Here is a 115,343-nt window from a genome sequence, read left to right as displayed (position 1 = left end):
ACCTGCTCAAGACCTTCATCAACGCCGCCAACTACGACGAGAAGGTGCTGATGTGGCAGACGATCATCCACGTGGCCTTCCTGGGGAGCGCGATCGCCATCGCCTACACGGACAGGCTGCTGAACGTGTCGCACGAGAAGCACTGAGCCCGCCTTCGAGCCTCCCGGGCCCCGGCAACCCCGAGAAATCGGGTGTTCCGGGGCCCATGTCGTTGTGGAATGGACTTTTCTTGTTATCAAAAAGATAGCAAGCGTCATGGCCCGGCGCGGCCGGGTCCGCGCCCTTGCCGCGCCCGCGAGTAACACATCCCGAAATCCCGGTGTTTTGACTCAATAACACCAAATGCCTACACTTTCGCGGTGTTTTACAACCTGCAGCGCAGGTAATCCGCGCTTCCCGCAAGCCTGGATCCCCCCGTCGGCCGCCGTTGCCCCGCATCCGGCCGCCGACACCATGGCCGGTCCCCGGCCCTGATGCCCCTTCGCGGGGCGCCGGCGGAGTCCTCGCAGCCCCGACCTCTCCGGCGCGCGCCCCCTGCCCTTGCGCACCGCCTTCGCGTGCCATGCGGGCCAAACCCGGGCCGTTCTCCGTGCCCACCGTTTTCCGGCGACGCCGGCGCCTTCGCCCGCGCCGCGCGCCGCCGCCGCATCAGGTTTTCCGCCGCGTGACCGGCCCCGGGCCCGGGCAGGCGCTCCGCCCATGGAGCGCCTGCCCGGGCGTGTTCGTTCAACCCGTTTCCAACCGAGGGAGGACCCACGACGTGGCCAAGCAAATCACCATCGACCATGTTTTCAAGGTATTCGGCGACGCGCCGGAGACCGCGCTCGAACTCGTGCGCCAGGGCTGCAGCAAGCAGGAGATCCTGGCGCGCACCGGGCAGTCGATCGGCGTCTTCGACGCCTCTTTCACCATCGAGGCCGGCGAAATCTTCGTCGTGATGGGGCTGTCGGGCTCCGGCAAATCGACGCTGGTGCGCATGCTCAACCGGCTCATCGAGCCCACCGCCGGGCGCATCCTCGTCGAGGGTGCCGACATCAACGCCCTCGCGGACCGCGAGCTGCGCGCGCTGCGCCGCAAGGACATCAGCATGGTGTTCCAGTCGTTCGCGCTGATGCCGCACATGACGGTGCTGGACAACACCGCCTTCGGCCTGGAGCTGGCCGGCGTGGACCGCGCCGGGCGCCAGCGCCAGGCCGCCGCCGCGCTGGAGCAGGTGGGCCTGGCCTGCTGGGCGCAGAGCTATCCCGACGAGCTTTCGGGCGGGATGCAGCAGCGCGTGGGGCTGGCCCGCGCGCTGGCGTCGGACCCCTCGATCCTGCTGATGGACGAGGCGTTCTCGGCGCTCGATCCGATCATCCGCACCGAGATGCAGAGCGAGCTGCTGCGGCTGCAGCAGATCCGGCGCCGCACGATCGTCTTCATCTCTCACGACCTCGACGAGGCCATGCGCATCGGCGACCGCATTGCGATCATGAAGGACGGCCACGTGGTGCAGGTGGGCACGCCCGACGAGATCCTGCGCAACCCGGCGGGCGACTATGTGCGCGACTTCGTGCGCGGGGTGGACGCGGCGGCCGTGTTCAAGGCCGGCGACATCGCGCGGCGCCCGCTCACCGTGGTCTCCGAGCACCGCGACCGGGGCGCGCGCGCGGCGCTGCAGCTGCTGCAGGACCAGGACCGCGACTACGCCTACGTGGTGAGCCCCGCGCGCCAGTACCTGGGCACCGTCTCCGCCGACTCGCTGCGCGGCGCGCTCGACGGGCACGTGGGCCCGCTGGGCCTGCACCACGCCTACCTGCCCGGCGTGGACGCGATCGCCGCCGACGCGCCCGTGGCGGACCTGTTCGGCCAGGTGGCGCAGGCGCCCTGCGCGCTGCCCGTGGTGGAGGGCGGCGGCCGGCTGCGCGGCGTGATCAGCAAGACCACGCTGCTGCGCTTCCTCGACCGCGACACGCCGCCCCTGCCGCCCACGGCCCCGCCCGCCACGACCACCGCCGCCGCAGAAGCGGCAAGGAGCCCCGCATGAACGCCACGCCGATGACCACCTCCGCCGAGACCGGCGCCACGTCCGCCCTGCCCGCGACGGCGCCGGACACCAACCCCTGGGCCTCGGCGGGCGACGGCCCGGCCGCCGCCACGCCCCTCGATGCGCCGCAGGCACCGCCCGCCACGGAGCCGGCCGCGCCCGATCCCTGGGCGGCCTCCACCAGTGCAGGGGGCACGGACGGCAGCGGCGGCGCGGACTGGCTGAACGCCGCGCCCGACCCCGGCGCGGGCGCCGCAGCGGCCCCGGACGCGCTCGCGGGCGCCGATCCGTCCCAGGCGGCCGGCGGCCTGCACCTGTCGCAGTTCTGGGACGGCTCGCTGCCCGTGGAGCACTGGATCAACCAGGGCCTCACCTGGGCGGTGGAGCATTTCCGCCCCATGTTCCAGGGCGTGCGCGCGCCGGTGGATGCCACGCTGGCGGGCGTGCAGTCGGTGCTCATGGGCCTGCCCGCGCTGGGCATGATCGCGGTGATCGGCCTGATCGCGTGGCAGTTCGCGGGCCGCGCGCTGGCCCTGGGCACCGTGGTGTCGCTGCTGCTGGTGGCGATGCTGGGCATCTGGCCGGAGGCGATGGTGACGCTCTCGCTGGTGCTCACCTCGCTCGCGTTCTGCCTGGTGCTGGGGCTGCCGCTGGGCATCCTGCTGGCCAGCAGCGACCGCGCGCAGCGCCTGCTGCGGCCGGCGCTGGACGCGATGCAGACCACGCCCGCCTTCGTGTACCTGGTGCCGGTGGTGATGCTGTTCGGCATCGGCAACGTGCCCGGCGTGGTGGTGACCATCGTCTTCGCGCTGCCGCCGCTGGTGCGCCTCACCAACCTGGGCCTGCGCCAGGTGCGGCCCGATCTGGTGGAGGCCGCGCGCGCCTACGGCGCCTCGCCGCTGCAACTGCTCTGGAAGGTGCAGCTGCCGCTGGCCCTGCCCTCGATCATGGCCGGCATCAACCAGGCGCTGATGCTCTCGCTCTCGATGGTGGTGATCGCCTCGATGATCGCCGTGGGCGGCCTGGGGCAGATGGTGCTGCGCGGCATCGGCCGGCTCGACATGGGGCTGGCCGCCGTGGGCGGCCTGGGCATCGTGCTGCTCGCGATCACGCTGGACCGGCTCACGCAGGCGCTGGGCCAGCCCCGGCGCGGCGCGCGCCAGTGGTGGCGCACGGGCCCCGCGGGCCTGCTGGCGGCCCTCCTCGCGCCGCGCCGCCCTGCGGCGCCGGCCGCCAGCCCTGCAGCCAGCCCCGCGCGGGAGGCCGCAAGCCCCGCGCAGGCCGGCGATGCCCCCCATGCCGGCCAGCGCCCCGCCCTCGCGGGCTCGGGCCGCTGAATGCGCCACCGCCCTTCCCTCCCATCCGCATGACCAGGAATCCATCCCCCATGACCATTGCCATGACCCGCCATCCCCACCCCGCACCCGCCTCGCTCCGCCGGGCGGCCGGCGCCGCGCTCTGCGCGCTCGCCGGCCTGCTGGCCCTGGCCGGGCCGGCGGCCCGCGCCCAGGACCTGCCCGGCAAGGGCGTGAAAGTGCAGCCGCTGCAAAGCTCGAACGCCGAGGAGGCCTTCCAGACGCTGCTCGTCTCGCGTGGGCTGCAAAAGCTCGGCTACGACGTGCAGCCCATCAAGGAGATCGAGTACGCCACGGCCCACGTGGCCATCGCCAACGGCGACGCGACCTTCATGGCCGCCCACTGGGACCCGCTGCACGCCGACTTCTACAAGAACGCGGGCGGCGACGCGAAGCTTTGGCGCAAGGGCGCCTATTCGACCAACGCGACCCAGGGCTACCTGATCGACCGGAAGACCGCCGAGCAGTACAAGATCACGCACATCGACCAGCTCAAGGACCCGAAGCTCGCGAAGCTCTTCGACACCAACGGCGACGGCCGCGCGGACCTCACGGGCTGCAACCCCGGCTGGGGCTGCGAGGCCGTCATCGAGCACCAGATGAAGGCCTTCGGCCTCTCCGGCACGGTCACGCACGTGCAGGGCAGCTATGCGGCGCTGATGGCCGACACCATCACGCGCTTCAAGCAGGGCCAGCCCATCCTCTACTACACGTGGACGCCCTACTGGGTGAGCGGCGTGCTGCGCCCGGGCCAGGAGGTGGTGTGGCTGCAGGTGCCGCGCTCGTCCCTGCCGGGCGAGCAGGCCGGCATCGACACGAAGCTGCCGGACGGCAAGAACTACGGCTTCGTGCTCAACACCCAGCGCATCGTGGCCAACAAGGCCTTCGCGGAGAAGAACCCGGCCGCCGCGAAGCTCTTCGAGGCGATGCAATTGCCCGTGGGCGACATCAACGCGCAGAACCTGGCGATGAAGAACGGCCAGAACAAGCAGGCCGACATCGAGCGCCACGCGGACGGCTGGATCCGCGCGCACCAGCAGACCTTCGACGGCTGGGTCCGGCAGGCCATGGCGGCCGCGGCGCACTGACGCCCGGCGCGGCCACGCGCCGTCAGGCCGCGGCCCCCTCCTTCTGGAAGGCCTGCGAGAAGTCGCAGCACGACTGCGCGAGCATGACGATGGAAGACACGAGGGCGCTGCGGTGCTCGCCCTTGTGCATGGCCACGTAGGGCACGGGCGGCAGGGCAGGTTCGACCTCGATGACCTCCAGCATGCCCGCCGCGACCAGCGGCACGAGGCATTCCCGGGGCAGGTAGGCCACGCCCAGGCCCGAGACGGTGAGGCCCGTGAGCGCCACGAGGTTGCTCACCACGATGGAATCGGCGGGCTCCACGCCGCGCTCGGCCATCCACGCGTCGTAGATGCGGCCGGTGCCGGAACTGCTGCCCTGCACCAGCATGCGGTGGCGCGCCAGTTCGTGCAGGCGCACGGGGCCGTGCGCGGCACCGGCCACGAGGCCGGGCTTGCCCATCCACGCGCTGTCCACGCGGCCGACCTCGGTGGAGGCCAGGCGCGTGTCGGAGAAGGCATCGGGCACGATGACCAGGTCCAGCTCGTCGGCCAGGAGCTTGTCGCGCAGCGGCAGGCTGCCGTCCACGTCGGGCTCCAGGATCACCTTCGGGTAGTGCGCGCGCACCAGCGCCACCAGCCGGGGCAGCCAGGTCATGGCGGTGAGCTCGGTCACGCCCAGGCGCAGCCGCCGCTCGATCACGCCGGGCTTGCCGAACTGCTCCACGGCGTCATCGCGCTGCCGCAGCAGCTTGCGGGCGATGACGAACATCTCCTCGCCCTTTTCGGTCAGGCGCGCGGTGCGCAGGCTGCGGTCGAAGAGCGGCGTATCGAAGAGCTGCTCCAGCTCCTGCACGCGCTTGGAGACGGCGGACTGGGTGGTGTGCAGCCTGTGCGCCGCGGGCGCGAAGCCGCCGAGCTGCACGATCCAGTACAGCGCTTCCAGTTGCTTGAAGGTCATCATGGCCCAGGCCCCATCGATTGAATGAATCACTTTTCCTCATGTGATTCGAGCACAAAAAATCGCTTTTTTTCTACGCAAGCGGGCTTCCAGAATGCCTTCCACCCCCTTCGCATTCACTCCGGAGCCCGCCATGCCCCCTCGCAGCCCCTCCCGCCCCGCCTTGCCGGCGCTGGCCGCCGTCCTGGCCGCCGCCCTGCTGTCCCAGCCCGCCTCCGCGCAGGACATCGACACGCTGCGCAAGATCCAGGAAACCGGCACCATCGTGATCGGCAGCCGCGACAGCTCGATCCCGTTCTCGTACAAGCCCACGGGCAGCGGCGATCCGGTGGGCTTTTCCAACGACATCTGCCTGCGGATCGTCGATGCGGTGAAGGCCCGCCTGGGGCTGCCCGCGCTGCGCGTGCAGTACACGCTGCTCACCTCGCTCAACCGCATCCCGCTGCTGCAGAACGGCACGGTGGACCTGGACTGCGCCACCACCACGAACTCGGTGGCGCGCCAGCAGCACGCGAGCTTCGCGCCCAGCCATTTCGTGACCAACATCACCATCGCGGTGAAGAAGAACTCCGGCATCCAGTCGCTCGCGGACCTGGGCGGCAAGACGGTGGCCACCGTGGCCGGCAGCACCTCGATCCAGTTGCTGCGCAACCTGCGGCGCACCGAGAAGGTGGACGTGCAGGAGCTCTCGGGCAAGGACACGGCCGACGCCTTCCTGCTGCTGGCCAGCGGCCGCGCCGATGCCTATGTGCTGGACGACGTGCAGCTCGCGGGCCTGATCGCCACCTCGCCCTCCCCGGGCGACTACCGCATCCTCAAGGACGTGACGCTGCGCCAGGAGCCCTACGGGATCATGCTGCGCAAGAACGACCCGGCCTTCCAGGCGCTGGTGGACCAGACGGTGATCCAGCTCATGAAGTCGGGCGAGATGGAGCGGCTCTACGCGCGCTGGTTCACGCAGCCCATTCCGCCGAACAACGCGAACCTGAACTTCCCCATGACCGACGCCGTGCGGGAGGCCTACCGCAACCCCGGCAACAAGGGCGTGCAATGACGACGGCCGGCCCTTCCCCCAGCGGCGCGGCGCACCCCCACGGCCTGCCCTTTCCGCCGGCGCTGATGGCCGAGGTGCGCGCGCGCTTCCTGCACGTGGAGCGCGACCACCAGGGCCGCGAGCGGCTCTACTTCGACAACGCGGGCGGCTCGCTGCGGCTGCGCGCCGCCGTGGAGCGCCTCGCGCAGGTGGACGCGGTGCCCGACAACACCGAGCGCATTCACGACACCGCGCGCGAACTGCAGGGCATCCAGGCCGGCGGCGCGGACGACCTGCGCATGCTGCTCAACGCGCGGGGCGGCAGCGTGTACGCGGCGCTCACCGCCTCGGGCGCCATGTTCGACATGGTGCGCGCCGTGGCCGAGAACGTGCCGGGCACCAACATGGTCACCACCGTGCTGGAGCACCCCTCGGCCTACGACGCGATGGAGCGCTACGCGCGCCAGACCGGGCGCGAGCTGCGCGTGGCGCCCAGCAACCCGGCCACGGGCGGCGTGGACGTGGAGGCGATCGCGCGGCTCATCGACGCGGACACCTGCGTGCTGAACGTGATCCATGCCTCCAACATTTCGGGCGCCAAGCTCGACCTGCCGGCCATCGTGCGCGCCGCACGCGCCGTGAAGCCCGGCCTGCACATCCTCGTGGACGCCGTGCAGCACGCGCCGCACGGCCTCATCGACCTGCAGGCCGCGCCGGTGGACGGCATCAACATCGCGCCTTACAAGTTCTTCGGCTGCCGGGGCTCGGGCCTGGCATGGCTGTCGGACCGGGCCGCCGTGCTGCCGCACCACAAGCTCTCGGGCAAGGCGCCGGGCTTCTGGGACCTGGGCAGCGCCTCGCCCTGGCAGTTCGCGGTGCTGACCGAGATCGTGGATTACGTCTGCTGGATCGGCACGCACCCGCAGGGCGGCGGCGCAGCGCCCGATGCCACGCGGCGCGAGCGCTTCGCGGCGGGCATCGAGCGCATCGAACTGCACGAGCGCGCGCTGCTGCGGCGCCTGCTCGCGGGCGGGGGCGACGCGCCGGGCCTGCGCGCGCAGGAGGGCGTGCGCGTGTTCCTCGACCACGACGACCTCGCGCGGCGCGACCTCATCATCGCCATCGGCTTCGACCACCTCGACTGCACGGACGCGGTGCGCGAATACGCGCGGCGCGGCATCACGGTGTATGAGCGCAGCACGGCCAGCATCTACTCGCGCCGCATGCTCGAATCCTTCGGCATCGACGGCGCGGTGCGCGTCTCGCCCCTGCACTGCCACGGCGCGGCCGACGTGGACCGCTTCCTGCGCGCCACGCAGGACATCGCGCAGGCCCGCGCGGTGGCCCCATAGCCCCCGCAGCCCGCGGGCCGCGGGCTGCATGAATTTCCGTAATCGCAGAACCAACGCCGCGTTGGGCTGCGGGGCGGCCCGGGGCACGCGCCCGCCCATTTTTCTCCTCGATTGGCCCGCAAAGTGGGAACCCGTCACCCACAACGAAGGAGGAAAAGATGGCACAGACCTTGACCCGCACCCCCGCGGAAGCCGACCGCACGGACACCACCCGCCGCCGCCTGGCCCTGGGCACCCTCGGCTCCATCAGCTCGCTCGGCGTGGCCGGAATTCTGGGCTGCGGCGGAGGCTCGGACACCACGGCCACCGCGACCGACACCACCACCGGAACGGGGACGGGCACCGGCACTGGCACGGGCACCACGACGGACACCGGCACGGGAACAGGCACCGGTACGGGAACGGGCACAGGCACCACCACGCAGACCTGCTCCGTCGTGCCCGAGGAAACCGCCGGCCCCTACCCCGCCGACGGCTCCACCGCCAGCAACGCCACCTACAACGTGCTGGCCCTGAGCGGCATCGTGCGCACCGACATCCGCAAGAACATCGGCGCCACCAGCAACGTGGGCGGCGTGCCGCTGACCATCACCATCACGCTCACCAACACGCGCTCGAACTGCGCGGCGCTGGAAGGCTATGCCATCTACCTCTGGCACTGCTCGCAGGAAGGCAACTACTCGGTCTACAACGAGAACAGCATCGCCGCGAACTACCTGCGCGGCGTGCAGGCCACCGATTCGAGCGGCAAGGTGACCTTCACCACCATCGTGCCCGGCTGCTACTCGGGCCGCATGCCGCACATGCACCTGGAGATCTACCCCAGTCTCTCCGTGGCCACGACGGCCAGCAACAAGGTCAAGACCACGCAGCTCGCGTTCCCCACCGAGACGCTGAGCGCCATCTACAACGCCAACTCCGGCTACAGCGCCAGCGTGCGCAACCTGGCCGGCATCACCTTCGCCACCGACAACATCTTCAGCGACGGCGTGGAGCTGCAGATGACCACCATGGCCAGCGACGGCAGCGGCGGCTACACGGCCACGGCCACGATCTCCATCGCGGCCTGAGCGAACCGATCCCCTTGGGGGGGCATCGTCCCCCTCTTTTTTTCTCACCCCTTCCGGCTGCCCCGCGGCCGGCTTTCTTTTTTCCACCGACGCCATGACACACCAACGCACCCCCTCCACGCTGCCGCTGGCGGCGTTCCTGCTGGCAGCCGCCCTGGCCGCCCCCCTGGCCAGCGCGCAGCAGCCGCCCCACGACGGCCACCAGCCGCCCCCGCCGCCGCCCGAGGCCTACACCGCCTGCCAGGGCCAGACAGAGGGCGCCACGGTCACGCTCACCATGCCGGACGGCAAGACGCTGCAGGGCACATGCCGCACAATGAACGGCTCCCTCGTGGCCATGCCCGCCGGCGGGCCTCCGGGAGCAGGCGGCCCGCCGCCCGCACGCTGAGAAGGTGTGAAAGAACCCGCCATGGCCGCTCAACCCGCCAGAATGCGCCCGCTCTGCGTTGCAAATGCTCGCCGTAGCCCGAGCTACGGCTGTGCTTTGCGCCTGGATCGGGCGCATTCTGGCGGCCGATCGGCCCACGCCGGATTCATTCACACCTTCTGGCCCGACCGCGCCGCCGTGCGCCCACTGCCCCTCCGATGCCCCGCCTCACCCTCCAAAGCAAAGCCTTCCTCGCGCTGAGCATTCTTCTGGCCGTACTGCTCGTGATCTTCGTGGGGTTCTCCCGACTGGGCCTGCAGCGCGGGCTGGGGCCGTACGTGGCCGAAATCGAACTCGGCCGGCTCGACTGGCTGGCGGCGCGGCTGGAGCGCATGTACGTGCTGCACGGCGGCTGGCAAACCCTGCGCACCCAGCCCGGACTGTGGCGCCAGATGCACCGGCCCGGCGACATGCCCCCGCCCCCCCGCATGCCCGACGGCAGCCGCATCCCGCGCAGCGCCGATGACGCGGAGGGCCGCCCCGCCCCGCGCGGCTGGCCGGGCAGCACGGACGGCACGGGCCCCTCGGCGGACCTGCCGGACCGCAACGCCCCGCCGCCCGCCTACCGCCCGCCCCCGCCCGAGCCCACGGGCCATGCCCTCTCGCAGCGCCTGGGCCTCGTCGATGCGGACCAGAACCTCGTGGCGGGCACGCGGCCGCTCGACGGCGCCGCGCGCCGCCTGCTGCGCGGCCCCAAGGGCGAGGCCATCGGCCAGCTCGTGCTCTCGCCGCCCGTCGGCGTGGATTCCGAGGCCGACCGCGCCTTCCTGCGCCAGCAGCTCGTGTTCGTCGCCTGGACCGGCGCCGCCGGCCTGGCGCTCGCGCTGTGGCTCTCCTGGTGGCTGGCGCGGCGCTGGCTGGCGCCCATCGGCGCGCTGGTGGACGGCGCGCGCGGCGTGGCCGCAGGACGGCTCGACACGCGCGTGGCGGTGCAGGGCGACGACGAACTGGCCCGGCTCGCGCGCACCTTCAACGACATGGCCGAGCAGCTCGGCGGCATGGAGGCCTCGCGCCGCCAGTGGATCGGCGACGTGGCGCACGAGCTGCGCACCCCGCTGGCCGCCATGCGCGCCGAGATCGAGGCCGTGCAGGACGGCGTGCGCCCCTTCGACGACAAGACCGCGCTGCGCCTGCACCGGCAGGTGATGCGCCTGATCCAGCTCGTGGGCGACCTGCGCGCGAGCCTGGACTCCGCCGGCGGCGGCATGCCCTCGGCGCTGGTGCCCGTGCTGCCGCTCGGCCTGCTGGCCGAGGCGATCGCCTCCATGCAGCCCCGCTTCGACAAGGCCGAGATCGCGGTGGACGCCCCGGCGCTGGAGCCGGCCGCGGGCGGCCACCCGCCGCCGGTGGTGCGCGGCGATGCGCCGCAGCTGCACCGCGTGTTCCTCAACCTGCTGGAAAACAGCCTGCGCTACACCGATGCCGGCGGCCGGCTGAGCATCGCCGCGCGCACCGTGCGCGCGGACGGCGGCGCGCAGCTCGTGCTGCAGTGGGACGACACCGCCCCCGGCGTGGCGCCCCACGAACTGGCGCGCGTCTTCGACCGGCTCTACCGCGCCGAAGCCTCCCGCACCCGCGCCGAGGGCGACATGGGCGGCTCCGGCCTGGGCCTGGCGATCTGCCGCGCCATCGTGCAGGCGCACGGCGGCCGCATCGCGGCCGAGGCCTCGCCGCTGGGCGGCCTGCGCATCCTCCTCACCCTGCCCCTGCTGGAGAACCCATCCCCATGACCGACGTCCAACGCATCCTCGTGGTCGAGGACGAACCCGACATCGCGGCCATCGTGCTCGACTATCTGCGCCACTCGGGCTTCGAGGCCGAGCACGCGGCCGACGGGCCCACCGCCCTCGCCCGCCTCACCGGCCCCACGCCGCCCGACCTCACGGTGCTCGACATCATGCTGCCGGGCATGGACGGGCTCGAGGTGCTGCGCCAGGCGCGCCGCCACAACGACCGGCCCGTCATCATGCTCACCGCGCGCGTGGAGGAGGTGGACCGCCTCATCGGCCTGGAGCTGGGCGCGGACGACTACATCTGCAAGCCCTTCTCGCCGCGCGAGGTGGTGGCGCGCGTGCGCACCGTGCTGCGCCGCGGCGCGGCCAGCGCCGCCGAGCGCGTGGCCGCCGCCGTGCCCGGCACGCCGCTGGTGATGGACGAGGCGCTCTGGCAGGTCATGCTGCGCGGCACGCCCGTGGCGCTCACCCCGCGCGAATTCCGGCTGCTGCAGGCCATGGCGCGCCAGAGCGGGCGCATCTTCTCGCGCGCCCAGTTGCTGGACATGGCCTACGACGACACCCTGGACGTGAACGAGCGCGCCATCGACAGCCACATCAAGAACCTGCGCCGCAAGCTGCGCGCCGCCGACGGCAGCGACCACGAGTGGATCCGCTCGGTGTACGGCGTGGGCTTCTCGTTCGACCCCCCCGAGAACTGAACCAGCGCGGGAGAGTCCCGCACGCCCGTCCGTGCCACCACTTCGTTTGCTACCATTTAAATAGCAAACAACCCAATGGATACGGCGACATGGAGCCCCTTTGACCCTGAATCGGTCTCAGGAAGGCCCTGAAGCCCCTGCAGGGGGCGCCGGCCGCTCCCGCGCGCCGGCGACGATCGCGTCCGCCAGGGCCTGCATGCCGCGGGCCATCGGCTTGTCCTGGCGCACGACGAGGCCCAGCGAGCGGGCCAGCGCGGGGCGCAGCGGGCGCACCTGCAGGCGCAGCCGGTCCGCGTCGCGCAGGGACATCGCCGGCACGATGCTGTAGCCCAGCCCCGACGCCACCATCTCCTTGATCGCCTCGACGCTGCCCAGCTCCATGACGGGCCGGGGCTTGGGGCCGCCCGCGACGAACCAGGCATCGATCAGCGCGCGTGTGTGGGCGGCGGGCTCGAAGAGCACGAGCGGCGCCTCCTGCCAGTCGCGGGGCCGCACGTGGGTGCGCGGCAGGGCGGCGCCCGGCGGCGCGATGGCGGCGAAGGGGTCCTGCAGCACCGGCCGCACGTACAGCGCGCGGCGGGCCGCCGGCAGGGTGACCAGCGCCATGTCGAGCAGGTTGTGTTCGACCTGCTGCAGGCAGTCGGCCGTGTTGCCCGTGCTCACCACGACCTGCAGCGTGGGATGGAGCTGGCGCAGGCCGCGCAGCACCGCCGGCAGGAAATGCAGGCAGGCCGTGGCCCCCGTGCCCAGGCGCACCGTGCCGGTCACGCCCGCGGCATGGGCCCGCACGGCCTCCGAGGCCGCGCGGACCGCGGCCTGCACGCCCTGGCCGTGGTGCCGCAGCTCCGCCCCCGCGGGCGTCGGGGCGACCCGCTTGCCCACGCGCTCGATCAGGCGCACGCCCAGGCGCCGCTCCAGCTGGCGCACCTGCAGGCTCACCGCCGGCTGGCTCACGCCGAGCCGGTCCGCCGCCGCGGAGAAGCTGCCCGCTTCCAGCACCTGCAGGAAGACTTCCAGTTGGTCCAGGGTCCAGTTCGATGACAAAGGATTCCTTATGCTGATGACAAGACGCACAAGGTTCCCTTATCAGCGGCACGCCGTCAACATCGGCCGCATGACACACGACACACCCCCACTCCTTCCCGTCCGCCCCCGGCTGCGCCCCGTCCCGGCCGGAGACCACCACCTGCCCGCGATCCGCGGCCTCTACGCGCCCTACGTGCTGCACGCGCGCTGCTCCTTCGAGGAAGAGGTGCCCTCGCTCCACGAGATGGGCCAGCGGCTGCAGGCCGTGCGCGCGGCGGGCCTGCCCTGGCTGGTGGTGGAAGAGGACGGCGAGCTGCTGGGCTACGCCTATGCGGTGCGCTACCGGGCGCGCGCGGCCTACCGGGGCACGGTGGAGAACTCCGTCTACGTGGGCGCCGCGCACCAGGGGCGGGGCATCGGCCGGTTGCTGCTCGATGCGGTCATCGACGAGTGCACCCGCGCGGGGTACGAGCAGATGGTGGCCGTCGTGGGCGACAGCGCCAACGCGGGCTCCCTGCGGCTGCACCAGCGCGCCGGCTTCCACGAAGTGGGCGTGCTGCGCGGCGTGGGCCGCAAGTTCGGCGTGGCGCTGGACACCGTGCTGATGCAGCGGGCGCTGTGCCCCGGCCCGGCATGACGGCGCAGCGGCCCGCCCCCGGCTGGCTGGCCCTGCTGTGCGCCACCCGCACGCTGCAGGCCACGGTGGCCACGGCCTGGGCCGGCGTGCTGCCGCAGGTCATGGCGGACTGGCAGCTGTCCGCCGCGCGCGCCGGCATGGTGCAGGGGGCCTGGCACGCGGGCTACCTGGTGTCGCTCTTCGCGGTGGGCTTCATCGCGGACCGCGTGGGGCCCCGGCGCGTGTTTCTCGCGGGCAGCCTGCTCATGGCCCTGGCGGCTTTCGCCTTCGCGCTGGGCCTGCGCGGGCCGCTGTCGGCGGCCCTGCTCTTCGGACTGGCGGGCCTGTGCGCAAGCGCCTGCTACAGCCCCGGCCTGCAGTTGCTGGCGGCGAACGCGCCGCCGCAGGCGCGGGGCCGGGCCATGGGCGCGTTCATCGGCGCCGCGTCGCTGGGCTACGGGCTGTCGCTGGCGCTGGTCGCCGCCACCAGCCACGCGCTGCCCTGGCGCACGGTGCTGCTGGCGATCGCCGGCGTGTGCGCCCTGGGCGCGGTGCTCACCGTGCCCGCGCTGCGCCGCATGCGGCCCGATCCGGCGGCCTGCGGCGCACGGCGCCCGTCGGTGCGCTCCGCGCTCGGCGCCACCCTGCGCGACCGCAAGGCGATGGCCGGCAGCTGGGCCTATGCGGCGCACTGCTGGGAGCTGATGGCGCTGTGGGCCTGGCTGCCGACCTATCTGGCGGTGTCCGCCGCGCAGGGGGGCCTCTCGCCCGCGCAGGGCATCGCGCTGGCGGCCCTGGCGCACCTGGTCAGCGTGGCGGGCAGCCTGGCGGGCGGCAGCCTGTCCGACCGCCTCGGGCGCACCACCGTCATGATGGCGGCCTCCTGCGCGAGCCTGGCCTGCGCCCTCGGCTTCGGCTGGATCGGCGGTGCACCGCTGTGGGCCGTGGCGCTGGCCGGCGCGCTCTACAACCTGCTGGCGATCGCGGATTCGTCGGTGTATTCCACCGCGCTGGCGGACATGGTGCCGCCCGAGCGGCTGGGCGCCGCCTACTCGGTGCGATCGGTGATGGGCTTCGGCGCCGGCGCCGTGAGCCCGATGGCGTTCGGGCTCGCGCTGGACTGGGGACGGGGCCACGCGCCGGCGATGGCCTGGGGACTGGCCTGGAGCACGGTGGCCGCCGGCGCGCTGCTCGGGCCCGGGATGATCCTGCGGCTGCGCCGCCTCACCCGGGGCGCCTGAAGCCGGCGCCGCGCCCCCGTCCATGGCTGCGGATCAGGCCACCGGCATCGCGCCGCCGCCAGGGAAAGCGGCGCAGCCAGGGGGGTGCCTCGCGTCAGCGCCCCACCATGTTGCCGGGCACGACCCACTGGTCGAACTGCTCGCCCGTCACGTGGCCGGAGGCGATCGCGGCCTCGCGCAGCGACGTGCCCTCCTTGTGCGCCTTCTTGGCGATGAAGGCGGCCTTGTCGTAGCCGATGTGGGTGTTGAGCGCCGTCACCAGCATCAGCGAACGCTCCACCAGCTCGCCGATGCGCTCGCGGTTGGGCTCGATGCCCACGGCGCAGTGGTCGTTGAAGCTCACGATGCCGTCGGCCAGCAGGCGCACGCTCTGCAGGAAGTTGTGCGCCACCATGGGGCGGAACACGTTCAGCTCGAAGTTGCCCGAGGCGCCGCCGAAGTTGATCGCCACGTCGTTGCCGAACACCTGCGCGGACAGCATCGTGACGGCCTCGCTCTGCGTGGGGTTCACCTTGCCCGGCATGATCGAAGAGCCCGGCTCGTTCTCGGGAATGGTGAGCTCGCCGATGCCGCTGCGCGGGCCGCTGGCGAGCCAGCGCACGTCGTTGGCGATCTTCATCATGCTGGCCGCCAGGGTCTTGAGCGCGCCGTGCGCGTGCACCAGCGCATCGCAGGAGGCAAGCGACTCGAACTTGTTGGGCGAGGTGACGAAGGGCAGCCCGGTCAGCTCGGCCAGCGCCTTCGCCACGCCCTCGGCATAGCCCTTGGGCGCGTTCAGCCCCGTGCCCACGGCCGTGCCGCCCAGGGCCAGCTCATAGAGGTGCGGCAACGCATCGCGCACGTGCTTCTCGCCGTGCCGCAGCTGCGCCACCCAGCCGGAGATCTCCTGGCCCAGCGTGAGCGGCGTGGCGTCCTGCAGGTGGGTGCGGCCGATCTTCACGATGCCGTCGAATGCCTTCGCCTTGGCCTCCAGCGTGGCGCGCAACTTGCCGATGGCCGGCAGCAGGCGGTGCGTGAGCGCCTCCACCGCCGCCACGTGCATGGCGGTGGGGAACACGTCGTTGCTCGACTGGCTGCGGTTCACGTCGTCGTTGGGGTGCACGAGGCGGCCCTCGCCGCGCTCGCCGCCGAGGATCTCGCTCGCCCGGTTGGCCAGCACCTCGTTCACGTTCATGTTGGTCTGCGTGCCGGAGCCCGTCTGCCACACGACCAGCGGGAACTCGGTGGGGTGCCGGCCGGCGATCACCTCGTCGGCCGCGGCCAGGATGGCTTCGGTCTTCTTCGCGTCCTGCAGGCCCAGCGCGTGGTTCACCGTGGCCGACGCGCGCTTGACCTGGGCCAGCGCCTTGATGATCTCGCGCGGCTGCTGCTCGCCGGAGATGTCGAAGTTCTGCAGCGAGCGCTGCGTCTGGGCGCCCCAGAGCTGGTGGGCCGGCACCTCGATGGGGCCGAAGGTATCGCGTTCGGTACGGGTGGTCATTTCGTCAATTCTGATGGATGGAAAGCAAGCACCGGCAAGGGGGTGCACCCCGGCACCGCCTGGCGCGTCCGGCCATGGCGAACGCTGGCGGCCCGGCGGCCACAGCATACGCCAAACGGAACCATTCTCATTTGTGCACTCCAGGGTTTCCCCGGGGCACGCAGGATCTGTAACCCCTGGATACACTGCCACCACCCGGCCCCGTACCGTACCGCCCGCCACCTCCATGCCAGCCGATCCCGCCCTTGCCGCGTCCGCGTTCATGCCCTCGCGCCATGATCCGCTGGTGGTCGCGGCCTCCTTCGCCATCGCGGTGCTGGCCAGCTACGTCACGCTCGATCTGGCGCGGCGCGTGCACGCGTCGCGCCGCCAGGTGGGCGCCATCTGGTGGGCGGCGGGGTCGCTGGTGATGGGCACGGGCATCTGGACCATGCACTTCCTGGGCATGCAGGCCTTCGAGCTGCCCATCGCGCTGGGTTTCACCGGGGGCCTCACGCTGCTGTCCTGGACGGCGGCCGTGGCCGCCTCCGGCGTGGCGCTGGGCCTCGCGAGCCTGCCCCGGGTGCGGCCCTGGCACCTGCTGCTCGGCGCGGCGGCCATGGGCGCAGGCATCAGCGGCATGCACTACATCGGCATGCACGCCCTGGTGATGTCGCTCGACATCGTGTGGAACCGCCCGCTGGTGGTGCTGTCCGTGGCCGTGGCCTTCCTGGCGTCGGCCGCGGCCCTGTCCCTGTTCCAGTGGCTGCTGCGCGTGGGCGCGCGGCGCCGGCTGCCGCGCCAGGTGGCCGCCGCGCTGGCGATGGGCCTGGCCATCTGCGGCATGCACTACACCGGCATGGCGGCGGCCTCCTTTCCCGAGGGCTCGGTGTGCCTGAGCGCCGACGGCCTGGGCGGCACCGGCCTCACCGCGATGGTGCTGATGTCCACCGGCATGCTGCTGCTGGGCACGCTCTTCACCGCCCTGCTCGATGCCCGGCTGCAGAACACCGCGCGCCGGCTCAATGCGTCGCTGCAGGAAAGCAATGCCCAGCTCCAGTCGGCCAATGCCGCGCTCCAGAAGCAGGCCTTCGCCGATCCGCTCACGGGCCTGCCCAACCGCCTGCTCTTCGAGGACCGGCTCGCGCACGCCCTGCTGCGGCTCGACCGCACGCTGCTGCGCCGCGCGGGCACGCGGCTCGCCGTGATGTTCGTGGACCTCGACGGGTTCAAGCCCATCAACGACTCCTTCGGCCATGCCGCGGGCGATGCCATCCTGCGCAGCGCCGCGGCGCGGCTGAGGGCCGCGGCCCGCCAGAGCGACACGGTCGCGCGCGTGGGCGGCGACGAATTCCTGCTGCTGCTCGAAGAGGTCAACGACCCGGCCGACTGCATCGCCGCGGCCCACCGGCTGCTGGCCTCCCTCGGCGAGCCGTTCGAAGTGGCGGGCAAGAGCGTGCAGATCACCGGCTCCATCGGCATCGTCGTGCACCCCGACCACGGCGAGCGCGACAAGCTCGTGGCCAATGCCGACGCCGCCATGTATGCCGCCAAGCGCGCGGGAGGCAACGGATTCGCGCTGTTCGAGTCGCACATGGATTCGGACGCCACCGAGCAGCTCGAACTGCAGAACGACCTGCGCCACGCCATCGCCCGGGGCGAACTCGCGCTGCACTACCAGCCCAAGATCGACGGCCTGCGCGGCCGCATCAACGGCGTGGAGGCGCTGCTGCGCTGGCAGCACGCGCAGCGCGGCATGGTCAGCCCGGCGGTCTTCATCCCGCTGGCCGAGCGCTTCGGCCTCATCGCCCAGCTCGGCAACTGGGTGATCGAGGAGGCGTGCCGCCAGATGGCCTCCTGGACGCATGCCGGCCTGCACATGCGCGTGGCCATCAACCTGTCGGTCTATCAACTGCGGGAAAGCGGCCTGGCCGAGCGCATCCGCCAGGCGCTCGCGCACCATGGCGTGCCGGCCTCGCACCTGCTGTGCGAGATCACCGAATCCGTCGCCATGGAGGACACGCGCGCCACCCAGCGCACCTTCGAGGAACTCGGCCGCATCGGCGTGTTCCTCTCGATCGACGACTTCGGCACCGGCTACTCCAGCCTCAACTACCTGCGGCAGCTCCCGGCGCAGCAGCTCAAGATCGACCGCAGCTTCGTGCGCGACCTGGAGGACGAAGAGGACGCGCGCGCCGTGGTCGATGCGGTCGTGCGGCTGGCCCATGCGCTGGGGCTGCGCGTGGTGGCCGAGGGCGTCGAGACCTCCGGGCAGCGCGACATCCTGCTGGCGATGCGCTGCGACGAGCTGCAGGGCTTCTTCTTCGCCCGCCCCATGCCGGCGGACACGCTGCTGGCCTGGGCCCTGGGCGACAAGCCGGAAGGATCGGCCGACTTCACCCCCTCGGTGGTGGGCTCGCTGGAAGACATGATGCCGCCCCCGGCGGCATCCGCCTGACGGGCGGCACCCACGCACGGGCCACCGCGCCGCCGCGCCACTCCCGCCGGGGCTCGGCGCGATAATTGCCGCCGTCAGCTCCATAACTACGATACCCCCACCATGACCACGACCATCCGGTACCACGACCTCGTGGAATCCATTGCCGCGTCCCTGCAGTACATCAGCTACTACCACCCCACCGACTACATCGCCCACCTGGCCCGCGCCTACGAGCGCGAGCAGAGCCCGGCGGCCCGGGACGCGATGGCCCAGATCCTCACCAACAGCAAGATGAGCGCCACCGGCCAGCGCCCCATCTGCCAGGACACCGGCATCGTCAACGTCTTCCTCAAGATCGGCATGGACGTGCGCTGGGAGGGCTTTCCGGCCGGCCTGGGCCTGGAGGACGCGGTCAACGAGGGCGTGCGCCGCGGCTACAACCACCCCGACAACACCCTGCGCGCGAGCGTGGTGGCCGATCCGCTGTTCGCCCGCAAGAACACCCGGGACAACACGCCGGCCGTGATCTTCACGCAGATCGTGCCGGGCGGCACGGTGGACATCACCGTCGCGGCCAAGGGCGGCGGCAGCGAGAACAAGTCCAAGATGGTCATGATGAACCCCAGCGACAACCTCGTGGACTGGGTGCTCAAGACCGTGCCCACCATGGGCGCCGGCTGGTGCCCGCCGGGCATGCTGGGCATCGGCATCGGCGGCACCGCCGAGAAGGCCGTGCTGCTGGCCAAGGAGAGCCTCATGGACGACCTGGACATGTACGAGCTGCAGGACAAGAGCCGGCGCGGCGAGAAGCTCGACCCGGTCGAGGAGCTGCGCCTGGAGCTCTACGAGAAGGTCAACGCCCTGGGCATCGGCGCGCAGGGCCTGGGCGGCCTCACCACCGTGCTGGACGTCAAGATCAAGATGTACCCCACGCACGCCGCCTCCAAGCCCGTGGCCATGATCCCCAACTGCGCGGCCACGCGCCATGCGCACTTCGTGATGGACGGCTCCGGCCCCGTGTACCTGGAAGCCCCCTCGCTCGACCTCTGGCCGAAGATCGACTGGGCGCCCGACTACAACAAGAGCCGGCGCGTCAACCTCGACACCCTAACGCGCGAGGAAGTCGCGGGCTGGAAGCCCGGCGACACGCTGCTGCTCAACGGCAAGATGCTCACCGGCCGCGATGCCGCGCACAAGCGCATCCAGGACATGCTGGCCCGGGGCGAGCCGCTGCCGGTCGATTTCACCCACCGCGTCATCTACTACGTCGGCCCGGTCGATCCGGTCAAGGACGAGGCCGTGGGCCCCGCCGGCCCCACCACCGCCACGCGCATGGACAAATTCACCGACATGATGCTGGCCCAAACCGGCCTGATCGCCATGATCGGCAAGTCCGAGCGCGGCCCGGTCGCCATCGAGGCGATCAAGAAGCACCAGTCGGCCTACCTGATGGCCGTGGGCGGCGCCGCCTACCTCGTCAGCAAGGCCATCAAGAAGGCCCGGGTGGTGGGCTTCAAGGACCTGGGCATGGAGGCCATCTACGAATTCGACGTCGTGGACATGCCCGTCACCGTGGCCGTGGACGCGGGCGGCACCAGCGCCCACATCACCGGCCCGGCCGAATGGCAGAAACGCATCGCCACGGGCGAGTTCAAGGCCATCGACCTCGTGGCCGCCTGAGTCGGCCTCCCGCACGACCACCACCGCGCGCGCCATGCCCATGCCCTCATTGACCGATCCTGCCTCGCCCATCGGCGTCTTCGACAGCGGCATCGGGGGCCTGAGCGTGCTGCGCGCGCTGCGCGCCGCCCTGCCCCGGGAGCGCTTCGTGTACCTCGCCGACAGCGCCCATGCGCCGTATGGCGAGCGCGGCGACGCCTACGTGGCCAGCCGCACCCATGCCATCGCCCGCCACCTGCGGCAGGCCCATGGCATCAAGGCCCTGGTCGTGGCCTGCAATACCGCGACCGCGGCGGCCATCCACGACGTGCGCGGCCAGTACCCGGAGCTGCCCCTGGTGGGCGTGGAGCCGGCCCTCAAGCCGGCCGTGGCGCTCACGCGCACCGGGCGCGTGGGCGTGATCGGCACCCGTGGCACGCTCACCAGCGCCAAGTTCCGCCGGCTGCATGAATCCCTCCAGGGGCAGGCGGAATTCGTGGTCCAGCCCTGCGACGGCCTGGCCTACGCCATCGAATGCAGCACCGCCGACACCCTCGGCGATGCGCCATCCGCTACAAAAATAAGAGCACTCTGCGCAGATTACACGGCGACCATGGGCCGATTCGGCCAGGAACCGGGCGACATCGACACCCTGGTGCTCGGCTGCACGCACTACGTCTTCGCCGAAGCCGAATTGCGGTCGCTGATCGGCCCGGGCGTGCAACTGGTGGAGACGGGGGAGCCGGTGGCCCGGCAGACCCGGCGCCTGCTCGATGCCGCGGGCCTGCAGGCCCCGGACGGGCCCGGCGCGGGCACGGTGCGGCTGTTCACCACCGGCGATCTGGCGCCGCTGCAGGCGGCCGCCGGGCGCTGGCTGGACCTGCCGCCGCAGGCCTGCGGCACGGTGTCGGTCCCGATGGAAGAAGCGGCCTGCCCCCCGGCTCTGCCCACGCTCCCGGCCCTGGCCCCCTGATCGAGCGAGCGCCCGCCCTGCGCGCTTCAGGCGCTCTCCGACCCCCCAACCGCCACAGGGGGCGGTTTCATCACCTCAACCCCGCCAGAGCGGCTCGCCCCCCAGCTCCAGGTGGGTGAGGTACACACGGGTATCGAACTCGTACTGGTGATAGCGCGGCTCCATGGTTTCACAGAGCTGGTAGAACGCCTTGCCGTGGTCCTTCTCGCGCAGATGGGCCAGCTCGTGCACCACGATCATGCGCAGGAACTCCTCGGGCACCTGCTTGAACATCGAGGCCACACGGATCTCGTGGCGCGCCGCAAGACGCCCGCCCTGCACGCGCGAGGACGCCGTGTGCAGCCCCAGGGCATGCCGCATCACGTGGATCTTGCTGTCGAACGCCACCTTGTTCACCGGCGCCGCATTGCGCAGGTGGCGCGCCCTCAGTTCGGCGGCATAGCGGTAGAGGGCCTTGTCATCGCGCACCGCGTGCGCCTGGGGATAACGGCGCAGCAGGGTCGTGCCCAGCTGCGCAGCGGACGCCAGCGCCCCCACCTGCGCGCACAGCGCCTCGGGGTAGCCCCGCAGATAGGGCAGATCGGTGGTGGATGCCGGCATCGGAGCCGCCTGCGGCCGCACGCGGGCCGGGGTGGGGCCGCCCGTCAATTCAATGCAGGTGCCGGGGCCGCCGGCCGCCGCCATGGCCGCCGGAACCGGAGCCGCCCGCGCCGCGCGGGGGCTTGCCGATCTCCAGCGAGTTCACCAGGGCGTCGAAGCGCTGGGAGAAGAGCTTGTCGATCTCGGCCACCACGCCGCTGAGCTCCGCGCCGTCGAAGTGGCGCTCCATCATGTGGACCACGTCCTGCACCAGCAGATCGCGCTGCACCTGCATGATGGCCGCAGGCGTGGGCCCGACGAACAGCATCACGAAATCGTCGCGCGCCTCGGTGCCGTCGTCTTCTTCCTCTTCGTCGAACTCGGTGTCGTAGAACGTCACCTCGATGGCGGCGCCCTGCTCGGACAGCTCGTTCAGGCTCATGCACATCTCGTCGAGCGACTGGCGGAAATCCTCGTCGCCATGCACGGTCCAGCAGATGTTCAGCACGTGCTCCTTCGCATCGAACTGGATGCCCGGCTCTTCCTCGTAGGTACTGGCGGCGCCATCCGCGAGGGAGCGGGCACCCGCGTACTTCCAGAGGGGTTTCAGGGCGTCCTGCAGCTGCTCGAAGGTGGTGTCGGCACGCAATTGCACCTGGCCGTGGACGTGGATTTCAAAAGGAGCGTTGTAACTTGACATGATCGAATCGTTAGTGGTGCCCCGAGCCGGGATCGAACCGGCACGCCCCTTCGCAGGAAGCGGCGGATTTTAAGTCCGCAGTGTCTACCAATTTCACCATCGGGGCGCCGGCCGTGGGGCCCGGGTGTCTGCATCGCAGCGTAACCCCGGACATTGGCCCGCGCAATGCCCGCCCTGCCTCGCAGCGGACACGCAGGCCTCGCCTGCACAGCAATAAAAAAGGGAAGCCGCAGCTTCCCTTTCATCGAACGGAGTGGGAATGACCAGTGGTTCCCGGCGTGGTTCTGATTGCGAAAGGCTCCTCAGCCCTTCACACAGAAAACATCGATTATGTACCAATTTCCCGTGACCGGCATCCGTGGAAATACGGCCATCCCGAGGGCCGGCCGGCCCTCCGGGGCCCTCAGGCCTCCTCGTAGGCGATCGTGAAATCGCTGTCTGCCGCACCGAGCCGGATCTGGCGGATGGACTTCGATTCGACGGAACTCTGCAGGAAGCGCATCGCCAAGCGTGGCAGCAGATTCTGCGTGATGATGCCGTCCACCATCCGCGCGCCGGACTCCACCTCGGTGCAGCGCTGCCGGATGAGCTGGATGGCGGCATCGTCGAACTCGAACGCCGCGCCGTGGCGCTCGGCGATCCGGGTCTGGATGCGCTGCAGCTGCAGGCGGATGATCTGCTCCAGCATGGCGTCCGAGATGGGGTAGTACGGCACCACCACCAGCCGGCCCAGCAGCGCGGCCGGAAACTTCTCCAGCAGCGGCGGGCGCACCGCCTTCGCCAGCGCCTCGGGCCCCGGCACGAGTTCGGGATCGCGGCACATGCCCGCGATCAGGTCCGAACCCACGTTGGACGTGAGGATGATCACGGTGTTCTTGAAGTCGATGTAGCGCCCCTCCCCGTCCTCCATCCAGCCCTTGTCGAACACCTGGAAGAAAAGCTCGTGGACGTCGGGGTGGGCCTTCTCGATCTCGTCGAGCAGCACCACGCTGTAGGGACGGCGGCGCACGGCCTCCGTCAACACGCCGCCCTCGCCATAGCCCACATAGCCCGGAGGCGCGCCCTTGAGCGTGGAGACCGTGTGCGCCTCCTGGTATTCGCTCATGTTGATGGTGATGAGGTTCTGCTCGCCGCCGTACAGCGCCTCGGCCAGCGACAGCGCCGTCTCGGTCTTGCCCACGCCCGAGGGGCCTGCCAGCATGAATACGCCGATCGGCTTGCCCGGGTTGTCCAGCTGCGCGCGCGCCGTCTGGATGCGGCGCGTGATGGCGTCCAGGCCATGGCGCTGGCCGATCACCCGCTTCTCCAGCGTGTCCGCCAGCGACAGCACCGACTGCACCTCGTCGCGCACCATGCGGCCGACGGGAATGCCCGTCCACTCCGCCACCACGGCGGCCACCACGCTCGCATCGACCACGGGCTGCAGCAGCGGGTCCTCGCCCTGCAGGCCCGCCAGTTCATCGCGCAAGGCGCCCAGGGCCTGCGAGGAGACGGCCGGTGCACCGGCGGCACCCGCTACGGGCGCCTCGGCGGCGGGCGGCGTGGCCGGCGCCTGCGGGGCGTCGTCCGCGGCGGCCCCGCGCTGCTTCAGCAGCCCGGCCTCCGCGTCCACGATCTGCTGCACCAGCGCCTTTTCGCGATCGAAGCGCTCCCGCAGCGTGGCCTGCTCGGCTTCGAGCCGCGCGATCGATTCCACGATGGTGTCGAAGCGGCCGGCATCGCCCACGCCCAGGTCCAGCTCGCGCTGCACGATACCCTTCTCCACCTGGAGGGCTTCGAGCTGGCGCACCACGGACTCCAGGCGCGCGGGGGTCGCGTGCAGGCCCAGGGCCACCCGCGAGCAGGCCGTGTCGAGCAGGCTCACGGCCTTGTCGGGCAGCTGCCGCGACGGGATGTAGCGGTGCGACAGGGTCACCGCGGCCGCGACCGCGTCCTCGCCGATGCGCACCTTGTGGTGGGACTCCAGCTTGGCGGCCACGCCACGCAGCATGTGCACGGCCTTGGGCTCGTCCGGCTCGTGGATCTGCACGAGCTGGAAGCGCCGCGTGAGCGCGGGGTCTTTCTCGATGTACTTCTTGTACTCGGCCCAGGTGGTCGCGCCGATGGTGCGGAGCACGCCGCGCGCGAGCGCCGGCTTGAGCAGGTTGGCCGCATCGCCCGTTCCGGCCTGCCCGCCCGCGCCGACCAGCGTGTGCACCTCGTCGATGAACAGCACGATCGGCACCGTACTGGCCTGCACTTCGTCGAGCAGCGCCCGCAGGCGGTTCTCGAACTCGCCCTTCATGCTGGCCCCCGCCTGCAGCAGGCCGATGTCCACCACCCGCAGCTGCACGTCCTTGAGCGGCGGCGGCACGTCGCCCGCGGCGATGCGCAGCGCGAGCCCCTCCACCACGGCTGTCTTGCCCACGCCGGCCTCGCCGACCAGGATGGGATTGTTCTGCCGGCGCCGCATGAGGATGTCCACCATCTGGCGCACCTCTTCGTCGCGCCCGGTGACGGGGTCCAGCTCCTGCAGGCGCGCCCGCTCGGTGAGATCGACCGTGTAGCGCTGCAGCGCCTCGCCGCGCCCCGCGGTGGGCGCCGTGGCGCCGCTCGCCTCGCCGGGGACGCCCCCCACGCCGGAGCCGTCCGCGGCCCGCAGGCGGGATTCGGGGGAATCCGGCAGCAGGCGCCCGAAGGTATCGCTCAGTGCGGGCTCGCCCAGCTTGCCCAATTCCGGCGAGATCGCCCGCAGCTCGTTGGCCAGGGCCCGCGTGCGCAGCATGCCCGACAGCCAGTACGCGCTGCGGATCTGCGATTCGCCATACATCAGCGTGGCATAGACCCAGCCGCGCTCGATCGAGGTCTCGATCTGCGCCGAGAAGTCGCTGATGGAGGTGGCTCCGCGCGGCAGGCGGTCCAGGCTCTGCAGCACGTCGGCGGACAACCGGTCGGCATCGATGCCGAAATGGCGCAGCAGCCGGATCAGGTCGGAATCGGTCTCCTGCAGCAACTGGTGCAGCCAGTGCACCAGTTCCACATACGGATTTCCGCGCAGCTTGCAGAACACCGTCGCGCTCTCGAGCGACTTGAAGAGCAGAGGATTGAGCTTGCCGAAAAGGGCTTGCCGGCTGATTTCAGACATGGGACCTCGTTGATGGATGCGGGGTTCTGGACAATGGAAACGAAAGGAACGGCGGCACTCAGGCCGCAGCGGCGGCGGCCGGGCGGGCCCTCTGCCGGCGCAGTGCCAGCCACTGCTCGGCATCGAGCCGGAAGTCATCGGGATCGCGCTGCGCCGGGCCATTGAAGGACCAGGTGGTCCAGCCCAGCCGCACGGCCCCGCCGAGCTGGCAGGGCGGAACGTCCTCGCGGCGCAGGACCAGCTCGAAATCCCAGGCGAACTCGATGCCGACGTAGTTGCGGACCCAGTCTACGAGTGCCTGGAAATCGGGGCCTCCGGGCAGGAAGCGTTCGTACTGCGCGAGCGGCAAGGGGCCGATGCGCAGCCGGAACTTGCCCTGCGCATCCGGCACGCGGCTGCCCACCACGGTATCGAGGCCCAGGCGGGCATTGCGCGGCACCCGAGACAGCGCGGTCTGCTGGTCGGGGTCCAGCACGAGGTAGTGCAGCGTGAACTCGATGAGCTCCACCGGCACCTGGAAATACAGGCGGATCGCGGACGTCAGGCCTTCCGGGTTGCGCGTCCACCGCGTGAGATGCCCGGCCACGTACTGCTTGGCATGCTCCGGCACATCGTCGCGGCCCCGCTGGGTGCGCTCGCCGTAGCCAATCAGGCTGCGCATGTGGCGGCCGAAGGAGTCGTCCTCCGGCCGGTCGAGCGATGTGGTCGGCTGCGGGTCGGACCATGCCCGGAAGAACAGCATGAGCAGCCGGTGGTGGAAGACGTCCGAAAAGCGCGCCAGCGTCGGATCGTCGTACTGGCGCAGGCGCTCGCGCACGTATTCGGTCAGGTGCGTGGGCATGGGCCCGTTCGGCCCGTAGAGGCCGAAATTCCAGACCATCATCCGCTCGGGCTGGCCAGCCACTGCCGGCAGGATCTCCGCGATGGTGGCCGGCGCGAAAGCCAGCGAGGGGTCCTGCCCCAGCCGCAGCGGCTCGTCCCGAGGCCGCAGGGCCTTGCCGAAGCGCGGATGCGCCCGGTCGCGCGCCTGGAGCATGCGCAAGGCAAAGAACAGGTCGAACTGGTGCGGGTCCCGGCGCAGGCGCTGCCAGAACAGGGCAGCGTCCACGCCTGCCCGCGGCGCGGCCTGCTCAGGCGCACCGGCATCGTCCGCACGGGAGACAGCGCTGGGCGGCAGGCGGTCGCTCATGTGCTGGGCCTCTGGCCGGGCCGCACGCGCCAGCGCGCGATCGCCCCGCGTTGGCGCGAGCGCAGCGACAGCTCGGTGAAGCTGTTCACGCCCACGTGGCGCGCCAGGAAACGCTCCAGCACCGCCACCAGCGGCCAGGGGCTCACGCCGGCCAGGGGCCCTTCGTCCACGCCCACCGTCACGCCGACGCCGCGCCCGTACACCAGCTGGCCATGCTGCGGCAGACGGCGCGTGATGGGGGCGATGTCCATCGACCGGATGGCCGCGATCTGGCCGGAGAGATCCCGGTCTCCAAGGTCCAGGTAGAGCCTGAGCAGGTCGCGCAGCGTGGCCGCCCCTTCCTCCTCGGAGAGATCGGTCATCGCCAGGTAATTGATGGACAGGTGCGATATCAGGCGCCAGGTGATCTCGTTCTCGGCGATGCTGGACGTCGGCCGCGTCGGGCCCGCGACCGTGCGCACCGCATCCACGGGCGCGGACTCCACGAGCGTGAAATCGCCCTGTTCGTCCCGCCCGCCCATGAGCAGCGGCAGATCGCGGTTGGTGCACAGCGTGCGCACGCTGAGCTGCTTCAGGTCGTCGGAGAACGGGGCCTCGCGCTGGTCGACCAAGGAGATGAAAACCTCGCTGCCGAGATACTGCGTGCGAGGCCCGAAGCGCGCCGCATGCTCGGAGAACAGCCGGGGCTCCCGCCGCATGGCGAAATACGCCTGATCCCCGGCACGGATGCCGTGAATGGACGCGAAGAGAGGCAGGAACTCCTGGTCCTTGAGCCGCCCCTCGCGATGCCCCGTCACCCCCAGCACGCTGTAGACCTCGAAATCGCGGGGCCGGGTCCGATCGGGCACCACGTGGTATTCGTGCACACCCGTGGACACATGAATGCGGTCGGCGGCGCGCTCGAACAGATTGATGGCGGGCACGCAATGCAGCAGAAACTTGTTGCGGTCCACCTGTGCTTCGAGCTGGGGCTGGGCACGCCGCAGCAGCAGGGTGATCGCCACCTGCGCCCCCTGCACGCGGGCCAGGGCCTCCTGCAGCCCCCGGATGGAAAAGAACCGGAACCGCGCGGGAAAGGCGAAATACTCGTGCAGCAGGCGATGCCCCTGAAAGCTGCGATGGGTATAGGGCAGGAGCGCCTGCGACTGCTCATAGCCCTCGGCATGCACCGCGTCGGCGGGCAGGTGGGCCCAGACACGCGAGGCATCCTGCGCATCGTGGATGACCACCCCGATCACCGACTCGTGGATCAGCTCCTGCAAGTGCGAGGCCACCGTGTCGGACGCGGAGATGTGCAGATCGAGCCGGTCCATGCGCAAATGGCACCACTGCGCCGCGCCGCGCGTCGCCAGCGTGAAGCGCAGATGGCCGGCGGCCTCTTCCGCGAGGCCCAGGCGCGACAGCGGCAGGTCGAGCGGCGGCCCGCCCAGGCGGGCCTGCGCGAGATCGATGGGCCACAGCGTGATGGGGTGCCCCGTCCGGAAATCGCAGGGCGTCTGGTTGTCGGCCGTCTTGCGGGCACGGATCACGCTCCCGGCTTCCAGCGTGTAGCCGTCCTGCAGGCTGCCCTCGCTGTCGCTGGGCTCCATCTGCACGACCACCATCGAGGGCGTGGGTGCCAGATAGTGGGGGCACACCATCTCCAGGATGCGCTGGGACAGGCGCGGGAACTCCGCGTCCATCTTCATCTGGATGCGTGCCGTCAGAAAGCTGAAGCCCTCCAGCAGCCGCTCCACATAGGGATCGGCCACCTCCAACTCCCGCAGCGAAAGCCGTCCCGCGATCTTGGGAAACGCCGCCGCGAACTCGGCCCCCAGCTCGCGCAGGTAACTCAGCTCCCGGTTGTAATACTCGACCAGCCGCGGGTTCATGTCTCAAGGGCTCCCGGCCGCGTACCCGCGGCGATCACACGGGGCCGGCAAAGGCACCCAACGGAGAAAATCATCATCGCTGGTCCGACACCACGACCTGGCCCGTCTCCAGGTCCATGCTGGTCTTGAGCAGCAGTTCGAGCGGATAAGGAGACGACCAGAACTGGCACCGGATCTCGAACTGCAGGGTGTTGTGGTGGCTGAACAGCTTGCTGGACGGCGCCAGCGCCACGGACAGGGTCCGCGGCAGGATGCGGGGCTCATGCAGCAGGATCGCCTTCAGGATCGCGGCCTCCACGTCTTTCCAGTCAAGCTCGGACAGCAATTGCCCCGCGAGCGGCTTCATGCCGAAATTGAGCACCGAGCGCTCCGCTTGGGGCAAGCCATCGAAATCGATGTGCGACGATGCGTCGGACGCATTCAAGAGCCAGTTGAGATCCCGCAGCAGCGCCTGGCGCAGCCGGGGCTCGGTCACGTACACCGCATCCGCCCGCTCGGTGCGCCGGGATGGTTCATGATCGGTCAGACGGTCCAGCAACGCAGGCTGCAGACGGTCCTTGCCGTGCCCGTAGTTCTCCTTGCTCTGCGTTGCCATACGTCGGCTGCCCCGATCACACCGAGAACTTCACGCGCCGCGCATCCAGCAGCGCGACATCGGCACGGTCGGTGATCCAGACCCGCTGGCCCAGGCCATACGCCTGCTCATCGCCCAGGTCCCGCCATTCCGTGCCGCGCGCCAGACGGATCTCGTCCCGCTCGACACACTCGGAGCCAGGGTAGCGGGTCGGGATGAAGCCATGCATCACCCCGCCATTGAGCAGGGTGACCTCGCAGGCCGACCACACCAGATCCCGCAGATCCTGCGGTTTCTCGAAACTGATCTGCGACACGCTCGCGAACGGCACCCAGTAGTAACTGCCGTTGGCGTACAGCTCGCAGACGGGCCCCAGCCGGGCATCCGAGTCGGCGAGCCACTCGAACGCATCCCCGTCGAGCTCGCCCGCCGATGCGGGGGCCTGCTCGAACGCAGCGGCCCGCAGGTCGGCCGCCTGTTGCGCCTGGCCGTTGGCCAGGCACTGCAAGGCCTCCACCAGCCACCCAAGCCACTCGGGGGGCTGCCCGAGGATGTTGGGCGTGCGCTTGCCTGCGAACACGTCGCGCCGCGCGACTTCGCAGAGGATCACCTCGCGGTAGGCCCGGGCCATCGTCTCGGCCTTGCGGTCCAGCCGTGCGCAGATCTGCAGCTGATCCAGCGCCTTCTGCCACTCCCCATGCACCGCCAGCATCTGGAAATAGAACACCCGCAGCGTGGAGTCCTCCGGCTTTCCCCGGATGGCATCTTTGAGGTCGGCCAACTGGCGATCCAGCGGGCGCTTGAAATCGAAATTCATGGAATGGATGCGGTGGTCCGCAGAATCGTTATGGTGCGCACGCAGCGGCGATGCGCCGCTGCGTGCTCGGAGAGCGAGCCACGGGGCAGGCGCCCTGCCACGCCGCCCGCCTCTCCATCGGCGCGGCGGATGACTCCGCCCGCGCCAGGCCGATCAGTTTCCGGCCTGCTTCACGGACGGCAGCTTCGACACCAGTCGCAGCGACACGGTCAGGCCTTCGAGCTGGTAGTGCGGCCGCAGGAAGAACTTGGAGGTGTAGTAGCCCGGGTTGCCCTCCACCTCTTCCACCTGCACCTCGGCCGCCGCCAGGGGCTTGCGAGCCTTGGTTTCCTGCGAGGAGTTGGCGGGATCGCCATCCACGTAGTTCATGATCCAGTCGTTCAGCCAGAGCTGCATGTCGGAACGCTCCTTGAACGATCCGATCTTGTCGCGCACGATGCACTTGAGGTAGTGCGCGAAGCGGCAGCACGCGAACATGTAGGGCAGGCGCGCCGACAGGTTGGCATTGGCGGTGGCATCGGAGTCGTAGTACTCCGCAGGCTTGTGCAGCGACTGCGCGCCGATGAACGCGGCAACGTCGGAGTTCTTGCGGTGGACCAGCGGCATGAACCCGTTCTTGGCCAGTTCGGCCTCGCGCCGGTCGCTGATGGCGATCTCGGTCGGGCACTTCATGTCCACGCCGCCGTCATCCGTGGGGAACGTGTGGGCGGGAAGATTGTCCACCGCGCCACCCGACTCCACCCCGCGGATGGACGTGCACCAGCCGTAATACTTGAAGGAACGGTTGATGTTCACGGCCATCGCATAGGCCGAATTGGCCCAGCAGTACTTGCTGTGGTCGCCGCTCTCGGTTTCCTCTTCGAAATCGAATTCATCCACCGGATTGGTCTTGGCGCCATAGGGCAGGCGGGCCAGGAACCTGGGCATCGCCAGGCCGATGTACTTGGAGTCGTCGGAATCGCGCAGGCTGCGCCAGGCCGCGTACTCGGTATTGGTGAAGATCTTGGTCAGATCGCGTGGGTTGGCCAGCTCCTGCCAGGAGTCCATCTGCATCATCGCGGGAGAGGCGCCGGCGATGAACGGGCAGTGCGCGGCCGCGGAAACCTTGGCCATCTCGCCCAGCAGCTCCACGTCTGGCGGGCTGTGATCGAAGTGGTAATCGCCCACCAGGCAGCCGAACGGCTCGCCGCCGAACTGGCCGTATTCCTCTTCGTAGACTTTCTTGAAGATGGGGCTCTGGTCCCAGCCCACGCCCTTGTAGCGGCGCATGTTCCGGTGCAGCTCCTTCTTGGAGATGTTCATCACGCGGATCTTGAGCATCTCATCCACCTCGGTGTTGTGCACGAGGTGATGCAGGCCACGCCACGCGCCTTCCAGTTGCTGGAACTCGCTGTGGTGGATGATCAGGTTGATCTGCTCGGACAGCTTGCGGTCGATCTCCGCGATGATGGCCTGGACCGTTTGGTAGGCATCGTCCGACAGCGTGGCCGAGGCCGCCAGGGCCTGCTGGGCCAGCGTCTGCACGGCGGCTTCCACCGCCTCGCGGGCCTGATCCGTCTTGGGCTTGAATTCCTTTTGCAGCAACGCGGTGAATTCGTTGCCTTCCAGCACCTGCGTGCCTTGTGCCGCGTCCAGGGATGTGGTCGTGTTCATGGCGCGGTCCTTTTCACTGAGCGTCGTTGGTTTTCTCTGCGGTGCTGTCGGCGAGCCTGTTGGGCATGGACGCCAGCGACTTCAGCAGCGAGGGATCCTTCAGCACCTTGCTGATCAGTTCCTCCGCACCCTGCTTGCCATCCATGTACGACAGCAGGTTGTGCAACTGGGTACGGGCTTCCAGCATGGAGTTGAGGGCCCCCACCTTCCGCGCGATCGCGGCAGGGGAAAAATCGTCCATGCTTTCGAAGGTCAGGTCGATGTGCAGCCGGCCGTCGCCCGTGAGGGTGTTGGGCACGTTGAACGAAACACGCGGCTTGATCGACTTCATCCGCGCATCGAAGTTGTCGATGTCGATGTCGAGGAACTTGCGATCGGCGATCTCGGGCAAGGGATCGACGGGCTTGCCGGAAAGATCCGCCATCACCCCCATGACGAACGGTATCTGGACCTTCTTTTCGGACCCATAGATTTCCACGTCGTATTCGATCTGCACGCGGGGTGCACGATTGCGGGCAATGAACTTCTGACCGCTTTTGCCGGTCTTGCTTAAGGTCACCATATTGAACTCTTCTCTCTCATAAAGCTAAAAACAGAGATCGGTCGACATCTGCCGCATCGCATCCCGCGCATACGAGACTCCCACCGCCTCCCCAGTCTGCGGAACAAGTATCCGCCAGCATCAAAACACCGCTGTTACATTTCGTTTTCCAAATCACGAAGACTGCTGCGCGCCCGTGATGGTCTCGACCTGATGGACACTGTCCGGCGACAGTTCGCGCAGGATGTCGAGAAAATTCAGCCCCATCAGCCTGGCTGCGCGCCGGATCAGCAGAGGCGCGGGATTGGTGGGCTCCGTGCGTTCCAGGAAGGCCGCCACTTCGAGAAGCTGGGCCATCGCATCGTCCCGCGTCCGCAGTCCGGCAGCCCGGACCACCACCACGCCTGCGCCACCATCCGGCATCTGCGGCACGCCGGCCTCTGCCACTCCATGGCCCTCCTCCACCGGGACGGCCACGTGCCCCACGGCCATGGCGCTGTGCGGAACCAGGTCGTTCAAGGCCACGAGCAATGACTGGAACTGATCCATGTCGGGCAACTGGCTGGGTCCGAGCTTCTCCCGAAGAATCGCCTGCAGGCTGCGCACGGCCTCGCAGGCCGCGGTCCAGGCCCGGAGCGATTCATCGCCCTGCTGCCAGGCCTGGGCCAGAGCGATGCGCAGTTGATCCAGCGAAACCTTGGTGCCCCCCTCGCTGGTCATGCCGCGTGCCACCGCCTCTGCGTCGCGCACGGTGATGGTGCCGGCCGGCAGGCGGACAAAATCCTGCTGCCGCAGGTCCCTCAACTGGCCAGTGATCTCGTTGAGGGACGCCACCGCATTCATGCGCATGAAGTGGTCGCCATCCTCCGGTAGCGGGTGCAGTTCGTCCCAATGGCGGGCGAACATGCCGGCCATCAGCTGTACCCCCTTGGACATGCCGCGCACCCCCTGGATGTTGGTCAGGGCTCGGCAGAGCAGCGCCACGACGCGAACGTCCTTGGTACGCACCAGCAATGCGGCGGCGCGCCGCTCCACGTCCCGCCAATCCGGCGGCTCCGCCGGTATGACCGTCTCGCCGAACTGCTGCTCCGGCTTGCCGCTGGCGGCATTCTCGAGCGCGAGGAACTCGGCGTCATAGGTCAGATCCTGGCCGCAGGGTGGAGTATCCGCAGTGGGTTCAAGAAGCGCTTCGATATCCATCATGATCTTTGTCGGTCCATGCCGCCATGCGGGCAGGGCACGATGCATGGCTCACGCATGCGATGCCCCGCCAAAAAGCCGCACGAAGAGGCTCTCGTTCGGGGCCCCCCAGTGCTCGCAACTTCGCCCCTCTCCCCCCTGGGTGGGCCACCACACACTCGCGGGCTGCCCCGCCCGCAGGATCTCTCGGCCCCGGGCAAACGATGCGGCCCCATCGCCATGGGCCGCTCCCATGCCCAGATCCGCCAGGATGTTGGCCATCGTGCCGCCCTGCCCCTTGGCGGGGGCTGGCGCGAAAGGCCACGGCAGACGGGAGAGGCGATCGTCCAAGGCATCCGCCGGCAATGCAAGCCGCCGGGCATCGATCACCGCATTGCCGGCCTCCGAGAAGAATCGGCTCAGCACACCATCGGCCTCCAGCACCTGCTGCGGTCCTTCCGCGACCGCCAGCACGGTCAAGGGATAGCAGCGCCCGACACGATCGATGCTCGGTGCCAGGATGCCGCAGGAGGAAGCCGTCGCCTTGCCCTCGCACGCCACGAAAGACCAGAGAGGCGCCTGGGTGAATGTCCGCTCCCAATCGCCTTGCGCCGTGGACTTGAGATGCCCGAGTCCGTGGCTCAGCCACTCGTCCCATTGGTCGCTCATGGCCCGCGGCATGCGCCGCCCGACGAAATCCCCCTGCCCCGGAAGCTTGCCAAACCACGCGATCCGGGGTCGCTCCCGAAACGATGGCATCAAAGATTGCCAGGACACTCGAACTCCTCCATGGCTTTCAGACGGAACGGATTGAATACGCTACCGGAGGTAACCTCGAAGCGCATCTTGCGCCCGCCGATGTCAAACGCCGCGACGAAGCGCTCGGGGGCATTGCCGGGCAGCACCTGTGCCCGGTCGAAAAACCGATGCAAGGCCCAAGGCCCTTCCGTGACGAGCCCCGTGTTCTCCGCGCCGGCCACGGTGATCTGCAGGCGCACCTGCCCCGTGCCCCGCGTACCGGGCCAGGTCATCGACTTGGGAATCTGCGGTCCATGCTGATAGCGCAGCACCTCGCCATCGATATCGAGCACCATCTGTGAAATGGAAGCATCCATTTCCAGGGGCTTGATGTCGAGGCGCATCGAAGGCACCTTGCCCCCCGCCCGGAAATACACGTCACGGATGGTCGCCGCGCGCTGGAACGAAGCCAATGCCGCGGACCCCCCGACGGGCGTGCCATCCACCCCCTGCCTGAACCTCCAGGGCGTGGTCGAGATATCGACCATGGATTGCAGATTGGTCCGGAAGAATTCATCCATCATTCCGCCGGAAGCAAACAGGCTGGCGAAATCATCGGTCGTCACATCGCTGGCGGAACCCTTGGTGAAGGGATAGCGGCCCACGACCGCTCGGCGACAGAAAGCGCCGATCGTGGCATTGAGATTGCCGCCCACCGTCGCGCGCACATCGCGCCCGACCAGCGCAGATGTGGATGAGGCCAACTCCTCATACATGGAGTTGAGCGGCGGAGGCACCCGCTTGGCCTCCATGCGCACCCGCTCGAGCGCAGGCGCCAGCGATGGCGGCACAGCGCCACCCGCGCTGACCTGCTGCCTCGCAGAAGAAATGACGGCAGCGGCCTCGTTCAACACCTGCAGGCTGGCGGTGACGGGTGCCGGCCCCGACCCGTTGGAAGTGGCCAGACGACGGTACTCCCGAAAGCGGAAATCGACGAGGTCCGCCTCCAGCGTGGTGCTGGCCGCCAGCCCCGCGACGTTCACCCGCTTTCCGGTCAGGCGGCTGAGCTGCTCCTGCTCTTCCTTGATCCGGTTGATCTTTTCTCCCAGCCAACTGCTCGTGCCGCCCCCCGATCCCGGTTTCTGCGCCAGGGTGGTTTCCTTCGCCACGGCGCGGATGAACTGCTCGAGACTCGAATTGGCCGAGGAATACAGGCGGGCCTGTTCGCCGGCCTGGTCCAGCGAACCGATGCGCACGGGACGCACATCCGCCAGGAAGTCTTCCCAGACCTTGGCGTATTCCATGAGGTACAGGCGCCTCACCTCCTGCGCGAGCTGCCCGGTCATCACCTCGTTGGCGACGCTGCGCTGGCCTTCCGTCTTGCCCAACACCCACGTCTCCTCCTGGGCGAGCAGCGACGTGACCTTCGGCAATTCATGCGAGAAAACGCCGTAATACCCGTCATAGGTGAAAAGCCCCGAAATCCCCTGGGTGAGGGGCCGGCCGCTGCGCCGCGAAAACACCTGCGGCGCTTCGGGACCACTGGCACGCACCACGGTGAAATCCGGTGGCAGCGAGGTTCCCGTGGTCAACAACTGCTTGAGCCGGCTGTAAGCCCTCTGCGCAGGAGATAGTTGGGCAAGGCGCTGGCGGACCTCAGAGACCAGTTGCTGATCCATCGGGATCGGCGAAACCAGGGCCCGGTCCTCCATGAGCCGGTCAAGATGGTGCGCCAGCTGGTCCACCACGCCCGACTGGACCAGGGCGGGCGGCAAGGTGGATTCCCACTCATTCAACATCCAGGCCTTCACGACGCGGGGATTGAAACGCTCGGGCTCATAGAGCATCAGGTACACCTTGAGCGCTTCGTAGCTCGCCTCCGGATTCGCGCTCGAGGCCTGCTGCAGCGAGGTTCGCAAATGCCGGGCCAGGCGAGGCAGCCAGGCATCTTCCAGCAGTCGCATGTACGTGGCGTCGGTCGCCGCCTGGACCTTGGGTACCTGCAGAAGGCCGTAGCGCCAGCTCAGCGGCGGAGAGTCGTCGGTATAGCGTTGGCTCACGGCCAGCGCCTCCGCATGGTTGAGCAATGGCAGCAGCGCCACCATGTTCTCCGGGTCTGCGTCGCGCGATTCCTCCACGGCCTGCTTGAGCGCCGGCACCTTCGACTGCACTTCAGCGAGGTACTTCAGGTTGTTGTCATGGCTGACCATCCAGGCGATCGTGGCCCCCGCCAACCCCAATGCCAGCCCCAGGAAGCCTGCGATCTGCAGCAACCGCAGTTGCCGCTCTTTCTTGGCATTGCGGCCCGTGAGCCCTGCCTCGTTGAAGATGACGCCCTTGAGCAGCGTCTCGATGAAATAGCTCTTGCCGGATCGGGGCTCGGACGCGGACGCAGCAGGCGACGACACCGAGAATCGGCGAGACAGCGCGGACAGAACGCGATCGAAGGGCATGCCCTCCTGCGTGCCGCTGGTGAAATACACGCCCCGGAAGAGCGGCTTCTCCTTGAAACGCGACGACGCAAAGATCGTCGAAAGCGTCTGCTGGACCACGTCGCGCAGCCCCACGAACTGCTGAGGCAGCCCATAGATCAGGCCACGCCGGGCCAGATCCGGCTCCACCAGCAGTCGCTGCGGCAACAACCGATTGAATTGCTCCGTGAGCGCGTCGAACTCTTTCCGGAACAGCAATCCCGGATCGTCCTGGACCGCCCCCTCCACGTAGGAATCGGTGAAGCCCCAGACCTGGGCGCGCTCCTCGCGCGTCATGTTGCCGAAGAATTCATTGAAGCCCGCGAGCAAGTCCGTCTTCGTGACGAGCACATACACCGGAAACTTGATGGCCAACCCCTCGCACAGCTCCGCAAGGCGCAATCCGATCAGTCGGGCCAGCCGCTCGCGCTCCGCATCGCTGCCACTCAGCAACTCCTGCACGCTGAGCGTGACGAGGACACCGTTGATCGGCTGGCGCCCTCTGAACCGCCGCAGCAAATCCAGGAATCCCGACCATGCAGCGCCATCCTGCGCCGCATCGCTCTCCTGCGTGGTGTAGCGCCCTGCCGTGTCCAACAGCACGGCCTGGTCGGTGAACCACCAGTCGCAATTGCGCGTGCCGCCAACGCCGCGTATCGACGCCTTGCCGAACTGGGCGGCCAGCGGAAATTCCAGCCCCGAGTTCACCAATGCCGTGGTTTTTCCGGACCCTGGCGAGCCGATGATGAGATACCAGGGCAACTGGTACACATACCGCCGCGTGAGCCGGCCCAGCCAGCCCTGCTCGGTTTGCCCGAATCGCGTCTTACCGAGGACGTCGATGGCCTCCTTGAAGCGCTTTTCCAGCTCGGCCACTTCTTCCTTGCCGGGACCGGCATCCGGCGCGGCAGCATCCGAAGCACCGAAACGGGCGAGCTGCCCCAGCAGGCGGGCATTCATCTGCTTGGCACGCCACCACTGGATGAACAGCTTGATGAACCAGATCGCGAAAAGCGCGACGATGATCCAGGCCCGGACAGCCTCGCTTTCGAGCGGCTGATAGGGCTTGATATAGACCAGCGGACCGACGAACCAGATCAGCAGGCTGAGCAATACCAGGCCGCACAGAACCAGCGTGAACCGGTTGAAGAAGAAAGAGAAAATCTTGCGCAGCATGTTCTAGTTCTTGGTGTTGCTGTTCACCGCTGCCCCGCCAGGCGCCGGGCCGGGAGTGAGCTGCAATTCGGCGTCGCGCGCCTGGGGAGGAACCAGCAGGATGATTTCCACCCGCCGGTTCAGGGCCCGCCCTTCCGGCGTGGTGTTGGGTGCGATCGGATCGCTCTCCGCACGCCCCTCGGCACGCAGGCGCTGTCCGTCCGTGATCGTGCGCTGGAGCATGGAGGCCACGGCCAGCGCGCGCTCCTGCGAAAGGTGCCAGTTGGAAGGAAAGCGTGCCGTCCGGATGGGCGTGTTGTCGCTGTAGCCGTTGACGACGACCTTGCCGGACACCTCGTTGAGGGCCGTGGCGATCCGCTGGATCACGGCGACATAGCGCGGCTTCACCTCGGTGGAGGCGGGGTCGAACAAACCATCTCCCCGCAATGTGACGACGCTGCGGTCGGCCTGGTCGTTCACCTCCACCAGCCCTTCGCGAATCTCCGGCTCCAGGAATTGCCTCAAGCGCGGCTTGGGCGCGGCGACCACCGCGGTCGGCATCTTCGGCAGCCGGATGCCATTGATCGCGGCAAACAACTCATCGGAACGCGAGGCCAGGCGATAGTTGAACCACAGGAAAATGAGGAACGCGATCAGCAGCGTGACGACCGCTGCCACCCAGAAAGGAACCAGGCTCCACGGGGGCACCGCGGCCCGCTGGACGCCCTTCCAGCGGATGGACATGGCGCCACTGCGATCCCCCCGGGTGCTTTCGATCACTTGCAGCAGGCGGGACTTCAGGCTTTCGAGCTGGCTGCGGCCGTTGTCGATGACGTGGTAGCGCCCCTCGAACCCGAGCATCAGACAGAAATACATCAACTCGATCAGGTCGATGTGCTGCTGAGGCGTCTGCACCAGCTTGGATAGCAGTTGGAAGAACTTCTCGCCGCCCCAGGTCTCGTTGTGCAATGCCACGAGCAGGCTGTATTGGGGCCATACGCCCGAGCCGCCCCAGGGGGTCTGCGCGGCGGCCTCATCGATCGCCGTGCAGATGCAATAGCGCGCACCGATGATCGTCTCCATCGGGACCCCCGAGGCCCCTGCCCGGCTTTCGAACTGGCGGATGCACTCCAGGAGGTAGTGCTGAAACGCGGACGGATCGGGGTTGGTGGCCATCCTCCGAATCTGGGGGATCAGATTCAGCAAGGTGTTGGCGGCCGCAACGAGCGGATTCCCGCCACTCACGACATCCGGAAGCCCGGACACCTTGGAGAGACCATCCGGCACGGAGCCCGCAGCGCCGGGCATGCCGGCCGCATTCGATGGCGCATTCTGCGCAGCCCGCTGCCCTTGATTTTCTGCAGCAAAGACGTTGACGGAGTTTTGCATCGGATTCTCCGTTCTCAGCGCCGAATGGCCCACATCTCGAGCTGCAGCTCAGGGAATCCGCCAGAGACATGCAGCGCCAGGCCACCGGAGTTCTGCAACTGGCGCCACAGGTCATGCCCTGTGTCCAGTTCGAAGTATGAATATCCTGCGTGGTAGGGGATCTCGCGCGGCGCCACCGGCAAGGAACGCAAGGGCACACCGGGCAAGTGCAGGTTCACGAGATCGCGGATGCGCTCCACGGGGCCCAGCTTGATCTGCGTCGGGAAATGCGCGCGCAGGAACTCCACGGCGGTCTGGGCATGCACGGCCAGAACGAAGACACAACTCGTCAGCAACTCCGTGCTGGGGATCAGCGCCACATGCACGCCGTACTGGCGCTCCTGGAGCTCGATCTGGATGGCGTTCTGCTCGAGCACGGAAGACAAACCGCGGCGCAACTCCAGCATCAGCGGCAGGAAGCAGCTGCGCAGGTCGTCATGGTCATAGCTGGGCATCGCCGCCGGGCGGCGCTGCTCGCGCGTGAACGTTGCCAACTCTCCCGACATTTTCAGCAGATCGTCGAACAGTCGCTCGGGATGAATGGCACGCACCCGCACCCAGTGCTCGACCGCTGGCTCCCACCGGTTCAGGAACTGCAGCATCAGGAAGTCGCCGACCTCGCCCACGCCGCCACGCCCTGGCTGGCTGAGACGCTCTTCCAGCGCAGCCCCCCGTTGGCGCAGCAGGCCGAACAGTTCACGGCAAAAGACGGCCAGCCCCGAGATTTCGGAGTTGTTGACGACCGTGGGAATGAACGACGGGTCCAGCAGCAGCGAACCATCCGCGCGGCGCTCCACCACCTGCACCAGGGGCAAGCTGACCCAGCCATCCGTCACATCAGGGGCGGGCCGCAGCGCCAGCTGGATCTGCCCCACCTGCACTTCGGCGGGCTGTGCACCCACGTCGTTCACGTCGGCCACCTCCGCCACCTGCGCCGCGTAACGCACAGGGCCTGCACCCGCCGTGCCCAGCGTCACCTCAGCCCCGGCCCTGCGCCGCATCGGCAAAGCGAGATGGATGACCGTGTCTTTCACGTCCTTGCCGATGGCCAACGCGGCAGGAAGCTCATCGTGGTGAGGAAAGCTGAAGGGAGTGCCATCGGGCAATACGCCTTCCGCGGACAGCAGACCGACCTTGCCGAGCGCCAGCAACTCGGTATCCAGGACCAGCTTGGAAAATCCCCAGAAGAAAAACTGCGCGGGCAACGCGCGGGACTGCACCAGGAAATCGGTAAAACGATCCTGTTGCTGAAAATGCTGCGGGCGGAGAAACATGCCCTCCGCCCAAACGACCTTGCGCTGCCAAACCATGGTGAGACTTCTGGATTTCGTTCTTATAGGGACTGAATCTTGACGGTGTCCTTGCCCACCGTGATGCGGTACTGGACAGGCTTCAGGCGCTCCGTCTCGCCAAGCCCCCACCATCGCCTGCGCATCTCCACAGAATTGGGGGCACCGATGGTGGCACGCCATGTACTGCGCTCAAGATCCCGATAGCCGGCAAAGACGGCAAACGTCCTGACATCGGCACTCCCCTTGCGCTCGATCGTGCGGCGCTCCCCGGGTTGCAGCAGGATCTCCTCCCGGCGAACGAAGTCGGCACCCAATTGGGTTTCGTCCTTGTCCTGCAGATCGAGGTAGCTGGCACGATCGAATGCAGCCGCGGCACGCAACTCATAGACCCGGATCATGATCGGCTTCGGCGCGCCATGGATATCCGGGTTGATGTCACGGTCCGCCACGATCTCGAACAGGGCCGAGGGCACCGCAGTCGGCGTCTCCTGGGGGCGATTCAGGTTGCTGATCACCCCGCAGCCACTGAGCGCGGTAGCCACGACGGCCGCCGCAGCCACACCCCGACCTCCCCATCCCCGCCGCGTCATGACAATACGGTGCATGTTTCGACTCCCTTGATCCGATAAATAGGCGATGCTGCAGGCCTCGCTCAGGCCGCATCCTCATTGGCGGCGACCCACACAGCCAGTGCGCTGAAGTTGTCCTGGTACGACTTTCCCTGGGCCCGAACCGCAGCCTCCATGTGCTCCAGCCACTCCTGAGGCGTCTGGCTGTGGCGCAAGGCACTCTCCATCTGTTCTTCGTGAAGTCCCTCCCACAGGCCGTCCGAACACAGGAGAAAGGCATCCCCGGCCGCCAGATCCACCGCCTTCGACAGCACCGTGGGCGGAATCTGGGACTCTGCGCCAATGGCTCCGGCCAGAACGCTTCTGTTGGGAAGGCGCCGGGGATCTTCGTTCCGGTAGACACCGGCATGCAGAAGCTGCTGCACGACGCTGTGGTCTTCCGTGATCTGGTGGACCGCCTGTCCCCTGAACCAGTAAAGCCGGGAATCACCCCAATGCGCCCACAGGGCACGCCCCGTCTTCCGGTCGATGCACAGCAGCACGACCGTTGCACTCATGTGCTTGCGGGAAACCGACAGCGGCTGCGCTCCCGCCACCGCATGCTCCGCCAGCGAGATGAGCGATGCCAGGCCCGCCGGCGCGAAAAGGGGGTTGTGGCTGAAACCATCCAGGACCGCGTTCACGGTCATGCGCGCGGCAAGCCCGCCGTGCCCATGCCCTCCCGCGCCATCGGCCAGCACGCAGCACAGCCCGCGGGCCCCAACATCCACCACGCCGAGAAAGTCCTCATTGACTTCCCGCCCCCCCTTTTCCGACATGGAGGCGGCCATGAGCCGGAAGTTGTATTCCTCACCTGCGATGTGAAAAATCACGTTCTGGCCTTTGCTGCCGCTTCGGCGTTCTCATAGGCTTCCAGAAACGCTTGTCCGGAAAAAGCCGCCAGATCGTCCTCGGCCCCACGGCGAATCTCTGCGAAATTCTTTTTGTACTCGTCCCAGAGCGCGGCCTTGCGGCTGGTGGCCGACAATTTGCCGAACACCCCTCCCGTCACATCCGTCCGCCCCTCCAGCTCCGCGGGGTCGAACCGTGCCAATGCTTCCGCATAGGCGGCACGCAGCCCAGCCATCAAGGCAACCTGGTGCACCCGCAGGTCCTCATAGGCCTCCTGCATGGCAGGAATCGGCTTCATGAAGCCGGGAAAGCTCTGCCCGATCATCTGCATGATGACGCCCTCGGGGGTCGGCAAGAACTTCAACGGGTTGTTGGCGCCCGAGGCGATGATGGTCACGCCCGCGCGGAACTCCCGCTTGATTTCCGACCGCGCAGCCAGCAGATCGATCGTTCCCTGCACCGCGACCTGAAACGCTTCACCGAATGAGCGCATGAACTCGGGGCTAAGCTTCTGGGGCTCGACCTTCTTCGGAAGAACCCCCGCCCCTTCCAGGAAGGCCGTGATCAGCGACTGCAATTCGGCAGGAGACGCGGACTCCAGGTCTGGAAGCACAGGAGCGAGAGGAGAGGCGGAGCTTTGCTCCGCAAGAATCGACTTCTGATCAACCGCTTGCCGAGGCATCGGTGCCTGCGGAATATCCTCCGGCTTCGATGCCGAATACCCCTCAGGCAACGTGGATTGCGGCTCGGCCCCCAGGATGCCGACATCCCCCCGGATCACCGGGTGAGCCAGGGCAGGTACCTCGACCTGCCCCGAGGAAGAAGCGCTTGCTTCCGGCCGGGACCAGTCCAGATCACCGCCGGACAGGGATGATGCGCCGAACGAGCCAAGATCCAGACCGTCCACCCGCTGCAGCCCCGTCAAAGGCACGTTCGGCGCCGCCACGGGCGGAGCAACCGGGGATGGCGTCACAGACGCCGCAGCGCCCCCCACGGTCAACGTCTGCATGTTGCGCGGTGCGGCCTCATCGCCGGGAGCGGGCGTGGCGCCCACAGGCAGCGCCGGACCTGTCCGGGTCTCCGTGCCGGGACGCTGCCCCGCCCCCTCGCTCAAGCCCTTGGGCAAACTGAACGATTGCGATAGATCCGACCCCAAGGCGATGGACGCATGCTCAGAACCGGATGGCAACAACGAAGGCGCCGAAGACCCGTCGAAAAGCCGCAACGGATCCAGTTCAGGCCTTGGGTCGAGCCCCTTGGGCAGACCCGTATGCGCCGGGTTGTCCATATCCTCGGTGAACTTCGTGCTCCCTGTGGGCAACGATTGCAGCAGATCGTCGTGGCGCAGATTCGCCACTTCCGAAAGACTCTTGGACTGCAGCCCCCCCGCCCAGACGTCCTTCTTTTCCTCAACGCGGCGCGTGTCGACCGCAAAGAGATCGAAGTCGTCCGGAATCACCAAGGGCCTGGAGGTCACGGGCTTTTCCGGAACAGGCGGTGGTGGCGAAGGCATATTCCCCCTGGCCACGGCAGCACCCTCACCCGGCATGGGCGACGGAAACGCCCCGGCATGTGCGGGTCCCGTCTCGGATGGCACCTCGGGGACAGGCCCGGAAAGACCCGTCTCGCGGGGCAGCTGCGTTGCTGGCGTCCCCGCATCGGCTGCAGGCACTCGACCCAGCATCGCGAAAGGATTTTCCGGTTCATCCGCCATGGCAAGGACCGCCACGTGGCTTGGCGCCGGAACGGAAGGAGGCGGCACAAAGGCCTCTTCCGCAACCACGGCCTCCGGCGCCGGGGGCTGAGCGGGTTCAGCAGGAGCCGGTGCACTCACTTCCGCCACATAGGGAGATCCAGGGATCACGGAGCGCAGGGTGTACGGGCCGACCTGCACCTCATCACCTACCGAAAGACGAACCTCCTCGCCAGAGCGCACTTCACCACCGGCCACGAAGATCGACCGGCGCTCGCACAGATTGGCGATATAGGCGGCCTCGGACTCGATGCGCACCATGGCATGCACGCGTGCGACACCCGCGTCGCCGTCAGGCAAGACGAGCTTGTTCTGGCCACCACGGCCAATGGTTCCGCCCGCAACACCGAACACCGCCGTCCAGAGACGATCAACGTGACCACCCGCCTGGCGGGTCACCCGGAGTTCGACTTTATCCATGTCGGGTGCAGCCCCATCCGTTCATGGAGTCTTCCTCACGGCACGCTTGCCACGTGCCGCAACCGCCGCACGCGCGGCATTGAACTCCTTGCCCCATACGGGATGCCCCCTCTCGACATCGCTCAACTGGAAGTTCGGATCCTGCTGCAAGGCAGACTCGAAATTCTGGCGGCACTGGCGCAGCCGGCCGACAGCGCAGTGGCTGAACGCGATGAATTTGTAGGCTTTGACCTGTGAGGCCAAAGGCAGCTCAGGTGCCGTGCTCAGCGGAGTCAATGCGGCGATGGCCTCGTCGTAACGTCCATCGGCATACACATCCAGCGCCTGCGACAGCGCTTCTTCCTTCAGGGTCGTCGGATCCTTCGGCTTCGATGCCTCTTTCGTTTCGGAACCTGCGGCCGGCTCGGCCGATGCCTGCCCGCCAGCAGCACCCGTCGGCGGAGTCTGGCATGCGCTCAGCAGCCCGCTCAACAGGCACATCCCCACAATGAGCTTCATTCTTGATGCCATGCTCTCCTCGTCAAAAATCGTGACCATCCGTTCACCGTGCAGCCATGAAGCTGCGAACCGCCTCCGCACATCCCCTATCGCCGCGACCTCGGATGCCCCATGGGCCGGCCGCACGACGGGTAGGTCACTCGAACCTGTGCGTCAATACGATGGATTCGCCCCTTTTCACCTGCACCATCCGCGTGATCGTCTCAGATGCCGGGTTGGATATCTCGATCCGGTGGAACCCCTCCGACAGCGTGAGCTGGGTCAGCGGAGGAGTCGTGCCTGCCGGAACGCGGTCCACCGTCACATTGCCCCACGGCATGATGCGCAATATCACCTTGCCCGTGTTCTCTGCCTCTGCGGCCCGCGATGCGGCACGCTGCGCCCTCGCGGGATCTTCTCCCGGGGGCAACGCCGCCGCTGGCACGGATGCCGCCGCTACAGGCTGCAATGGCAGGGCCGGCGCGGAAGCCGCCGCCGGATGACTTGCCCGCGCCGGTGATTCAACGGCGGCCGCCACTGCAGCGGAGGTCGCCGCCATGGGGACCGATGCGGGCGCACTCAGCGGATCCGCAGCCGTTGCCGCGGATTGCAGCGAACGCGCTGCCAGCCGTGTGAGCGCCTCCTCTGCCTGGAGCCGGTGTGCGCCGTTTGGAAACGCGCCCAGGTAAGCCTGGACGGACTCCACCGTATTGAGGCGCGAGGCAAGCTCCCATTGGCTCGCCTCCTGCACCGCCATCTTCTCCCGGGCAGCAGACTCGCTGGCGGCCTGGACCGTCCACCACACCCCGCCGATCAGGACGAGCACCGCCAAGGCGAGCACCGGGAGCAGCCATGCAGGCCTCTGGGCCGTTTTTTCGCCAGAGGCTCCGCTCGCCTTCGTCGCGGGGGCCTCCTTGCTGCGAGATGACTGCGATCGCCCCTCAACTTTCACAGGGGCCTGGGCCGGAGTGCCCGCGGCAGCTGACGTCCCCACGGAAGAAGGTTCAGGCACCGAAAAAGACGGCCGGGGCGCAACGAGATCGCTCAATGCCCCCGATGCAGTCTCCCGCGCACCACCGCCGACCTCTTCGCCGCGGCCTCCCACCTCTGCCGGCGACGGCAAGTGCGGGGCAACGACATCCGGAGAACGCCGGGCCGCATCGGAAGCCAAGGGGGAAAGCTCCAAGGCGGCCTCGGAAGCCCGAGCCGCCGCATCCGCGCCACCAGCGATGCCAGCCGCTGCATGGGGCCAGGAAATGGTCACCGTCTTGAGCCCCAGCAGATGCCTCAGCTCGGCAATGCTCTGTGGCCGATCCTGTGGCTTGACCGCCAGGGCGCGCTGCACCCCATGCAGGAACTGGGCGCTGAACCCTGGGCAGGTCTCTGGGGTCAGGCTGGTCAACGGATCGTTGATCATGCGCGCCACCGACGTGGCGGGAGGACGGCCGGTGATCGACTGATACAACACCGCACCCAGCTGGTAGATGTCGGTCCATGCACCCTGGGGCATGGCACCGTCGTCCACATACTGCTCGATGGGGGCGAACCCGGGCTTGAGCACCATGGTGAGTGCCTGGGTCATGTCTCCGATGATGCGGCGCGCCGCACCGAAGTCGAGCAGCACGGGCATGCCCGAATCCTGCAGGAAAATATTGTCGGGAGCGATGTCGCGGTGATAGCAATCGGCCGCGTGCAGCATTTCAAGGACATCCAGGATCGGGGCGATGATCGCTGAAAGCCACTGCTCATCCATGGCGTGCTGCTGCCCGAGGAAGGAGCGGAAAGTCTGCCCCTCGTAGTACTGCATGACCATGTAGGCCGTACCGTTGGCCTCGAAGAACCGATAGACGTGGACGAGCGCCGGATGGGAGAACTTGGCCAGCAGCCGGGCTTCGTTGATGAAGCTCCGCAAACCGGCGTCGAATGCTCCCCGATGCTGGGAGCGCACGTGAACCTCGTTGCCCTCCTTGCGGCCGGCGAGCGTCGCGGGCATGTATTCCTTGATCGCCACGACGCGATCCAGGCTCAGGTCCCGCGCCTTGTAGACGATGCCGAATCCGCCCTCTCCGACGACATCGCTCAACCGGTATTCACCGACGTTCGCGCCCGGGCCTAGGCAGTTCGCAGAACCACTGAATTCCTTGTGCATGAGTTCACGCTTCTAAGCACCGCGGGAAACGGCGCGAACGTCGTTGGACTCGACCGACCTCGCTGCCGGGACTTGCCATTCGTCTCGCACATCAAGCGCCAAAGTCAAGGTTCCACTCCCGGGCGGCTATTTTTTAACTGTGTATGAGATGCGCAGTAATAACTGCCATCCGCCGTTGTTTGACATCCACCTGCATCGAGCCGCCCTGAACTCAGCATGTGAGCGCGCAAGTGTAACGGGAACATGTGACACGCCCCACATAACCCTCAAATCGCAAAGAAAAAAGACAATTTGTTTCTTTTGTTTCCCGAGTTAAAACAATGTTGAAACTTGGAGTATTTCCAAACGAGTTGCGCGGCCTCTATGATCGCCGGCGCAATCAGGCTTTCGGAGGAGCCAAATCAGTCATCGTACTTGCGTGACTCTCGGGAGGGGAGTTATGCGGATGCGAAATCCAGGCAGCCACGGCTCCTCATGAAACACCCCGTTTGTCCGATCCACGCCAGTAGCGCCCCGAGTGCGCGGTGGCTCATTTTCATTTCCATGCGCGCATGCGCAGTCAATTAAAAGGAAGCATCCATGTCGGTCGATATGTTCATGAAGGTTGAAGGAGCCAGTGGCGAGTCGCAAGATTCCAACCACAAGGGCTGGACTGACATCCACTCCTTCACCTGGGGCGCCACCCAGCCCAACTCGATGGCCACCGGCAGCGGCGCTGGTGCCGGCAAGGTGACGTTCCATGATCTGAACGTTGTCGCCAAGGTCGACAAATGCTATCCCGCCGTCTTGAAGCACTGCGCCACCGGCAAGCATCTGGGCCAGGTGGAAATCTCGATGTGCAAGGCCGGTGGAACGCAGATCGAATTCGGGAAAATCACCCTGACCGATGTTCTGGTGACCAGCGTGACGGTTCGCGGCACGGACGGCAGCGATGCCGTGCTGGTGGATTACGCATTCCAGGCCGCCAAAATCAAGACCCAATACTGGGAACAGACCAATCAAGGCGGCAAGGGTGCCGAAAGCCAGATGGGCTTCAACATCAAGGAAAACAAGGAAGCGTAAGCTCCCTTACTCCTCGAAAAGCCAGGACGCCGAAACGGCTCCTGGCTTTTTTTATGGCAAGTCTTGATACGTACCGTTACGCGCAAGGCACGAGAAAATCGCCAAATATCGCAGGAATATCATTTTTAGGATTTACATCCACCACAGGTTGCAGATATTCATCCGAATATGATCTTCCGGAGGGCCCGGGCAATACGACCTACATCGCCACCGTACGCATGCACATCCGAAGCCAGTCGAAAGCCCCGAGCGTCGGCCTGTGCAGCAGGCTCTCGCCCTGCATCGCATCCACCTTGTCGAGGATGCGAAGCCCCCCCTGAACGACGAGGCGCAGTTCCCAGCCGACCCGCCCGCTCAGCCGGTGCACCAGCGGCGCCCCCTCCTCCATCATCGACCGGGCCCATGCGGCGCAGTCGGCCACCAGGGCCCGGGCCTCGGGCAGGAGCGGCGAGGACTGGACTGCGGAGCGCTCCACGCGATGCGCGGCCAGATCGGCCTCCGTGAGATAGTGCCGCCCCCGCGGGATATCGACGCTCAGGTCCTGCCAGAAGTTGATGAGCTGCAGGGCGCTGCAGATGGCATCGCTCTGGGCCAGGGCGCGGTCGTCGGCCACCCCGTACAGGTGCAGCAGCAACCGGCCGACCGGATTGGCCGAGCGGCGGCAGTAGTCCAGCAGTTCCGCCCGATCCGCATAGAAGGCCCCCTCGGACGTGCGAACCACGTCCTGGGAGAACGCGCTGAGCAGGTCGGCAAGCAGTGGCACAGGCAGCCGATGGCTGCGCATCGCGCCCTGCAACGGACCGAACACCTGCGCCCATCGGGCCGAGGGCACAGCGCCCGCCGCGACGGCATGCAGCTCGCGCGCATAGGCCTGGAGCGCGGCCAGTCGCTCCACAGCCGTGGCATCCCCTTCGTCCGCGATGTCGTCCGCCGTGCGCGCGAAGGCATAGATGGCGGCGATGGGCTCTCGCAATGCCGGAGGACAGAGCAGCGACGCGACCGGGAAATTCTCGTAGTGCGTGACGGCCTGGGCACGCCGCGGAGGCGGCCCCTCCGGGGCAACTGCTGCGGATTCCGGATGCCCTTTCGCATCGAGGGAGCCCCCATCACCTGCCGCCGGCACACCGCCCGAGGGCGGCGGCAGCGCGGCATGCATTGCGGATGGCGCCGGGGAGCGCGATGCGGAAGGGGGCGGTGCAGGCGATTTCACGGCGCGATTGTCGCTTGACAGTCGCCAAGTGTTTCCCCTAGATTACTAACCAGTCAGTCATTAAAATTCTTCTTTTCCCCGGACACCGACATGCTTCCCCTTGCCCCGCTGCCACAGTCCGCACCGCCACTCCAGCATCAGCCCCTTTGCGGGGCTTTTTCATGGGTGCGCCCCCTCCGGTCGGCCGCCCGTTGGGCCGCAGTGGCCACGGCGATCGCCGCGGTGGCGGCCTGTTCCAAGCAGGAACCGCCGCCCGAGCCCGTGCGCGCGGTCAAGCTGCTCACCGTGGGCACGGGGCCGCTGCACACCCAGCTCGAATACGCGGGCGAGGTCCGCGCTCGCATCGAATCGCGGCTGGGCTTCCGGGTGGCCGGCAAGATCGTCCAGCGGCAGGCGGAAGCGGGGCAGCGCGTGCAGGCCGGCCAGGTGCTCGCGCAGCTCGACCCGCGCGACTACCAACTGTCGGCCGACGCGGCACGCGCGCAGGTGGCGTCCGCCCTCACGCAGCGGGATCTTGCCGCGGCCGATTACCAGCGCTTTTCCGCGCTGAAGGCGCAGAACTTCATCAGCGGCGCGGAGCTGGATCGCCGCTCCGCGACGCTCAAGGCCGCAGAAGCCTCGCTCGACCAGGCCCGCGCGCAGCTCGCGTCGCAGGGCAACCAGGCGGCCTACACGCGACTCGTGGCCGATGCGGCCGGCGTGATCACGGGGATCGATGCGGAGCCGGGCCAGGTGGTGGCCGCCGGCGCGCCGGTGGTCCGGATCGCGCAGGATGGCCCGCGCGACGTGGTGTTCGCGGTGCCCGAGGACAAGATCGCACGCATGCGGACAGGCCAGTCCGTGTCCGTGCGGACCTGGTCGGCCGGCGAGACGCTGCCGGGGCGGGTGCGCGAAGTGGCCGCCAGCGCCGATCCTGCGACGCGCACGTTCCAGATCAAGGTCGCCATCGAGTCGGACACGCCGCCGCCCCTCGGCGCCACGGCTTATGTCATCCCCGCGGCACTGAGCCATGAGGGTGCGCAGGCCATCAAGCTGCCCACGAGCGCCCTGCGCCAGGAGGGTCAGCAGACGGCGGTCTGGGTGTACGAACCTGCCAGCGGCAGCGTGCGCTCGCAGGTGGTGCAGATCGCCACCGCCGACGGCAACGAGGCGGTCGTGGCCTCGGGGCTCACGCCGGGCATGCAGGTGGTGGCGGCCGGCGTGCACGTGCTCTCCCCCGGGCAAAAAGTGCTGGTTTATCAGCCAAAAGACTTCCATGTCGTTGATAAATCTACGCAGAGCGCTACCAATAACATAGCAAACCCCACGGCATCCGCACCGACGGCCGCGGCGTCTGCCCGCTGAAGGCCGGTCCATGGAGCACCAACCGCAACAGCCCCAAGCGGGGTTCAATCTTTCCAAGTGGGCGCTGGACCATCCGGCGCTGACCCGCTACCTCATGGTGGTGCTGATGCTGCTGGGCATCAGCGCCTATTTCCAGCTCGGCCAGGACGAGGACCCGCCCTTCACCTTCCGGGCGATGGTGGTGCGCACCTATTGGCCCGGCGCCACGGCGCAGCAGGTGGCCGAGCAGATCACCGACAAGCTCGAACGCACGCTGCAGGAAGTGCCCTACGCCGACCGCATGCGCAGCTATTCCAAGCCGGGCGAGTCGCAGATCATTTTCGAGATCAAGGACTCCTCGCCTCCCGGCGACGTGGCCGGCGTCTGGTACACGGTGCGCAAGAAGATCGGCGACATGCGCGGCACCCTGCCCCAGGGCATCCAGGGGCCGTTCTTCAACGACGAATTCGGCGACGTGTACGGCGTGATCTACGCGCTGGAAGCGGACGGCTTCAGCTACGCCGAGCTCAAGACCTTCGCCGACGACGTGCGCCAGCAGCTCCTGCGGGTGAAGGACGTGGCCAAAGTGGAGCAGTTCGGCGTCCAGGACGAAAAGCTCTACATCGAGATCTCCCAGAAGCGCCTGGCGCAACTGGGCCTGGACATGAACCAGGTGCTGAACCAGCTGAGCCAGCAGAACGCGGTGGAGAGCGCGGGCACCATCCAGACCCCGCAGGACCAGGTCCAGGTGCGCGTCGCCGGCCAGTTCGGCGCCGTGGAGGAGCTTCGCGCCATGCCGATCCGGGGCGCCTCGGGCGCCCAGCTGCGGCTCGGCGACATCGCCGAGGTGCGGCGCGGCTACGTGGAGCCGCCCGCGATCAAGGTGCGCCACCAGGGGCGCGAGGTGGTCGCGCTGGGCGTCTCGATGGCCAAGGGCGGCGACATCATCCGCCTGGGCAAGGCCCTGCACGAGGCCACGCAGCAGATCGAGAAAACCCTGCCGGTGGGCGTGCGGCTCGTGAACGTGCAGGACCAGCCCAGCGCCGTGTCGTCTTCGGTGAATGAATTCGTCAAGGTGCTCGTCGAGGCCGTGGTGATCGTGCTGGCCGTGAGCTTCCTCAGCCTGGGCATGCACAAGCGGCCCGGCCAGAACCCGCTGTGGCGCCGCTGGACGCTGGACATCCGACCCGGCCTGGTCGTGGGCATCACGATTCCGCTCGTGCTGGCCGTCACCTTCCTGGCCATGTGGTACTGGAACATCGGCCTGCACAAGATCTCGCTCGGCTCGCTCATCATCGCGCTCGGCCTGCTCGTGGACGACGCGATCATCGCGGTCGAGATGATGGTGCGCAAGATGGAGGAAGGCTACGACAAGGTGCGGGCCGCCACCTTCGCCTACGAGATCACCGCCATGCCCATGCTCACGGGCACGCTGATCACCGCGGCGGGCTTCCTGCCCATCGGCATCGCGAAATCGGTCACCGGCGAATACACGTTCGCGATCTTCGCCGTCACCGTGATCGCGCTGGTGCTCTCGTGGATCGTCTCGGTCTATTTCGTGCCCTACCTGGGCACGCTGCTGCTCAAGGCACCGGCACATCCCAAGGCGGAAACCCACCCCGGGCCGGGCAACGAACAGGGCCCCCACGAAGTCTTCGACAGCCCGTTCTACAACGCCTTCCGGCGCACCGTGGATGCCTGCGTGGAGCACCGCTGGATCACCATCGGCCTCACCGTGCTGCTGTTCGTGCTCGGCATCGTGGGCATGGGGCGCGTGCAGCAGCAGTTCTTTCCCGATTCGAGCCGCCCGGAAATCCTCATCGACGCCTGGTTCCCCGAAGGCACGTCCTTCTCCGCCAACGAAGAAGTGCTCAAGCGCATGGAACAGCGCCTGCTGGCCGAGCCCGGCGTCACCTCCGTGAGCACCTGGGTCGGCTCGGGCGTGCCGCGGTTCTACCTGCCGCTCGATCAGGTGTTCCCGCAGACCAACGTGTCGCAGATCATCCTGCTGCCGAAGGGCCTGGCCGAGCGTGAATCGCTGCGCCACAGCCTGCCCGCCGTGCTGGCGCAGGAGTTTCCCGAGGCACGCGCCCGCGTGAAGCTGCTGCCCAACGGCCCGCCCGTGGCGTATCCGGTGCAGTTCCGCGTGATCGGCACCGACCCCGCCACGCTGCGCGTCCGCGCCGACCAGGTGCGCACCATCCTGCGCGAGCATCCCCAGATGCGGGGCGTGAACGACAACTGGAACGAGTCCGTCAAGGTCATGCGGCTGGAGATCGACCAGGACAAGGCCCGCGCGCTGGGCGTGACGAGCCAGTCCATCGCCCAGGCCGCCCGCACGGTGTTCACCGGCACCACCGTGGGTCAGTACCGCGAGGGAGACAAGCTCATCGACATCGTCTTCCGGCAGCCGCCCGACGAGCGGCAGGCCATCACGGACATCGCCAACGCCTACCTGCCCACCGCCTCGGGCCGCTCGATCCCGCTCACGCAGATCGCCAAGCCCGTGTTCACCTGGGAGCCGGGGGTCATGTGGCGCCACAACCGCGAATACGCCATCACCGTGCAAGGCGACGTCATCGAAGGCCTGCAGGGCGCGACCGTGACGCAGGCCCTGCTGCCGGACCTGCGCGCACTGGAGGCGAAATGGCACGCGGCCGGCGAGAACAGCTACCGCATCGAGGTGGCCGGCGCGGTCGAGGAAAGCTCCAAGGGCTCGGCCTCCATCGCCGCGGGCGTGCCGATCATGCTGTTCATCACGTTCACGCTGCTCATGCTCCAGCTGCACAGCTTCAGCCGCGCGGTGCTGGTCTTCCTGACCGGCCCGCTGGGCATCGCGGGCGTGGCCGGCGCCCTGCTGCTGCTCGGCCGCCCGTTCGGGTTCGTCGCGCTGCTGGGCGTCATCGCGCTCATGGGAATGATCCAGCGCAACTCCGTGATCCTCATCGACCAGATCGAGAGCGACCGCTCGCGCGGGGTGCCCGCGTGGGAGGCCATCGTGGAGTCGGCCGTGCGCCGGCTGCGCCCGATCGTGCTCACCGCGGCGGCGGCGGTGCTCGCCATGATCCCCTTGTCGCGCAGCGTTTTCTGGGGGCCGATGGCCGTTGCCATCATGGGCGGACTCATCGTGGCGACGGTGCTCACACTGCTCGCGCTGCCCGCGATGTATGCCGCGTGGTTCAGGGTGCGGCGCCCCTCGCCCCACCATCCGTCCACGGCCTGAGCGGGATGGGTCCGCCGACAAGGTAAAATCGAAGGTTGACCAATTTCACTCGGCGGCGGACCCTGGCGTTCGCCGCTTTTTGTCGGTAGCAACGTTGGAATCGCGCGGGTGGCGAAATTGGTAGACGCACCAGGTTTAGGTCCTGACGCCAGCAATGGTGTGGGGGTTCGAGTCCCCCCCCGCGCACCACACACAACACGGTGAAGCGGTCCCAGCGAATGCACGGGACGGCTGTCACGGTCCCATTTCATAGAGGAAGAGCCATGGCCGTTACTGTTGAAACCCTTGAAAAGCTCGAGCGCAAGATCACGCTGAGCCTGCCCCTGACCGCCATCCAGTCGGAAGTGGACTCGCGCCTCAAGCGCCTGGCCCGCACGGTGAAGATGGACGGCTTCCGCCCTGGCAAGGTGCCGATGAACGTCGTGGCCCAGCGCTATGGCTATTCGGTGCAATATGAAGTGCTGAACGACAAGGTCGGCGAAGCCTTCGCCCAGACCGCCAACGAAGCCAACCTGCGCGTGGCCGGCCAGCCCCGCATCACCGAGAAGGAAGGCGCGCCCGAAGGCCAGTTGACCTTCGACGCCATCTTCGAGGTGTTCCCCGAAGTGAAGATCGGCGACCTCTCCTCCGCGGAAGTCGAGAAGCTCTCCGCCGAAGTGACCGACGCCGCGATCGACAAGACGATCGAGATCCTGCGCAAGCAGCGCCGCACCTTCGCCCAGCGCACACAAGGCACGGCCGCTGAAGACGGCGACCGCGTCACCGTGGACTTCGAGGGCAAGATCGACGGCGAAACCTTCTCCGGCGGCAAGGCAGAAGACTTCCAGTTCCTGGTCGGCGAAGGCCAGATGCTCAAGGAATTCGAAGACGCCGTCCGCGGCATGAAGGCCGGCGAGAGCAAGACCTTCCCCCTGGCCTTCCCCGAGGACTACCACGGCAAGGACGTCGCCGGCAAGACGGCCGACTTCCTCGTCACGGTGAAGAAGATCGAAGCCGCCCACCTGCCCGAGGTGAACGAGCAGCTGGCCAAGTCCCTCGGCATCGCCGATGGCACGGTGGACGGCCTGCGCGCAGACATCAAGAAGAACCTCGAGCGCGAAGTCAAGTTCCGCCTGCTGGCCCGCAACAAGCAGGCCGTGATGGAAGCCCTGGTCGGCAAGGCCGAACTGGATCTGCCCAATGCCAGCGTACAGGCCGAGATCGCCCGCCTCCTGGACGGCGCGCGCGCCGACCTGAAGCAGCGTGGCATCAAGGATGCCGACAAGGCAGAGATCCCGGAAGACGTGTTCCGCCCCCAGGCCGAGCGCCGCGTGCGCCTGGGTCTGGTCGTGGCCGAACTGGTGCGAGCCAACGACCTCCACGCCAAGCCCGAGCAGCTCAAGACCCACATCGATGAGCTGGCCGCCAGCTACGAAAAGCCCGAGGACGTGGTTCGCTGGTATTTCGGCGACCGCCAGCGCCTCGCGGAAGTCGAAGCCGTCGTCATCGAAAACAATGTGACCGATTTCGTCCTGAGCAAGGCCAAAATCGCCGACAAGTCCATTTCGTTCGACGAACTGATGGGCCAAGGCTGAGAAGAGCCCGGGACCGGGAACGCTTCCTGAGCGTTTACCGGCCCGCCTCGACCGCCATGGGGCTTGTGCTGGCGAGCACAGGCCCCAATTCATTTGTCGGTACAGTATCCGCATCACTGGAGATCACATGAGCGCACTGGAAACACAGGCCCTGGGCATGATTCCCATGGTCATCGAGCAGTCGGGACGCGGCGAGCGGTCCTACGACATCTATTCACGCCTGCTGAAAGAGCGCGTGATCTTCCTGGTGGGCGAGGTCAATGACCAGACCGCCAACCTGGTCGTGGCGCAGCTGCTCTTCCTGGAGAGCGAAAACCCCGACAAGGACATCTCGTTCTACATCAACTCCCCGGGCGGCAGCGTCACGGCCGGCATGGCCATCTACGACACGATGCAGTTCATCAAGCCCGACGTGTCCACGCTGTGCTGCGGCTTCGCCGCCAGCATGGGCGCCTTCCTGCTGGCCGCGGGTGCCAAGGGCAAGCGCTTCTCGCTGCCCAACTCCAAGATCATGATCCACCAGGTGCTCGGCGGCGCGCGTGGCCAGGCCACGGACATCGAGATCCATGCCCGCGATATCCTGCGCACCAAGGACCAGATGAACCGCATCCTGGCCGAGCGCACGGGCCAGCCGCTGGAAAAGGTCAAGGCGGACACCGAACGCGACTACTTCCTGACCGCCGACGAAGCCAAGGACTACGGCCTCGTCGACCAGGTGATCGCCAAGCGGCCCTGATCCCCGGCGGGGAATCGTGCGGCGTTTTCCCACAGGGGAAGACGCCGCTTTCCATTTCGTTATCATCCCGCCAACCTTTCCGCAACACGAGGCAATGCCCCCATGGCCGAGAAAAAAGGCTCTTCCAGCGAAAAAACCCTTTACTGCTCTTTCTGCGGCAAAAGCCAGCATGAAGTGAAGAAGCTGATCGCCGGTCCGTCGGTCTTTATCTGCGACGAGTGCATCGACCTGTGCAACGAGATCATCCGCGACGAGCTGCCCGCCTCCGAGGGCGCCCGCGACTCGCGGGGCGATCTGCCCACGCCTTCGGAAATCAAGACCAACCTGGACAACTACGTCATCGGCCAGGAGGTCGCCAAGCGGACGCTGGCCGTGGCGGTCTACAACCACTACAAGCGGCTGCGCCACAAGGACAAGGCCGGCAAGGATGAAGTGGAGTTGGCGAAAAGCAACATTCTGCTCATCGGCCCGACCGGCTCGGGCAAGACGCTGCTGGCCCAGACCCTGGCGCGCATGCTGGACGTGCCCTTCGTGATGGCGGACGCCACGACCTTGACGGAAGCCGGCTACGTGGGCGAGGACGTGGAGAACATCGTCCAGAAGCTGCTGCAGAGCTGCAACTACGAGGTGGAGCGCGCCCAGCGCGGCATCGTCTACATCGACGAGATCGACAAGATCTCGCGCAAGTCCGACAACCCCTCCATCACGCGCGACGTGTCCGGCGAAGGGGTGCAGCAAGCCCTTCTCAAGCTCATCGAAGGCACGATGGCCAGCGTCCCGCCGCAGGGCGGCCGCAAGCATCCGAACCAGGATTTTCTGCAGATCGACACGACCAACATCCTGTTCATCTGCGGCGGCGCCTTCGCAGGCCTCGAGAAGGTCATCGAGAACCGCACGGAGGCATCGGGCATCGGCTTCGGTGCGGCCGTGAAGAGCAAGAAGCAGCGCTCCCTGACCGAGGTGTTCACCGAGATCGAGCCGGAAGACCTCATCAAGTTCGGCCTGATCCCCGAACTCGTGGGGCGCATGCCCGTGGTCACCGCACTGGCCGAGCTTAGCGAAGACGCGCTGGTCCAGATCCTCACGGAGCCCAAGAACGCGCTCGTCAAGCAGTACAACAAGCTGCTGTCGATGGAAGGCGTGGAACTGGAAATCCGGCCGGCAGCGCTCAAGGCGATCGCGCGGAAGGCGCTGGCCCGCAAGACCGGGGCCCGCGGATTGCGTTCGATCCTGGAGCAGGCATTGATCGGGACGATGTTCGACCTGCCCAATGCCACCAATGTGGAAAAAGTCGTGGTGGATGAATCCACCATCGAAGAGAACAAGGCGCCGCTGCTCGTCTATCGAGAGGCCGCCAAGAAAGCGTGAACCCGGCCGGCGGTCGATCCCCGCCGGGTTCTCCGCTTTCCCAATGGATGCGCCCTCGGCCGCCGCAGGAGTTTGGTGCGCCGTGGGTTGAAAATATCGGCTGGTGGACCATATTCCACACAGCTTCATGAGGATTTCCATGTCCGGACACACCCCCTTGCCCGCCACCCCGATCGACTTGCCCCTGCTGCCGTTGCGCGATGTGGTGGTGTTCCCCCACATGGTGATCCCGCTGTTCGTGGGGCGCCCCAAGAGCATCAAGGCCCTGGAACTGGCGATGGATGCGGATCGCCGCATCATGCTGGTGGCGCAGAAAACGGCCGCGAAGGACGAGCCCCTGGTGTCGGACATGTTCGACGTGGGCTGCGTGTCCACGATCCTGCAGATGCTCAAGCTCCCCGATGGCACGGTGAAGGTGCTGGTGGAGGGACAGCAGCGTGCGAACGTGTCGTCGATTGAAGACCACGACAGCCATTTCACCTCGACCGTGACCCCCGTGGAAGCCTCGGATGGCAGCCACAAGCCCAGCGAAATCGAGGCCTTGCGGCGCGCCGTGATGCAGCAGTTCGACCAGTACGTCAAGCTGAACAAGAAGATTCCGCCGGAGATTCTCACGTCGATCGCCAGCATCGACGACCCCGGCCGCCTGGCCGACACCATCGCCGCGCACCTGCCCCTCAAGCTGGAGAACAAGCAGGCCGTCCTGGACCTGGCCGACGTGAAGGCGCGGCTGGAGAACCTGTTCGAACAACTGGACCGCGAGGTGGACATCCTCAACGTGGACAAGAAGATCCGCGGACGCGTCAAACGCCAGATGGAGAAGAACCAGCGCGACTTCTACCTGAACGAGCAGGTCAAGGCCATCCAGAAAGAGCTCGGCGAAGGCGAGGAAGGGGCGGACATCGAGGAGATCGAGAAGAAGATCAAGGCCGCCAAGATGCCCACCGAGGCCCGCAAGAAGGCCGAGGGCGAGCTCAAGAAGCTCAAGCTGATGTCGCCGATGTCGGCCGAGGCCACGGTCGTGCGCAACTACATCGAGGTACTCACGGGCCTGCCGTGGAGCAAGAAGACCAAGATCAAGCACGACCTCGCCAACGCGGAGGAAGTGCTCAACGAGGACCACTACGGCCTGGACAAGGTCAAGGACCGCATCCTCGAATACCTCGCGGTTCAGCAGCGGGTGGACAAGGTCAAGGCGCCCATCCTGTGCCTGGTCGGCCCTCCCGGTGTCGGCAAGACCTCCCTGGGCCAGTCGATCGCCAAGGCGACGGGCCGCAAGTACGTACGCATGGCCCTGGGCGGCATGCGCGACGAAGCAGAGATCCGGGGCCACCGCCGCACCTACATCGGCGCCATGCCGGGCAAGGTGCTGCAGAGCCTCAACAAGGTGGGCACGCGCAATCCCCTGTTCCTGCTCGACGAGATCGACAAGCTGGGCACCGACTTCCGGGGCGATCCGTCCAGCGCGCTGTTGGAGGTGCTCGATCCCGAGCAGAACCACAAGTTCGGCGACCACTACGTCGAGGTGGACTTCGACCTGAGCGACGTGATGTTCGTCGCCACGTCGAACTCCATGAACATCCCGCCGGCCCTGCTCGACCGCATGGAGGTCATCCGCCTGTCCGGCTACACGGAAGACGAGAAGACGAACATCGCAGTGAAGTACCTGCTGCCCAAGCAGATGGGCAACAACGGCGTGAAGGACGAGGAACTCCAGGTGACGGAAGCCGCGGTGCGCGACGTGGTCCGCTACTACACCCGCGAAGCCGGCGTGCGCTCCCTGGAGCGCGAGCTCTCCAAGATCTGCCGCAAGGTGGTCAAGGGGCTGCAGCTCAAGAAGCTGGAGCCTCAGGTGGTGGTGACGGCCGACAACCTCGCGGACTACCTGGGCGTGCGCAAGTACACCTACGGCCGGGCCGAACAGCAGAACCAGGTCGGCCAGGTCGTGGGGCTGGCGTGGACCGAGGTCGGTGGCGACCTGCTCACGATCGAGGCCGCGACGATGCCCGGCAAGGGCACGATCACCCGCACGGGCTCGCTCGGCGACGTGATGAAGGAATCGGTCGAGGCGGCGCGCACGGTGGTCCGCAGCCGGGCGCATCGCCTGGGCATCAAGGACGAAGCGTTCGAGAAGCGCGACATGCACATCCACGTCCCCGATGGCGCGACCCCCAAGGACGGCCCCAGCGCCGGTGCCGCGATGACGACCGCGTTCGTCTCCGCCCTGACGGGCATCCCGGTGCGCAGCGACGTCGCGATGACGGGGGAAATCACCCTGCGCGGCGAAGTGACCGCCATCGGCGGCCTGAAGGAGAAATTGCTGGCGGCCCTGCGGGGCGGCATCAAGACGGTGCTGATCCCGGAAGAGAACGTGAAGGATCTGCAGGAGATCCCGGACAACGTGAAGAGCGGGCTGGAAATCATCCCGGTCAAGTGGATCGACAAGGTGCTCGACATCGCGCTGGAGCGCAAGCCGATCGCCCTGACCGAGGAGGAGATCGCCGCGGCCATCACCGCGCGCGAGAGCCGGGAAGCCGCCGCCACGGCGGATTCCGTCAAGCATTGAGCGATTGAGCGCAAGGTTGGTCGAAACCGCCCAAAAATGCGCTACAATTCGCTCCATCGACGCCAAACGTTGTAGAATGCAAGGCTTCGGTAAACGCGGGAATAGCTCAGTTGGTAGAGCGCAACCTTGCCAAGGTTGAGGTCGAGAGTTCGAGACTCTTTTCCCGCTCCAGACCCCAAAAAAGGGGAAGCCGAAGCTTCCCCTTTTTGCCAAGGAAAGCATCTTCGGCGCGGTAGCAAAGCGGTTATGCACCGGATTGCAAATCCGTGTAGGTCGGTTCGACTCCGGCCCGCGCCTCCAGATCCGGGCTGTTTTGAACAGCACAGCGTTCTGATGCAAGTTTGGCAAAAGCACCAAAAATAGGTGCTACAATTCAAGGCTTGGTGATTCAGTGAAAACTGAAAACATCAAAATGCGGGAATAGCTCAGTTGGTAGAGCGCAACCTTGCCAAGGTTGAGGTCGAGAGTTCGAGACTCTTTTCCCGCTCCAAATTCATTGGATCGTTTCAAACGGTTCAAGACAAAAGGCCCCAAGTGGGCCTTTTTTTTCGCGCGCGGGGTTTGCCCATCCTGGCCGCCAGGGCCGCGATGAGAACGGACGGCCATTCCCGTCCTGCGAACCCGCCACCATCCACGCAGTTTTACGGCCCTCCTCCACCCCTCCAGTGCGGCGGTACCGCATGGGACAATCGCCTTCCATGACCCCGGAACAGTACGTCCAGCAAAAAGCCGCGGCCTCCGGCAGCAGCTTCTATTACGCCTTTCTGTTCCTGCCGCCGCCCCGGCGTGCCGCCATCACGGCGTTCTATGCGTTCTGCCGCGAGGTGGACGATGTGGTGGACGAGATCTCGGATGCGGGCGTCGCCGGCACCAAGCTGGCCTGGTGGCAGGCCGAGGTGGCCCAATCGTTCGCGGGCAAGGCCTCGCACCCGGTGATGCAGGCGCTGATGCCGCACACGGCCCTCTACGGCATCGCGGAGCAGCACTTGCAGTCGGTGATCGACGGGTGCCGGATGGACCTGGAACAAACCCGGTACCTGGATTTCGCGGGGCTCTCGCGCTATTGCCATCTGGTGGCCGGCATCGTGGGCGAAGTGGCCGCACGCATTTTCGGCACCACCGACGAACGCACGGTGGAGTACGCCCATACGCTGGGCCTGGCCTTCCAGCTGACGAACATCATCCGCGACGTGGGCGAGGACGCCATGATGGGCCGCATCTACCTGCCCGTGGCGGAGCTGCAGCAGTTCGATGTGAAGGCCCACGAGATCCTCAAGCGCCAGTATTCCGACCGCTTCACCGCGCTCATGCGCTTCCAGGCGGAGCGCGCCCACGGGCTCTACGACAAGGCGCTGGCCTTGCTGCCCGCCGAGCAGCGCCGGGCCCAGAAGCCCGGGCTGATGATGGCCAGCATCTACCGCACGCTGCTGCGGGAGATCGAGCGCGACGGTTTCCACGTGCTGCACCAGCGGATCGCGCTAACGCCCCTGCGCAAGCTCTGGCTGGCCTGGAAGATGCAGGCCCTGGGCCGGATGTGAGCGCGCGCGGCCTCGGCTCCACCGGGCCTGCGTTGCCCGCCACCACGCTGCGCCGGCGCGCGGCGCGCGGCGCGGCGCGGCGCTGAGCATGCGCGTCGCCATCATCGGCGGGGGCTGGGCCGGCATGGCGGCCGCGATCGCGGCGGCGCAGGCCGGGCACGGGGTGTCGGTGTTCGAGGCGGCCCGCACGCTGGGCGGCCGCGCGCGCGCGGTGCCACCCGCCACGGAAGCGCACGGCGATCCGCAGGCGCTCGACAACGGCCAGCACATCCTGATCGGCGCCTATGGCGAATGCCTGCGGCTCATGCGGCTCGTGGGCGTGGACCCGGACGAGGCGCTGCTGCGCCTGCCCCTGGCGCTGGTGTTCCCCGACGGGACGGGCCTGCGCCTGCCCGATGCGGCGCCCCCCTGGGATGCCCTGCGGGGCATCGCCGGCGCGCGCGGCTGGAGCCTGTCCGAGCGCATGGTGCTGCTGGCGCGCGCGGCGCGCTGGCGGCTCTCGGGGTTCCGCTGCGCGCCGCACGCCACGGTGGCCCAGCTGTGCGAGGGCCTGCCGCCGCGGCTGCTGCAGGAGTTCATCGATCCCCTCTGCGTCTCGGCGCTGAACACGCCCTGCGATGCCGCGAGCGGCGCGGTGTTCCTGCGCGTGCTGCGCGACAGCCTGTTCAGCGGCCGGGGCGGCTCCCACCTGCTGCTGCCGCGCCGGGATCTGAGCGCGCTCTGGCCCGATGCGGCCGCGGCCTGGCTGCGGGCGCGCGGGCACGCGGTGCACACGGGTCGCCGCGTGCAGCACCTCCAGGCCGCAGCCGGGCAAAGCCCCGCGTGGCGGGTGGATGGCGAGGCCTTCGATGCCGTGGTGCTGGCCACGCCCGCCACCGAGGCGGCCCGGCTCGTGGAGGCCGCCGCGCAGCCGCTGGCCTCCGGGCAGGCAGCTGCGCTGCGCGACTGGGCCGCCACGGCGCACGCGCTGCAGTTCACCGCGATCGCCACGGTATATGCCCAGGCGCCCCAGGGCGCGGCCGCCTGCGCCGCCTGGCCCGCCCCGATGCTGGCCCTGCGCAGCGGCCCGCAGGCCCCCGCGCAGTTCGTGTTCGACCGGGGCCGGCTCGGCAACCGCCCGGGCCTGCTGGCCTTCGTGGTCAGCGCGTTCGAGGGCGAGCGTTCCGCGCTGGAGCAGGACGTGGTGCGGCAGGCGCGGCAGCAGCTCGGCCTGCCGGATTTGCAGGTGGTGCAGACCGTGGTGGAGAAGCGGGCGACCTTCGCCTGCGTGCCGGCGCTGCGGCGCCCCGCCCGCCCGATCGCGCCGGGGCTGCAGGCCTGCGGCGACTACGTGGAGGGCCCCTACCCCGCCACGCTGGAAGGCGCCGTGCTCTGCGGGACCGCCGCGGGCCGCCTGGAGGGAGAAACCCCCTCCATGTCGCCGTGAAATCTCAATAATCAGCTATCAAAAAGAGAGCAATCAGCCGATTTTCGCCGGATCGGTGCCCCCGGCTCTTCCGGGCCAGGGCAGCACATCGGCCAGCTTGAGCACCGCCATGCCGGTGTTGCCCCAGAAGCGCTCCAGGCTCTCGCCGCGCTCGATGAGCAGGCGCCGCACCAGCGGCTCCAGCGCGGTGGCGGTGGGATCGGCGACGAGCAGGTAGCGGAATTCCTCGGCCTCCGAGGCGGCACCGTGGGCCGTTTCGTTCACCTGCACGACCCAGTCCAGCCCGGTGAGGACTTCCAGCACGGGTTCGAGCTGCAGCGCATCGACGCGCAGCGCCTGGGCCAGCTCGCCCACGCGCAGGCCGCGCGCGGGCGTGGCGCGGGCCTGCTGGAGCTGCTGCAGCGCCTCCACGGCGAGCTGGAAGCTCCAGCCCTGCGCGCCCGGGCTGCGCGCCACGCCGGTCAGCAGGCTGGGCAGGTAGGCGGCCACCACGGCCCCCAGCAGCACGATGACCCAGGCCACGTAGATCCAGACCAGCAGGATGGGCAGCGTGGCGAAGGCGCCGTAGAGCACCGAGTAGGTGGGCACGGACGCGAGGTACAGCCCCAGCACCTTCTTGGCCACCTCGATGCCCACGGAGACGAACACCCCGCCCGACCACGCATGCCGCCAGTGGACCTGGGTGTTGGGCACGTAGCGGTAGAGCGCGGCCGTGCCGCCCGCGAGCAGCAGGAACTCGATGGAGTCGAACAGCAGGCGCGCGCTGTCGGGCAGCGCGGCGTTGAGCCCGCGCGAGGCGGTGGAGGCCACCGAGGTGGTCAGCGCCAGGCTGGCGGCCAGCACCAGCGGCCCGAGCGTGATCACGGCCCAGTAGATCAGCACGCGCTGGCCCAGGGGCCGCAGCCGGGGCACGCGCCAGATGTTGTTGAGCGTGCGGTCGATGGTGAGGATGAGCGCCAGCGCGGTAGCCAGCAGGAACGAGAAGCCCGCCACCCCGAGCCCGCTCGCCTGCGCGGCGAACTGGGTGAGGTAGCCCAGGACCTGGCGCGAGATACTGTCGGGCACGAGGCTGTCCACCAGCCAGCGCTGCAGCACCGTCTGCAGGGTGCCGAAGATGGGAAACGCCGAGAAGATCGCCAGCGCCACGGTGAAGAACGGCACCAGCGCGAGCAGCGTGGTGAAGGTGAGGCTGCTGGCCGTGAGCCCCAGGCGGTCTTCCCGGAAGCGCTCGCGCAGCGTCTGCGCGGTGGTGCGCCAGGGAAAGTGCGACAGGTCGGCCAGGACGGCCTCGAAGCGCTGCGCGAGAAGGGCAATGGACATGGCCGATATGATGCCACCCCGATGACCCCGCCCCTGCCTGCGCACCCGCCCTCGCCCGCTCCCGTGATCGACGCCACCCGCTGGCTCGCGGTGGGCAGCCTGATGGGCCTGATCGTGCTGTCCCTGGCCTGGGAACTGTGGCTGGCGCCGCTGCGCCCGGGCGGCTCGTGGCTGGCGCTCAAGGCGCTGCCGCTGGCCGTGCCGCTCGCGGGGCTGCTCAAGCACCGCATGTACACCTACCGCTGGGTCAGCCTGGTGGTGTGGCTCTATTTCACCGAGGGCGTGGTGCGCGCCTGGAGCGATGCGCCGCCGGGCCGCTGGCTGGCGCTGGCCGAGATCGCGCTCTGCCTGGGCCTGTTCACGGCCTGCGCGCTGCACGTGCGGCTGCGCCAGCGGCAGGCGCGCGCGCAGCGGGCCGCCGCGGACCTCGCCCCTTCACGACAAACCACCCCAAGCCCCTGACGGCCCGCCCCACGCACTCTTTCACCGTCACCGTTGCTGCGAGACCGACTCCCATGTCTTCTTCCCTGATCGATACCCTGCGCCAGATCGTTGGCGATGCCCACGTGCTCACCGAGGGCGACCTCGCCGCCTGGGAGCAGGACTGGCGCCGCCGCGCGCGCGGCAAGGCCCTGGCCGTGGTGCGGCCGGCCTCCACCGCGCAGGTCGCCGCCGTGGTGCGGGCCTGCGCCGAGGCGGGCGCGCCCATCGTGCCCCAGGGCGGCAACACGGGCCTGGCCGTGGGCTCGATCCCCGACGAATCCGGCACCCAGGTCGTGCTGGCCCTCACGCGCATGGCCGCCGTGCGCGCGGTGGACGCCGACAACCTCACCATGACGGTCGAGGCCGGCTGCGTGCTGCAGAACCTGCAGGACGTGGCCGAGAAGGCCGGCCTGCTGTTCCCGCTGAGCCTCGCGGCCGAGGGCAGCTGCACCATCGGCGGCAACCTCGCCACCAACGCCGGCGGCACGCAGGTGGTGCGCTACGGCAACACGCGCGACCTGTGCCTGGGCCTGGAGGTGGTCACGCCCCAGGGCGAGGTGTGGGAGGGCCTGAAGGGCCTGCGCAAGGACAACACGGGCTACGACCTGCGCGACCTGTTCATCGGCAGCGAGGGCACGCTGGGCATCATCACCGCCGCGACGATGAAGCTCTATCCGCGCCCCGCCGCGAGCCTCACCGCCTGGGCGGCCGTGCCCTCGATGGAAGCCGCGGTGCGCCTGCTGGGGCTGGCCCACCAGCACCTGGGCGCCGGCCTCACGGGTTTCGAGGTGATGGGCCGCTTCGCGCTCGGCCTCGTGGCCCGGCACATGCCGCAGTTGCGCGTGCCCTTCGTCGATCAGGAGGACGTGCCCTACGGCGTGCTGCTGGAGAACGCCGACAGCGAATCGGAGGAGCACGCCCGCGCGCGCTTCGAGGCGCTGCTGGAGACCGCGTTCGAGGACGGCTGCGTGAGCGACGCGGTGGTGGCCGAGAACCTCTCGCAGGCGCACCAGCTCTGGCACATCCGCGAGAACATCCCGCTCGCGCAGGCCGAGGAAGGGTTGAACATCAAGCACGACATCTCGGTGCCGATCTCGCGCATCCCCGCCTTCGTCGAATACGCCGACGCGCTGCTGGCGCGCGAGGTGCCGGGCGTGCGGCTGGTCAACTTCGGCCACCTGGGCGACGGCAACCTGCACTACAACGTGCAGGCCCCCGCCGAGGGCGATGCCAAGGCCTTCCTGCGCGATGAGGAAAAGCGCGTGAACCACCTCGTGTACGAGGCCGTCGCGCGCTTCGGCGGCTCGTTCTCGGCCGAGCACGGCATCGGCGAGCTGAAGGTGGAGACGCTGCAGACCTACCAGTCGCCCGTGGCGCTGTCGATGATGCGCGCCATCAAGCAGGCGCTGGACCCGCGCGGGCTGCTCAATCCGGGGCGGGTGCTGGCACGCCAGCCCTGACCGCCCACCGAATTGCTACATAAAACATAGCAAACTATTCAGCAAATACGGCGACATGGACCGGATTTCATCCGTTTCCATGCCGTGAAGGCCCTGCGGAGGCCTTTCGGGCAGCGCCGGCCTAAAATCCCGGGCCAGCCCGGGCCTTCGCCGCCCGCCCCAATCGCCTGCCGGCCCCCGCGCCGGAACGCCATGACCGACCGCCCCATCCGCCACCAGTACGAAGATTTCATGCGCCACGTCGCCACCCACGGCGTGGCCAAGGGCGACCGCACCGGCACGGGCACGAAGAGCGTGTTCGGCCACCAGATGCGGTTCGACCTGAACGAGGGCTTCCCGCTGGTGACGACCAAGAAGGTGCACCTGAAGTCCATCATCCTGGAGCTGCTGTGGTTCCTGCGCGGCGACCGCAACGTGCGCTGGCTGCAGGAGCGCGGCTGCACGATCTGGGACGAGTGGGCGCGCGAGGACGGCGACCTGGGCCCGGTCTACGGCGTGCAGTGGCGCAGTTGGCCCGCCGCGGACGGCGGGCACATCGACCAGATCGCCCAGGTGATCGACACCCTGCGCCGCAACCCCGATTCGCGCCGCATCCTCGTGAGCGCCTGGAACGTGGCGGAACTCGACCAGATGGCGCTCATGCCGTGCCACGCGCTGTTCCAGTTCTACGTGGCCCCTGCGCAGGAGCCCGGAGGGCGGGGCCGGCTCTCGTGCCAGCTCTACCAGCGCAGCGCCGACATCTTCCTGGGCGTGCCCTTCAACATCGCGAGCTATGCGCTGCTGACCCACATGGTGGCCCAGCAGTGCGACCTGGACGTGGGCGACTTCGTCTGGACCGGCGGCGACTGCCACATCTACGACAACCACGCCGAGCAGGTGGCGCTGCAGCTCTCGCGCGCCCCCCACCCCTACCCCGTGCTGCGCATCCTGCGCCGGCCCGAAAACCTCTTCGACTACCAGTACGAGGATTTCGAGGTCGCCGGCTACGAACACCACCCGGCCATCAAGGCCCCGGTGGCCGTCTGAGAAGTTCCGACGCGGCCACCCCACCCTTTTCCCACTTCCGCTCCGCAAACCCCATGTCCTCCCACGGCTTCCACGTCCATGGGCCGCACGACCACGCCGTCGAGCACGCCGCCCAGCACGCCCATTCCGATGCCGCCCAAGGCGCCCTGACCAACCAGATCGCGATGGCCACGGCCATCATCGCCACGGTGGGCGCGATCTTCTCGTACATGGGCGGCGCCACGCAGGCCAATGCCGGCCTCATCAAGAACGACGCCGCCATCAAGAAGACCGAGGCGGCCAACCAGTGGGCCTACTACCAGTCCAAGAGCACCAAGCAGTCGCTGACCGAGCTGGCGCGCGACCTGGCCGTCGACGACCGCAAGCCCGCACTGCAGGCCCGCCTGGACCGCTACGAGCAGGAAAAGAACGACATCAAGAAGGCCGCCGAGGCCCTGGAGGCGCAGTCGCTGGCGCTGGACCACCAGAGCGAGGCGCAGATGCACCAGCACCACCGCTGGGCCCAGGCCACCACGGTGCTGCAGGTCGCCATCGCGCTGGCCGCCATCGCCCTGCTCACGCGCCGCAAGTGGCTGGGATGGGGCATGTACGGCGTGGCCGGCATCGGCCTGGCCGTGGGCGCGCTGGCCTTCCTCCACATCTGAGACGGTGTGAAAGGAACCCGCCGATGCCCCTGCACCTCATCTACGCGCGCGCGGCCAACGGCGTGATCGGCCGCGGCAACGCCATGCCGTGGCACCTGCCCGAGGACCTGGCCCATTTCAAGCAGCTCACGCTGGGCGGGTCCGTGGTGATGGGCCGCAAGACCTGGGATTCGCTGCCCGCGCGCTTCCGCCCGCTGCCGGGGCGCACCAACATCGTGGTCACGCGGCAGGCGGACTGGCAGGCCGATGGCGTGCTGCGCGCGGGCAGCCTGGAGGACGCCATCGCCTTGGGCCGCGCGCAGGGCGACGCGGTCTGGATCATGGGCGGCGCCCAGATCTATGCCCAGGCCCTGCCGCTGGCCGATGGCGTGGAAGTGACGGAGATCCAGCAGGACTTCGAGGGCGACGCCTTCGCCCCCACCCTGGGCCCCGAATGGCGGGAGACGGCGCGCAACGCGCACCGCTCGGCGGGCGGCCTGCCCTATGCCTTCGTGAGCTACCGCCGCGTCAGCGGATCTCCCGCTGCTCCCACTTGACGGCGCTGGCCCAGCCCAGCCGCTCGAAGGCCCGGATCAGCCACGCCCCCGGGTCCACCTGCCACCAGGTCTTGCGCGTGGTCGCGCAGCCCGGGTCGGCGTGGTGGTTGTTGTGCCAGCCCTGGCCCAGCGTCGGCAGCGCCAGCCACCAGCAATTGCGGCTGTCGCCGACCATCCGGGTGTGGAAGGGCTTGGCGCCCACCCGGTGCCCGAACGAGTTGATCATCCAGAACAGGTGCTGCGTCAGGCAGACGGGCACCAGCCCGCCCCACAGCAGGCCGAGCAAAGCACCCTCGGCCGAGCGATGGAACAGCGCCCCCGCCACGGTGGGCAGCGCCAACCCCAGCAGCGAGACCAGCGCGAAGCGCGAGTGCACCTTGAAGAGGATGCTGCGCTTGTACAGGTCCAGCCCGTAGCTCTGCCAGCCTTCCTGCAGCTTCACGTCGGTGTCCAGGGTCCAGCCCACGTATCCGTAGAGGAAGGACCGGAAGTTGCGCCACGGGCTGCCCAGGTCCTTGTTGGGCGTGTGCGGATCGTCGTCCGTGTCCACGAAGCGGTGGTGCCGGCGGTGGGTGGTGACCCACCAGATCAGGGGCCCGTGCCCCCCCATGGAGCCGGCCACCGCCAGCACCCATTCCAGGCCCGGGCTGGCCCGGAAGGCGCGGTGCGCGAAGCAGCGATGGAAGCCGATCTCGATGCCCATCATGGTGAAGAGGTACATCGCCAGGCACATCGCCAGCTCGAAGGCGCCCACCTGCCAGCCCGCCAGCCACAGCAGCACGGCCGCCACCAGCCCGCCCACGGGCAGGACCACGAACAGGCGGCCCAGGACGTAGTCGTAGCGGCGCAGCTTCAGGTGGTGCCGCTCCAGCACGGTCTGCGCGCCGCTCATGACGTGTCCCCGGTCCACCCGGAATCCCGTGGCAGCGGCCGGGCTGCCGCGCGACGGACGGGCCGCGCGCCGCTCACGCCATGCTCCCGGCCGCCAGCGCGCCCTGCCCCTTCAGCTCGCAGATGTGCTGCGACAGGGCCGAGATCGACGGGTATTCGTAGAGGGCCGTCGGGTTCAGGTCGCACGCGGCCCAGGACGAGAGATCGCCGGACATGACGATGGCGATCATCGAATCGACCCCGTACTCGGCGAAGGTGGCCTCGGTGTCGATCTTCTTCGGATCGATGCTCAGCTTGCGGGCCAGGTAGTCCACCAGCCAGTCGGAGACGGTGTCGGCCTGCAGGGAAGCGGTCTGGGAAGGGGATGCATTCATGGTGCGCTCGTTTCAATGGTGAGTGAAGGGGTGGACGGGTGCGGGGGGACGGCCTCCAGGTGCGCGGCGAGCCACGCCTCGACGACGCCTGTCTGGTCCTCGGTCATCAGGTGCGGAAAGTGCCCGGCGCCCGCCACCTCGACGACGTCGAGCCCCGGGTGCGTGGACTGCATGCGGCGGACCATCCCGGGCGTCAGCACCTCCGAGTTCTGGCCGCGCAGGAGCAGGACCGGGCAGGACACCTGCTCCCACACGTGCCAGATGTCGGTCGGCTTCGCGCCCGCGTCGGTGTACAGCCGGGGCAGCGCCGGGTCGTAGCGCAGCGCGTAACGCTCGCCCTCCAGGGGGCGGATCGCGTGGCGCACCACGGCGTCGGCCACGGCCTCGGGAAGCGGCCCGCCCTGGCGCAGCGCGGCACGCGCCCACTGCTCCGCGGCCGTCCTCGACTGGAAGGTCGGGTAGTAGCTGATGAGCCTGGCGATGCGCTGGTACAGCTCGGGGTCGATGCCGGGACCGGCGTCGTTGATGACCAGGCAGGCCACCTGCGACGCGGGCTCGGCGGCCAGGAGGATGCCCAGCAGGCCGCCGTAGGAGCTGCCGACATAGCCCACGCGGCCCTGGCCGGCCCGCGCCGAGATGAGATGCCGCAACTGCGCCAGGAACAGATCGGAGCGGTATGTCAGCTGCTCGCCCACCCAGTCGCTGTCGCCATGGCCGACGAGGTCGGGCGCGCTCACGGCGAAGCGCCGGGCCAGCCGGGGCTGCAGCACGTGGAAGTCATGCCGGTTGCGGGTGATGCCGTGGACGCAGAGGACCTGCGCGGCGCGGCCCTCGGCCGTGTCGCATTGACCGACGGCATAGCGGACCGGTGTGTCCTGCCAGGAAAACTGCAGGGTGGACTGGGTGCGGTGAAGGCTGTGCATGCGAATGCGCTTTCGAAAGCCGGTCAGTGCCGGGTGGCCGTGGCCGATGCCACGCCCGACATCAGCACGGCCAGCTCGACGCGGAACAGGTAGATCATGGTGAGAAAGCCCGTCCAGATGCGGGCCCACACCAGGTCGGCCACGTCGCTGCCGTAGCGCTCCTGCACCGACGCCATGTGCTCGGCGATGGCGTTGACGCTCTGGCGCGCGTGGCCGGAGGAGAAGTTGTCGATGGACACGTGCACGCGCCAGAAGTCGGCCCGCAGGCCGCGCTTTTCGAGGTTGCGGATCATGGCCTCGTAGAAGCCGTCGAGGCCCGACATCTCGATCGCCAGGTTGATGCCCAGGGTCTCGGGGTAGTACTGCTGCGAGCACACGCCCACGGCCAGCAGGAACGACGGCACCTTGTAGGCCTGCTCCGGGATGCGCGGGTCCTGGGCGAAGGCCTCCTGCCAGGCCTCGGCGAACTCGAAGCCCATGTCGGCGAGCAGGCGGCGGTAGATGTTGGCGTGGTTGGCCTCGTGGTGCCCGTTGCCCACCTCGTCCGCGAAGATGGTGAACAGCCGCGCCCGGGCGCCGCGGGACAGCTCGGCCGCGCCGGCATGCCGGAGCCAGCAGCCATCGACCAGCGCGAAGGGCGCGAAGGCCACGTGCAGCCGCTGCAGGCCGAGGTCGCACAGGTCGAGCTGGAGCTTGCGCGTCTGCTCGGCCTGGAAGTAGTAGAAGTCCTCGATGCGGCGCTCGAAATCGGCGCGCGCATAGGCGAAGGGGCGCACCAGCGGCAGCGCCTCCATGCCGGGGCGCAGCGCCGCGAACTCCGCGCCGATGCGCTCCAGCACCTGCCGCGCCACCTCGATCGCCGCCGGGCGGGACTCCGCGTTGATGATGGCGCCATAGGCCGAGCGGAAGCCGCCGTCGCCGCCATCGCCGGCCGGCGCGGCAGCCAGGACGGCCTGCCGGTCGCGGCCCAGGAACGCGCCGAAGCGGGCGATACAACCGGCCTCCGCCACCGGCGGCTCGCCGGCGGCCAGCAGCCGGAAGTGGGCCTTGAGCGACTCGATCTCGGGCCGCGAGAAAACGCCGTGCATCTTTCCGCCCTCGCCCAGCAGGTTGCGGAAGAAGGGGCTGTCGTCGATGCCGTCGCGGCGGATCCAGTGGGAGTTCCAGAGCGCCTGCAACAGGGCCGCACCCGGGTGCTCGCTGTCGTTGAACCATTCGACCAGCCGCCGGCCGGCCAGCATCACGTGCGGGTGGTGGATCAGCGCGAAGCGGGCCTTGTGCTCCATGATGTCGGCCGCCCGCCGGCCCGCGCGGGCGGCGCTCTCGCGGGTGGCGTCGTCCAGCAGGCCGATGCAGGCGCCGAACAGCACGGCGCCGTGCCGCGCCCGCCCGGCCTCCGCGTCCGGCAGGCCGGCCAGCGCCTGCCACAGCGCCCGGCTGCGGGCGCGGTAGAACCGGCCCTGGTCGCTGCCGTGGGTCAGCAGCGCCATGGCATGCCAGAGGGCATGGGCGAAGCCGGCGATCTCCGGCAGGCGCTCGCAGGCCAGGGTGCCCAGGGCCGCCGGAATGCAGGCCGCCAGGAAGGTCTCCTCGTCGAAGGGCTCCTCGGCGAGATAGCCCTGCAGGTCGTGCTGCGGACCAAGCCAGGCGCCCTTGCGGCGGGCATGGTCGTCGAGCGTGGCCCGTATCGCCGGCTGGTCGCCGTCGTCCAGCAGCCGGAAGAGCACGTGCATCAGCGGCCGCGAGAAATTGCGGACGTCGGCCACGTGCAGCAGCAGGCGATCGCTGGCGCAGACCAGGAAGCGCAGTTGCGGCAGGACCCCGACGCTCCCCTCGGCGCGCTGCAGCAGTGCGGCGATGTTCCTCGCGCCCGCCAGCACCTCGGCCCGCGGCGCGCCGCGCCCGGTCCGCGGCGGATGGGCGTCGAAGAAGCGCAGGCAGGCCTTGGCCAGGTAGAGCCGGTACTCCGAGGCCGCGTCGTCGCACAGCCGCCGGCACAGCTCGCGCGGAGACGGCGCAGCCGCCTCCGAGATGGACGCGAGCCCCCGGGCCGAATAGGTGTCGCCCGCGCCGGCGGCGGAGGCTGGAAGGATTGCACTCATGGTTTGCTTGCCGCCCCGTGCGCTACGGCTTGGAGAAAACGTGGTCGTTGACCACCAGCAGGTCGAGCCCCGTGGACAGGAACACGGTGACCGCGTCCGCCGCGCTGTGGACGATGGGCTTGCCCATCACGTTCAGGCTGGTGTTGAGCAGCACCGGGGTGCCCGTGAGCGCGTGGAAGGAGCTCAGCAACTCGTGGAAGCGCGGGTTCCAGTCCTCGCGCACGGTCTGCAGGCGGCCGGTGTGGTCCGCGTGGCACACGGCGGGAATCTCCTCGCGGTGGGCCTCGCGGATGCGCAGGGTCTTCTCCATGTAGGGCGTGGCCGAATAGTCCTCGAAGTAGCGATCGCCGAACTCGTCCAGGATGGAGGGCGCGAACGGCCGGAAGCCTTCGCGGAACTTCACGATGGCGTTGATGCGCTCCTTCATCGAGGCCTGCCGCGCATCGGCCAGGATGGAGCGGTTGCCGAGCGAGCGCGGGCCGAACTCGGCGCGCCCCTGCACCCAGCCGACCACCTTGCCGGCGGCCAGCTCCCGGGCCACGTAGTCGCACAGCTCGCCCGGGGGCACCGGCACCTGCCCGAGCATCGGGCCGTTCTTCAGGAAGGGCTCCAGCTCCTTGTCGTCGATCGCCGAGCCGAGGTAGGGCGAATGGAAGGCCCGGCGCGGCACTGTGCCGCCGTCCTCGGCATAGGCCAGCAGCGCGGCGCCGACGGCGTTGCCGTCGTCGGAGGGCGCCGGCGGGACGTAGAACTGCCCGAAGCCGCTACGGGGCGCCACGCAGCCGTTGAAGGTGGAGTTGAGGGCGCAGCCGCCGGAGAGCACCAGCCGGTCGGAGAGCCCCAGCTTCCGCAGCCCGGCCAGCACCTCCAGCATCATCTCGCTGAAGTAGTGCTGCGCGGTGTAGGCGATGTCGGCCACCGACTCGTAGCTCTGGCCGGGGCGGCGCGCGAACGCCTGCAGCTCGCGGTAGGTGCCGGCCGCGTTCTCGTCCATCACCAGATCGAGGCCATCGACGTAGATGTGGCGGCGCAGGACGTCCAGGAACGCGGGGTTCAGCTCGCCATAGGGCGCCAGCCCCATCACCTTCCATTCCTCGCCGTTGACGATGTCCATGCCCAGCAGCGCGCAGATCGTGTAGCCGTAGTACAGCCCCAGGCTGGACAGCGAACCGTACCGGCCCCGGGCGGACTTCGTGCGCGGGATCGGCTCCAGCCTGCCGTCGCGGTAGTGGAAATAGCTGCTGTGCACGCCCTCGCCGTAGCCGTCGAAGACCGCGCACACGGCATCGTCGAACGGCGAGGTGTAGCAGGCATAGGCCGCATGCGTGAGATGGTGCTCGTAGCTGCGCACCGAGTGCTCCAGCCCCTGCAGGCCGCAGTAGCGCTCGATGCCGGTGCCGGCCAGCTTGTAGTTGGGCTCGATCAGCTTGTCGCACAGCCCGGCATGGAAGGCGACCCGTGCGATCCAGTCGCGGTCGGCCTGGGCATCGGCGCCCGCCAGCGCCTTGAGGATCTGCGCGGCATCGGCGCGCATCTTCTGCGGCGCCTCCCTGCTCCAGGTCTTGGCGACGACGATGGAACTGCAGGGCTCGCAGTACTGCTTGAGCAGCCGCGGGATGCGCAGCGGATCGTCCGGCGGCGTGTTCACCGCCCGCTTGTTCTGCAGGAACCGCTCGGTCGCCTCGGCGAACACGATCTCGCCATCCGCGTTGACGATGGCCAGCGCGTTCTCGTGGCCGGTGCAGGCCAGTCCTATGTAGTATTTCATCGAAGAATTCCAGGCGGCATCCACTGGGTTCAGAAGGGCCGGAGGGTGGTTTTTGGAAAGTGGCGTGGCGCTAGGCCACCGCTTCGGGCTCCCGGGCGCGCTCGAGATACAGCTGCTTCATCTTCATGCGCATGGGCTTGCCGCTGGAGGTGCGCAGCACCCCGCCGAACGGCAGCAGCACCACGTCGATCGGGCGCAGGTCGAACTCGCCCACCAGCGCCGCGGTGATGCGGGCCCGGATGGCCTCGGGCGGCGTGTCCCTGGCGGCGCGGCGCAGCTCGGCCATGACGACGATCGACTCCTCCTGCGCCTCGCCGGCATGGGAGAACACCACCACGCCTTCCGGGTTGAGCGCCTCGTGCGCGCCACGGATGGCGTTTTCCAGATCGGTGGGGAAGAAGTTGGCGCCGCGGACGATGATGACCTCCTTCATGCGCCCGAGGATGTAGAGCTCGCCGCCACGCAGCACGCCCAGGTCGCCCGTCCGGAGGAAGTGCTCCGCCCGGCCCTCCACCTGGCCGCGGAAGGCCTCGCCGGGGTTGCCCCAGTAGCCGGCGGCCACGCTGGGGCCGCGCACCCACACCTCGCCCATCCCGCCCTCTTCCACCGGCCGGCGCGACTCCGGATCGACGATCAGCAGCTCGTGCCCGTCCAGGGCGCTGCCGCACGACACCGCATCGCGGAACTCCGCCCGGTGCCCGCCGCCCGGGATGGCGGGCAGGACCCGGTAGCCCGCGCCGCGGGAGCCGCCGGAGATCATCAGCGTCGATTCCGCCATGCCGTATGTCGGGTAATGCGCGGTGCCGCGGAAGCCATGGGGCGCGAACCGGCGCGTGAAGCGCTCCAGCGTCTGCGCGTCCACGCGCTCTGCGCCGTTGAAGGCCAGCTCCCACGACCCCAGGTCCAGCCCCGCGCATTCGGCCTCTTCCACGCGCTCCACGCACGCCTGGTAGCCGAAGTTGGGGCCGCCGCTGGCGGTGATGCCGTAGCGCGAGATGAGCTGCAGCCAGCGCCCCGGCTTCTGGATGAACAGCAGCGGCGACAGCAGGGTGATCGGGTAGCCGGTGTGGACCGGGCTCAGGACACCGCCGATGAGGCCCATGTCGTGGTACGGCGGCAGCCACACCATGCCGCGCGAATCCGGGCCGAGGCCGAACTTCGTCTCGATGCCCGCGAGGTTCGCCATGATGCTGGCATGCGTGACCACCACGCCCTTGGGATCGCTGGTGGAGCCCGAGGTGTACTGCAGCAGCGCGGTATCGCCGGGCGCGACGTCCGGGCACTGCCACGCATGGCCTTCGGCCGCGAGGCGGGCCGGATCGGCCAGCTCGATGCCCTGCAGCCCGGCAGGCTGCAGCAGCTCCGCCAGCGGCCGCATCGAGGCCTCGTCGCACACCACCAGCCGGGGCGCGCAGCTCTTCACGATCTCGACGATCTTCGAGCGGTGGCGCGTGCCCCGCAGCGGCGTGCAGGGCACGGCGATGGCCCCGGCCAGCAGACAGGCGAAGAAAACGCAGCTGTAGTCCTCGCCCACCGCGCAGAGGATCAGCACCCGCTCCCCGCGCAGCCCCCGCTGCTGCAGCGCCGCGGCCAGGCGCTTCGCCTGCGCGACCAGCGTGGCGTACGACCACTCCAGGGGCTGGAGATCGCCGCGGGTGATGAAGCGATAGGCCACGCTGCCGTCGCAGGCCGCTTCGCGGTCCAGCAGACAGTGCATCAGCGTGGGCGTTACTGCTCGGCGTGCCGTCATCGTTGCTTTCGAGTTCAGGGGGGTGGACATGGTGGGCGGGGCGGGTGGCGAAGGCCGCCCCTTGCGGTGGCGGCCCGTGCGCTCAGGTCTTGACGAACACCGAAGCGAACCAGTTGCTCTTGCCGGTGGCCAGGCACAGCACCCGGTGTCCGGCGGCGGGCCGCCGTTGCTCCAGCAGGCGTTCGAGGTTGAGCGGGATGTCGCAGGAATAGGCATGGGCGACCTCCGCGACATCGGGGCAGAAATGGATCTCCCGCTTCACGCCGGCGACGTAGCTGAACATCGCCAGCGCCGGCAGCGCGAAGTTGCCGGTCAGGAAGGTATCGATCGACGCCCGGTCGGTCGCCTGGCGGGCCAGCAGCGTCTCGACGCATTCCTTCATCGCATCGGTGGAGAGCTTGAGGAACTTCGGCGAGTACGCGCTGGAGGTTTCCACCCGCAGCCGCTGGTTGGAGCGCTGCAGGCTGTCCAGCAGCCGGAAGTCGTTGCGCGGGTCGGTGTCCACCACGAAGCAGGCCGCGCCATCGCTCACGACCACATTGCCGTCGATGACGCGCTGGCGCTCGTCCAGGCACGTGTCGGTGGCGATGACAAGCACCTGCCGCGCCTTGCCCGCCTCGATCAGGCCCTGGGCCAATTGCAGAGCGCCCACCGCATTGCCGCACTCGGACGAGAAGAGGCCCACGACGTTGACCTTCTCCAGCCCCAGGCGGACCAGCGTGTCGCCCAGTTGCTCGTTGTAGAGCTGCGGGTCCCGCAACGTCAGCGTCGCGTAGATGACCAGATCGATGCCCTCCTGCAGCGCGGGCCGGGCATCCAGCAGCTTGCGCACGCAGCGGTAGGCCAGCTCGGCCGGGCCGTGCGGCGATTTCCGGTAGTGGCGGAATCCGCCGCTCAGGATGTGGGCCCGCAGCTCGGGCTGTTCGATCAGCTGGGGCAGCTCCTCCACCGGGCGCTGCTCGCCCAGCTCGTGCTGAAAGCCTCCAAAGTAGACGTCATTCGTTCGCATGCTGCTTCAGTCGGTCGGAAAAAAAAGGGGGCGCCACGGTCGATTCACCCCCGCGCCATGGGGCTGGCGTGGGCGGCGCCTCGCGGCGCTCAGACACGGACGGCCGCGGTGCTGCGGTCCAGCAGTTCGGCGGCCAGCGTCCCGGCATGGCGGGCCAGCCAGGGGCTGCCGGCGCCATCCGGCTTGCCGTGGTACTTCGGAAGGATGAGGGGCCGCTCCGTGTTCAGGCGGCACCACATGCCCTGCGCCGTGCCCTGCGCATCCAGCGGCGGGTACAGCGCGCAGAAGGTGTAGCCGCTGTCCTCCAGCGTGCGCTGGGCGCCCACGTAGGCCTCGGTCATCGGCAGGATGACGGTCAGCGTGCTGCAGGCCACCTGCTCCAGCCGGTGCAGCGAGCGATGGAAGTCGCCGCCCCCCGGGCTTGCCACCAGCTTCGCCGGGTTCTTCTCCTGCTGGTAGTCCTCCTCCAGCAGGAGCCAGCCCGCGGGGACCGGGGCGCAGCCGCCCGCGGGCCGCACCAGCCGGGGCGCGGCGCCCCAGTTGTCGATGAAGACCTGCCGGATGAAGGCTTCCGTGCTCTCGCCGAAGACGTGGATGTCCCGCAGCCCCCCGACGCCGGGCGCGTCGTGCAAGGGGCCCGGCAGCCGCACGAAGAAGTCCAGCAGCTCATACGACCCGGCCCCGGAGTCCGGCATCAGATACCAGGGGGCATAGCCCCACTGCGTCATCTTCATCACGTGGGACACCAGATAGCGCACCGCGCCGCCGCCCCGCACCCGCCCCTCGCGGGCCGCGCGGCTGCTGCAGTTGCGCGAGGTGCAGAAGAAGCTGCGGTAGCGGGAGCCGGCCGTCTCCAGCCACTGGCGCAGGAACAGCGCGAAGCCGTACTTGGCGCTGCCGTCGCTGGCCGAGCCGCTCTTGCCCAGCTCGCCGATGCCCGAGCCGAACGGGAAGTCGGCGTCGTAGAGGGACAGCGTGCCGAACTGTTCGGCCCGCAGGCTCGCCTCGTTCATCGACCACACGCAACTCGTCTGCGACCCGCTTTCGAGGGCGGTGACGAGGTAGGCGCTGTCCTGGGTGGGCGCCGGATAGTCGGGCCCGTAGCACTGGGCCACGATGCCGGCGATGACCGAGGAATACCCGTGCGCGGCGCCCCGCACCGCGTCCGGCGCAACGAAGTGGAAATCCGCGGGGATGTGCGCATCGGCCTGCAGCAGCCCCTCCGTGAAGGAATCGATCGCCTTGCTCATGCGCTTTCCCGTTTCACCGCGGGCGTGCCGCGCAGGTCCCGATAGGCCTTGAGATGGAAGCCGATATAGGAAGGCTCGCAGTACTTCATCTGCTTCTCGAGGATCTTGTGCGCCTTGGGCAGGTTGTAGAACGGCACGTACGGAAACGCGTGGTGGGCCGTGTGGTAGTTGATGTTCCAGAAGACCAGGCGCCCCAGCCAGTTCGAGCGGATCGTGCGCGTGTTCTCCAGCGCGTTGCTGCCGCAATCGACCTTGTAGTGCTCGGGCAGGCTGATCAGGTAGAGGATGAGCGGGAAGAAGACGCAGACCGGCACCAGGAACGTCTTGACCGCGATTTCCGGTGCCTGCCAGGTGAAGCCGGCCACGGCCGCGCACCACAGCAGCATCACGGCGAAATCCGCCCTCACGGCGGGCAGGTCGGACTCTTTGGTGTTGAAGAACGCGGTGCGCCGCCCGAAGAACGCCAGCACGCTGTACTTCCACTCGTTGTAGAAAAAGGAGTTGAAGATGGTGGACCAGGACAGCAGGCCCTTGAGGTACTCGGCGCGGCTGCGGTAGCCGTAGAGGCCGATCTCGTTCTGGGTGTCGCCTTCCTGCGTGGTGTGCGCGTGGTGCTTCAGGTGGTAGCCGCGGTGCAGCGTGAAATTGAGGAAGTTGGTCGCCATGAAGAAGGCGCCCGCCAGATGGTTCAGCCTGCGCGATCCCGAGAAGGACGAGTGCACGCATTCGTGGCCGATCAGGTTGAGCCCGCCCAGCATGGCGCCCATCGCGATCCAGATCGGAAGCCACAGCGCGAAGTGGTCCACCCGCAGGCCGGCATAGGCCAGCGCGGCATAGAGCGCCGCGAGCACGGCGAACTGGACGACGAAGCGCATCGGCTTCTTGGTGGCGAGCTCCCGCTTCTGCTCCTGCGTCAGCCGGACGGGAGCGTAGCTCTTGAGTGCTTCGCTGCCTTCGTTATGCATGGTGGCCTCTCAGGAGCTGGCAGATGGAATCGACGGACCGGAAGTCGTCGGGGCTCAGGTTCTCGCCCACCAGCTTGATGCCGAAGCGGCCCTCCAGCTTGTCGATGAGGAAGAGCAGCCTCAGGGAATCCAGTCCCTGGTCCCTCAGGCTCCGGCCGGCATCCACGGCGCCGGCGTCGATTTCGAGGACCTCCGCGGCCATGGCCCCGACATCGGCGGCCAGGTAGGGGTGATGGGTGATGGGCGTGTTCATGGGTGCGTGCACGGCGGCTGGCATGCCGCCAGTCCGGGGTGGAAGGGAGACAGCAGGCGGCAGAACGCCTGCCGCACGGCGAGCGAGGAGAAGGCGAGCACGGGCCGCTCGGCCAGCGCCATGACGGCCCGGTAGGCCGCGCCGATCTGGAAGGTGCGCATGAAGCGATCGACCTGCGCCTGCGCTTGGGCGACCTCGTCCTGCGTGATGACTTCGCAAAGAGCTTCTGCGGGAGCCTCGGCGGGCTGCGCCAGCCTGCGGCCCAGCTCGGCCATGCGGGGCTGGAGCCGTTCGAGCTGCTGCACGTCGAAGCGGATGTAGGGCTTGTTGGCATCCCTGTGGGCCGCGTCATAGACGGCGGCGCGCAAGGCATCGACACCGTAGCGCTCGATGACGGCGCGGATGTCGATCACGTTGCCCTTGGACTTGGTCATCTTCTCGCCCTGCTGGTCCACCAGCAGGCCGTGCACCATCAGCGAGCCGAAGCCGGCTTCGTAGCCGAGCGCGCAGGCCAGGATGTTCTTGAGCGAGCCCCAGTAGTGGTAGATGTCGTGCCCGCACACGGTGAAATCGACCGCGTTCTCCATCGCGTCCGACGGGTTGGCCGAAGGCCCCATCAGGCAGCAGCTGAAGAAGATGGAGATGACGTCGGGCGAGGGCTCGAAACCGTCGCCGGCGCACTGGGCACACTGCGCCGGGCGCTCCTGCGCCACCACCGCGTGGCCGCAGGCCTGGCAGTGCCAGACCGGCAGCGGCTGCCCCCACAGCGACTGGCTCGATACCTGGAAGTCGCGGTTGGTGGCGTAACCGCCGTAGTAGCTGGTGTTGAGCGTCTCGTGGTACTGGTTCACGATGGGCCGGCGCAGCTTGTCCAGCCAGAGCTCGAACCCTTTTTGCCACAGCGCGGAATGGAACTGCGGCGGCTTCCCGGCCCGCTCCAGCCCCTTGCGGACGTCGAAGTACCACTGCCCCGACACCCGCGGATGGAGCTCCGTGGAGCACACGCCGCAGCGGGCCACCTGGTGGTCGGTGTCTTCGCGTGCCACCGTCCATCCATCCCGCGCCAGGGCCTGCTCGATCTCCCGGCGGCTGGCCGCCAGGGAATCCCGGCGGAACGCGGGGTAGTGCGCGCTGACGTTGCCATCGCGGTCGTAGGTGTTGACCGGGGCGGCCTCGCCCGGCGGCTGGAAGTCGGCCGGGTTGACCTGCGGGTTGCAGATCGTGAGGCAATCAGGGGCCAGGTCCGGATGGCTTTTGCCCTCCTGGATGCGCAGGCGGCTGCCGAGCAAATGGACCTCCTGGCCGACCAGTGGGGCGAAACGGGGATGCTCCGGCGCGATCCGCAGCGCGGTGGCGCCCAGGAGCCGCTCCAGGCCATGCGTGGCGATGGTGATGCCACCTCCTCCGGCATCGGCGTGGGACACGAGCAGCCGGGGAATGCGCTCGGCGGCGTACTTCACGTCGATCTCGGAGATCGAGGTCCGGCAGCATGGGCACCAGTTCACCATCTCCACCGACGGGTAGATGTAGCCGTCGCCCTGCAGCTGGACGAACGCGCGCTGCATGAACTGCACGCGCGTGCCGTCCATCGAGTTGTACTCGGCGTCCCAGTCGGCATCCAGGCCGATGTACGCGATCTGCTGGAGGATCGACCGCCGCGTCTCCTGCTGCCAGCGAAGGAAATCCGCCATGTCCCAGCGGCCGCCGTGCTGGCGCTTGTAGGCGATCTCCGCGCGCGACCCCGCATGCTCCGTGCCCGGCCGGAAATGGACCACCTCCCCCTGGCTGCGCAGGTACCGCACGCAGGTGTCGAGCAGGGTGAAGCTGAAGCCGTGCCCCAGGTGCAGGTCGCCCGTCACATTGGGCGGCGGCAGCAGCACGAACCGGCCCGGCTGCGCGGCGCGCGCAGGCGCCTGCGCGCGGTCGCCGCCGATGCGCGGGGACTCAAGCAAGCTCATGGGCCGGCTCGCTCTGCAGATAGCTGCCCGCCAGCAGGGTCAGCTCGATCGCCTTGCACAGCGCCTGGGTCGATTCGACGCCCAGCGCCCCCACGAACAGGCGGATATAGGGCTTGTCGAAGCCGGCCATCGCCGACGACGCCGACACCCGCGGAACGGTGTGGCCGAAGGACACGCCCTTGATCAGGCGGATGCCCCGGGCGGTGCAGACCTCGATCAGCTCGCTGATGAAGCGGTTGAGCTTGGGGTAGTCGTTGCCGGACCGGAACTTGAAGGACACGCAGCCCCCCAGGGTCTTGTAGCGCTTGCCGACCTCGTGGTCCGGGTGCGACGCGTGGCCGGGATAGTGCACCTCCACCAGGGACTGCACGGCATCCAGGCCCGAGAAATGGTCCATGACCGCCATCGCGTTCCGCGCGATGATGTCCATGCGCTTCCACAGCGTATCGGCCGAGTACCGGGGGAACGTGTTGGCGCAGTCCCGCGAGAGGATGGCGCCCGTGTTGCGGCGGATGATGCCCAGCTTCTCCCGGTGGGCGATGGGCGCGAGCACGTAGCCGGCCATCATGCTGTCGAAGCCGAGCTGCAGGTACTTGGAGCAGCTCTCGTAGTAGATGACCTCGACCTTGCCGCCGGCATCGCTCCATTCGGGCCGGTAGCAGCCCGGCGACATCGTGCCGTCCACCACGACGGTGACGGCCCCGGTCATCCGGGACCCGATCTCGCGGAAGAAACGGTCGAGGTCGATCAGGCGCTGCTCGGGCGTGTTGGACAACGGGTCCAGGAAGATGGCCCGGGGCTGGCGCGCCTCGGCCAGCGCGAGGATCTGCTCCACGTCGTAGCTCTCGGCGAAAACCACGTCGAGCGATTTCAGCGTGGTGAGCTGCCCCGAGGCCTCGAAGTAGATGTAGGGCGAAACCAGCACCGTATCGCCCGGGCTCAGGATTTCCCGCACGGTGAAGGCTTCCACGATGGCATAGGCCGACATGCCGGAAGAGGTCAGCACCACGGCCTTTTGCGTGGTGTCGTAGCCCAGCACCTCGGCCAGCTGCCGCTCGATGGCTTCCACCTCCTTCGATTCGTAGCGCTCGTAGTTGACCCGCGCATTCCGCTGCGCGCACAGATCGAAGAACTGGTTGGAGTGGGACTGTTCGTAGGCCGGGGCGCACCATTCCAGGCACTGGATGACGTAGCTCTTGGTCTGCAGCATCATCCGCGCGAGCTGCTCGCACTCGATGGTCTGCCGGTCGAGTTCGCTCTCGGCCTGCAATCCGCCCTCGTGCCGGATCCTGGCCTCGGCCACTTCGAGGGCGGAGGACATCGCGGACTCCAGCTGGCCCACGAGGGGGCGCTGGATCGGCACGTTGTTCGCCTTGCAGTACATGGTGTACTGCTTCAGCCGGCCCTGAAGCTCGGCCACGTCGGCCGTCGCCGACATCAACTGGGCCAGGCCAATGGTGACCACTTCGGCTTTCACCGACTTGGCGCTGGCCGGGGCCACGTCCGTTTTCACTTCATCGCTGTACATGGTTCTCCCTGGAGGGGCAAAGGCAAATCGCAAAGTCGCAATGCGGCGGACAGCCCCCACCGAAACCGGTTCGGAGCGGGGCAAGGGGTAGCGGGGGCGGATCAAGATCAGGAGCGGTGCGAACCACCCCGCCCTGCCCGCCTTCAGGAGGGTTCAGCCGCGCCAGCGGCGGCGGCGCGCGATCACGAGGGCCCCGGCATCGGCGCCGCCTGCGGCGTGGTTCGCTCCATGACCGTCACCTGCTGCGCACCACGCCAAGCTGCCAGGGCGTCGGCACGCGGGCCCCTTCGGTGCCGGTGCGGGCCAGCACCCAGTCGAGCAAGGTATTGGCGACCAGGCTGCTGCCCGGCTCGCCCGGCGGCGGGGCATCCGCGGCGTCCCCGAGCGTGTCGTCGGCCGCCACGTAGTCCGTGTGCCGGTAATACCGGGAGCTGATGGTGGACGGAAGCGGCGACTTGCCCGCCGCGACCTGCGACTGCAGCGTGCCGGTCGGGCCGATGTAGGTGTAGTCGCGCACCCCGGGAAAGACCGATGGCATCGCCGGCGACGGTGCCGCGCGGTGGGCGTAGTAGAGGGGAATGTCGATGGCCGTCTTGTCGATGTCGATCCGCACGCCGTCGTGCACGAAGGTGAACTTCGAGCCGCCGCCCAGGAAGCGGATGTCGGCGTCGTAGCGCTCGGAGGGATACCAGTTGTTGGTGACGATCTCGCGCGCATCGACCGTGCGCGGCCCGCTGACGGGAAAGGCGTAGGTCACCGGGCGGATGTTGGTGCGGTTGCTGGTCCAGGCATAGGCCTTCATGAACTGCGCCGCCTGGCCGACCCCGACCTTGGCCTCGCGCGCAATGGCGGAGCGGCCTCCCGCCTCCTGCCATCCGTACACCCGGCCCGGATCGATCTGCGACGGCAAGGGCACGCACATCCCCGGCAGCGAGCCGGCATCGCACTGCGACGACGTGCCCGACCTCGGCGTGAAGTCCAGCAGCCCCAGGCTCTGCCCCACCGCCACCACCAGCGGCTCCTGGAGATTGACCTGCAGCGGGCCGTAGGCCGCCGAATCCGAACGGGTCGGGCTGGTGTCGAAGTTCATGCCGGCCCGCGCCAGATGCGAGAGCCGGATCTGGCCGAGGAAGGCGTTGGCGGTTCCGGCCGTGGTTCCGGGGAACTGCGACGTGGGCACGATCATGCCGGCCTGCCGCGGGGCGAACAGCGATTCGCTGGCGGCGTTCTCCCGGGCGTAATAGCGGATGCTGGCGATCTCGCGCGCTCCGGCGGCCGGGCCGGACGCCAGGTTGAGGCCGACCGCATCGGTGTAGACCGGGCTGCGGCCACCGCGCAGCGCATCGATGGCCTGCCGGTGGGCATCCGCCTGCTGCGCGGAAGGGTAGCCATCGGTGCCATAGGCACCGGCATCGTCCAGCATCACGATTCCGGCCAGGTGCTGGAAGCCGCGGGTGCCGTCGGGCCTCAGGCGGCCGGCGTACAGGCTGGCGAAACTGCCGCCCTGCGAGTGGCCGGCCAGGAAGATGTTCCTGCTGCCGGTCTTCTGCTGGACCAGCGCCAGCATGCGATCGACGTCGCGGGCATAGGTCTCGAAGTCCCAGTCGGCGATGAAAGGCACGTCGCCCTGTTCGAGGGGCTTCCAAGCGGCCCCGGGCCGGCCCGCCAGCGCCTTCGGGGACGCCAGCGGGAATTTGCCACGGCCATCCAGCGCGAACCGGCCGTCGCTGCCCATGATGGAGGGCCCGAAATAGTATTCGACCGCCGCCTCGGGGCTGTCGCCCAGGATCGCGGCGCGGGCGCCCCGGGTATCGGCAAGGTGCGCGCCCCGGCGCTGCACGACCCACACCTCCAGGCGGCAATCGACCGCGCGCTGGCCGTCCCGGCATCCCCCCTGCCGGAGATGGGCCTTGTGCAGCAATTGGGCGCTGAGATAGAGCCAGTGCGCGGGGGTGCTGGAGAACCCCGGCATGGCCACGATGACGGCATGGGCCTTTTGCGGGAACTCGCCATCCAGCGCCGAGCGCACGCGCAGGAACGTGGCCTGGTTCAGCTCGGCAGGCGTGCGCAGGGTGTACGCATTGGCGTCGAGCTCACCACCCGCGATCTGGATGTATTCGCCGATCACGTCCGGATAATCCGGCAGCGCCGACTGCGCAAACTGGCTGAAAGGCCAGTTGAGCCGCGTCTGCGCATTGGCGCTGCCCACGGATGCAAGCAGCGAGAACGCGACAGTTGCTGCAATTTTCGAACCGATCAAAGCCATCCTCGCTGCACTTGTTGATTATTCTGTACAGCGGAAATTTGACCTTCTACCGAAATTCCGCGTAACTACCTCTTCCGGTAGGTACTCCTTCGGGTAGGTCGGCGCATCCGGACGACCCGTTTTCATTCGCTGGTCTTGTGGCGACACACGGCCCGAATGCACTGATTCGCCGGGCCATCCGCTCGCAGGCATTGCGCACAGCCAGCCGCTTCGACGCCAATTGCGCAAGATCCGCTAAGCGCTCCCCAGCCTGCCGCGGCACACTGGCATGCGATGAGAAACCACCGTGCCGAACAAGACTATCGAGAGCGTGTCGCGCGTGTCGTCGCTTTCATCGTGGCGAATCCCATGGCCGAGCACGGCTTGGAAGACCTTGCGGCGATGGCGCATTTCTCGCCCTACCACTTCCACCGCGTGTACCGCAGCGTGGTCGGGGAAACGGTCGCCGCCACGGTACGCCGCGTCCGGCTGGCACGCGCGACGCACCTGCTGGAGCAAGGAAGGGAGAGCATCACGCAGGTGGCGCTGGCCGTGGGCTACGACAGCCCGCAGGCTTTCACGCGCGCCTTCGGCCAGTTCACCGGCCAGTCTCCGCAGGCCTTCCAGAGAGCATTGCACCAGGTCGGGCCGGGCGGTGGTGGTCCCTTTGCGGAGGGCGCCCCTGCCCACCCGCTGGCGGTCCAGGTCATCGATCGCCCCGCGCAACGGGTGCTGGCCTTGCGGCATGCCGGCCCCATCGCGACCATTCCCCATACCCAGCGCCGGCTGTACCTGGCCTGCGGAACCCGCGCAGCCGAACGGCTGGGCGCCTCTTATGGAGACCCCGGAGTGCCCGCGTCCGGCTTCAGGTACTACGCCGCGGCGGTCGTCCCCGAGCCCCACGCGGCGATGGATGCAGGGCTGGAAACCCTCGACATCCCGGCCGGGCGCTATGCGCGGCACCGCCTCGCGGGCCCCTATGCCCGCATCGGCGCGGCGATGGCCGCGCTCTACGCGCGCTGGCTGCCGTCCAGCGGATACGAACCCGACGACAGGCCGGCGCTGGAGCATTACCTGAACTCGCCGCGCGATGCCGGGCAGGCCGACCTGCTCACCGACCTGCTGATCCCCATCCGTACGGCCCGAATGCCATGACCCGACCCTGCCTGCTTTCCATCGCCGCATTTTTCTTGTCGGCCACCCTGGCCCATGCAGCGGGCTTCGCCTTCATCGAGGTGCCCGCCGACCGGGAGGGGCCCGCATTGCGCGGAGCCGTCTGGTCGCCCTGCGATGCGCCTGCGGGCCGCATCGCCCTCGACCCCCTGGTCATCGATGGCCTCAAGGACTGCCCGGTCATGGGCACAGGGCTCCCCCTGGTCGTGGTCTCCCACGGCACCGGCGGCTCATTCCTGGGCCACCACGACACGGCGGCCACACTGGCCGACGCGGGCTTCGTTGTGGCCGCCATCAGCCACCCTGGGGACAACTTCCGCGACCTCAGCCGCCAGGGCCACCTGTCGGCATTCGCCACCCGGCCGGTGGATATGAAACGGCTCGTCGACCACATGCTGGGCCGCTGGCCCGGTCGCGCCCGGCTGGACCCCAGCCGAGTGGGCATCTTCGGCTTTTCCCGGGGAGGCTATACCGCCTTGGCGGCGGTCGGTGCCCAGCCGGACTGGGCCTTGCGCCAGGACCTGTGCCCGCCGGAATCCCCGCGGCCCTTGTGTGAAGAGATTCGTCGCCGGGCATTCCCTGCCCCACCCGTGCCAGACCCGCGCATCAAGGCGGCCGTCGTGGCCGATCCCTTGAGTGTTTTCGACGCGCGGGGCTTGAAACAGGTGGGGGTCCCGGTTCAGCTCTGGGCTTCCGAATATGGCGGTGACGGCGTCACGCCCGCCTCCGTGGACACGGTTCGCCAGGGACTGCCGGCACCGCCCGAATGGCATGTGGCCTCCGGCGCGGCCCATTTCGCTTTTCTCGCGCCGTGCTCGCCGGCCATGGCCACCACACTGCCCGGCCTGTGCCGCGATGGGGCCGGCTTTGACCGCGTTGCGTTCCATGCGACCTTCAACGCCGAGGTCCTGGCGTTCTTTCAGCGGCACCTTCTGCGGGCCATCGGTCCCGCCCATTGAAACACCTTGGCAGACGTGCTCGGCGGGGAAACGGCGGCTGCCGGCAACCGCCAGCCCGGTTCGCCGCGCAGTTACGAACTCAAGCCGCGATTCCCGCAGCGAGCGATTCACTGCCCGAGTGCGTTGTGCCCACGGTGAAGGCATGGGCGCCTGCGCGATGCGCCATGGCGTCCAGGATGCGCGTTGCCATTTCGGGCACCAGCGGGTCCGGCGATTGCCCGGCCAGCGTGGCCATTCCCAGACAGTAGTCAATGCGCGGCCGGAATGGCCGGCAGACAATGCCCATGTCCTGGCACAAGTGCGCAAACAGGCCGTTGACGATGGACACCCCCAGCCCCTGCGCCGCGAAGCGGCAGGCCATTTCGACGGAATGCACCTCGGCGCGGATCTGCGGCATCATCCGCGCCTTGCGGAACACTTGGTCGATCTGCTGGCGCAACGAGCGCTGGCGCCCCAGAAGCACCAGATCGATATCGATCAGATCGGCACAGGACACCGTCTTGAGGTCTTGCAGCGGATGCCCGGCCGGCATGACACAGACCGCCTCGGTGGCGAGTTCAAGCACCATGGCCAGCCCCGAATTGAGCGGCGGCGATCGCACCAGTGCCAGATCGGTCTCGCGGCCGAGGATCGCGACCTCGCCGCTTTCATAGGTTCCGGCCAGCACTTCCAGGGCCACGTCGGGGTGGTCATCGAGGAAGGCCTCCGCCACGCCGGGCATGACCGCTTGCGCCACCGTGCTGGGCACGTGCACCCGCAGCAGCGTGCGACGCTGCCCGCCCAGCCGCAACTGATTCACGTGGCGCTGCAGCGACCCCGCGCCAGAGACCATGCTCTGCACGTCCGGCAACAGAACCTCCGCCTCGTGGGTGGGATGCAGGCGCCCCTTGCGGCGCAGGAAGAGCGGCACGCCCAGATCGTCCTCGAACTGGCTCAACAGGCGGCTGACGGCTGGCTGCGACGTCCCCAGGCGCTGCGCTGCCTCGATGGTCGATCCGGTGTTCATGAAGGCGAGAAACGCTTCGAGCTGTTTGAAATTCATGGCGTCGTCTGGAAAGCACCGCGATGGAAGACCAAGGGTTAACACTCACTTTGTCGCAATTCACATAGCCAAATACCGGCTCTGCATAACGTTGTCCGGCCTGCGGGATCGCAGGATTATTCGCCCTGTTCGGATTCTGGTCATTCACGAATCCCTGACACACATACATGCGAATAGCGCCGGCCACGACCGGCAAGGAGAGCAAGATGCGCGCCATTCCCCGCCACGATCCCGGTCGCCGCGACACGCCATGACCGCGTTCATCATCCGCCGGCTCTGCCAGAGCCTCGTGATCCTGGTGCTGACCTCGCTGATCGTCTTCGCGGGGGTATATGCCATCGGAGATCCGATCGAGATCCTGGTGCCCGCCGATGCGTCGCAGGCCGAAATCGCCCAGGCGGTCCACTCGCTGGGCCTGGATCTTCCGCTGCACCAGCAGTACCTGAAGTTCGTCGGCAACGCGCTGCAGGGCGACCTGGGCCACTCGTTCGTCTTCAACCAGCCGGCGATCCAGCTGATCCTGCAGCGGCTGCCCGCCACCCTGGAACTGGCCTTCGTGGCGCTGCTGCTGGCGCTGCTCGTCGGCCTGCCGCTGGGCCTGGTGGCCGGACTGAAGCCCGATTCCGCGCTGGACCGCGGCATCATGACGGGCTCGATTCTCGGCTTCAGCCTGCCCAATTTCTGGCAGGGCATCATGCTGGTGCTGATCTTCTCCGTCACGCTCGGCTGGCTGCCGTCCACCGGGCGCGGCGCCACGGGCGAGGTTCTGGGCGTGCACACCAGTCTCGCGTCGTGGGACGGCATCCGCCACCTGATCCTGCCGGCGCTCAACCTGGCGCTGTTCAAGATCGCGCTGATCGTGCGCCTGACACGCAGCGGCGTGCGCGAGACCATGCCGCTGGACTACGTGAAATTCGCGCGGGCCAAGGGATTGCGCGAATCGCGCGTGATCTACGTGCACGTGCTCAAGAACATCCTGATCCCGATCGTGACGGTCGTGGGCATGGAGTTCGGCTCGCTCATCGCCTTCGCCACCGTCACCGAGACCATCTTCGCCTGGCCCGGCGTGGGCAAGCTGATCATCGACAGCATCATGAAGCTGGACCGCCCGGTCGTGGTGGCCTACCTGCTGATCGTCGTCGCCATGTTCATCACGCTGAACCTGCTGGTGGACATCCTCTATTCCATCCTGGATCCCCGTGTCCGCGTGGGAGCCTCCGAATGAACTCCCCTGTCTTCAAGAAGCTGCTGCCCAGCCGCGACACCACGTTCGGCCAGGCGGTGCACGGCGTGCTCGACAGCCGCCCCGCCACCCTGGCCGCGGCCATCTTCCTGGTGCTGGTCCTGGCGGCGATCCTCGCGCCCTGGATCGCGCCGCAGAACCCGTACGACCTGGCCGCCATCACCATCCTGGACGGCCGCCTGCCGCCGGGCAGCCAGGGGGTTTACGGCGATATCTACTGGGTCGGCACCGACGCCCAGGGCCGCGACATGCTGTCGGCCATGATGTACGGCCTGCGCACCAGCCTGAGCGTGGGCGTGCTCAGCGGCCTGTTCGCGATGGCCGTGGGCACCGTGCTGGGGCTGACCGCCGCCTACTTCGGCGGCCGTGTCGATGCGCTGATCATGCGGCTGGTCGATCTGATGCTGGGCTTTCCCACCATCCTGGTGGCGCTGATGATGCTGGCCATCCTGGGCCAGGGCGTGGACAAGGTGATCCTCGCGCTGGTGGTCGTGCAGTGGGCCTACTTCGCCCGAGCGGTGCGCGCCACGGCCGTCGTCGAACGCCGCAAGGAGTACATGGAAGCGGCGCTCTGCCTGGGCCTGAGCCACCGGCGCGCGCTCTTCTCCCAACTGCTGCCCAACTGCATTCCGCCCGTGATCGTCATCGCGATGATCCAGACCGCCAACGCCATCGCGGCCGAGGCCACGCTGAGCTTCCTGGGCATCGGCCTGCCCGTCACCGAGCCGTCGCTGGGCCTGCTGATCGCCAACGGCTACCAGCAGATGCTCGCGGGCCTCTACTGGATCAGCGTGTTCCCTGGCGTGCTGCTGCTGGCCGTGGTCTTCACCATGAACATCGTGGGCGATCGCGTGCGCGAGGCGCTCAACCCGCGCCTGCAGAAATAGGAAGCCCCATGACTTCAACCACCACCCCCACGCTTTCCGTGCGCAACCTGCGCACCTGGTTCCACACGCGCGCCGGCCTGGTGCGCGCCGTGGACGATGTGAGCTTCGACGTGCATCCCGGGGAAATCCTCGGCCTGGTCGGCGAATCGGGCTCGGGCAAATCCATCACCGGCTTTTCCATCCTGGGCCTGATCGACCCGCCAGGCCGCATCGACGGCGGCCAGATCCTGTTCAAGGGGACCGACTTGGCGACCTTGTCCCGGGAAGAACTCCGGCAGTTGCGTGGCAACCGCATCGCCATGATTTTCCAGGACCCGATGATGACCTTGAACCCGGTCTTCCGCATCGAGAGCCAGATGGTCGAGACCGTGCTCAGCCATGAGCGCTGCAGCCGCAAAGCGGCCTGGGACCGCGCGCGCGACACGCTGGCCGCCGTGGGCATCCCGTCGCCCGCCGAACGCATGAAGGCCTATCCGCACCAGCTCTCCGGCGGCATGCGCCAGCGGGTGGCGATCGCCATCGCCATGCTGCACAAGCCCGACCTGATCATCGCCGACGAGCCCACGACCGCACTGGACGTGACGATCCAGGCCCAGATCCTGGCCGAGATGCAGAAGCTGTGCGCCGAGACCGGAACCGCCATGGTGTGGGTCAGCCACGACCTGGCGGTGGTCGCCGGCCTGGCGGATCGCGTCTGCGTCATGTATGCCGGACGCGTCGTCGAATCCGGCGGCACCGACGACATCCTGGACCGCCCGCGCCATCCCTACACCATCGGCCTGATCGGCTCGGTGCCCAGCAACGATCGCGCCGGCGACCGGCTCTACCAGATTCCCGGCATGGCGCCCTCGCCGCTCGCGCTGCCGCCAGGCTGCGCCTTCAACCCGCGTTGCGGACACGCCTCGGAGCGTTGCCGCGCGGAGCAGCCCCCCCTCGACACGGGCGGCGGCCGCAGCTACCGCTGCTTCCATCCCCAGACAGGAGCCCTTCTGTGAACACGCCGATCCTGATGCAGGCCCACCAGGTGTCGCGCCTGTTCGTCAAGCGACCCGACTACGCCGAACGCCTGGCCGGCCTGCTGGGCGCCAAGGTCGCCGCCCATACCGTGCATGCCGTGGACCGCATCGACCTGACCATCCACCAGGGCGAGGTCGTGGGTCTGGTGGGCGAGTCCGGCTGCGGCAAATCCACGCTGGGCCGGGTGCTGGCCGGCATCCTGCCTGCCACCTCGGGCACCATCCAGACGCCGGCCGGCGAACTCGCCAGCCTCGCGGGCCGCGCCGCGCACGCGCAGCGCATGGCCACGCAGATGATCTTCCAGGACCCGATGTCGTCGCTCAATCCGCGCAAGCGGGTGCGCGACATCATCGGCGAGGCACCGGTGGCCCACGGCATCGTCGCCCGGCGCGACTGCGACGACTATGTGGTCGAGGTGATGCAGCGCGTGGGGCTCAACCCCGACTTCCGCAATCGCTTCCCGCACCAGTTCTCGGGCGGCCAGCGCCAGCGCGTGGGCATCGGCCGGGCCCTGGCCGTCAAGCCGCAGTTCCTGATCTGCGACGAATCGATCGCGGCGCTGGACGTCTCCATCCAGGCCCAGATCCTGAATCTGTTCATGGACCTGCGCCAGGACCTGGGGCTGACCTACCTGTTCATCAGCCACGACCTGGGTGTGGTGCAACGCATCAGCGACCGCACGGTGATCATGTACCTGGGCCGCATCGTCGAGTCCGGCCCCACCGACGAGGTCTTCGAGGCACCCCGCCACCCCTACACGCAGGCGCTGCTGGATGAGGTCCCACGCCTGTCCAACCGCAAGCGGCGCTTCCATGCGATCCAGGGCGAAATCCCCTCGCCACTGAACCCGCCCGCAGGCTGCCATTTCCACCCGCGCTGCCCCCACGCCATGGCGCGGTGCAAGACCGAGCAGCCGCTGCTGCGCGCGGTCGGCGGCGGCCAGCACGCCGCGTGCCACCTGCTGGACAACGCGCCATCCGGCGCGAACCCATGAGCCCTGCCATCATGAAGCCCACCCCTCCCCTGATCCGCGGCGCGCTGCACGCCGCCCTGGCGCTGGCGCTGCTGGCCTCGACGGCCGCCTTCGCGCGGCCGCTGCTGACCATCGGCCATTCGAGCGAGCCCTCGTCGATGGACCCGCTGTTCTCCCGCACCGGCAACAACCAGGCCGCCGCCGAGAACATCTTCGAGCGCCTGGTCTCCAGCGACGAGAACATGCAGTTGCGCCCGGGCCTGGCGATCTCCTGGCGCGTGCTGGAGCCCACGCTCTGGGAGATCCGGCTGCGGCCGGGCGTGCAGTTCCATGACGGCACGCGGTTCACCGCCGACGACGTGGTGTTCTCTCTGGACCGCGCGCCCAAGGTGCCCAACAGCCCGGCGCCGTTCACCGGCGCCGTGCGCACCATCGCCAGCATCCAGGTCGTGGACCCGCTGACCTTGCGCATTCGCACCAAGGAGCCCACGCCAGACCTGATGGAGCAGATCGGGCTGGTCTACATCGTGTCGCGCCATGCAGCGCAGGGGAAACGCTCGGAAGACTTCAACTCGGGCGCGGCGACCGTCGGCACCGGCCCCTACCGATTCAAGCGCTGGCAGCCCGGCGACAGCCTGGAGCTGGAGCGCAACGAGCACTACTGGGGTGCCCGGCCGGACTTCGACCGCGTGCTGATCCGCTATATCTCAAACGACGCGGCGCGCATCTCGGCACTGCTGTCCGGCTCCGTCGATCTGATCGACAGCGTGCCCCCCACCGACACGAAGAGCCTGAAGGGCAAGCGGGGCTTCACGCTGTTCAGCACGGCATCGGCGCGACTGATCTACCTGGCGCTGGATTCGGCACGCGATGTCAGCCCGTTCGTCACCGACGCCCAAGGCCGGCCCCTGCAGGTCAACCCCTTGAAGGATGTGCGCGTGCGCCAGGCCATCTCGAAGATGTTCATGCGCGAGCCGATCACCGCGCGCCTGCTCAGCGGCGCGGGCGTGCCCGCCGGACAGATGGTCCCCGAAGGGCTGGGCGGCTACACACCGACGCTCCCGCCCCCCGCCTACGACCTTGCCGGCGCGCGCGCGCTGCTGGCCGAGGCCGGCTACCCCCAAGGCTTCGGGCTGACCATCCATTCGTCTAACGACCGCTTTGCGGGCGACAGCGACCTGGCGCAAGCCCTGGCGCAGATGATGGCGCGTGCCGGGCTGCGCATCAACGGCGTGGTGACCCAGCCCTACAACGTCTACGCGGGCGCCAGCGGCAAGCAGCAATACAGCGCCTTCATCTTCTCCTACGGCAACACCACGGGGGACTCGACCAACGGCCTGACCAACGTGCTGGCCACCTACGACAAGACCGCGGGGACCGGCGCCTTCAACCGCTCGCGCTACTCCAACCCGGCCCTCGACCGCCTGCTGGCGCAGGCCGCCGTGGAGTTCAACCCCGCACGCCGAGACGCGCTGCTGCGCCAGGCCGCGGAGGCCGGGTTCAACGACGCCGGCATCGTGCCGCTGTATTTCCCGGTGGTCTTCTGGGCCGCGCGCGACGGCACGACCATCCGCGCCAACAAGCTCGAACGCACCTCCATGCTGTACATCCAGGAAACGAAATGACCCAGCCCGATGCCACGACTTCCCCGTCACGCACGGCCTTCGTGCTGCAGGACCAGATGGTGCGCATGCGCGACGGCGTGCGCCTGGCCACCGACGTGCACCTGCCGGCCGGCTACCGGCCGGGCCGCGACGCGCCGCTGCCGGTCATCCTGGAGCGCACGCCCTATGACAAGTCCGGCGTCTCGCGCGCCGAGCAGATCGGCGACCGGATCGGCGTTCCCCGCCCGGACGTGGCCCGCTATTTCGTGGACCACGGATTCGCCGTGGTGTACCAGGATTGCCGCGGCCGCTACGGCTCGGAGGGCCACTTCACCAAATACCTCGCCGAGGGGCCGGACGGCTTCGACACGCTCGCCTGGATCCTGGCGCAGCCCTGGTGCAACGGCAAGGTCGGCACCATGGGGCTGTCGTATGCCGCGCACACGCAGATGGCGCTGGCCTGCATGAGCCCTCCGGGACTGGCGTGCATGGTGCTGGACTCGGGCGGTTTTTCCAACGGCTACCAGTGCGGCATCCGGCAATCCGGCGCCTTCGAGCTCAAGCAGGCCACCTGGGCGTTCAAGCAGGCCAAGCTCAGCCCGGCCGCGCAGCAGGATCCGGTGACGCTGGCCGCGCTGGAGGCGCAGGACATCCGCCAATGGTTCTCGCGCATGCCGTGGCGGCCCGGCCATTCGCCGCTGTCCGCCGTGCCGGAGTACGAGGACTACCTGTTCGGGCAGTGGCGCGCGGACACCTTCGATGCTTCGTGGCGCCAGTTGGGCATTTATGCCGAGGGCTATTACGACGCCATCCCCGACATTCCGGTGGTGCTCATGTCGAGCTGGTACGACGCCTACGTACGCACCACCCTGGAGAACCATGCGGGCCTGACCGGCGGCCGGCAATCGCCGGTGCGCCTGGTCCTTGGGCCGTGGCTGCACGGCGACCGCAACACCACCCACAGCGGCGATGCGGAGTTCGGCCCCCGCGCCGCGTTCGACGGCAATATCGCTGCCCATTGGCTGGGCTTCCGGCTGGCATGGTTCCAGCGCTGGCTGCAAGGACGCGACCCGGGCATCGCGGCCGATCCGGCGGCGCGGCTGTTCCTGATGGGCGGCGGCAGCGGCCGGCGCGATGCCCAAGGCCGTTTCGACCACGGCGGTGCCTGGATACAGGCCGATGCCTGGCCCGTGCCGCAAGCGCAGCCCACCGCCTACTACCTGCATGCCGACGGCAGCCTGGACCACGCCGTGCCCACCGCCGAGGGCGCGCGGATCCGCTATCAGTCCGACCCGCACCGCCCCGTTCCCACCATCGGCGGCTCGCTGACGTCGGGCCAGCCCGTGTTCGCGGGCGGCGGCTTCGATCAGCGCGAAGACCCGCGCTTCTTCGGCGTGCAGCAGCCCGGCCTGCCGCTGGCCTCGCGCGATGACGTCGTGGTGTTCCAGACCCCGCCGCTCGAACAGGACCTCGCCGTCGTCGGCCCGGTGACCGTCAGGCTGTTCATCTCCTCCGACTGCCCCGACACCGACTTCACCGCGAAGCTGATCGACGTCTATCCCGCCAGCGCCGACTACCCCGAGGGCTACGCCCTGAACCTGACGGACGGCATCTTCCGCTGCCGCTTCCATGCGTCCTGGGAAAAGGCCAGCCTGCTCGAAGCGCACAAGGTCTATGCGATCACCATCGAACCATTTGCCACCTGCAACCTGTTCAAGCGGGGCCACCGCATCCGGCTCGATATCGCGAGCAGCAACTTCCCGAAGTACGACGTCAACCCCAACAGCGGCGAATCCGCCGCCGATGCGCGCGAGAAGCGCGTGGCGTTGAACACCCTGCACCTGTCGCCGGAACACCCCTCCAGCGTCACGCTGTGCGTGGCTGAACCCCAGGCCCTGCGGCCGCTGCCCGCTGCCATGGCCAGCGGCTGACCCACCAGGTCTTCCCCTCTCCACGGCCCACCGCCTGCGCGCAATCCGCAGGCGGAAGGGATCGCTTTTGTCCATCGCTTTGCACCCCCTGGAGGAACGCCTTGTGAAAAGTCCCTTGAGAAGCCACCGCCGCCACGGAACCGCTCCGGCGCTCTTCTGCCCGGGCCTGCGCCGGGCCCCCGCGCCCGGCACGCCCGTGGGGCGCGGGCCTTCGAGCGCCAGCACCGCAGATCCCACATGAGCCATCGAAGCGGCCACCAGTCTGGCTCGCGCTGGAGGCTGCGCTGCTGGGGAGACCCGGGTAGCGGCTACGTCAGCGATGCCGATTCCACATCATCAGGAGTGAGGCGCTATGAAACGGTATTCGGCGTGTGTAATAACTTTTGCGGCCTGCGCAGCCGTGCCCATGACGGTCGCGGCGCAATCGTCGGTGACGATCTACGGACGGATCGACACCAGCATCGACCGCGTCAAGACCGGGTCGGTCTCTTCGACGCAGATGACCGGCAACGCCTCCCGGCTGGGGTTTCGCGGCGTAGAGGATCTCGGCGACGGACTCAAGGTGCAGTTCGGCCTTGAGATGGGCGTCTCCTCGGACACGGGCGGCCTCTCCACCCCCGCCTTCCGGAACTCCTACGTGGGCCTGGCCGGGGGCTTCGGCGCGGTCGCCATCGGCCGCCTTGACTCGGCCACGCCGACCCGGACACCGCTGTACGCCCTCGTCACGCGGCATACGGAATTCGTCATCCACGATGCCGGCGCGACGGCTGTGGGCACGTCGATCCTGAACGCACGAACGCGCGAATCGAACGCGGTGGGGTACGCGAGCCCCATCGTCAACAACTTCGTCTTCCGCGCGGGCTACTACCTCAACGGCGACGGCATCACGGAGGCCGCCAACACGCCCGTGCGTTTCGAGAGCGACTACAAGCAGGCCGATGTGTCGCTCAGCTACGGGGAAGGCAGCGGCCCCCTGGGACTCGGCGTGGGCTATGGGCAGAACAAGAAGCGGGGCGGTGCCCTGGTCAACGACGTCAAGGACAAGTGGATGGCCGTCGCCTCCTACGACTTCGGCGCTGTCCGTGCATGGGCGCTCTTCAACCGGGACAACACGCAGGGCGGCCCGACATCGCGCAGCAAGACGGACGTCCATTACGTCGGCGCGTCCTGGGACCTGGGGAACGGGAAAGTCGTGGGCAACTACATGACCAAAGATGTCCAGACGAACCGCGATGCCAAGCTCAGGCGATTCCAGGTGGGCTACCTCTACAACCTGAGCAAGCGCACCAACGTATACGTCTTCCTGGACCGCAGCGACCCGAACAACCGCGTTGCCAATGACGTGGTGCGTGCGGCCGGGGTTGGCATACAGCACAACTTCTAAAGGCGGCATCTCTCGACCGGGAAAGCCCGCCCGTGCGGGCATTCCCCACCAGCCCCCACAACGACACCCCACGTCCCCATGAGATATGAAATGCGACTGAAATGCGCTCTCTTGGCAGGGCTCTGGCTCATGGCTGCGGCACAGGGCCGCGCAGCGCCGGGCGAGATGGTGGTTGCAGGCGTCGGCCAGTTCAAGGACGCGGCCTCCACTGCGAACCAGATCCGGGCCGGAGTGCAGATCTATTTCGATGCGGTCAACGCGCAGGGGGGCGTCCAGGGGGCGAAGCTGCGGCTGGTGCTGAAGGACCGGGGGCCGGATGCCATCGACTCGGTCCACAAGACCCGCGAGGTCATCGCGGAACATCGGCCGATCGCCCTGGTGGGCATCAGCGGCACGGGCCCCCTGGAGGCGATCGCGAAAGCGAACGTCCTGGGCGAGGCCAGCATACCGCTCGTGGGGGCGCGCACGGGGGCCGTGTCACTGCACCAGCCTGTCAATCCGTGGATATTTCATACGCGGGCCAGCTATGCGCAGGAAGTGAAAAAGATCTGCGCCCACCTCGGCACCGTCGGTCGGAGATCGGTGGCGGTCTTCCATGAGAACAGTGCGTTTGGCGCAGAAGGCCTGGCCCAGGCCCAGGCGGAAATCAAGGCCCTCGGACTGCGTCTGGCCGGCACGGCGGCATACGAGTACGGCACGTCCCATGTGAAAGACGCGGTCGCCGTGCTCTCCAGGGCAACGCCTGACGCGGTCATCGCCGTGGCCACCAGCGAGGCCACCGCGGAGTTCTATCGGCAAATGCGGGCGGCGGGCAGTTCCGCTTTCATCATTGCGCTGTCGGTGGCCGATGGTGCGGCGGTCGTCCAGCGCATCGGCGCCAAAGCGGCGCACGGCCTCGGGATCACGCAGGTGGCACCAGACCCCGCAAGCAAGACCTCCCTGCTGGTGCACGAATTGCAGGACGACCACCGACGCTTCGGCGCGCCCGGGTCGGTGTTGAACATCGACGTCGTGGAGGGATACATCGCTGCGCATGTGCTGGTGGAAGGGCTTCGCCGGGCGGGCGCGAACCCCACTCCGATCCGGCTCAAGGCAGCGCTGGAGTCCCTCCAGGACTACCGCCCCGGCGGGTTCGCCGTCTCGTTCTCACCCACCAGCCACTCGGGCTCCAAGTATGTGGACATCGCAGTGGTCGGGCCGGCAGGAAAGCTGCTGCGCTAGCGCGCGAGAAGCAAGGCACCGGTGGACTCGATGTCTTCTTGCTTCTTGAGGGCAGCGCTGCCCAAACCCAGTGAATCGATCGCAGGGCACTGCGATCGTCGGATCAGAAGACTCGATGCGATGCATCGCTTGCAGGGGCTGACATGTTGACGAACCTTACTATCGGCACCCGGCTGCGCCTGGGTTTTGGGACCGTGATCGCACTGTCCTGCATCACCGTCGGAGTTTCCCTGTGGAACCTGAAGACCATGAGCGATGCATCGGCCGCCATGATGCAAAAGCCATTGATGAAGGAGCGCCTGAGCAGCGACTGGTATCGGGCCATCGACTCCGGGATCATGCGGACAACGGCCATTGCCAAGAGCTCCGATCCTTCGCTGGCCGCCTTTCTCGCCACCGATGGCCCCAAGCGCTCGGGCGATCTGCAGGAGAAGATTCGCTCCTTGCTGGAAACGGCCGAAGAACGGGCGCTCTTCGACAAGATCGATCTCCAGCGGGTGCGCTATCTGGACGCCCGCGACCGGGTGAACAAGCTGAAGGCGGAGGGCCGCACCGACGAGGCGCTCAAGCTGCTGGAAGCGCAGTACCTTCCGATCTCGAAAACGTTCCAGCAACTGATGCAGGACCTGGTGAGCGTGCAGCGTGACCAGATCGACGCCATCAACGCCGACATAGAGAGCACGACGCGGCGCAGCACGCGGCTCCTGCTGATCCTGGTCTCCGCGGCGATCCTGTTCGCCATCCTCGTGGCCCACCGGTTGACACGCTCCATCGTGGGTCCGCTCGCCCTCGCGGTCAGCGTGGCGGAACGTGTGGCCGAGGGCGACTTGACCCATTCCATCGGCGCCCAATCCAAGGACGAGGTAGGCCGGCTGATGGCATCGCTGGGCCGGATGAACACCAACCTGCTGCGGTTGATTTCCGGCATCCGCGCGAGCGTCAACGGGATCTCGCTGGCGTCTTCCGAGATCGCCTCCGGCAACCTGGATCTGTCGGCCCGCACGGAGCAACAGGCCTCGTCGGTGGAGGAGACCGCGGCGGCCACGGAGGAAATCGCATCCACGATCCAGCGCAACGCCGACAGCGCGGAAAAGGCGACGAAAACCGCGGCGCTGGCGAGCGACGTCGCGTCCAGGAGCGGGCGGGCGGTCGCCCGGGTCGTCGAGACGATGGACGCGATCAACGCATCGTCGAAGCGGATTGCCAGCATCATCGGCGTGATCGACGGCATCGCCTTCCAGACGAACATTCTCGCGCTGAATGCAGCGGTCGAGGCGGCAAGAGCCGGGGAGCAGGGGCGAGGCTTTGCCGTCGTCGCGTCGGAGGTTCGCAACCTGGCACAGCGCTCGGCCCATGCTTCGAGGGAAATCAAGGCACTGATCACCGACTCCGTCGACAAGGTGGCGCTGGGCACGACCCTGGTGAAAGACGCGGGAGACACGATCCACGCGGTCGTCAGCAGCGTCGATCAGGTCGCGCAGATCATTTCCGACATCAGCAGTTCCACCCACCAGCAGGCCACCGGGATGCTGCAGGTGAGCGCATCGATCCACCTCATCGACGATGTCACGCAGAAGAATGCGGCCCTGGTCGAAGAGGCCTCCGCGGTGGCGTCCTCGATGAAGGAAGAGGCGGCGGCCTTGGCCGGGATGGTGGGTGTTTTCAGGCTGGAGACCGATCTGCTTGACCTCAGTCCGCCAAAAAAGGCGGGCGAAGGATGGCGGAAACCACTCCGCAGCGCGGACCGATCAGGCAATGCGGCATGATCGGATGCTGCGGGCGACAGCCGCGGCTGGCTGCGGCTGGACCTCGGCGGCCCCTTCCTCGCTCGATGTGAGTGGATAGGATGGATGGACCGTGGCGGCGCACCGGCACGGGCAACGCATTGCGCGCCACTGCAACCTGGCTGATGGCCAGCTCCATCCTCGAAAAATGGTTCTCCATTTTTCCCAATGAAATCAATGAATTGCCGAACACGATGAAACTCGCCACCTGGAACGTCAACTCCCTCTCCGTGCGCCTGCCGCAGGTCCTGGCCTGGCTGGCGGACAACCCCGTGGAGGCCCTGGGGCTGCAGGAGCTGAAGCTGGTGGACGAGAAATTCCCCCACGACGCCTTCGAGGCCGCGGGATACCACGCGGCCTGCTTCGGCCAGAAGACCTACAACGGCGTTGCCCTCCTCAGCCGCGCCCCGCTGCGCGACGTGGTGCGCAACATCCCGGGCCACGAGGACGCCCAGGCCCGCGTGATCGCCGCGACGATCGACACGCCGGAGGGCCCCCTGCGCGTGGTCAACGGCTACTTCGTCAACGGCCAGGCCCCGGGCTCGGAGAAGTTCGCCTACAAGATGCTGTGGCTGCAGGCGCTGCACCGCTGGCTGCGCGAGGAACTGCTGGCGCACCCGCGCCTCGTGCTGATGGGCGACTTCAACGTCGCCCCCGAGGACCGGGACTCCTTCGACCCCGTGGGCCTGAAGGACACGATCCACCACACGGTCGAGGAGCGCGCGCACTTCCAGGACCTGCTGGGCCTGGGCCTGACCGATGCCTTCCGCCTGTTCGAGCAGCCGGAGAAAAGCTTCTCGTGGTGGGACTACCGCATGCTGGGCTTCCAGAAGAACCGGGGGCTGCGCATCGACCACATCCTGGTGAGCGATGCACTGCGCGGCCAGGTCACCGCCTGCGGCATCGACCGCGCGCCGCGCAAGAACCCGCAGCCCAGCGACCACACGCCCGTCGTCGTGACCCTGGCCTGACCAGGCTCCGCCCGCCCCCGCCGCGCCGGCCCCTCAGGGCATTCGCACGATCTCAGGCCTCGGCACGATAGCGGTCGCGCAGCGCCCGCACCTCGTCATGGTTGCGCCGGGCCCCCTCGGCCTGCCGCTCCACGACGGCCCGCACGCTGGGCGGCAGCGGCTCCATCAGGGCCTTGCGGTAGCGTGCCAGGGCGGCGTCCTCGCCGCGCTCGCACTCTTCCAGCACGGCCTTGTCGTCATGGGTGCTCAGAGCGGTCTTCACCGACACCCAGCCCCGGTGCAGCGCGCCGGACACGGACCCGCCGCTGGAGGGCGTCGCGCCCAGCAGGCGGATCTCGCGCTCCAGCTCGGCCGCCGCCGAGGCGCATTCGCTGGCGTGGCGCAGCAGGGTGCCCTTGAGCTCGGGTGCATCGGCGTGCCCGGCCGATGCCTGGAAGCCGTACTCGCCGTCCCGGCAGGACGCGAGCAGGCGGTTGAGCACGTCCGCGACGTCGCCGCCATCATCGGCGCGTTCCGCCGCCGTGGCCGGCGCCGGGTGGCCTGCCTCCCTGGTGGTGCGCTCCCAGGCCGCGCGCGCGGCGGGCCGCGCCTCAGGCCATTCCAGGCCGCTCGCGCCCCGGGCCTGGGCCCAGTCGCGCGCCAGCTGGGGCTCCATGGCATCGAAATCGCCTGGATACCGCCCCACCGCGCTCCAGCCCAGCTCGTAGGCGGGCCGGTAGTGGTCGTAGGCGCGGTCGCTGCGGTAATAGGGCTCGCGCGGATAGGCTTCGCGCCAGTAGGCGTCCTCGGCCGTGGGGTGGATCGATTCGGCGGCCGCCTTGCCTGCGAGGCCGCCGACCACCGCGCCCGCCACTCCGCCCACGGCAGCCCCGATCGGTCCGCCGAAAGATCCGGCCGCCGCGCCCGCCACCGCCCCGCCCGCGGCGCCGACGCCGGTGCCTACGGGATGGGCACCGGGCTCATTGGTCAGGGGATCGCGGTTTGCATCGTTGATGTCCGACATGGGTTCGCTCCGGTTGGTTGAACAGTGCCTTCATTCTGGAAGGCACCTCCCGCCCGGAGGGTCGGCCCCTGCACTGCACGCCCGTAGGACTCGCCCTTGTCGGAGCGAGGAGGCGCTGCCATCCTCCGTCCGCCCCGATTACTATCAATTAGATAGCAAACAATTCAGCATTCTCGGCGACATGGAGGCGGTTTCACCCCAAATCCTCTGCGGCATCCAGCCCCAGCTCCTGGATCTTGCGGGTGATGGTGTTGCGGCCGATGCCCAGGCGCTGGGCCGCCTCCATCCGCCGGCCGTGCGTGGCGGCCAGCGCGGTGCGGATCAGGCGCGATTCGAAACGGCGCGTGAGCACATCCCACACCTCGGTCTGGCCGGATGCCAGGAGCTTCTGCGCCTCGATTTCCAGGGCGTGCTCCCAGCCGGACGGCTCGGGTGGGGACGGGTGCGATGGCGCCACGGCCGGCCCGGCCACGCCCGCCGCTGCGGCGGTCGGCATGCCCGGCAGCCGCCCGCCGGCCGCCTGGCCCGCGCCGGGCGGCCAGGGCGGGATGCCCCCTCCCCGCTCGTCCCGCGCCGTGCCCTGCCCCCCTGCGCCAGCCTCCACGCCCGGAGGGTGCGCTACTGGCGCGGCGGGGGCGGCCTCCGTCGGTGCGCCCGCCGCATGGGCCGCGGCAGCCGGCGCATAGACCGGCGCCTCCAGCACCTCGGGCGGCAGATCCTGCGGGGAAATCACTTGGGCCGGCGCCATGACAGTCAGCCAGTGGCAGATGTTCTCCAGCTGGCGCACGTTGCCCGGGAACGCGAACTGCCCCAGCCGCGCCAGCGCGGCATCGGAGATGCGCTTGGGCTCCACGCCGAGCTGCCGCGCGCTCTGCTGCAGGAAGTGGCGCGTCAGCATGGGCACGTCCTCGTGCCGCTCGCGCAGCGCGGGCAGGCGCAGCCGGATCACGTTGAGGCGGTGGAACAGGTCTTCGCGGAACACGCCGTCCTTGACGCGCTGCTCCAGGTTCTGGTGGGTGGCGGCGATGACGCGCACGTGCGCCTTCACGGCCGCGTGGCCGCCCACGCGGTAGAACTGGCCGTCCGAGAGCACGCGCAGCAGGCGCGTCTGCAGGTCGAACGGCATGTCGCCGATCTCGTCGAGGAACAGCGTGCCGCCCTCGGCCTGCTCGAAGCGCCCGCGCCGCTGCGTCTGCGCGCCGGTGAACGCGCCGCGCTCGTGGCCGAACAGCTCGCTCTCCAGCAGGTCCTTCGGGATCGCCGCCGTGTTGATGGCGACGAAGGGCCCCTCGGCCACCGGCGAATGCTTGTGCAGCGCGCGCGCCACCAGTTCCTTGCCGGAGCCGGATTCGCCGGTGATCAGCACCGTCACCTGGCTCTGGCTCAGCCGGCCGATGGCGCGAAACACGTCCTGCATGGCCGGCGCCTGGCCCAACATCTCGGGGGCGCCGGTCTGGCGCTCTTCCGTGACCTCTTCGCGCTGGCTTTCCTCCACGGCCCGGCGGATCAGCTCCACGGCCTTGGGCAGGTCGAAAGGCTTGGGCAGGTACTCGAAGGCGCCGCGCTGGAAGGCCGAGACGGCGCTGTCGAGGTCCGAGTACGCCGTCATGATGATGACCGGCAGGCCCGGCTGCTGCTCGCGCAACTGCTCGAGCAATTGCAGGCCCGAGCCCCCCGGCATGCGGATGTCGCTCACCAGCACCTGGGGCCCCTGCCGCGCGGGATCGCCGGCGACGATGTCGGCCAGCGCGTCGAGCACCTCGCGCGGATGGGTGAAGCTGCGCGTGGGCAGGTTCTCGCGGGCCAGCGCCTTCTCCAGGACGAAGCGGATCGAGGGGTCGTCATCTACTATCCAGATCGGCTTCATGTGTCGGTTCTACCTTGTTGTCGGAAATGGGATGTCTCGGGACCTCAAGGCAAGGGGATGAGGATTCGGAAATCGGTGCGACCCGGCACGCTGTCGCATTCGATCAGACCATGGTGGCGCTGCACGAAGGTTTGCGCGAGCGTCAGCCCCAGTCCCGACCCTCCATCACGCCCCGTCACGAGGGGATAAAAAATCCGCTCCTTGATCGCTTCGGGGACGCCCGGTCCGTTATCGATGACATGCAATTCCAGTGCCAGCCGATAGCGCTGCCGCCCGAAGGTGACCTGCCGTGCGACGCGCGTGCGCAGCGTGATCACGGCATCGCCGGCGGCGATGCGCTCGGTCAGCACCTGCGCCGCGTTCTGCACGATGTTCAGCACCGCCTGGATGAGCTGCGCGCGGTCCCCGCGGAACTCGGGAATGGACGTGTCGTAGTCGCGCTGCACGCGCAGGCCATGCGGGTATTCGACGAGAACCAGCGAGCGCACACGCTCGCAGACCTCGTGGATGTTCACGTCCCCCACGAGATGGGGGTGGCGGTGCGGAGCGAGCAGCCGGTCCACCAGGCTCTGCAGCCGGTCCGCCTCGTGGATGATGACCTGCGTGTATTCGGTGAGCTCCGGGTTGTCGAGCTCCATCTCCAGCAGCTGCGCGGCGCCCCGGATGCCGCCCAGCGGGTTCTTGATCTCGTGGGCCAGATTGCGGATCAGCTCCTTGTTGGCCTGCGCCTGCTCGCGCAGGCGCTCCTCCCGGTCCTGCCGCGCCTGGGCCTCCAGCGGCCACATCTCCACCAGGATCTCGCCCGTGTGTTCGGCCACCGACACATTCACGTGCACGGGCACCTGCTCCTGCTGCGCGCCGCGCCGCAGCCCGGCCTCGAAGCGCAGCGCGGCGAAGTCCTGGCCCCGCGCGCCCGCGAGCGCCGTCTGCAGCAGGGCCGGATCGGTGAAGAAGGTCGAGAAATCCGTCGCTTCCAGTGTCCGCCGCGACAAGCCGAGCATGTTTTCGAGCGACGCGTTCGCGAACAGGACGGAGCCGTCCGGATGGAGCACCGCCACGAGCGTGGAAACCAGGTCCAGCGCCAGATGGCGCTCCACCGGGAGCGCTGGGGAAGCGGGCGCCACGCTCAGCGGCCCGATGGGGCGGGCAGCCGGGCCAGCTCGCGCTTGATGCCCGCGACGTCGCTCTCCGCACGCGACAGGGACGCCTTGAGCTCGGCCGTGCGCTCCGTGTACACCTGGGGATTGCGCAGCTCCAGCGCCGTGCGCTGGGGCTCGCCGTTGTTGTATTCCTTGGCCAGATCCGCCTGGCGCGCCTCCGCCTTGCGCAGCTCGGCCTCGAGAATGGAGCGGGCGTCGGCATCCCGCGCGCGCTGGTCGTTCGCATCCACCCGCGGCGCATTCGCGGGCGACGAAGACGCCGCGCTGCCACCAGCGGCGCCACCGCCGCCCGCCGGCCGCGAGCCCTGCACCACCGTCACATTGCCTCCCTCGACGAGCTTGCAGCCCCGCTCGCGGGCCTGGGTGGCATTGTTGGTGTATTCGTTGCCGCAACGGTAGATGCGGTCCTGGGACCAGGCGGCGGGCGCCACGGCGGCCAGCGCCATGAGCACGGTGAGAATTTTCGTCATTCGGAGTCCTCGCAAGGCATGCCGCAGCACACGGGAGATGCCCGGAAGTATCCCCCAATCGCACCGCCACCGCCATGGATCGCCCCGCGTCCAGGGGTCTTGCGCAAGACGCGACGCCACCCTGCGGAAAAAGAAAAAAGGCGGCCGAGGCCGCCTTTCTGGATTTCCGTGCCTGCGGCATCCGCCCGGCACGGGACTTCCCCGCTCACAGCGAGTAGTACATGTCGTATTCGACCGGGTGCGGAGCCATGCGGAAGCGGGTGACTTCCTGCATCTTCAGCTCGATGTAGGCGTCGAGCATGGAGTCGGTGAACACGCCGCCCTTGGTCAGGAACGAACGGTCCTTGTCGAGGTACTCCAGCGCCTGGTCGAGGCTGTGGCACACGGTGGGCACCAGCTTGTCTTCCTCGGGCGGCAGATGGTAGAGATCCTTCGTGGCGGCCTCGCCCGGATGGATCTTGTTCTCCACGCCGTCCAGGCCGGCCATCATCAGGGCCGAGAATGCCAGGTAGGGGTTGGCGGAAGGATCGGGGAAGCGTGCCTCGATGCGGCGGCCCTTCGGGTTCGCCACGTAAGGGATGCGGATCGAAGCCGAGCGGTTGCGCGCCGAGTAGGCCAGCTTCACCGGGGCCTCGAAGCCAGGCACGAGGCGCTTGTAGCTGTTCGTGCCGGGGTTCGTGATGGCGTTCAGGGCACGGGCGTGCTTGATGATGCCGCCGATGTAGTACAGGGCGAAGTCCGACAGGCCTGCATAGCCGTCGCCGGCGAAAAGGTTCTTGCCATCTTTCCAGATGGACTGGTGCACGTGCATGCCGGAGCCGTTGTCGCCGGCATACGGCTTGGGCATGAAGGTTGCCGTCTTGCCATAGGCGTTGGCCACGTTCCACACCACGTACTTGAGCACCTGGGTCCAGTCGGCGCGCTCCACCAGCGTGCTGAACTTGGTGCCGATCTCGTTCTGGCCGGCGCCCGCCACTTCGTGGTGGAAGACCTCGACCGGAATGCCCAGCGATTCGATGATCAGGGACATCTCGGCGCGCATGTCCTGCGTGCTGTCGACCGGAGGCACGGGGAAATAGCCGCCCTTGACCGTGGGACGGTGGCCGCGATTGCCGCCTTCGAGCTTGGCGCCGGAATTCCAGGGAGCCTCGTATTCCTCGATTTCGAACATGACCTTGCCGGGCTCGTTGGACCAGCGCACGCCGTCGAAGATGAAAAATTCGGGCTCAGGGCCGAAGAACGCGGTATCGCCCAGGCCGGAAGCCTTGAGGTACGCCTCGGCACGCTTGGCGATGGAGCGGGGATCGCGGTCATAGGCCTTGCCGTCGCCCGGCTCGATCACGTCGCATTGCAGGAACAGCGTGGTTTCTTCGAAGAAGGGATCGATATTGGCCGTGTTGGGGTCGGGCATGAGCTGCATGTCCGAAGCCTCGATACCCTTCCAGCCAGCCACCGAAGAGCCGTCGAAGGCGTGGCCCGACGCGAACTTGTCCTCGTCGAAGGCGGACACGGGCACGGTGACGTGCTGCTCCTTGCCGCGGGTGTCGGTGAAGCGGAAGTCCACAAACTTGACTTCGTTCTCCTTCACCATCTTCATCACGTCTGCAACGGTCTTTGCCATCAGGATCTCCAGGATTTAAGCGTTTGTTGAAAAAAACACGACCAATAAAAAGCAGGTTGCGTGCCAGCATGCACTAAGGAGGAGCACGCACCTGCCCACCGCACCCGACTGGCCCGAACGCACCAAGAGCGGGCTTCTCTCTGCCACGGGCCAATCATCCAACTCATCGCACCAATTCGGGGCCAAGATTCGCACCATTATTGTGCAAACCCTGCTGCAAATCGCTCCAAGCGGCTGGCACCAGGGCGGAGTCGCCCTTGACGCCCAGTTCGATATGGCGGCCATGCACCGGGTGGTCCACGCTCGGCAGGCTGAACACGCGCACGCCAGGATGGGAGGCCTCGACCTGCTCCATGAGCGGCGTGAGCGCGGCCTCCATCGCCCCGTAGACCACGACGGAATGCTCCAGCTGCGGCCGGCGATTGAACCATTGCCGGCAGTGCTCGTCCAGGCACCACTCGATCATCGGCCAGGCCATGACAGGAAAGCCGGGAACGAAATACACCGATCCGCCGCCGGGCCCGGTGCATGCAAACCCGGGGATCTTGTTGTAGGGGTTGGGAATGATCCGTGCGCCCGCCGGAAACACCCCCATGTTGAGGCGGTGCAGATTGTCCGGCCGGTCCGGCTCGTAGGCCACGCCCTGCTCCATCGCCACGTCCTGCATGCGCTCGCGGATCAGCGCCTCCGCAGTGGGATGCAGTTCCAGCGGCACCCCTAGCGCCTTCGCGGCACATTGCCGGGTGTGGTCGTCCGGGGTTGCGCCAATGCCCCCGCATGAAAAGACGATGTCCGACGAAGCGAAGGCTCGCCGCAGCGTCGCGGCAATGCGTTCCGGGTCATCGCCCACATAGTCCGCGTACGCAAGCTGGAGGCCGCGCGCCGCCAGCAGTTCGATGGCCTTCGGCATGTGTTTGTCGGCACGTTTGCCTGAAAGTATCTCATCGCCAATGATGATGAGTCCGAAAGAAGGAACCGTGGTCATGGGGTCGCGTCAGGGGATGAAGATGAAGGCGCCGAGGCACCCGGCACGTGCTGCGCCGTCGATGAACCCACCGTGCCGGCCGGGCGGGTCTCCGCTCGCAACCGCTGCAATGCCGCCAGGCAATAGTGAGCGAACCACAGGGACGAAAACGCGAACACCAGCGTATAGATCCAGACCGCCAGCGGAATCAGCACCACGAACGCCGCGGCGAATACGACGCCCGATGCCCAGACGATTCCGGGCGCCGCGCCCAGATAGCCCGTGACGATGCCGATGCCCAGCAGCGACATCCTGTTCTGGCGCATCAACACCTCGCGCTCTGCCTTGCTGGCATGTTCCGCCAAGGCATCGAAGGCCATCACGCGATAGGTGAGCCAACCCCAGATCAAGGGCGGCAGCACGAGCACCAGCGGGGGAATGAACCACAGGGGCACGGACAGGACCAGGGCCACGAGCGCAGCGACCGTCGAGCCCAGCGACCACAGCAGGCTGGTGACCCATGAGCCTCCGTGCTTTCGCTCCAGCGCAGGAAAGCGGTGCTGCGCCACGAGCGATGCCAGCGCCGGGGCCATCAACATCGCCACGGCCAGCACCGAGATCACGACGATGACGGGCGTGGCCAGAGCCACGACCACCAGCGGCGCCAATACGGCAGGCACCTCGCCCAGACCCAGCCCCTGGAACCAGCCCCAGACGAACGACAGCCACTCGGTGGACTCCAGAGCGGCCTGAACCGCAGCCACCGATCCATCCCACAGGAAATGCCACCCGAGCCCCGTCAACAGCGCGATGGACACCAACGGCAGCAGCGACAGAACAATGACGCGGGGATAGAGGCAGTACGCGGCGGCGCGCCAGAATGAATCGATGAGCAGACCCATGGCCGCAAGCATAGCGCCAGTGGATGACAGGCCCTTCAGGCCCTGCCCATCAAGCGCAGCAGGCCGCGCCACTGCTGGTGCCAAAAGCCTGTCCCATAGTCCCGGGTCCGTCCATCGGGACCGGGCTCCACCTGGTCCCGGATACCCGTAGGGTCATAGCGCAATTCGAAATTGGCCGTCTTGAACAGCATGTCCCACCAAGGCAGCAATACACCGAAATTGTTCCCCCCCAGGACCGGGCCCGATGCGCGCGAGTGCGACGGGCTTTCATGTCCGATGCCCACGGCATGGTGGCGGCGGTGAAAGCGCGGACTCACCCACAGTCGCTCGCCCCAACGCCCGAACCACACTCGCAGATTGGCATGGTGGAGGTTCTCACTCAACTGGGTCAATGCCACGATGGCGACGAACTGGCCAGGAGCGACACCGATCAATTGGGCCACCACCACCACGATTGCATCGGTCAGCACATCGTCCAACAGGTGATTGCGGTTGTCGCTCCACATCGTCATCTGGCGCTGGGAATGATGAAGCGAGTGCAACTTCCACCACCACTCGAACTGGTGCTGCCCCCGGTGAATCCAGTAGTTCAGGAAGTCGAAGACAAGCAGGTAAAGCAGCAGACTTACCCAGGGGATATCCGTCACGCCGGGCCAGACAGCATCGAGATGGAAGGTGCTGAATCCCTCAAGGCGCAAAGCCCCGAAAAATGCATCCCACAGCGGATCCACGGAAAAGAAAAGGGCCAGACGGAACAGCCCCAATCGATGGATCAACGTATAGAGAATATCCGTGCGGATGGCCGGCCGATCGGTCACCCGCTCCACGGGCCGCCAGACCTGCAGCGGCGCAATCACGCAAACCATCACGGCCAGTTGCAGGAGCCCCACCAGCAACCAGCCTGTGGCGGCATAGCCATCTTCCAGCAGATTGGCCATGCCCATGGAAAACATCAAAGGCTGAATGGCGGCTTCAAAAAGCCACTGTTGCGCAGTATCGAAAAGCTGTGTGAACCAATCCATGGCTATCGATCCGATCCTCGGGAACCGTCCTGGTTCCGCATCAGCGGTTGGGATGGGCGGAAATCCATTGACGGTAGTCGGGATGGTCCCTCAAGGTCCTGAAACAGAATCCTTTCTGCTTCAACCCCTCGATCAAAGGCTCGAGGACTGCAGGCGCCCACGGATCCTTCCTGGACCAGATCCCCAAGTGCGCAAGAAGAATGTCGCCAGACTGGATCTTCGCCAGGGCTTGCTGAAGCAAGGCGGCGTTGCTGTAGCGCTCGCTGGGCAATTCATCGCCCAGGAAGCCTGCGGGAGACCAGCCCACGTGCTCATAGCCACACGCCTTCGCGGTTGCCAGCAGCCGGGGTGAAGTCTTGCCACCAGGCGCCCGGAAAAGCGGCAGCGGCGGCTGTCCCGTCAGTTCTTTCAGACGCGCGTTCGCGCGCGCGATTTCCTCGCAATACTCTGCAGGACGGACAGAAAACTCCTCCCCCGACCTGGGCCCCGCAGTGGGTCGCACTCGGAATCGGATTTCCGCCCCCTGCCCGAGATCAGCGCGCCAGTACATGTGGTCGTAGGTATGCGACGCAAATGCGTGGCCCTCGGCAGCGCGGGCTCGCCACCACGCAGCCCAGTGATTGCCCAGACTGCCGTCGCCTTCCTTCGTCTTTTCGTTCGCGGCAAAGAAAGTCACCCGAACCTGCTGTCGGCGCAGCACATCCGCGATCAGCGGTGCAACCCCCATGTGGCCGGTGTCGAGCGTCAGGTACACAGGCTTCTCGCAGCGGTCTTGATCGGCAGCCCCTGCCGATACCGCAAAAACCGCGGATGCAAGAACCGCGAGAAAACGCAGTCGGCGCCAAGGGATGGCGCCGCCACCGCCCGCCTTCACATCCAAATCAGCGTGGCGCATGCTGCAGAGTCCACACGCCGTGTGGAGACTTACCCACATTGACTTTCTGCACGACCTTGCGCTCGACCGTGTCAATCACGAGCATCTTCCGGGCCCAACGCGCAGAGACGTAAATCCAACGACCATCCGCGGAGACATCCATGCAATCGGGGCCACCCGGGGCTGGATACACGTCCACCACCTTCTGCGCCATCATGTCGATCTTGCTGATCGTGTTGGCCACCCGGTTACTCACATAGATGTGACGGCGATCGCCGGCCCCGCGAAATGCATGGGCGCCGTTGCCGGTCTTGATACGCTGCACGCTGCGTGGCTCTGCCCCAGAGACATCGAAGACTTCGACGCTGTCACTCCCCGTCAATCCGATAAAAAGGAATTTGTCATCCGGGCTTCCATAAATGTCTGCAGGCATGGGGCCCGTCTTGGTTCGCCATTTGATCTTCTGCGTGGCGATGTCGATCGCCACCAGCTCATCACTGTCTTGCATGGTCGAATAAACCGTATGGCTTCGACTGTCGACCCAGAGATGGCTTGGTGTGCGCCCCGTGGCAACCCTCTGGACCAGCGTCAGATCTTTGCCATCCCAGCGGTAGAAGTCGACATGATTCAAGCGATTCGCGGCCGTGATCAGCCACTTCATGTCCGGTGTGAAACGGAGATGGTAAGGATCCACGATGTCACGCACCGTCCGCTGGACCTGCGCGGTCTTGGGATCAATAAACGTCAACGTATCGGCCAATGCGTTTGCTACTACCAAGGATTTCTCATCGGGCGTGAGATACATATGGTGCGGCTCTTTGCCTGTCGGAATGCGTGTGGTTTCTGTCCACGTAGTGGGGTCAATCACGCTGATGTCCGCCTCCAGCGAGTTCAGGACGAATACAGGAGTAGACGCCGCCATGACATCGACATACCCCATGGACAAGACCGCAAGAATCAACATCCAAGATCGAAAACGACGAAGCAAGAGCATGTTCAGTTCATTAACCTTCCGCAGCGTTAGAGTGTAGCCCCTGTGACCTGAGCACTCCCCCGGGCCTGGCCTGATGTTGCCTGTGTATTCTTGGCTCGGTCCTATCGCAATAAAGCGCTTGGTTCGTCGTTGGCTCCTGGTGCACCTGTGCGGCCTGCTGCTGCCTGAACTCCTGAGGCGAGCGCATTTTCAGCGACGAGTGCGGATGTGCCTCGTTGAAGCGCTCGAAGACCGCCAGCCGTTGTGCCAGTACGATCCATCCATCCGCACCACGTAGTCGCGTTTGAAGGTGTTGCAGCTCTCGACCGAGATCAGTCCCTTGAATCGCCGGCCCCGTCCTGTCGCTTATCTTTAGAAAGTGGATTGTGCGCTCGCCCTTGCTGTCCGGGGAGGGGACGACCAATGAAAACGGTCTGCCGGACGACGGGGCTGGCGCGCTCCCATGTACGTGACCTGCTTGAGCGCGGTGAAGACTGGACCGATGGCCGCAGCCATCGCACACCCAGCGACGATGCCGGGCTGCTCGCCGAACTGCGCCAGGAGATTGCGGAACTGCCCAGCGATGGCTACCGACATGCCTGTGCCCTGGTCGACCGCCAGCGCACGGCACTTGGTGCCTCCAGGGTCAATGCCAAACGCGTCTATCGCGTCATGGCTGGAGCCGGCCTGCTGCTGGCCCAAGGCGCCGCGCCGGCGCCAGTCCGCACGCACGCATGCGGGCCGGGTGGCGGTCTCGCGCAGCGACCTGCGCTGGTGCTCCGATGGTTTGGAAATCAAGTGCGACTCGGGCCAGACAGTGACGGCCACCTTCACCAAGGATTGTTGCGACCGCGAGGTGATGGCCTAGCGGGCTTGGGAGGGCAGAGGGCTGCCGGGCGAGCCGGTGCGCGAGATGCTCATCGAAGCCGTCGAGCGCTGCTTCGGCTTGGTCGAAGCAGTCCCGGCGGCCCATGTGTCGGAGTTCCTGAGCGACAACGGCGGGGCCTACATCGCTGCCGACACGCGGGCACTGGCACGCTCGCTGGGTCCGAAGCCCATCAACACGCCCGTTTGCAGCCCGCAGAGCAATGGCTGGCCGAGAGCAACGCGCGCCCACCTTCAAGCGCAACTACGTGGCTCGCATGGACCTGCGTGACGCTCGGACAGTGCTGGCGCAGCTGCCAACGGCCTTCGAGCACTTCAACGAGGTGCATCCGCACTCGGCGTTGAAAATGCGTTCGCCTCGGGAGTTCAGGCGGCAGCAGGCCGCAGGGGCTGACTGGGCGCTTTATTGCGAATAGGACGAGGCCGGGAATACGGGGGGCAACATCAGCGCTCGACGCAGCATAGGTCACCCTGCGCGCATCAGTTCCAACATCACGAGCAAGGATGTGGTTCATTGCGCGCTTACAGAGCTTCTGGTGCGATAGGGTCTGCGTGGCAGACAAGTGATCAGTCTGCCGTATTGCGAGAAGATGGTTTAGAGGGTGTAGACAAAATCAACTACGAAGGGCGAGCCTGCTGAGCAGGATACGCGCCTCGGCGAGCCATACCCAAGCAGTGGAGATCGAGGTCTTGCGATCGTGGTGCATGGCCATGCGGCGCCAGCGCTCATTCCAGGCATGGGTTCGCTCGACGACCCAGCGTTTTGGCAAGACGACAAAGCCTCGGATGGGCTCCTGCCAGAGTGACTGCTGCGGATCGCGCAGGATGCCGGTCGAGCGATTGCCGGGCCGGCGCACGACCTCGGCCCGGATGCCATGGGTCTGCTCGATTGCCCGAGCGCATTGACCACCGTAAGCACCATCGGTGTAGAGCCGTTCGATGGAAGGAGCCTTGCGGCACGCCTGTGCCACGACCTCAGCAGCGCCATCGCGGTCCTGCACGCTGGCAGCGGTCACCGTGACGGCCAGTAGTAGCCCGAGCGTGTCCACCACGATGTGGCGCTTCCTGCCTTTGACCTTTTTGCCGGCGTCGTAGCCGCATTCGTCACCTTGCGGCGATGCGCGGTTGGACTGCGCGTCGATGACGGCCGCGCTCGGTTCGGCTCCGCGACCCATGCGGGCCCGCCACTGCTGGCGCAGCCGATCCTGCATCTGCTCGAAGGCATCGACCTCGACCCAGCGCACGAAGGCCTTGTAGATCGCCTGCCACGGCGCGAAGCTCGAAGGCAGGAGCCGCCAGGCGCAACCCGTCCGCAGCACATAGCAGCAGGCGTCGACCAGGTGCCGACGCTTGTAGCGTGCCGGCGCACCGCGGCTGCCCTCGGGACGCTCGAAGAGGTCGGCGACCAGGCTCCATTCGGCATCGGTCAGATCTGTGCTGTACTGGCCAGCATCACGCCGGTGCGCTGCGGTGTAGCCGTAGCGCTTGGCCACAGCGACCGGTGTCTCTGGCTCGACCGGCTCGCCTCGGGCCTGCCGCGCTGGCATCGAGCGCACGATGCCCTGCGCACGCAGCGTCCTGCGGATGGTCGCAGTGCAGACGCGGACCTCACCGAGGTGACCGAGCTCGGCGGCGAGTTCGTCGAGCGTCGCATGCGGCATCCGGGCAATGATCTCGCGCAGCAGGCAGATGTGCTGCGGCGTCAGCGCCATGGGTCTGCCGCCTCGGCTGACCGCCTTCTCACCGTCACCGCAACCATGCTCCGTCATTGCTATCTCCTGCATCAAGGGCAGATGACTCGCAATGTTCAGGCCAGTTGATTTCGTCTACACCCTCTTAGTGAGCGTGGTTGCGCTAAAAGCAAAACGCCCTCAGATCATGAGAGATCTGAGGGCGGTTTGGGCTGTAAGAGCCTGACGATGACCTACTTTCACACGGGAATCCGCACTATCATCGGCGCGAAGTCGTTTCACTGTCCTGTTCGGGATGGGAAGGAGTGGGGCCAACTTGCTATGGTCATCAGGCATAACGGGGTGTCTTGCTGAGTTTTGGTCAGCATGACGAATTCATAGAGTGAATCAGTTGTGTATTTGATTGCGCCTGGCACAACAGACCTTGACGGTATGTCAAAGTTATAGGGTCAAGCCGCACGAGCAATTAGTACTGGTTAGCTTAAGCGCTTGCACGCCTTCC

General features: G+C 67.8%; 90 protein-coding genes, 5 tRNA genes, 1 rRNA gene and 2 pseudogenes (1 of these 98 running past the window's edge). 46 read left to right on the top strand and 52 right to left on the bottom strand.

All coding sequences use genetic code 11. The features are described from left to right. The 4 genes from AX018_RS05035 to proX all read left to right on the top strand — a co-directional run. Window positions 1-146, top strand: partial view of a TIGR00645 family protein gene (locus AX018_RS05035; RefSeq protein WP_111876206.1) — the 3' portion only. Its footprint begins 466 nt before the window's first position; only the last 146 of its 612 coding nucleotides appear in the window; its start codon lies beyond the left edge, outside the window; it ends in the stop codon at window positions 144-146. A 614-nt stretch (window positions 147-760) separates the two neighbouring features. Beyond that, a complete protein-coding gene (proV, locus tag AX018_RS05030; protein ID WP_111876205.1) occupies window positions 761-2,026 on the top strand; it encodes a glycine betaine/L-proline ABC transporter ATP-binding protein ProV in 1,266 nt (421 codons plus the stop codon). Further along, window positions 2,023-3,363 (top strand): glycine betaine/L-proline ABC transporter permease ProW, encoded by a 1,341-nt coding sequence (gene proW, locus AX018_RS05025; protein WP_111876204.1) that lies wholly within the window; start codon window positions 2,023-2,025, stop codon window positions 3,361-3,363. The genes proV and proW overlap by 4 nt, the downstream gene beginning before the upstream one ends. 62 nt (window positions 3,364-3,425) lie before the next feature. Further along, entirely contained in the window at window positions 3,426-4,469 is a 1,044-nt protein-coding gene (proX, locus tag AX018_RS05020) for a glycine betaine/L-proline ABC transporter substrate-binding protein ProX (RefSeq protein ID WP_111876239.1), read from the top strand. 22 nt (window positions 4,470-4,491) lie between these two features. On the opposite strand, the gene AX018_RS05015 is transcribed toward proX, so the two are convergent. Next, a complete protein-coding gene (locus tag AX018_RS05015; RefSeq protein ID WP_111876238.1) occupies window positions 4,492-5,409 on the bottom strand; it encodes a LysR family transcriptional regulator in 918 nt (305 codons plus the stop codon). Between the two features lie 133 nt (window positions 5,410-5,542). Here AX018_RS05015 and AX018_RS05010 point away from each other — a divergent pair, with 133 nt between their 5' ends. The 6 genes from AX018_RS05010 (at window position 5,543) to AX018_RS04985 (ending at window position 11,725) form a co-directional block, all read left to right on the top strand. Then, the gene (locus AX018_RS05010) at window positions 5,543-6,463 is read left to right on the top strand and encodes an amino acid ABC transporter substrate-binding protein (RefSeq protein WP_111876203.1); all 921 of its coding nucleotides are present in this window, start codon (window positions 5,543-5,545) and stop codon (window positions 6,461-6,463) included. After that, complete coding sequence (locus AX018_RS05005) at window positions 6,460-7,794, top strand: aminotransferase class V-fold PLP-dependent enzyme (RefSeq protein ID WP_111876202.1); 1,335 nt, start codon at window positions 6,460-6,462, stop codon at window positions 7,792-7,794. Before AX018_RS05010 ends, AX018_RS05005 begins: the two co-directional genes overlap by 4 nt. A gap of 158 nt (window positions 7,795-7,952) precedes the next feature. After that, complete coding sequence (locus tag AX018_RS05000) at window positions 7,953-8,864, top strand: dioxygenase family protein (RefSeq protein WP_111876201.1); 912 nt, start codon at window positions 7,953-7,955, stop codon at window positions 8,862-8,864. 94 nt (window positions 8,865-8,958) lie between these two features. Beyond that, window positions 8,959-9,252, top strand: a complete 294-nt coding sequence (locus AX018_RS04995) for a hypothetical protein (RefSeq protein WP_111876200.1) — start codon at window positions 8,959-8,961, stop codon at window positions 9,250-9,252. A gap of 197 nt (window positions 9,253-9,449) precedes the next feature. Continuing rightward, entirely contained in the window at window positions 9,450-11,021 is a 1,572-nt protein-coding gene (locus AX018_RS04990; RefSeq protein WP_111876199.1) for an ATP-binding protein, read from the top strand. Continuing rightward, window positions 11,018-11,725 (top strand): response regulator, encoded by a 708-nt coding sequence (locus AX018_RS04985; protein WP_111876198.1) that lies wholly within the window; start codon window positions 11,018-11,020, stop codon window positions 11,723-11,725. The genes AX018_RS04990 and AX018_RS04985 overlap by 4 nt, the downstream gene beginning before the upstream one ends. Before the next feature lie 117 nt (window positions 11,726-11,842). On the opposite strand, the gene AX018_RS04980 is transcribed toward AX018_RS04985, so the two are convergent. After that, complete coding sequence (locus AX018_RS04980) at window positions 11,843-12,769, bottom strand: LysR family transcriptional regulator (protein ID WP_211322367.1); 927 nt, start codon at window positions 12,767-12,769, stop codon at window positions 11,843-11,845. Window positions 12,770-12,839: 70 nt separating this feature from the next. Here AX018_RS04980 and AX018_RS04975 point away from each other — a divergent pair, with 70 nt between their 5' ends. Both AX018_RS04975 and AX018_RS04970 read left to right on the top strand, forming a co-directional pair. Further along, window positions 12,840-13,388: a GNAT family N-acetyltransferase gene (locus AX018_RS04975; protein ID WP_111876197.1), complete on the top strand. Its 549-nt coding sequence runs from the start codon at window positions 12,840-12,842 to the stop codon at window positions 13,386-13,388. Next, window positions 13,370-14,608 (top strand): MFS transporter, encoded by a 1,239-nt coding sequence (locus AX018_RS04970; RefSeq protein ID WP_245951436.1) that lies wholly within the window; start codon window positions 13,370-13,372, stop codon window positions 14,606-14,608. Before AX018_RS04975 ends, AX018_RS04970 begins: the two co-directional genes overlap by 19 nt. Window positions 14,609-14,702: 94 nt before the next feature. Here the strand turns inward: AX018_RS04970 and fumC are convergent, their stop codons facing one another. After that, a complete protein-coding gene (gene fumC, locus AX018_RS04965) occupies window positions 14,703-16,088 on the bottom strand; it encodes a class II fumarate hydratase (RefSeq protein ID WP_111876195.1) in 1,386 nt (461 codons plus the stop codon). Window positions 16,089-16,314: 226 nt separating this feature from the next. On the opposite strand from fumC, the gene AX018_RS04960 reads away from it, so the two are divergent. From AX018_RS04960 to murI, 3 genes are all read left to right on the top strand, one after another. Then, window positions 16,315-18,525: a putative bifunctional diguanylate cyclase/phosphodiesterase gene (locus tag AX018_RS04960; protein ID WP_245951435.1), complete on the top strand. Its 2,211-nt coding sequence runs from the start codon at window positions 16,315-16,317 to the stop codon at window positions 18,523-18,525. Window positions 18,526-18,627: 102 nt separating this feature from the next. Further along, a complete protein-coding gene (locus AX018_RS04955) occupies window positions 18,628-20,187 on the top strand; it encodes a fumarate hydratase (RefSeq protein ID WP_111876194.1) in 1,560 nt (519 codons plus the stop codon). A gap of 40 nt (window positions 20,188-20,227) precedes the next feature. Continuing rightward, window positions 20,228-21,139, top strand: a complete 912-nt coding sequence (gene murI, locus AX018_RS04950) for a glutamate racemase (protein WP_111876193.1) — start codon at window positions 20,228-20,230, stop codon at window positions 21,137-21,139. 75 nt (window positions 21,140-21,214) lie between these two features. Here the strand turns inward: murI and AX018_RS04945 are convergent, their stop codons facing one another. The 20 genes from AX018_RS04945 to AX018_RS04850 all read right to left on the bottom strand — a co-directional run bounded on the left by AX018_RS04945 (window position 21,215) and on the right by AX018_RS04850 (window position 46,709). Continuing rightward, complete coding sequence (locus AX018_RS04945; protein WP_111876235.1) at window positions 21,215-21,739, bottom strand: M48 metallopeptidase family protein; 525 nt, start codon at window positions 21,737-21,739, stop codon at window positions 21,215-21,217. Between the two features lie 49 nt (window positions 21,740-21,788). Beyond that, window positions 21,789-22,418 carry a DUF6806 family protein gene (locus tag AX018_RS04940; RefSeq protein WP_111876192.1) on the bottom strand — a complete coding sequence of 210 codons (630 nt, stop codon included), beginning with the start codon at window positions 22,416-22,418 and terminating at the stop codon, window positions 21,789-21,791. 14 nt (window positions 22,419-22,432) lie between these two features. Further along, window positions 22,433-22,524: transfer RNA gene (locus AX018_RS04935), tRNA-Leu, on the bottom strand. Window positions 22,525-22,821: 297 nt separating this feature from the next. Continuing rightward, on the bottom strand, window positions 22,822-25,542 hold the full coding sequence (gene tssH, locus AX018_RS04930; protein WP_111876191.1) for a type VI secretion system ATPase TssH: 2,721 nt from the start codon (window positions 25,540-25,542) through the stop codon (window positions 22,822-22,824). 58 nt (window positions 25,543-25,600) lie between these two features. Beyond that, a complete protein-coding gene (gene tssG / locus AX018_RS04925; protein ID WP_211322366.1) occupies window positions 25,601-26,731 on the bottom strand; it encodes a type VI secretion system baseplate subunit TssG in 1,131 nt (376 codons plus the stop codon). Then, the gene (gene tssF, locus AX018_RS04920; RefSeq protein ID WP_111876190.1) at window positions 26,728-28,602 is read right to left on the bottom strand and encodes a type VI secretion system baseplate subunit TssF; all 1,875 of its coding nucleotides are present in this window, start codon (window positions 28,600-28,602) and stop codon (window positions 26,728-26,730) included. Before tssF ends, tssG begins: the two co-directional genes overlap by 4 nt. 73 nt (window positions 28,603-28,675) lie before the next feature. Beyond that, complete coding sequence (gene tssE, locus AX018_RS04915; protein ID WP_111876189.1) at window positions 28,676-29,197, bottom strand: type VI secretion system baseplate subunit TssE; 522 nt, start codon at window positions 29,195-29,197, stop codon at window positions 28,676-28,678. A 16-nt stretch (window positions 29,198-29,213) separates the two neighbouring features. Next, window positions 29,214-29,993, bottom strand: a complete 780-nt coding sequence (locus AX018_RS04910) for a type VI secretion system accessory protein TagJ (RefSeq protein WP_111876188.1) — start codon at window positions 29,991-29,993, stop codon at window positions 29,214-29,216. Window positions 29,994-30,146: 153 nt separating this feature from the next. Then, on the bottom strand, window positions 30,147-31,646 hold the full coding sequence (gene tssC, locus AX018_RS04905; protein WP_111876187.1) for a type VI secretion system contractile sheath large subunit: 1,500 nt from the start codon (window positions 31,644-31,646) through the stop codon (window positions 30,147-30,149). Between the two features lie 13 nt (window positions 31,647-31,659). After that, window positions 31,660-32,208 carry a type VI secretion system contractile sheath small subunit gene (tssB, locus tag AX018_RS04900; RefSeq protein WP_111876186.1) on the bottom strand — a complete coding sequence of 183 codons (549 nt, stop codon included), beginning with the start codon at window positions 32,206-32,208 and terminating at the stop codon, window positions 31,660-31,662. A 153-nt stretch (window positions 32,209-32,361) separates the two neighbouring features. Further along, on the bottom strand, window positions 32,362-33,390 hold the full coding sequence (gene tssA / locus AX018_RS04895; RefSeq protein ID WP_111876185.1) for a type VI secretion system protein TssA: 1,029 nt from the start codon (window positions 33,388-33,390) through the stop codon (window positions 32,362-32,364). A 48-nt stretch (window positions 33,391-33,438) separates the two neighbouring features. Further along, window positions 33,439-34,125, bottom strand: a complete 687-nt coding sequence (tagF, locus tag AX018_RS04890; protein WP_111876184.1) for a type VI secretion system-associated protein TagF — start codon at window positions 34,123-34,125, stop codon at window positions 33,439-33,441. Beyond that, complete coding sequence (gene tssM, locus AX018_RS04885) at window positions 34,125-37,751, bottom strand: type VI secretion system membrane subunit TssM (protein WP_111876183.1); 3,627 nt, start codon at window positions 37,749-37,751, stop codon at window positions 34,125-34,127. Before tssM ends, tagF begins: the two co-directional genes overlap by 1 nt. A gap of 3 nt (window positions 37,752-37,754) precedes the next feature. Further along, entirely contained in the window at window positions 37,755-39,119 is a 1,365-nt protein-coding gene (locus AX018_RS04880) for a DotU family type VI secretion system protein (RefSeq protein WP_111876182.1), read from the bottom strand. 14 nt (window positions 39,120-39,133) lie between these two features. Beyond that, window positions 39,134-40,468, bottom strand: coding sequence for a type VI secretion system baseplate subunit TssK (gene tssK, locus AX018_RS04875; protein WP_111876181.1), 1,335 nt, complete (start codon window positions 40,466-40,468; stop codon window positions 39,134-39,136). Window positions 40,469-40,491: 23 nt separating this feature from the next. Next, entirely contained in the window at window positions 40,492-41,055 is a 564-nt protein-coding gene (tssJ, locus tag AX018_RS04870; RefSeq protein ID WP_111876180.1) for a type VI secretion system lipoprotein TssJ, read from the bottom strand. 47 nt (window positions 41,056-41,102) lie between these two features. Continuing rightward, window positions 41,103-41,891 carry a PP2C family protein-serine/threonine phosphatase gene (locus AX018_RS04865; RefSeq protein WP_111876179.1) on the bottom strand — a complete coding sequence of 263 codons (789 nt, stop codon included), beginning with the start codon at window positions 41,889-41,891 and terminating at the stop codon, window positions 41,103-41,105. After that, complete coding sequence (tagH, locus tag AX018_RS04860) at window positions 41,888-44,083, bottom strand: type VI secretion system-associated FHA domain protein TagH (RefSeq protein WP_111876178.1); 2,196 nt, start codon at window positions 44,081-44,083, stop codon at window positions 41,888-41,890. The genes AX018_RS04865 and tagH overlap by 4 nt, the downstream gene beginning before the upstream one ends. Before the next feature lie 21 nt (window positions 44,084-44,104). Further along, window positions 44,105-44,581 carry a TssQ family T6SS-associated lipoprotein gene (locus AX018_RS04855; protein ID WP_245951432.1) on the bottom strand — a complete coding sequence of 159 codons (477 nt, stop codon included), beginning with the start codon at window positions 44,579-44,581 and terminating at the stop codon, window positions 44,105-44,107. A 136-nt stretch (window positions 44,582-44,717) separates the two neighbouring features. Then, window positions 44,718-46,709, bottom strand: a complete 1,992-nt coding sequence (locus AX018_RS04850; protein ID WP_111876177.1) for a serine/threonine protein kinase — start codon at window positions 46,707-46,709, stop codon at window positions 44,718-44,720. Between the two features lie 579 nt (window positions 46,710-47,288). Between AX018_RS04850 and AX018_RS04845 the strand changes: the two genes are divergently transcribed. After that, window positions 47,289-47,771 (top strand): Hcp family type VI secretion system effector, encoded by a 483-nt coding sequence (locus tag AX018_RS04845; RefSeq protein ID WP_111876176.1) that lies wholly within the window; start codon window positions 47,289-47,291, stop codon window positions 47,769-47,771. 199 nt (window positions 47,772-47,970) lie between these two features. Here AX018_RS04845 and hpnC read toward each other — a convergent pair whose 3' ends face one another. After that, window positions 47,971-48,927, bottom strand: a complete 957-nt coding sequence (gene hpnC / locus AX018_RS04840) for a squalene synthase HpnC (RefSeq protein ID WP_111876175.1) — start codon at window positions 48,925-48,927, stop codon at window positions 47,971-47,973. Window positions 48,928-49,071: 144 nt separating this feature from the next. Between hpnC and AX018_RS04835 the strand changes: the two genes are divergently transcribed. The 12 genes from AX018_RS04835 to hpnE all read left to right on the top strand — a co-directional run bounded on the left by AX018_RS04835 (window position 49,072) and on the right by hpnE (window position 62,735). Next, on the top strand, window positions 49,072-50,325 hold the full coding sequence (locus tag AX018_RS04835; protein WP_111876174.1) for an efflux RND transporter periplasmic adaptor subunit: 1,254 nt from the start codon (window positions 49,072-49,074) through the stop codon (window positions 50,323-50,325). Between the two features lie 10 nt (window positions 50,326-50,335). Next, a complete protein-coding gene (locus tag AX018_RS04830; protein ID WP_111876173.1) occupies window positions 50,336-53,527 on the top strand; it encodes an efflux RND transporter permease subunit in 3,192 nt (1,063 codons plus the stop codon). Window positions 53,528-53,629: 102 nt separating this feature from the next. Then, window positions 53,630-53,716: transfer RNA gene (locus AX018_RS04825), tRNA-Leu, on the top strand. Between the two features lie 74 nt (window positions 53,717-53,790). Continuing rightward, complete coding sequence (tig, locus tag AX018_RS04820; protein ID WP_111876172.1) at window positions 53,791-55,101, top strand: trigger factor; 1,311 nt, start codon at window positions 53,791-53,793, stop codon at window positions 55,099-55,101. A gap of 127 nt (window positions 55,102-55,228) precedes the next feature. Then, window positions 55,229-55,837 carry an ATP-dependent Clp endopeptidase proteolytic subunit ClpP gene (gene clpP, locus AX018_RS04815; RefSeq protein ID WP_111876171.1) on the top strand — a complete coding sequence of 203 codons (609 nt, stop codon included), beginning with the start codon at window positions 55,229-55,231 and terminating at the stop codon, window positions 55,835-55,837. A gap of 102 nt (window positions 55,838-55,939) precedes the next feature. Continuing rightward, complete coding sequence (gene clpX, locus AX018_RS04810; protein WP_111876170.1) at window positions 55,940-57,205, top strand: ATP-dependent Clp protease ATP-binding subunit ClpX; 1,266 nt, start codon at window positions 55,940-55,942, stop codon at window positions 57,203-57,205. Window positions 57,206-57,344: 139 nt separating this feature from the next. Then, window positions 57,345-59,771 (top strand): endopeptidase La, encoded by a 2,427-nt coding sequence (gene lon, locus AX018_RS04805; RefSeq protein WP_111876169.1) that lies wholly within the window; start codon window positions 57,345-57,347, stop codon window positions 59,769-59,771. 95 nt (window positions 59,772-59,866) lie between these two features. Beyond that, window positions 59,867-59,942: transfer RNA gene (locus AX018_RS04800), tRNA-Gly, on the top strand. 55 nt (window positions 59,943-59,997) lie between these two features. Further along, window positions 59,998-60,071 (top strand) — tRNA-Cys (locus AX018_RS04795). A 114-nt stretch (window positions 60,072-60,185) separates the two neighbouring features. Beyond that, window positions 60,186-60,261: transfer RNA gene (locus AX018_RS04790), tRNA-Gly, on the top strand. Window positions 60,262-60,469: 208 nt separating this feature from the next. Next, window positions 60,470-61,309, top strand: a complete 840-nt coding sequence (gene hpnD, locus AX018_RS04785; protein WP_111876168.1) for a presqualene diphosphate synthase HpnD — start codon at window positions 60,470-60,472, stop codon at window positions 61,307-61,309. Window positions 61,310-61,397: 88 nt separating this feature from the next. Further along, entirely contained in the window at window positions 61,398-62,735 is a 1,338-nt protein-coding gene (gene hpnE / locus AX018_RS04780; RefSeq protein ID WP_111876167.1) for a hydroxysqualene dehydroxylase HpnE, read from the top strand. Between the two features lie 33 nt (window positions 62,736-62,768). Here the strand turns inward: hpnE and AX018_RS04775 are convergent, their stop codons facing one another. After that, window positions 62,769-64,055 carry a YihY family inner membrane protein gene (locus AX018_RS04775; protein ID WP_111876166.1) on the bottom strand — a complete coding sequence of 429 codons (1,287 nt, stop codon included), beginning with the start codon at window positions 64,053-64,055 and terminating at the stop codon, window positions 62,769-62,771. Window positions 64,056-64,076: 21 nt separating this feature from the next. Here AX018_RS04775 and AX018_RS04770 point away from each other — a divergent pair, with 21 nt between their 5' ends. The 5 genes from AX018_RS04770 to AX018_RS04750 all read left to right on the top strand — a co-directional run bounded on the left by AX018_RS04770 (window position 64,077) and on the right by AX018_RS04750 (window position 68,204). Continuing rightward, a complete protein-coding gene (locus AX018_RS04770; RefSeq protein WP_111876165.1) occupies window positions 64,077-64,517 on the top strand; it encodes a DUF2069 domain-containing protein in 441 nt (146 codons plus the stop codon). A 53-nt stretch (window positions 64,518-64,570) separates the two neighbouring features. Then, the gene (locus tag AX018_RS04765; RefSeq protein ID WP_111876164.1) at window positions 64,571-65,998 is read left to right on the top strand and encodes an FAD-binding oxidoreductase; all 1,428 of its coding nucleotides are present in this window, start codon (window positions 64,571-64,573) and stop codon (window positions 65,996-65,998) included. A 192-nt stretch (window positions 65,999-66,190) separates the two neighbouring features. Then, window positions 66,191-67,024 carry a thymidylate synthase gene (locus AX018_RS04760; protein WP_111876163.1) on the top strand — a complete coding sequence of 278 codons (834 nt, stop codon included), beginning with the start codon at window positions 66,191-66,193 and terminating at the stop codon, window positions 67,022-67,024. A 53-nt stretch (window positions 67,025-67,077) separates the two neighbouring features. Continuing rightward, on the top strand, window positions 67,078-67,668 hold the full coding sequence (locus AX018_RS04755; RefSeq protein WP_111876162.1) for a DUF4337 domain-containing protein: 591 nt from the start codon (window positions 67,078-67,080) through the stop codon (window positions 67,666-67,668). Window positions 67,669-67,691: 23 nt separating this feature from the next. Next, a complete protein-coding gene (locus tag AX018_RS04750; RefSeq protein ID WP_111876161.1) occupies window positions 67,692-68,204 on the top strand; it encodes a dihydrofolate reductase in 513 nt (170 codons plus the stop codon). Here the strand turns inward: AX018_RS04750 and AX018_RS04745 are convergent. The 13 genes from AX018_RS04745 to AX018_RS04685 form a co-directional block, all read right to left on the bottom strand. After that, a complete protein-coding gene (locus AX018_RS04745) occupies window positions 68,176-69,096 on the bottom strand; it encodes an acyl-CoA desaturase (protein ID WP_111876160.1) in 921 nt (306 codons plus the stop codon). The genes AX018_RS04750 and AX018_RS04745 overlap by 29 nt on opposite strands. Before the next feature lie 73 nt (window positions 69,097-69,169). Beyond that, window positions 69,170-69,469, bottom strand: a complete 300-nt coding sequence (locus AX018_RS04740; protein ID WP_111876159.1) for an acyl carrier protein — start codon at window positions 69,467-69,469, stop codon at window positions 69,170-69,172. Continuing rightward, a complete protein-coding gene (locus AX018_RS04735; protein ID WP_111876158.1) occupies window positions 69,466-70,392 on the bottom strand; it encodes an alpha/beta fold hydrolase in 927 nt (308 codons plus the stop codon). Before AX018_RS04735 ends, AX018_RS04740 begins: the two co-directional genes overlap by 4 nt. A 23-nt stretch (window positions 70,393-70,415) precedes the next feature. Continuing rightward, the gene (locus AX018_RS04730; RefSeq protein ID WP_111876157.1) at window positions 70,416-72,494 is read right to left on the bottom strand and encodes an iron-containing redox enzyme family protein; all 2,079 of its coding nucleotides are present in this window, start codon (window positions 72,492-72,494) and stop codon (window positions 70,416-70,418) included. A 22-nt stretch (window positions 72,495-72,516) separates the two neighbouring features. Next, window positions 72,517-74,262, bottom strand: a complete 1,746-nt coding sequence (locus AX018_RS04725) for a carbamoyltransferase family protein (RefSeq protein WP_111876156.1) — start codon at window positions 74,260-74,262, stop codon at window positions 72,517-72,519. 70 nt (window positions 74,263-74,332) lie between these two features. Further along, window positions 74,333-76,042 carry a fatty acyl-AMP ligase gene (locus AX018_RS04720; RefSeq protein ID WP_245951431.1) on the bottom strand — a complete coding sequence of 570 codons (1,710 nt, stop codon included), beginning with the start codon at window positions 76,040-76,042 and terminating at the stop codon, window positions 74,333-74,335. Between the two features lie 52 nt (window positions 76,043-76,094). Further along, window positions 76,095-77,021 carry a beta-ketoacyl-[acyl-carrier-protein] synthase family protein gene (locus AX018_RS04715; RefSeq protein WP_111876154.1) on the bottom strand — a complete coding sequence of 309 codons (927 nt, stop codon included), beginning with the start codon at window positions 77,019-77,021 and terminating at the stop codon, window positions 76,095-76,097. 89 nt (window positions 77,022-77,110) lie between these two features. Next, complete coding sequence (locus AX018_RS04710; RefSeq protein ID WP_111876153.1) at window positions 77,111-78,271, bottom strand: hypothetical protein; 1,161 nt, start codon at window positions 78,269-78,271, stop codon at window positions 77,111-77,113. Further along, window positions 78,268-79,236: a fatty acid desaturase family protein gene (locus tag AX018_RS04705; RefSeq protein ID WP_111876152.1), complete on the bottom strand. Its 969-nt coding sequence runs from the start codon at window positions 79,234-79,236 to the stop codon at window positions 78,268-78,270. The genes AX018_RS04710 and AX018_RS04705 overlap by 4 nt, the downstream gene beginning before the upstream one ends. Continuing rightward, window positions 79,229-79,489 carry an acyl carrier protein gene (locus AX018_RS04700; protein WP_111876232.1) on the bottom strand — a complete coding sequence of 87 codons (261 nt, stop codon included), beginning with the start codon at window positions 79,487-79,489 and terminating at the stop codon, window positions 79,229-79,231. Before AX018_RS04700 ends, AX018_RS04705 begins: the two co-directional genes overlap by 8 nt. Next, the gene (locus tag AX018_RS04695; protein WP_111876151.1) at window positions 79,486-81,447 is read right to left on the bottom strand and encodes a class I tRNA ligase family protein; all 1,962 of its coding nucleotides are present in this window, start codon (window positions 81,445-81,447) and stop codon (window positions 79,486-79,488) included. Before AX018_RS04695 ends, AX018_RS04700 begins: the two co-directional genes overlap by 4 nt. Beyond that, the gene (locus AX018_RS04690; protein WP_111876150.1) at window positions 81,434-82,975 is read right to left on the bottom strand and encodes a PLP-dependent transferase; all 1,542 of its coding nucleotides are present in this window, start codon (window positions 82,973-82,975) and stop codon (window positions 81,434-81,436) included. Before AX018_RS04690 ends, AX018_RS04695 begins: the two co-directional genes overlap by 14 nt. 235 nt (window positions 82,976-83,210) lie before the next feature. Continuing rightward, window positions 83,211-85,241 (bottom strand): alpha/beta fold hydrolase, encoded by a 2,031-nt coding sequence (locus AX018_RS04685; protein WP_245951430.1) that lies wholly within the window; start codon window positions 85,239-85,241, stop codon window positions 83,211-83,213. Between the two features lie 273 nt (window positions 85,242-85,514). Here AX018_RS04685 and AX018_RS04680 point away from each other — a divergent pair, with 273 nt between their 5' ends. Continuing rightward, window positions 85,515-86,375 (top strand): AraC family transcriptional regulator, encoded by an 861-nt coding sequence (locus AX018_RS04680; RefSeq protein ID WP_111876149.1) that lies wholly within the window; start codon window positions 85,515-85,517, stop codon window positions 86,373-86,375. Further along, window positions 86,372-87,352: an alpha/beta hydrolase family protein gene (locus AX018_RS04675; protein WP_111876148.1), complete on the top strand. Its 981-nt coding sequence runs from the start codon at window positions 86,372-86,374 to the stop codon at window positions 87,350-87,352. The genes AX018_RS04680 and AX018_RS04675 overlap by 4 nt, the downstream gene beginning before the upstream one ends. 79 nt (window positions 87,353-87,431) lie before the next feature. Here AX018_RS04675 and AX018_RS04670 read toward each other — a convergent pair whose 3' ends face one another. Further along, on the bottom strand, window positions 87,432-88,394 hold the full coding sequence (locus tag AX018_RS04670) for a LysR family transcriptional regulator (RefSeq protein WP_111876147.1): 963 nt from the start codon (window positions 88,392-88,394) through the stop codon (window positions 87,432-87,434). A gap of 250 nt (window positions 88,395-88,644) precedes the next feature. Between AX018_RS04670 and AX018_RS04665 the strand changes: the two genes are divergently transcribed. From AX018_RS04665 to xth, 10 genes are all read left to right on the top strand, one after another. Next, window positions 88,645-89,619, top strand: coding sequence for an ABC transporter permease (locus AX018_RS04665; protein ID WP_111876146.1), 975 nt, complete (start codon window positions 88,645-88,647; stop codon window positions 89,617-89,619). Continuing rightward, entirely contained in the window at window positions 89,616-90,524 is a 909-nt protein-coding gene (locus tag AX018_RS04660; RefSeq protein ID WP_111876145.1) for an ABC transporter permease, read from the top strand. Before AX018_RS04665 ends, AX018_RS04660 begins: the two co-directional genes overlap by 4 nt. An 8-nt stretch (window positions 90,525-90,532) precedes the next feature. Next, on the top strand, window positions 90,533-91,519 hold the full coding sequence (locus tag AX018_RS04655; protein WP_111876144.1) for an ABC transporter ATP-binding protein: 987 nt from the start codon (window positions 90,533-90,535) through the stop codon (window positions 91,517-91,519). Next, entirely contained in the window at window positions 91,516-92,535 is a 1,020-nt protein-coding gene (locus tag AX018_RS04650) for an ABC transporter ATP-binding protein (protein WP_111876143.1), read from the top strand. The genes AX018_RS04655 and AX018_RS04650 overlap by 4 nt, the downstream gene beginning before the upstream one ends. Continuing rightward, the gene (locus tag AX018_RS04645; protein WP_245951429.1) at window positions 92,532-94,139 is read left to right on the top strand and encodes an ABC transporter substrate-binding protein; all 1,608 of its coding nucleotides are present in this window, start codon (window positions 92,532-92,534) and stop codon (window positions 94,137-94,139) included. The genes AX018_RS04650 and AX018_RS04645 overlap by 4 nt, the downstream gene beginning before the upstream one ends. After that, complete coding sequence (locus AX018_RS04640; RefSeq protein ID WP_111876142.1) at window positions 94,136-96,049, top strand: CocE/NonD family hydrolase; 1,914 nt, start codon at window positions 94,136-94,138, stop codon at window positions 96,047-96,049. Before AX018_RS04645 ends, AX018_RS04640 begins: the two co-directional genes overlap by 4 nt. Before the next feature lie 352 nt (window positions 96,050-96,401). Then, window positions 96,402-97,433 (top strand): porin, encoded by a 1,032-nt coding sequence (locus AX018_RS04635; RefSeq protein ID WP_111876141.1) that lies wholly within the window; start codon window positions 96,402-96,404, stop codon window positions 97,431-97,433. Between the two features lie 78 nt (window positions 97,434-97,511). Continuing rightward, complete coding sequence (locus AX018_RS04630) at window positions 97,512-98,654, top strand: ABC transporter substrate-binding protein (protein ID WP_111876140.1); 1,143 nt, start codon at window positions 97,512-97,514, stop codon at window positions 98,652-98,654. Between the two features lie 143 nt (window positions 98,655-98,797). Beyond that, window positions 98,798-100,420, top strand: coding sequence for a methyl-accepting chemotaxis protein (locus AX018_RS04625; protein ID WP_111876139.1), 1,623 nt, complete (start codon window positions 98,798-98,800; stop codon window positions 100,418-100,420). 212 nt (window positions 100,421-100,632) lie between these two features. Beyond that, window positions 100,633-101,409 (top strand): exodeoxyribonuclease III, encoded by a 777-nt coding sequence (xth, locus tag AX018_RS04620; RefSeq protein ID WP_111876229.1) that lies wholly within the window; start codon window positions 100,633-100,635, stop codon window positions 101,407-101,409. Window positions 101,410-101,461: 52 nt separating this feature from the next. On the opposite strand, the gene AX018_RS04615 is transcribed toward xth, so the two are convergent. The 11 genes and pseudogenes from AX018_RS04615 to AX018_RS04565 form a co-directional block, all read right to left on the bottom strand. Continuing rightward, window positions 101,462-102,412 (bottom strand): ferritin-like domain-containing protein, encoded by a 951-nt coding sequence (locus tag AX018_RS04615; protein WP_111876138.1) that lies wholly within the window; start codon window positions 102,410-102,412, stop codon window positions 101,462-101,464. Between the two features lie 193 nt (window positions 102,413-102,605). Next, window positions 102,606-104,279: a nitrogen regulation protein NR(I) gene (gene ntrC / locus AX018_RS04610; protein ID WP_111876137.1), complete on the bottom strand. Its 1,674-nt coding sequence runs from the start codon at window positions 104,277-104,279 to the stop codon at window positions 102,606-102,608. 44 nt (window positions 104,280-104,323) lie between these two features. After that, on the bottom strand, window positions 104,324-105,403 hold the full coding sequence (gene glnL / locus AX018_RS04605; RefSeq protein WP_111876136.1) for a nitrogen regulation protein NR(II): 1,080 nt from the start codon (window positions 105,401-105,403) through the stop codon (window positions 104,324-104,326). Window positions 105,404-105,405: 2 nt separating this feature from the next. Beyond that, window positions 105,406-105,909 (bottom strand): hypothetical protein, encoded by a 504-nt coding sequence (locus AX018_RS04600; RefSeq protein ID WP_111876135.1) that lies wholly within the window; start codon window positions 105,907-105,909, stop codon window positions 105,406-105,408. Window positions 105,910-106,114: 205 nt separating this feature from the next. Then, on the bottom strand, window positions 106,115-107,530 hold the full coding sequence (gene glnA, locus AX018_RS04595; RefSeq protein ID WP_111876134.1) for a type I glutamate--ammonia ligase: 1,416 nt from the start codon (window positions 107,528-107,530) through the stop codon (window positions 106,115-106,117). Between the two features lie 163 nt (window positions 107,531-107,693). Further along, complete coding sequence (locus tag AX018_RS04590; protein WP_111876133.1) at window positions 107,694-108,515, bottom strand: competence/damage-inducible protein A; 822 nt, start codon at window positions 108,513-108,515, stop codon at window positions 107,694-107,696. Continuing rightward, on the bottom strand, window positions 108,512-109,396 hold the full coding sequence (locus AX018_RS04585) for an EI24 domain-containing protein (protein WP_111876228.1): 885 nt from the start codon (window positions 109,394-109,396) through the stop codon (window positions 108,512-108,514). Before AX018_RS04585 ends, AX018_RS04590 begins: the two co-directional genes overlap by 4 nt. A gap of 35 nt (window positions 109,397-109,431) precedes the next feature. After that, window positions 109,432-110,418: a sterol desaturase family protein gene (locus AX018_RS04580; protein WP_111876132.1), complete on the bottom strand. Its 987-nt coding sequence runs from the start codon at window positions 110,416-110,418 to the stop codon at window positions 109,432-109,434. 40 nt (window positions 110,419-110,458) lie between these two features. Further along, window positions 110,459-111,313 (bottom strand): polysaccharide deacetylase family protein, encoded by an 855-nt coding sequence (locus AX018_RS04575; protein WP_111876131.1) that lies wholly within the window; start codon window positions 111,311-111,313, stop codon window positions 110,459-110,461. Further along, window positions 111,300-112,256 (bottom strand): YncE family protein, encoded by a 957-nt coding sequence (locus AX018_RS04570; RefSeq protein WP_462938458.1) that lies wholly within the window; start codon window positions 112,254-112,256, stop codon window positions 111,300-111,302. Before AX018_RS04570 ends, AX018_RS04575 begins: the two co-directional genes overlap by 14 nt. Before the next feature lie 133 nt (window positions 112,257-112,389). Then, window positions 112,390-112,580: pseudogene (locus AX018_RS04565) on the bottom strand (IS3 family transposase); the annotation flags it as partial. 61 nt (window positions 112,581-112,641) lie between these two features. Here AX018_RS04565 and AX018_RS04560 point away from each other — a divergent pair. Next, window positions 112,642-113,566 (top strand): annotated as a pseudogene (locus tag AX018_RS04560) (integrase core domain-containing protein); the annotation flags it as partial. Window positions 113,567-113,764: 198 nt separating this feature from the next. Here AX018_RS04560 and AX018_RS04555 read toward each other — a convergent pair. Beyond that, entirely contained in the window at window positions 113,765-114,919 is a 1,155-nt protein-coding gene (locus tag AX018_RS04555) for an IS5 family transposase (RefSeq protein ID WP_111876227.1), read from the bottom strand. A gap of 142 nt (window positions 114,920-115,061) precedes the next feature. Continuing rightward, window positions 115,062-115,174, bottom strand: a 5S ribosomal RNA gene (gene rrf, locus AX018_RS04550). Between the last annotated feature and the right edge of the window lie 169 nt (window positions 115,175-115,343).

The organism is Paracidovorax anthurii, from assembly GCF_003269065.1.
Taxonomy (GTDB): Bacteria; Pseudomonadota; Gammaproteobacteria; order Burkholderiales; family Burkholderiaceae_C; genus Paracidovorax; species Paracidovorax anthurii.
This window is presented reverse-complemented; position numbering and strand designations above follow the sequence as displayed.

Bases quoted from the DNA above. Each gene is read 5' to 3' on its own strand.
- AX018_RS04695 (WP_111876151.1), bottom strand. From the start codon at position 81,447: ATGAGCTTGCTTGAGTCCCCGCGCATCGGCGGCGACCGCGCGCAGGCG.
- AX018_RS04830 (WP_111876173.1), top strand. From the start codon at position 50,336: ATGGAGCACCAACCGCAACAGCCCCAAGCGGGGTTCAATCTTTCCAAG.
- AX018_RS04990 (WP_111876199.1), top strand. From the start codon at position 9,450: ATGCCCCGCCTCACCCTCCAAAGCAAAGCCTTCCTCGCGCTGAGCATT.
- AX018_RS04855 (WP_245951432.1), bottom strand. From the start codon at position 44,581: ATGAAGCTCATTGTGGGGATGTGCCTGTTGAGCGGGCTGCTGAGCGCA.
- AX018_RS04880 (WP_111876182.1), bottom strand. From the start codon at position 39,119: ATGCAAAACTCCGTCAACGTCTTTGCTGCAGAAAATCAAGGGCAGCGG.
- AX018_RS04940 (WP_111876192.1), bottom strand. From the start codon at position 22,418: ATGTCAAGTTACAACGCTCCTTTTGAAATCCACGTCCACGGCCAGGTG.
- AX018_RS04750 (WP_111876161.1), top strand. From the start codon at position 67,692: ATGCCCCTGCACCTCATCTACGCGCGCGCGGCCAACGGCGTGATCGGC.
- ntrC (WP_111876137.1), bottom strand. From the start codon at position 104,279: ATGAAGCCGATCTGGATAGTAGATGACGACCCCTCGATCCGCTTCGTC.
- hpnE (WP_111876167.1), top strand. From the start codon at position 61,398: ATGCGCGTCGCCATCATCGGCGGGGGCTGGGCCGGCATGGCGGCCGCG.
- clpX (WP_111876170.1), top strand. From the start codon at position 55,940: ATGGCCGAGAAAAAAGGCTCTTCCAGCGAAAAAACCCTTTACTGCTCT.
- AX018_RS05000 (WP_111876201.1), top strand. From the start codon at position 7,953: ATGGCACAGACCTTGACCCGCACCCCCGCGGAAGCCGACCGCACGGAC.
- AX018_RS04585 (WP_111876228.1), bottom strand. From the start codon at position 109,396: ATGGGTCTGCTCATCGATTCATTCTGGCGCGCCGCCGCGTACTGCCTC.
- AX018_RS04630 (WP_111876140.1), top strand. From the start codon at position 97,512: ATGAGATATGAAATGCGACTGAAATGCGCTCTCTTGGCAGGGCTCTGG.
- lon (WP_111876169.1), top strand. From the start codon at position 57,345: ATGTCCGGACACACCCCCTTGCCCGCCACCCCGATCGACTTGCCCCTG.
- AX018_RS04700 (WP_111876232.1), bottom strand. From the start codon at position 79,489: ATGAACACGCCCATCACCCATCACCCCTACCTGGCCGCCGATGTCGGG.
- AX018_RS04945 (WP_111876235.1), bottom strand. From the start codon at position 21,739: ATGCCGGCATCCACCACCGATCTGCCCTATCTGCGGGGCTACCCCGAG.
- AX018_RS04575 (WP_111876131.1), bottom strand. From the start codon at position 111,313: ATGCGCCACGCTGATTTGGATGTGAAGGCGGGCGGTGGCGGCGCCATC.
- AX018_RS04615 (WP_111876138.1), bottom strand. From the start codon at position 102,412: ATGTCGGACATCAACGATGCAAACCGCGATCCCCTGACCAATGAGCCC.
- AX018_RS04625 (WP_111876139.1), top strand. From the start codon at position 98,798: ATGTTGACGAACCTTACTATCGGCACCCGGCTGCGCCTGGGTTTTGGG.
- AX018_RS04745 (WP_111876160.1), bottom strand. From the start codon at position 69,096: ATGAGCGGCGCGCAGACCGTGCTGGAGCGGCACCACCTGAAGCTGCGC.
- AX018_RS05015 (WP_111876238.1), bottom strand. From the start codon at position 5,409: ATGACCTTCAAGCAACTGGAAGCGCTGTACTGGATCGTGCAGCTCGGC.
- tssG (WP_211322366.1), bottom strand. From the start codon at position 26,731: ATGAGCGACCGCCTGCCGCCCAGCGCTGTCTCCCGTGCGGACGATGCC.
- AX018_RS04960 (WP_245951435.1), top strand. From the start codon at position 16,315: ATGCCAGCCGATCCCGCCCTTGCCGCGTCCGCGTTCATGCCCTCGCGC.
- tssE (WP_111876189.1), bottom strand. From the start codon at position 29,197: ATGGCAACGCAGAGCAAGGAGAACTACGGGCACGGCAAGGACCGTCTG.
- AX018_RS04715 (WP_111876154.1), bottom strand. From the start codon at position 77,021: ATGCGAACGAATGACGTCTACTTTGGAGGCTTTCAGCACGAGCTGGGC.
- tig (WP_111876172.1), top strand. From the start codon at position 53,791: ATGGCCGTTACTGTTGAAACCCTTGAAAAGCTCGAGCGCAAGATCACG.
- tssJ (WP_111876180.1), bottom strand. From the start codon at position 41,055: ATGCACCGTATTGTCATGACGCGGCGGGGATGGGGAGGTCGGGGTGTG.
- tssB (WP_111876186.1), bottom strand. From the start codon at position 32,208: ATGGTGACCTTAAGCAAGACCGGCAAAAGCGGTCAGAAGTTCATTGCC.
- AX018_RS04690 (WP_111876150.1), bottom strand. From the start codon at position 82,975: ATGTACAGCGATGAAGTGAAAACGGACGTGGCCCCGGCCAGCGCCAAG.
- AX018_RS04675 (WP_111876148.1), top strand. From the start codon at position 86,372: ATGACCCGACCCTGCCTGCTTTCCATCGCCGCATTTTTCTTGTCGGCC.
- glnA (WP_111876134.1), bottom strand. From the start codon at position 107,530: ATGGCAAAGACCGTTGCAGACGTGATGAAGATGGTGAAGGAGAACGAA.
- fumC (WP_111876195.1), bottom strand. From the start codon at position 16,088: ATGACCACCCGTACCGAACGCGATACCTTCGGCCCCATCGAGGTGCCG.
- tssM (WP_111876183.1), bottom strand. From the start codon at position 37,751: ATGCTGCGCAAGATTTTCTCTTTCTTCTTCAACCGGTTCACGCTGGTT.
- AX018_RS04735 (WP_111876158.1), bottom strand. From the start codon at position 70,392: ATGCACAGCCTTCACCGCACCCAGTCCACCCTGCAGTTTTCCTGGCAG.
- AX018_RS04740 (WP_111876159.1), bottom strand. From the start codon at position 69,469: ATGAATGCATCCCCTTCCCAGACCGCTTCCCTGCAGGCCGACACCGTC.
- tagH (WP_111876178.1), bottom strand. From the start codon at position 44,083: ATGGATAAAGTCGAACTCCGGGTGACCCGCCAGGCGGGTGGTCACGTT.
- AX018_RS04850 (WP_111876177.1), bottom strand. From the start codon at position 46,709: ATGCACAAGGAATTCAGTGGTTCTGCGAACTGCCTAGGCCCGGGCGCG.
- AX018_RS04655 (WP_111876144.1), top strand. From the start codon at position 90,533: ATGACTTCAACCACCACCCCCACGCTTTCCGTGCGCAACCTGCGCACC.
- AX018_RS04765 (WP_111876164.1), top strand. From the start codon at position 64,571: ATGTCTTCTTCCCTGATCGATACCCTGCGCCAGATCGTTGGCGATGCC.
- clpP (WP_111876171.1), top strand. From the start codon at position 55,229: ATGAGCGCACTGGAAACACAGGCCCTGGGCATGATTCCCATGGTCATC.
- AX018_RS04730 (WP_111876157.1), bottom strand. From the start codon at position 72,494: ATGAGTGCAATCCTTCCAGCCTCCGCCGCCGGCGCGGGCGACACCTAT.
- AX018_RS04985 (WP_111876198.1), top strand. From the start codon at position 11,018: ATGACCGACGTCCAACGCATCCTCGTGGTCGAGGACGAACCCGACATC.
- AX018_RS04685 (WP_245951430.1), bottom strand. From the start codon at position 85,241: ATGGCTTTGATCGGTTCGAAAATTGCAGCAACTGTCGCGTTCTCGCTG.
- AX018_RS04635 (WP_111876141.1), top strand. From the start codon at position 96,402: ATGAAACGGTATTCGGCGTGTGTAATAACTTTTGCGGCCTGCGCAGCC.
- AX018_RS05010 (WP_111876203.1), top strand. From the start codon at position 5,543: ATGCCCCCTCGCAGCCCCTCCCGCCCCGCCTTGCCGGCGCTGGCCGCC.
- AX018_RS04590 (WP_111876133.1), bottom strand. From the start codon at position 108,515: ATGACCACGGTTCCTTCTTTCGGACTCATCATCATTGGCGATGAGATA.
- AX018_RS04755 (WP_111876162.1), top strand. From the start codon at position 67,078: ATGTCCTCCCACGGCTTCCACGTCCATGGGCCGCACGACCACGCCGTC.
- xth (WP_111876229.1), top strand. From the start codon at position 100,633: ATGAAACTCGCCACCTGGAACGTCAACTCCCTCTCCGTGCGCCTGCCG.
- tssC (WP_111876187.1), bottom strand. From the start codon at position 31,646: ATGAACACGACCACATCCCTGGACGCGGCACAAGGCACGCAGGTGCTG.
- AX018_RS04910 (WP_111876188.1), bottom strand. From the start codon at position 29,993: ATGAATTTCGATTTCAAGCGCCCGCTGGATCGCCAGTTGGCCGACCTC.
- AX018_RS04640 (WP_111876142.1), top strand. From the start codon at position 94,136: ATGACCCAGCCCGATGCCACGACTTCCCCGTCACGCACGGCCTTCGTG.
- AX018_RS04845 (WP_111876176.1), top strand. From the start codon at position 47,289: ATGTCGGTCGATATGTTCATGAAGGTTGAAGGAGCCAGTGGCGAGTCG.
- proX (WP_111876239.1), top strand. From the start codon at position 3,426: ATGACCCGCCATCCCCACCCCGCACCCGCCTCGCTCCGCCGGGCGGCC.
- AX018_RS04995 (WP_111876200.1), top strand. From the start codon at position 8,959: ATGACACACCAACGCACCCCCTCCACGCTGCCGCTGGCGGCGTTCCTG.
- AX018_RS04710 (WP_111876153.1), bottom strand. From the start codon at position 78,271: ATGAGCAAGGCGATCGATTCCTTCACGGAGGGGCTGCTGCAGGCCGAT.
- AX018_RS04555 (WP_111876227.1), bottom strand. From the start codon at position 114,919: ATGACGGAGCATGGTTGCGGTGACGGTGAGAAGGCGGTCAGCCGAGGC.
- AX018_RS04670 (WP_111876147.1), bottom strand. From the start codon at position 88,394: ATGAATTTCAAACAGCTCGAAGCGTTTCTCGCCTTCATGAACACCGGA.
- AX018_RS04660 (WP_111876145.1), top strand. From the start codon at position 89,616: ATGAACTCCCCTGTCTTCAAGAAGCTGCTGCCCAGCCGCGACACCACG.
- tagF (WP_111876184.1), bottom strand. From the start codon at position 34,125: ATGCCATCGTTTCGGGAGCGACCCCGGATCGCGTGGTTTGGCAAGCTT.
- murI (WP_111876193.1), top strand. From the start codon at position 20,228: ATGCCCTCATTGACCGATCCTGCCTCGCCCATCGGCGTCTTCGACAGC.
- AX018_RS04760 (WP_111876163.1), top strand. From the start codon at position 66,191: ATGACCGACCGCCCCATCCGCCACCAGTACGAAGATTTCATGCGCCAC.
- AX018_RS04600 (WP_111876135.1), bottom strand. From the start codon at position 105,909: ATGACGAAAATTCTCACCGTGCTCATGGCGCTGGCCGCCGTGGCGCCC.
- AX018_RS04955 (WP_111876194.1), top strand. From the start codon at position 18,628: ATGACCACGACCATCCGGTACCACGACCTCGTGGAATCCATTGCCGCG.
- tssA (WP_111876185.1), bottom strand. From the start codon at position 33,390: ATGATGGATATCGAAGCGCTTCTTGAACCCACTGCGGATACTCCACCC.
- hpnC (WP_111876175.1), bottom strand. From the start codon at position 48,927: ATGCATGCCGCGCTGCCGCCGCCCTCGGGCGGTGTGCCGGCGGCAGGT.
- AX018_RS04835 (WP_111876174.1), top strand. From the start codon at position 49,072: ATGCTTCCCCTTGCCCCGCTGCCACAGTCCGCACCGCCACTCCAGCAT.
- AX018_RS04705 (WP_111876152.1), bottom strand. From the start codon at position 79,236: ATGCATAACGAAGGCAGCGAAGCACTCAAGAGCTACGCTCCCGTCCGG.
- tssK (WP_111876181.1), bottom strand. From the start codon at position 40,468: ATGGTTTGGCAGCGCAAGGTCGTTTGGGCGGAGGGCATGTTTCTCCGC.
- hpnD (WP_111876168.1), top strand. From the start codon at position 60,470: ATGACCCCGGAACAGTACGTCCAGCAAAAAGCCGCGGCCTCCGGCAGC.
- AX018_RS04975 (WP_111876197.1), top strand. From the start codon at position 12,840: ATGACACACGACACACCCCCACTCCTTCCCGTCCGCCCCCGGCTGCGC.
- tssH (WP_111876191.1), bottom strand. From the start codon at position 25,542: ATGTCTGAAATCAGCCGGCAAGCCCTTTTCGGCAAGCTCAATCCTCTG.
- AX018_RS04680 (WP_111876149.1), top strand. From the start codon at position 85,515: ATGAGAAACCACCGTGCCGAACAAGACTATCGAGAGCGTGTCGCGCGT.
- AX018_RS05005 (WP_111876202.1), top strand. From the start codon at position 6,460: ATGACGACGGCCGGCCCTTCCCCCAGCGGCGCGGCGCACCCCCACGGC.
- AX018_RS04580 (WP_111876132.1), bottom strand. From the start codon at position 110,418: ATGGATTGGTTCACACAGCTTTTCGATACTGCGCAACAGTGGCTTTTT.
- proW (WP_111876204.1), top strand. From the start codon at position 2,023: ATGAACGCCACGCCGATGACCACCTCCGCCGAGACCGGCGCCACGTCC.
- AX018_RS04720 (WP_245951431.1), bottom strand. From the start codon at position 76,042: ATGTCCACCCCCCTGAACTCGAAAGCAACGATGACGGCACGCCGAGCA.
- tssF (WP_111876190.1), bottom strand. From the start codon at position 28,602: ATGAACCCGCGGCTGGTCGAGTATTACAACCGGGAGCTGAGTTACCTG.
- AX018_RS04665 (WP_111876146.1), top strand. From the start codon at position 88,645: ATGACCGCGTTCATCATCCGCCGGCTCTGCCAGAGCCTCGTGATCCTG.
- AX018_RS04775 (WP_111876166.1), bottom strand. From the start codon at position 64,055: ATGTCCATTGCCCTTCTCGCGCAGCGCTTCGAGGCCGTCCTGGCCGAC.
- AX018_RS04725 (WP_111876156.1), bottom strand. From the start codon at position 74,262: ATGAAATACTACATAGGACTGGCCTGCACCGGCCACGAGAACGCGCTG.
- AX018_RS04570 (WP_462938458.1), bottom strand. From the start codon at position 112,256: ATGTTGATTCTTGCGGTCTTGTCCATGGGGTATGTCGATGTCATGGCG.
- AX018_RS04770 (WP_111876165.1), top strand. From the start codon at position 64,077: ATGACCCCGCCCCTGCCTGCGCACCCGCCCTCGCCCGCTCCCGTGATC.
- AX018_RS04645 (WP_245951429.1), top strand. From the start codon at position 92,532: ATGAGCCCTGCCATCATGAAGCCCACCCCTCCCCTGATCCGCGGCGCG.